Genomic DNA, 115,343 nt, shown 5'->3' with positions numbered 1-115,343 from the left:
ATGTCGAAGCCGAAGGCCATGCGCGCGCCGTAGCTGTCGGTCAGGACCTGGGTCAGTTCGCGGGCGAAGCGGTGCGGGTCGCCGACCTCGTCGCCAGGCGAATAGACCGCGCCCGCCAGCGATTTCACGCCGGAGACGGCGGGTTCGAGGAGCCTGGCCTCCGAGGCCGTGAGAACATGCTGGGTCGCGCCATGCGCGCCCTTCAACGCCACAGCCCGCGCCGCCGCCGCCAGGGCCGCCTCGTCGAAATAGAGGTGCATCTTGCCGGCGTCGGCGAAGCCGAAATCCAGCGGATGGCGGGCCAGCATGGCGTGCAGGGCCCGTTGTGACTCCAGCCCCAAGGCCAGGGTGGCGAGGGTGCCGCGCTGGTGAGCCGAAGGGCTGCAGGCGCGCAGGAACCGCAGGCCCCAGGCGATCAGCTCGGGATCCAGCGCCGCCTTCACCCGGAAGGCCGGATCTGCGCCCAGGGCCAGGGCCGGCAGGCGTTTCAAGAGCGCCGGGCTGCCGAGAGCGTCCGAATAGGCATAGCTGAGCTGGGCGCCGTTGGCGAAGGATGCGCCCATGGCCGGGTGGGGCGCGCGGTCGACCAGGGCGACCGAAAGGCCTCGCCTGGCCAGGGCATAAGCCGTGGTCACGCCGACCACGCCCGCGCCGGCGACGGCGACATCGAAGATCGCCTCCTCGCCCGCGTGAGTGGTCTTGGAGCGCGCGGCGCCGGCGTCGATCGCGCTGGCTCGAGCGGCTTGAATGAGAATTTCGGCGCCCACGATCGCTCCGCTCGCTAGCCGCCGCCTCAGTGGGCGGTCGAGGCAGCAGCACTAACGCGACGGGCGCCGAGGTGAAGGTGGAAAGGTTTTCGCACCCCATAACCTGAGGTTATGCGCAGCGTCGCCGCTGAACCCATGCCGACAGGCTATGCCCTTGCCATGTCTTGCGATGGCTCCCCGCCTTCCGGGGCTGACCGGACATCCGCACACTGATCCGCGGCGAGGTTGTCGTCGGTCGGGGTGGTTCAAGATCATGCGTCGTGGCGGACTGACACTGCAGGTGGTGCTGGGGATGGCGCTGGGCGTCCTGTTCGGCTTGGCCTGCCATGCGTGGATACGGCAACCCGAAACCCTGAAGGCCGTCGTCGGCGTCCTGGATCTCGGCAACATCGTCTTCCTGCGCGCGATCAAGATGATCATCGCGCCGCTGGTTTTCGCGACCTTGGTCAGCGGCGTGGCGCAGATGGGCGGTTCCGGGGCGGTGGGCCGCGTGGCCGGGCGCGCGCTGATGTTTTTCGTCGTCGCATCGGCCATCTCCCTGGGCATCGGCTTCCTGGTGGTGACCACGTTGCGCCCGGGGGAGGGGCTGCATCTGGTCTCCGGCGTCGCCGTCGGCGGGATGAAGCCGCCGCCGCTGACGGCGGCGCGCTTTCTCGAGCACCTGATCCCAACATCGATCATCGACAGCATGGCGCACAACGAAGTGCTGCAGATCGTGGTGTTCTCGGTGCTGACCGGGGTCACCCTGACAGCGATCGGCGAGCCGGGGCGACAGCTGCTGCGCGTCACCGAGGCCATGTCGGTCGCCATGCTCAAGATGACCACATACGTGATGGCCTTGGCGCCGGTCGCGGTGTTCGCGTCGGTGGCCAAGGCGATGGCAGAGCAGGGGATGGGGATCATCGCTTCCTACGCCGCCTATGTCGGCGGCTTCTATCTGGCGCTCGGGCTACTCTGGGCGGTCATGGTGGTCGGAGGAAGCCTGGCCCTGGGGCCGGCACGGCAGTGGGCCTTGCTGAAGGCGATCCGCCAGCCGGCGCTGATCGCATTGTCGACCACGAGTTCCGAGGCCGCCTATCCGGTCCTGCTGGAGAAGCTGGAGGCGTTCGGAGTGCCCAATCGCATCGCCAGCTTCGTGTTGCCGCTGGGCTATGCGTTCAACCTAGTTGGATCGATGTGCTACTGTGTCTTCGCGGCGCTGTTCGTCGCTCAGGCTTATGATGTCCCGCTAGCTGGCGGCCAGATCCTGCAGCTGATGCTGCTGCTGTTCGTGATGAGCAAGGGCATCGCCAGCGTACCGCGCGCATCGTTGCTGGTGGTGGCCGCGACGCTGCCTTACTTCGACATTCCCGACGCCGCCGTCGTGCTGCTGCTGGCTGTCGACCACTTCCTCGACATGGGACGGACCGCCACCAACACGGTCGGCAACGCCGTGGTGGCGGCCGTCATTTCGGCGTGGGAAGGGCCTTTGGAAGCCGGTCCAACCCTCGCCGAAATCACGGATTCGCAAACAGTTTCGGGCAAGCCGGATACGCCTCTCCACGTCCCGGCCACGTCGTGAGATCTTGTGAGCCTGGGCCGCAGGTCGCCAAAGAGCGACGCTAGTGCGCCTCGCGCATAGGTGCGGCCGGTCCAGCGCTTCCTTTATTCGTATCGAAGCGCCTCGGCCGGATCGGCGCGCGCGACCTTGAACGCCTGACCGCACACCGTCAGCAAAGCCACGAGCAGGGCCAGGACCGTCGCCAGGGCGAAGTAGATCAGGCCGAGCGTGATCCGCTGGTCAAAGCCGTTCAGCCATTCGCGCATCAGCGCATAGGCCAGCGGCCAGGCCACGAGATTGGCGATCAGCACGGGCCGGAGGAACTGACCAGCCAGCAGGCGGAAGATGTCGACGGTCGAGGCGCCCAGCACCTTGCGGATGCCGATCTCCTTGGTCCGTCGTTCGCTGTTGAACGCGGCCAGGCCGTAGAGCCCCAGGCATCCGATCAGGCAGGCGACGATCGCGCCGAGGGTGACGAGACGGGCGCGCCGTTCGTCCGGCTCGTAGAAGGGATTGAGCGAGGCCTCGATGGTCTTGCCCTTGAAGGGGGCGCTGGGCAGAGTCTGGCGCCAGGCCGTCGCCAGCCGCTCCATGACCACGGTGGAGTCGCCATCGTAGCGCACGATCATGGTCTCGAAGCCGGTCAGCGAGGCGCCAGGCGTGCTGTTCAGGAAATAGACCAGCGGCGGCACCTTCTCACGCGGTGACCCATAGCGGGCGTCCTTCATCACACCCGCGATCCGCAGTTCGTCGTCACCCACCCGGAGCAACTGGTTGATCGCCGCCTGCGCCGTCGGGAATTCCAGCGCCTTCGCGGCGGCCTCGTTGATCACGACATTGACGCCGGTGGCGGTACGGCCCTCCGCCGCGCCGGCGCGGCCCAGGTCGTCCAGGGCGTTGGTTGTGTCCAGCGGACGGCCTGCGGCGACGCGCATGCCCAGGGTGCGGAAGTAGTCCGGCGCGACGAACTCCATCGACAAGGACGGCTTGGCGGTCGAGCCCTGGCGGGTGAACTCGGTGCTGCGCGCGACGCCGCCGTGACCCGGGTAGCGTCCGGAGATGGTCGCGCTGATCACGCCGTCGGTGCGCCTGAACGCGGCTAGGGCGGTGTCGCGGCGTGGCAGAATGTCGGGACCGTCCACGCCGGGCACGACGATCAGGCCGTCGCGCTGGAAGCCCAGTTCGGCGCGGCGGACGAACTCGGCCTGGGCGAAGACCACGGCGGTGGCGATCAACAGGGCGATCGAGACCGAGAACTGCGCCACGACGAGGATTTCGCGCACAAGGGCCGCAGCGCGACCGCCGCCGGGCGCCTTGGCCGAAGCCAGCACCGCCGCTGGCTCGTAGCGCGACAGCACCAGGGCCGGATAGACGCCGGCCGCGAGGCCCACCATCACTGCGACTGGGATGAGCAGGAGCAGCACTCCTTCGCCGCCCAGATAATGCAGCTGGAGCTTGCCGCCCAGGGCGCTGTTGACCAGGGGCAGGCTCAGCTCGACCAGGGCCAGGGCGATCAGGGCCGATACCAGGCTGACGATCACCGCTTCGACCAGGAACTGCGCCATCAGCGCCCCGCGCGTGGCGCCGAACGCCTTGCGCAGGCCCACTTCCCGGGCGCGCAGCACGGCGCGGGCGGTCGAGAGATTGACATAGTTGATGATCGCCAGGCCCAAGGTCAGGACGCCGATGATCTGCAGGGTGATGACGAAGCGACGATCGACCCCGGGCTTGAATTGGCCCATCTGCTCGGCGTTGAAGTGCAGGTCGGTCAGCGGTTCCAGCTTCAGGCCCAGCCACTCGTGCACGCCGTCCGCGCCGCGCCGGCGCATGAGGTCGGGCAGGGCGGGATTGATCGCCTCGACCGCGGCCGCGTCGGGCAGGCGGACATAGGTCAGGTAGTTGGTGGCGTTCCACTGGTCGAGATACTCGGCCGACTGCGGCAAGACCGACTTGTCGAGCAGCGCCAGGAAATCGATCTTCAGATGGGTGTTCTCAGGCAGATCCTTCAGCACGCCCGAAACGACGTAGTCGCGTGGCTGGCCGTCCAGGGTGAGGGTCAGGCGCTGGCCCATGGCGTTGGCCTGGCCGAAGTACTTCCTCGCGGCGGTCTGGCTGACGACCAGCTTGCCAGGACCCGCCAGGGCCTGGGACTGGTCGCCGGCCGCCAGCGGCAGGTCGAACACGTCGAAGAAGCTGGCGTCGGCGAAGATGACTTCCTCGTAGTCGGCCTGCTCGCCCCGGCGCACCGCGAAGGAGCGGTTCAGCAGCCGAACGCCGGCCTGGACCTGATCGCCGAACTCGGCCTTGAGATTGGGCAGGACGGGGCCGGGGATGGGCGCGATCGCCTCGTGCGGTCGGCCGGCCATGGTCATCATGCCGGTGACGCGAAAGGTGCGTTCGGCGTTCGGGATCCAGCGATCGTAGGAAAGCTCGAAACGCGTCGCGATGGTCAGGGTCAGGAAGACCGCAAGGCCCACGGCCAGGCCCAGGATGTTCAGGGCCGAGAACAGCTTGTGGCGCAGCAGCGAGCGGTAGAGCGTCAGGACGTAACTCTTGAGCACGGCGTCCTCCCTCAGACCGCGCGACGGGCGCTGGCGACGATGCGGCCGTCCAGCATGTTGACGACGCGCTTGGCCTGGTCGGCCTGGCTGGCGGAGTGGGTGACCATCACGATGGTCGCGCCCTCCTGATTCAGGCTCTTGAGGATATCCATCACCTGGGCGCCGTTGGCGGTGTCGAGGTTGCCGGTCGGCTCGTCGGCCAGGAGCAGGGCGGGTTCGCCGACGATCGCGCGGGCGATGGCGGCGCGCTGCTGCTGGCCGCCCGATAGTTGGTGCGGGTGGTGCTTGGCCCGGTGGCCGACGCCGACACGGTCCATGGCTTCCGCCACCAAGGCCTTGCGGTTTCTGGGCGTGTCCTTGCGGTAGGTCAGGCCTAGCTCGATGTTTTCGGCGACCGTCAGTTCATCGATCAGGTTGAAGCTCTGGAAGATGAAGCCAAGCTTGTCGCGGCGCAGGGCGGCGCGGTCACGTTCGGACATCTCGCTCACATTGCGGTCCAGGAACAGGTGCTGGCCGTCGCTGGGGCGGTCGATCAGGCCCAGGACGTTCAGCAGGGTCGACTTGCCCGAGCCGGACGGGCCCATGACGGCGACGAACTCGCCGGCGTTGACGTTCAGTTCGATATCGCGGAGCGCCGTCGTCTCCACTTCGTCGGATTGGTACAGGCGATTGACGCCGGCCAGGGTGATCATGGGATCGTCCTTCAGCGGAGAATGAGGCGGGTTTCCTGCGCGAACCCGTCGTAGGAAGAGGTGAGGACGCGCTCGCCGGGACGCAGGCCCGAGAGCACTTCGACTTGTTGCGGGTTGCGGCGACCCACGCGGATGGCGCGGCGGGCGGCGCGACGACCGTCGGCGCCGACCACGAAGACCCAGCTGCCGCCGCCGGCCTGCATGAACGGACCGTTCGGCAGTACGAGCGCCTGGCGCGTGGCGCCCAGGGTCAGTTCGAGATCCAGGCTCTGGCCGCGCCGCAACGACGGCGGCGTCGCGCCCTGGAAGGCCAGGTCGATCTGGAAGCGGCCCTGGCGCACCTGGGGAAGGATCCGGCTGACGGTCAGCCGATACGCCTTGCCTTCGTACTGCGCGGTCGCGACCTGGCCTGGATTGACCCGGCCCAGATAGTACTCGTCGACGTCGGCGGTCAGCTTGTAGTCGTTCTCGCTGTCGATCTGGCCGACGCGTTGGCCGGCCGTGACGGTTTGGCCTCGTTGCAGATCGAAGGCGGTCAGGCGGCCGGCCACCGGCGCACGCAGCTTCAGAGCCTCCAGGCTGCCGCGCACCGACGACAGGTTGTCGTGCAGTTGAGCCTGCATCTGTTGGATCTCCTGGGCCTGCCCCCGCATCATGCGGATCTCGGGCTGGATCGACGCCTCCAACGCCGTCACGCGGGCGCGATGGTGGACGGCTTCGGCATTGACGGCTTTCAGCTCGGCGTCCGAGACGATGTCCTGGTCGTGCAGCCGCTGCCGGACGCCCAGCTTCTGTTCCGCCTGCAGAAGCTCGAAGCGCGCCTGGGCCAGCTCGCGGTCGCGGTCGACGCGGCTGCGCTCGATCTGCAGCAACTGGCCACGGGCGTCGCCCAGGCGGGCCGAGATGTCCGCCTCGCGTGAACCGACCTCGAGGGCCAACTGCGGATTGGTCAGCGTCGCCAGCAGCTCACCGGCTCCGACCAGGGCGCCGTCGGCGGCGGCCAGACGCTCGACCCGGCCGCCTTCCACGGCGTCGAGATAGACGGTGACCCGAGGCGTGACCTGGGCGCGGGCCGGCACGAAATCATGGAAGGCGGCCTCCTTCACCGCGGTGATCTCGGCGCCCTCGGCCTGAACCGCCTGCGCGCCGGGAGGCGCGATCACGAGATAGGTGGCGACGGCGATGGTCAGGACGCCGCCCCCCGCCGCGGCGGGCAGCCAGCGACGCCTTGGCTTGCGCGCAACCACGCGGTCCATGGCCGCGCCGGGGGACGGAGAGGATGGTGTCGGATCCATGCCCTATTAGGTCGTCGGGCGCATGCGATCGCCAAACCTTGAGAGTTTACTTGCACTTCCGCATCGGGCGGGCCAAGCAAGTGTCCGAAAACGAACACCTGTCCGGTCAAGCCTTGTGATTTCCGCCGCGTCTGTCCGCCCCGCGATCCTGGTCGTCGACGATGATCCCGATGTTCTGCAGTCGGTGCATGTGCTGCTCTCGCGAGAGGGCATGGAGCCCCAGGGCGCCAATGGCCCCGCGAGCGCCTTGAAGCTGCTGGGCGAGCGCAGCTTCGACGCCATCTTGCTGGATCTCAACTTCAGTCGCGGCGCCACGTCCGGGGACGAGGGCCTGAGTTGTCTGCAGGATATCCTGGCCCAAGATCCCGACGCGGCGGTGGTGGTGATCACCGGTCATAGCGGGGTGAATATCGCCGTCAGCGCCATGCGCGCGGGCGCCAGCGACTTCGTCACGAAGCCCTGGAGCAACGAGCGCCTGGCCGCGACCGTGGCGACGGCGGTCGAGCTGCGTCGCCGTCGTCGGCAAGCCCGCGCCTTCCAGGCCGAGAATACGGCGCTCGTCCGTGACGCCTATCAGGAGGCGGTGCTCCTGGGCTCTAGCCCCGCCATGTCGCGACTGCGCGGTTTGATCGCCAAGGCTGGGCCGACCGAAGCCAATGTCCTGGTGCTGGGCGAGCACGGTTCGGGCAAGGAACTGGTCGCCCGCGCCCTGCATCAGGCCTCGCCGCGCGCTCCGGGGCCGTTCATTCCCGTCGACCTGGCGGCCCTAGCCGAAGCGAACTTCGAAGCCGAACTGTTCGGCCAGCGCGGTGGTGGCCAGGATCGCCCCGGGCGTCTGGCGGCGGCCCACGGCGGGACCCTGTTCCTGGACGAGGTCGGGCATCTGCCGCTGACCCTGCAGGTCAAACTGCTGTCGGCCATCGAGCGACGCCAGGTGACCCCCGTCGGCGGCGACAAGCCCGTGCCGCTGAATGCGCGGATCATCGCCGCCACCAACCTGCCGCGCGCCCAGCTCTATTCGGAGAGCGTGTTTCGCGCGGATCTGCTCTATCGGCTCAACACCGTAGAGCTGATCGTCCCGCCGCTTCGCGAACGCGGCGACGACATCGTCGAACTGGCCCGCCACTATCTGAAACTCTACGCCCGCCGCTATGGCCGCCCGGAGAAGAAGCCGCTTTCGGACGCAGCCGCCCTCGCACTGAAGGCCGACGCCTGGCCCGGCAACGTCCGGGCGCTGCGCCACGCCATGGAGCGCGCGGTTATCCTGAGCGAAGGGGGGAGCTATGCCGCCGAAGACTTCGTGCTCAGTCGCGCGCCGGCGGCGCCGTCCCGGCGATCGGCGGCGGTTGTCGCTGACGATCTCAACCTGGAACGGGCCGAGAAGGCCAAGATCGTCCAGGCGCTGCAGAAGCACCACTACAATGTCAGCCACGCGGCGCGTGATCTGGGCCTGACCCGCGCGGCGCTATATCGGCGGATGGAGAAGCATGGTCTCTAAGCCCGCCCTGCGTCTGGCGATCCGTCTGGGGGTCCTGTTCCTTGCTGGCGCGGGGGCGCAGGCGGCCTGGAACGCCGGCTACTTCGCCAGTCTGGCCATCTGCGCCGGCATCGGCGTCTGGGCGATCAGCCGTATCGCCGCTGAAGCGCTCGAGGCCCGCGCCGGCCTGGAGGCGAACGAGGAGCGGCTGCACGGCGAGCTGCTCGACAGGGAGCGGCAGGCAAAGACCCTGACTGCCTTTCTCGACCACGCGCCGGCCCCGCTTCTGGCCATGCGCGGACGAGATCGCATCGAGGCGATCAACTTGGCGGCTCGCCGGATGTTCGCCACCGACGACGTGATCGCCGATCCGCCAGAGACCCTGGTCGCGGCGATGCTGGGTCTTGAGCCGGGCGTGCGCTGCGCGCTCACGCTCGACATCACGGGTTCGCCTCGAGCCTACGCCTTGACCATGGCCGAGGTGGTGAGCGAGGGCGACTTCGTGCGCATCGCGGTCCTGATGGACGTTCAAGCCGAGGTCCAGGTCGCCGAGGCGGCGGCGCACCGGGAGCTGATGCTGGTGCTGTCGCACGAGATCATGAACTCGATGACGCCGGTGACCTCCCTGGCCCAGACGGCGGCGGTGCTGCTGCGCGACGTCGATCGGGAGGATGACGCCCTGCGCAAGGCGCGACAGTCCGTGGAGAGCCTGTCCCGTCGATCGACTGAGCTTCTTCGGTTCGTCGACAGCTACCGCACCCTGGCCAGGCTTCCGGAGCCGCGTAAGGAGATGACCGACCTCACCCAGCTTCTGGAGGACATGGCGCATCTGTTCCGAGGGCGATGGGGCGAGCAGGGCGTGGTGTTGCGCGCCGATATCGCGTCGGGACTACGCGGCCGGGTGGACGGCGCGCTGCTCTCGCAGGCGGTGCTCAACGTGTTGACCAACGCCGCCGAGGCCGCCTTGACCGGCGACGAGGAGCCCTGGGTCGTCCTGGCCGCGCGAGATCACGGCGAGCACTTTCGGATCACGATCGAAGACAGCGGTTCGGGCTTTGGCGATCTTGATCCGGCCTTGGCGTTTCGGCCCTTTCTCAGCACGAAGCCGGGCGGCAGCGGCATTGGCCTGACGATCACCCGCCAGATCGTTCTGGCGCACGGCGGCGAAGTCTCCGCGGAGAGTGCGCCTGGGGCGGGCGCTTGCTTCACGATCACGATCTGATCTCCGTGAGCCCCCGAAATTCCTCTAGGGCCGGGTGATCCGGCGTGGATCGTCAGGGCTGCCTCGCCAAGAGCATGCGCCGATAGTCGCGAGGGGACTGGCGGTAGCGCGCGCCGAACCATCGCGTGAAGGCGCTGGGCGAGGCATAGCCGAGTAGATCCGCGATCTGGCTGATCGGATAGCCGCCGTTGCGCAGGTAGCGCTCGGCCAGTTCGGCCCGCACGTCGTCCAGCAATGCGCCGAAGCTGACATCGGCCGCGGCGAGGCGTCGCTGCAGGGTGCGGGTGTTGAACCCGAAATAGGCAGCGACGTTCTCCAGGCCGCCATGACCCGCAGGCAGCAGGATGTAGAGCGCGTTGCGCACCTGCTGCTCCACACCCGCCCGGCTGGCCGGCATGGCGTCCAGATAGCGGCGCGCATAGCGGGCCATCTGTTCGTCGGCGTCCGGGTTCTTGCGATCGAGATCGGCGGCCTCGATCACGAAGCCGTTGAATTCGGATCCGAAGCGGATCGGACAGCGGAACAAGCGACGGTGGACGTTCAGCTCCGGCGGCGCCGCGTGGACGAAGCGCACCTCCAGTGGCCGCCAATAGGGCCCCAGCACGGATCCGCACAGGCGGAACAGCACCCCCATGGCCAACTCGGTCGACTGGCGCGCCGCGCCGGAGCGGCCAGAGACCAGTTCCTCGCGAATGATGGCCAGGCCGTCCTGCTCGGTCATGTGGATCGCCAGGGACTCGTTGAGCAGGTGCTCGTACCGCTGCAGCATCTCCAGGCTGTTTCGAAGGGTCGCCTGATGCTGCAGCAACAGGCCGACCGGGCCGAAGTCGGCGGGCTGGCGTCGCTCGGTCATCAGAAGCCCGAGCGACTGGCAGCCCGAGACCTCGGCGCTGCGTTCCAGCAGGGTCATGGCGGCGGCGAGTGGGATCCGGCCGTCGGGATCGGCGACCATCCCGCGCGTCAAGCCGGCCTCCTGCAGCAGCGGCGCGGGATTGAGGCCGTGCTCGCGGGCGACATCGAAATAGTGGGCCAGAACTCCTGCGCGGGCCTGTGCGACCATTGCACCGTTCTCCGAATTTGTCGCGAAATGGATAGTTATTGTCGCCAAAAGTCAATCCGATCGCCTGAGCCCGGCCTAGCGTGATCGTCGGGGGTGGCGATCCGACGGTCAGACGATCAGCCAGTTTTCCAAGAAAAAAATCGGCCAAGCCGACCATGTTGGAGGAAACAATGCTGTCAGACCGCTTCACGCGGCGTGGGCGCCCTTGCGCCCGAATGCAGGCTTCGGTTCTCGCGCTGGCCGTCATGGGCGTCCTGTCCACACCGGCCTATGCTCAGGACCAGAACATCCAGATCGAAGAGATCGTCGTCACCGCCCAGAAGCGGGCCGAGAGCCTGCAGGACGTGCCGATCTCGGTGGCCGCCACGACCGGCGACAAGCTTGAGGCCCAGGGCGTCAAGGACCTGGAGGGTCTTTCCGGCTACGTGCCCGGCGTCCAGATCGGCAAGGGCGCGATCAACACCCAGATCAACATTCGCGGCATTGGCTCGGGCAGCAATCGCGGCTTCGAGCAGTCGGTCGGCATGTATGTCGACGGCGTCTATATGGGCCGCGACCGCCAGTTCCGGGCGCCGTTCATGGACCTGGATCGGGTCGAGATCCTGCGTGGGCCGCAGGGTACGCTCTTCGGTCGTAACACCATCGGCGGCGCGATCAGCGTCATCACCGCCAATCCGTCGCTCGGGGGCTTCGAAGGCGACGCCGCCGCGCGCTGGGACGCCGAGACCAAGACAGTCCAGCTGAACGGCGCGGTCACCGTCCCTTTGGGCGAAACCGCGGCCCTGCGCCTGGCGATCCAGAACCGCTCGGGCGACGGCTATATCCGGGACGTCACGCGCAATCGGGATGAGCCGGGCGTGGACGAGCTGGCCGCCCGCGCCACCCTGCTCTGGAAGCCCACCGACGCCTTCTCGGCCAAGCTGAAGTTCAGCACGCTGAAGTCCGACGTCACCGGCATGAACGCGACCGTGACGCGCTTCTCCAAGGTCACCGGGACCGTCACGCCGCCGAGCGCGCTGGCCAGTCTGCTGTTCGCCAACCTGGCGGCGGTGGAGCCGAGGTTCGGTGTCGGCGACCCCTATGTCACCTATCGCGACGATCCCGATGTCCCGGGCTGGTCGGGCCGCGACGACAAGATCGAGACCCGCTCGAAGCTGGGCGTGCTCGATATGGAATACGCCATCAACGACAAGCTGAGCCTGACCTCGGTCACCGGCTACTCGACCTACAAGACCCACGACGGCCTGGACCTCGATTTCCTGCCGATCCGCCTGATCTTCCGCAACGAGCAGCAGGACTTCTCGCAGTACTCCCAGGAACTGCGCGTGACCTCCGACACCGGCGGCGCGTTCGACTTCATGGGCGGCGTCTATGTCGAGAAGCAGAAGCTGAGCCAGGACGGCGCGCTGCTGGTCAATTCGCGTCTCGGTTTCCTGCCGGCCTCGGCCTTCGCCAGCGGCGCGTCGGCGGCGGTCTATCCGCTGCTGCCGGCCAATGTCGTCGCCCGCGACAGCTACTTCTCGCAGGAGACCCAAGCCCAGGCCGTGTTCGGCGAGCTGCGTTGGCGGCCGTCGTCGACCGTCATGGTCACGCTCGGAGGCCGCTGGTCCAACGAGAAGAAGGATTTCGTCAAGAAGGTCTGGTTCGGCGCCGACGCCTCGCCGCAGGGCCTGTTCGTGGCCCCGGCCAGCATCACGCAGGAGAACGTCCTGCTGCTGTACATGAAGGCCTTGGACCCCAACAACAACCTGGTCGACACCGTCGGCCACCGCAAGGAGACGGGCTTCGATCCGTCGCTGAAGGTCCAGTGGGACGTCTCCGACGACGTCATGGCCTACGGGACCTATTCGCAAGGCCGCAAGTCCGGCGGCTTCAATGGCAACGACGACCAGCGCCTGGCCAGCACGGCTTCGCCCTGGACCGCCCTGACGCCGGCGGGCCTCTCGGTCCGTAACACGGCCTACGACCCGAAGACCCCGGGCGACGGCTTCGAGTATAAACCCGAGACCGCCAAGTCGTTCGAGGCGGGCCTGAAGACCCGTCTGATGGGCGGGCGGATGGTCCTGAACCTGGCGGCCTTCTCGACCAAGTATGAGGACCTCCAGGTCACGGTGTTCCAAGGCGCCAGCTACGTGGTGGCCAACGCCAAGGGCTCGAAAATCCGTGGCTTCGAAGCCGACGGCCAGCTGCGGGCGACTCCGGAACTGACCCTGTCAGGCTCGTTGGCCTATCTGGATTTCAAGTTCTCGGACTACGCTAACGCGGGTTGTACGGCCCAGCAGATCTCCGAGAAGCCCGCGCCCTGCGTGCAGGATCTCAGCGGCAAGACCAACGCCTTCGCCCCCAAATGGAGCGGCAACGTCGCGGTCGATTGGAAGCATCCGGTCGGGGCGGACTACGAGCTGCGCGTCAACGCCGACGCCAACTTCCGGGCCAGCCACTATCTCGACTACGACCTGGATCCGACGGCGCTGCAGCACGCCCAGACGCGGGTCAACGCCCGGGTCGCCTTCGGCGCTCGCTCGGGGCGCTGGGAAGTCGCCGCCTTCGGACAGAACCTGACCGACAAGGCCACCTTCACCACCGTCACCGACATCCCGTTGTCGCCGGGCGCGTTCGCCGCCTTCGTCCAGGAGCCGCGCACCTACGGCCTGGAACTTCGCACTCGCTTTTGACCAAACCCGGCGGCGCCCGCGCGGCGCCGCCGGCCAGGAGATTTCGCCATGGCCGAGGCTGTTCGCTTTTCGGAATTCGGAGGCCCCGAGGTCCTGCGTCACGAGCAGGTCGAGGTCGGCGCCCCCGGGCCGGGCGAGGTGCGCATTCGTCACGCCGCCGTCGGGCTGAACTTCGCCGACACCTACTTCCGCACCGGATACTACCCCGCGCCCTTGCCCTGCGGTATCGGCGTCGAGGCTGCTGGCGAGATCGTGGCGGTGGGCGAGGGGGTGACCGGCTTCGCATCCGGAGACCGCGTCACCTATACCGGCAGCCCGCTCGGCGCCTATGCCAGCGAGCGGGTCATGCCGGTCGGTTCGCTGATCCGCCTGCCGGACGCGATCGGCTTCGAGACCGCCGCCGCCATGACCATGCGCGGCTTGACCTCGGCCTATCTGACGCGGCGCATCTGCCCGACGCTGAAGGCTGGCGACACGGTGCTGCTGCACGCCGCCGCTGGCGGGGTGGGCCTGATTGTCGCCCAATGGGCCAAGATCCTCGGCCTGAACGTGATCGGCACGACGTCCACCGAGGCCAAGGCCGATCTGGCCCGCGCCCACGGTTGCGACCACGTCGTCGACTATACGCGGGAAGACTGGGTCAAGCAGGTGCGGGATCTGACGGGCGGCGCAGGCGTGGCCGTCGTCTACGACAGCGTCGGCAAGGACACCGTGGCTGGTTCGCTGGACTGCCTGCGTCGCCGGGGCATGCTGGTCTGCGTCGGCACCGCCTCGGGGCCGATCCCGCCGATCGACGCGTTCCAACTGGCCGTGAAGGGCTCGCTCTACGTCACCCGGCCGGCCTTGGCCGACTACATCGCAGATCCGGCCGAGCGCGCGGCGCTGGCGGGCGAGCTCTTCGAGCATGTCGCCTCGGGGCGGATCCGCATCGACATCAACCAGCGCTACGCCCTCCGCGACGCCGTCCAGGCCCACCAGGATCTCGAGGCGCGGCGCACCACCGGCTCATCCATCTTCGTGATCTGAGGCCTGTCATGCGTGTCGAGAAGCTCACCACCCACATCGGCGCCGAGCTGAAGGATGTCAGCCTGGCCGACGCCGCCCACGACGCCGTCCTGTTCGAGGAGATTCACGGCCTGCTGCTGCAGCACAAGGTGCTGTTCCTGCGCGACCAGGACATCTCGCGCGCCGACCACGTGGCCTTCGCCAGCCGGTTCGGCCAGCTGGAGGACCATCCGGTCGCCGGCAGCGATCCGGAAAATCCGGGCCTGGTCCGCATCTACAAGGACCTCGACAGTCCGCCGGAGCACTACGAGAACGCCTGGCATTGCGACGCCACCTGGCGCGAGGCTCCGCCGTTCGGCTGTGTCTTGCGCTGTGTCGAGACGCCCGAGGTCGGCGGCGACACGATCTGGGTCAACATGGCTCGCGCCTATGCGGACCTGCCGGACACGATCAGGGCGCAGGTCGACAGCTTGCGCGCGCGCCACAGCATCGAAGCGACCTTCGGCGCGGCCATGCCGGTCGAGAAGCGCCGGGCGTTGAAGGCCCAGTATCCCGATCCCGAGCATCCAGTCGTCCGGACCCACCCCGACACCGGCGAGAAGGTGCTGTTCGTCAACGCCTTCACGACCCACTTCGTGAACTTCCACACGCCCGAGAACGTGCGCTTCGGCCAGGACTACGCGCCGGGCGCGGCTCAGCTCCTGGCCTATCTGATCGGCCGGGCGGCGATCCCCGAATACCAGGTCCGCTGGCGCTGGACGAAGGACAGCGTCGCCATCTGGGACAACCGCTGCACCCAGCACTACGCGGTCCAGGACTACTGGCCCGCCATCCGGAAGATGGAGCGCGCCGGCATCGTCGGCGACCGCCCGTACTGACCCGAAAATCCAGATCGAGAAAGAAGAACCATGCAGTTCCTCGACGACTCCCTGCTTCCCGAGAACCAGGACAAGCTGGTCATCACGGCTGCCCCCTACGGCCCCGAATGGGCGCCGGCAGACTTCCCGGAAGACATTCCGATCACCATGGATGAGCACGTCCAGAAGGCGGTCGACTGCTACAACGCCGGCGCCACGGTGCTGCACATGCATGTTCGCGAACTGGACGGGAAGGGCTCCAAGCGCCTGTCCAAGTTCAACGAGCTTCTGGGTCTGCTGAAGCAGGCGGTGCCGGACATGATCCTGCAGGTCGGCGGCTCGATCTCGTTCTCTCCGGAAGGCGAGGGGGAGGAGGCCAAGTGGTTGTCCGACGACACCCGGCACATGCTGGCCGAGCTGAAGCCCAGCCCCGAGCAGGTCACCGTCGCGGTCAATACGACCCAGATGAACATCATGGATCTGATGTCGGACAAAGAATACTCGCGCACCAGCCTCGCGGATCCGGCGACCTATCACGCCTATCGCGAGATGGTCGTGCCGGCGGGCCCCGAATGGGTCGAGGAGCACCTGCGCCGCCTGCAGGCCAACGGCGTGCAGCCGCACTTCCAGCTGACCAAGATGTCGGACCTGGAGACCCTGGAGCGCCTGGTCCGCCGGGGTCACTATAGCGGCCCGCTGAATCTGACCTGGGTGGGCATCGGCGGGGGCTTCGACGGGCCCAACCCCAACAACTTCATGGAGTTCATCCGCCGCGCGCCGGACGGCTCGACGGTGACCCTGGAGTCGGTGATGCGCAACGTGCTGCCGATCAACACCATCGCCATCGCCTTGGGCATGCACGTCCGCTGCGGGATCGAGGACACCCTCTACGGCCACGACGGCGAGTTCATGTCGTCGGTCGCCCAGGTCGAGCAGTTGGTGCGTATCTCTCGCGAGCTGGGCCGCGAGATCGCCAACGGCCAGGAAGCTCGGGAAATCTACAAGATCGGGACCCAGTACCAGGGCGTCGACGAGACCCTCGCGCGCCTGGGCATGGCCCCCAACCGTCAGCCCAACCAGCGCGGCATCCCTCTGCGCGTGGCCGGCTGAACCGTCGCGACCGGTGCGCTTGCAACCTCCGCGCCGGTCGCGACCCCCAGTTCCTCGACGGAGGTCGTCATGACCACGATCACGGACTTCGCTGTTCCCGAACGGTCCGGGCAGGCGAGGCCCTATGCCTGGCTGGTGTTTGCCCTGACCTTCGGTCTGTTGGTCTCGGACTATATGTCCCGGCAGGTGCTGAGCGCGGTCTTCCCGCTGCTGAAGGTCGAGTGGGCGCTGAGCGACGGCCAGCTGGGCGGACTGAGCAGCATCGTAGCCCTGATGGTCGGCCTGCTGACCCTGCCGCTATCGGCCCTGGCCGATCGCTTCGGGCGTTCGCGCAGCCTGATGGTCATGGCGTTGCTGTGGAGCCTCGCCACCGCCGCCTGCGCCGTCGCCCATGATTACTCGCAGATGTTCTGGGCCCGGTTCGCGGTCGGCGTGGGCGAGGCGGCCTATGGCAGCGTCGGCGTCGCCGTGGTGGTCAGCGTGTTCCCCAGGTCCATGCGCGCGTCGCTCACCGGCGCCTTCATGGCAGGCGGCCTGTTCGGCTCCACGCTGGGCGTCAGCGTGGGCGGCGCGATCGCCCAGACCTTCGGCTGGCGTCCAGCCTTCGGCGCCATGGCCCTGGTGGGCATCCTTTTGGCGGCGGCCTACGCGCTCTGCGTGACCGACAAGCGCCTGCACGGAGCTTCGACGGTCGCGGCCGAAATCCCCGCGGCGAACGGTGTCCGGACCGATTGGAGTAGCCTGGGCGGTACGCGATCCGTCGTCGCCGCCTATCTGGGCAGCGGCCTGCAGCTGTTCATCTGCGCCGCCATCCCGGCTTGGGCGCCGAGCTTCCTCAACCGCTACTACGGCGTCGCGCCGGGGCAAGCGGCGGTGTTCGCCGCTGGCTTCATCCTGCTGGGCGGGGTCGGCATGCTGCTGGGCGGGGTCGTGAACGATCTGCTGGTCCGGGGCGCACCGCACCGGACGGCGACCGTCGCCGGGGCGATCTGCGCGCTGAGCGGCGCCTTGCTGGTCGCGGCGTTCCAATTGTCGCCCGGACCCACGCAACTGATCCTGATGGGGGCGGGACTGTTCGTCGGCGCGGCCATTCCAGGCCCGGCGGGCGCCATGGTCGCCAACCTGACGGCCGCTCGCGTCCACGGTTCGGCCTTCGCCTTGCTGACCCTGGCCAACAACTTCCTGGGCTTGGCGCCGGGCGCGTTCGTCACCGGGCTGTTGGCCGACCGGCTGGGCGGACTTCAGGCGGCCTTCCAGGTCGTTCCTCTGACTTGCGTCCTGGCTGCGGCCTGCTTCTTCTCGGTTTCGCGGCGGTACGCCTTGGACCTGGCGGCGCGGGCATGATGGCGCTGGATATCGACGATGGCTTTCGGCGAGCGAGAGGGCTGGGCCGGGGGCTTCTGGCCTGCGCGGTGGTCGCGGCGGCGGCCAGCTTCCTGGCCGATCACTACAAGGCCCCGGTCATGCTGCTGGCGCTTCTGCTGGGCATGGCCATGCACTTCCTGTCCGAGGACGAGGGTTGCAAGCCGGGCGTGATCTTCGCCTCCCGGACGGTCCTGCGCCTGGGCGTGGCCTTGCTGGGCGCGCGCATCACCCTGGGGCAGATCGTGGCGCTGGGCTGGCAACCTCTGGCGATCGTGCTGCTGGCCATGACCTTGACCATCGGAGTCTCGATCCTGGTCGCCAGGATCGTGGGCTTCAATCCTCTGTTCGGCCTGCTTACCGGCGGCGCCACGGCGATCTGCGGCGCCTCGGCGGCGCTGGCGCTGTCGGCCGCCCTGCCGGCCCATCCGCGCAAGGAGCAGGCGACGCTGTTCACGGTGGTGGGGGTGTCGCTGCTGTCGACGACGGCGATGATCCTCTATCCGCTGATCGCCACCACCCTCCATCTGGATCCCAAGGCCGCCGGCGTCTTCATCGGCGGCACGATCCACGACGTCGCCCAGGTCGTCGGCGCGGGCTACAGCCTCTCGCCCGAGATCGGCGACACCGCCACGGTCGTGAAGCTGGCCCGTGTGGCCATGCTGGCGCCGATCATCCTGATCGTGACCCTGTTCACTCGAGACAAGGCGGCCGAGCCTGGTGGCGCCCGTCCGCCGCTGTTGCCGTGGTTCGCGGTCGGGTTCCTGGCGATCGCGCTCGTTAACAGCCTGGGCTGGATGTCACGCGGCGTCGCGGACCTCGGGGCCGAGGCCTCCCGGTGGTGCCTGATCCTGGCCATCGCCGCACTGGGCCTGAAGACCAATCTGCGCGAGCTGCTGGCGGTTGGACCCCGTCCGATCCTGCTGATCGCTGGCGAGACCGTGTTCCTCGCCGCCTTCGTCCTGCTGTCCCTGCATTTCGCGCCAAGGTGAAGCCATTGATCGACGCCCCGACGATCCTGTTCGTGCCCGGACTTCGTGGTCACGTATCGGAGCACTGGCAAACCCTGATGGCGACCAAGATCCCGCAGTCGGCGACCGTGCCGCCGCTGGAGGTCGACGGTCTGAGCCGCGCGGCTCGGGTGGTGGCGCTCGACGAGGCGCTGTCCGCGCTCATGGGCCCTGTGGTTCTAGTCGCCCATAGCGCCGGCGTGCTGATCGCCGCGCACTGGGCCGCCACCTGTTTCCGCACCGACGCGCAATGGACGATCAAGGCCGCCTTGCTCGCCACGCCCGCCGACCTGGAGCGCCCGCTTCCGGACGGTTATCCGAGCCTAGAGGCGTTGGATGCGAATGGCTGGCTGCCCGTTCCCCGTGCTCCGCTTCCGTTCCCGAGCATGCTGGCCGTCAGCGACGACGATCCACTGGCGGCGAAGGATCGCGCCGAGGCTCTGGGCGCGGCCTGGGGAAGCCAGATCGTGCAGCTCGGCGCCGTCGGGCATCTCAACCCCGCCGCGGGCTATGGCGAATGGATCGACGGAGAGGGCTTGGTCGGCAAGCTATGCGCAGGCGCGTAGAGCGTTGAAGCCGTGCGCGGCAGCGCTGCTTTCTCGGCGTTTGTGTGGTCAGGCCGATTGTTGCGCACTTCTGCGCCGATCAAGCCTGTGCCGGGATGGGAAGAGGATGTGGCTTGACCAAATTGCGCCGTGGTCGTTCACCGGTGGTGATGCTTTGGCGCATTTTTCGTTGAGTGTTAGAGGTATTGCGCCGGGTTCCGCGCTTGGTGGCCTGACGGCGCCATCCACTCTTGGTCATGTGATTTTTGAAAATTGGTCTGGCCAAATTGCCGGAAGCGCGTCATGAACGGTGCAGAACCTTAGCGCGAGCCTAAGGCCGGCGCGGATCGGCCGCCTCGCATCCATGGGAGGGCGCCGTGTCGAGCGGCTCGCACGCAGATCTGGCGCGCCGGCAGGTGCTTGGCCTGGGCGTCGCCGCGACGGCGGCCCTCGCCTCGGGCAGTTCCGGGGCTCCGATCTCCGGCGGTGATCCGTACGGCGCGCTCCTCAAAACATGGTGCGACGGGCTGCTGGAGCGGCAGGTTCGCGCGGTTCGGGGCAAGGAGAGCGACGGCGGCTTCCTTTGCCCGGGATGCGGCATGATCCACGGGCGTAGCCCTGACGCTGTCTATCCGCTCCTGCGTATGGCCCGCACGAGCGGCAGCGATCGGTACGTGCAGGCGGCCAAATCGGTCTATGCCTGGGGCGAGCGGAACGTCAGCCGGCCGGACGGTAGCTGGGTCAACGACGTTTTCCTCAATGACTGGAAGGGCATCACGGTCTTTCGCGTCATCGCGCTGGCCGAAGCCCTGATCCATCACGGCGACCTGCTGGACTCGGCGACACGGATGGCTTGGCGCGCCCGGCTGGCGCAAGCCTGCGCCTTCATCGACGGCTTCATCACGATGGACGTCGGCAACATCAACTACCCGGTCACCAGCGCCTATGCCTTCTCCCTGGCGGCCGAGGTGCTGGATCGGCCAGCCTACGACGCTCGGGCCAGGACGCTAGCGCACGCCGCGCTGGACTATTTCACCCCGAACGGGCTGCTGTTCGGCGAGGGGCGTCCCCAGCGCGGGCGTACGGCCAAGGGGCGGTTCCCGATCGATCTCGGCTACAATGTCGAGGAGTCCTTGCCGGCCTTGGCCATGTACGCCGTGCGGACCAAGGATCAGGCCGTAAGCGACCAGGTCGTGACCAGCCTTCGCGCCCACATGGAGTTCATGCTTCCCGACGGCGGCTGGGACAACAGCTGGGGAACGCGGAACTTCAAGTGGACCTGGTGGGGAAGTCGAACCAGCGATGGCTGCCATGCGGCCTACCGCCTGCTGGCCGATCAGGATCCGCGCTTCGCTGAGGTCTCGCTCCGCAACCTGGCCCTGATGAGCGCCTGCACGCACGATGGCTTGCTCCATGGCGGCCCGGACTATCGCGCGCATGGCTACCGGCCTTGCATCCACCACACCTTCAGCCACGCTACGGCCTTGGCGTCGGTCATCGACCTGGGAGCCTCGAAGCCGGTGGCGCGGACCGACCTGCCGCGCGACGCTGCCTACGGCCTTAGGAGTTTCCCGGAGATCGGTGCGCACCTGGGTGCGGTTGGGCCATGGCGGGCGACCTTCACCGACTATGACTTCGACTATCTGTCGCCCGCTGGCGGCGGTCATGCGTCTGGCGGAGCATTGTCCCTGCTGTACCACCAGGCCCTGGGGCCGGTGCTGGCCGCCAGCATGACGCGCTACAAGGCCGTCGAGATCAGTAACCAGCAGGCCCCGATCGACGCCACGCACCAGCCGCTGACCCCGCGCGTCGAACTGGTCCAGGGCAAGGACGTCTTCACCAGCCTGTCCGACCTTGCCGCCGAGATGACGGTCGAACAGGCGGCGAGCGGCGTCCGTGTCGTGGCGCGCGGTCGTTTGTGCACGCCGGAAGGGCGGCGGCCCCAGGGTGATCCGGCCTATGAGCTGAACTACACGCTGACAGCGGATGGGCTGGTCCTGGAGGCGCGGTGCGATGGCGCTTCGGAGGGCGCTCGACTGATCGTTCCAGTCATGGCGCGGGCAAGCGCAACGGTCTCTCAGATCGACGCGCGGACCGTCGTCTTTGCCAAGACCGGAGGGAGGATCGTGGTTCGTGGCCTGAGTGGAGCCGTGACGGTTCCGCGCGAGCGGTCCTTCAACCTCGTCCCGGGCCTTGAGGCCGCGGCCCTGTCGATGGCCTTCGAAACGAATGGCGTCGCGGGCTTGCGGATCGCTGCCGAGCCATGAGGCGGAGCGTGGCGTCGTGGGGCCTGGACGGCGGTCGCCCCGCGCGACAGTTCACGCATATTGATGCAGCCAGCGCATGGGATGATCATCGATATGAAATGGACATGGAGGTGGTTTTTTGTGCCCCTTGTCATTGTGGTTTTTGGAATGAAGTTCGCTCGGATCTGTTCCTCTCATTGACCTTCGACCGAGGTCGAGGCGAGGGGGACCCATCAGCGGCTTCTCGAGCGCGAGTGGCGTGTGATCATGCGAACGAAGATGGCCGCCAAGATCGGGTTGCGGGGGGTGATCATCCTGCTGGCGACCGCGGGCTGCATGATGGCCGCGGCGCCCGGGGCGGCCCCGGCGCCGGATGCCGTTTCAGTGGAGCCGGGCAAGGCGATCCTGATCCGCTCGTGCCAGAGCTGCCACGATCTGGGGATGATCGCCGAAGCCCAGCATACCGCCGCCGAATGGCCGGTCGTGGTGGCGAAGATGCGCGCCAACGGCGCCGTGCTGAACGACGCCGAAGCCAAGGAACTGCAGGCCTACCTGATCAGAGTGTACCCCAAGCGACCTTGATTGCGTTCCTGCGACCAGAAGGTTTTGCTCCCCCGAGCGCTTCTGGAAACTCAGGCGTCGGGCTCGCGTCCGGCGCCTTTTCTTTGTGTCCGCCGCAGCGATGCGGTCGCGCGAGGGGAGGGCGCTAGTGCTGGATTTCAGTCAGCTTGGCTGTTTCGTGGCGGCGGCCGAAGAGACCCACTTCGGCCGCGCGGCCGTGCGGCTGAACATGACCCAGCCCACGCTCAGCCGGCGTATCCAGGCCCTGGAGCATGCCCTGCGGGTCGAGCTGTTCGAGCGCGCCAATCGCACCGTCAAGCTGACGCCGGCCGGGCGCGTATTCCTGCCAGAGGCCAAGCGCATCCTTCAGCTCGCGGAGGCCGCGACGCACTGGACGCGGCGCGCCTGGCGGGGCGAGGCGGGTGTGATCCGGCTGGGCTTCGTGGCCTCCTCGGGCTTTGTCGACCTGCCGCTCATTCTGCAGCGGGCCAGCGAGCAGCTTCCCGACGTGAAGATCCTGCTCAAGGAGATGACCTCGACGGCGCAGCGCGACGCGGTGCTGGCCAACATGATCGATGTGGCTCTGCTCAGGCCCCCGATAGAGCCGGGAAAATTCAACGTCATGCAGGTCCGGAGCGAGGCCCTGGTGGCGGCGCTCCACGCGGACGATCCGCGCGCGGCGAAGGCTTGCCTGGAGCTTGGCGACTTCGATCGCAAGCCCTTCATCATGTACTCGCTGGAGGGGGCGGGCTACAGCCACGACCTGTTGGCGGCGATGTTCGAGCGGGCCGGGGTCGCGCCGATCATGGCCCATCATCTCGACCAGAACCATTCGATCCTGTCGCTGGTGTCGGCTGGTTTCGGAGCGGCGCTGGTTCCTGACAGCCTGACTCGGCTGCGCCTGGACAATGTCGTCTTCCGCCCGATCAGGACGGAGCCGGCGGCGCCGCTCGAGATGTATCTCCTGTGGCGGGAGCAGAACGACAATCCGGTCCAGCCGTCATTCCTGGCCATGTGTCGCGACCTGTTCGCGAGGGGTTAAATTATCTCACAATTCGGGTGGAGTGTGAAAATATGTCGCTCAATTGGAGTGGTGTATGGTTCTTCGCGCTTGGCTGCGTGTGTGGCGAAAACCGATGCAACAGGTGAATAGGTCGATGGTGTATTTGAAATAGACCGTCCCCGGATACTCCCCGATCTTCGCCCCAGATTTCGCCGGATCGACCTACGGTCGATGGCGGTGTGACAGGCGCTCACATGTCGAATGGGCGCGAGATTGGGGTGGGTTTGGCTTGACCAGTATCGATCAATCGACCCTCGACAAGTTCAAGGGCGTCAGCACGCCGACGCTGGCGACGGCTTTGTACAAGCGCGGCCTGCGCAACCAGGCGATCCAGGGCGTTCGCCCCCTGGGCGCGCTGAACCAGAGCATGGTCGGCCGCGCCTTCACGCTACGCTACATCCCTGCCCGCGAGGACCTCAATCCGATCAAGGTTTTCGAGGATCCACAGCATCCTCAGCGCGCGGCGATCGAGGCTTGTCCCTCGGGCAGCGTCTTGATCATGGACAGCCGCGGCGATCCGCGAGCCGCTTCGGCCGGCGGCATCCTGGTTCGACGCCTGATGATGCGCGGCGCGGCCGGGATCGTCACCGACGGCGGCTTTCGCGACAGCGCCGAGATCGCCGAGATGGCGATGCCGGCCTTTCATCAGCGGCCCTCGGCGCCGACCAATCTCACTCTGCACCAGGCGATCGACATCAATGCGCCGATCGGCTGCGGCGGCGCTCCGGTGTTTCCCGGCGACGTAATCGTCGGTGACGCCGACGGCGTCATCGTGGTGCCGGCCGAAATCGCGGCGGACCTCGCCGACGAAGCTCTGTCCATGACCCTCTACGAGGATTTCGTAGTCGACATGGTCAAGACGGGACAGACCATCATTGGTCTCTACCCAATGACTAACCAAGAAAATCAAAAGAAATTCGATAACTGGCGAAAGGCCAGGTCACCTCAATAACGAGCAGGAGGGGGTCCTAGCTCTATAATAAAAGGGGAGTGACAAAGAATGCGTACTCAAAAGAACTTCACCGCGCATCGCGCGGCATTGCTGCTTGGCGTCTCGGTGGCCGTTCTCGGAGCCTATGGTCAGGCATCCGCTCAAGACGCCGCCAAGGCTGACGAATCCCAGGTCGTCGAGGCCGTCACGGTCACGGGGTCGCGCATCACCGCGATCGCCACCAACGCGCCGACGCCGATCACGGTCGTCTCGACCGAGCAGATCCAGCAGACCTCGCCCGGCGCCCTGCCGGACGGCCTGAACAAGCTGCCGATCTTCCAGGGTTCGGCGATCCCGACCCGCTCGGGCGACGGCGCCGGCAACCAGGCCCAGAACGTGCTGGCCCTGCGCGGCTTCGGCACCCAGCGCACCCTGGTGTTGATGGACGGTCACCGGCTGACCCCATCCAACGCCAACGGTACGGTCGATGTCGACTCTATCCCGCAGATGCTGATCTCGCGGGTTGACGTGGTCACGGGCGGCGCCTCGGCGGTCTACGGCTCGGACGCGGTCACCGGGGTCGTCAACTTCATCATCGACAAGAAGTTCACCGGCCTGAAGATCGAGGCCAACGCCGGCATCTCCACCTATGGCGACGGCGAGAGCTACAAGTTCGGCATCGCCGGCGGCGCGAACGTGATGGAGGGCCGGGGCCACTTCCTGGGCTCGTACCAGCGCCGTGAAACCGACGATGTCTCCAACTTCGACCGCGCCTACGGCCGGGGCGTCTACACCCTGACCGGCAGCGGCACGGTCGCCGCGCCCTTCACCACCTCGATGAACGTCCGCCGGGGCGATAGCGCGTTCGGCGGCAAGATCACCGCCTGCACCAATTCCTGTTCGGTGCTGAACCAGCAGTTCGTCTCGAACGGGATCATTGGTCCGTTCCTGCCCGGCGTGACGACCGGCACCGGCAACCAGAACGTCGGCGGCGACGGCGCCTATGCCCGCTACACCACCGCCCTGGTGGCCATGCGCCAGGACGAACTGTTCGGCCGCTTCGACTTCGAACTGGTCCCGAACATCAACTTCTACGCCCAGGCGTCCTATGCGAAGGCGTTCAGCGGTGGCTGGCACTTCCCGGTCAAGCTGACCCCGGGCAACGGCCAGGCCAGCACCTTCTACAAGAACAATCCGTTCCTGACGCCGGCGGCCCGTCTGGCCCTGGGTGATAACGGCCTGTCGGACGCGACCAACACGTTCCAACTGGGCACCTACATCATCAGCACCGGTCCCAAGGGCCTGACCGGCACGCGCAACATCAACGCGTACACGAACTTCAACACCGGCCTGAACGGCATGCTCGGCCAGTTCCATTGGGACGTGACCTACACCCACGGCAAGAACGACCTGATGGTCGAGAGCCGCAACAACTCCAACTACCAGAAGCAGTTCGCGGCCTTGGACGCCGTGACCGTCGGCGGGGTCGTACAGTGCTACGCCGCCACCCAGGCCGTCACCGCCGCGGCCTACAAGGGCTGCGTGCCGCTGAACCCCTTCGGCCCGACGGCGATCACGCCCGACGCCTTTGATTGGTTCACCGACAACACCCACCAAAGCGTCGTCAACACCATGGACGACGTGGCTGGCAGCTTCACCGGCACGGCCTTCCAGAACTGGGCGGGTCCTGTGAACTTCGCCATCTCGGGCGAAGCGCGCTGGAACAAGTATCGGGTGTGGAGCGACGCCAGCCCGACGGCTACCGTCGACTGCACCGGCTTGCGGATCTGCAACCCCGCCCTGGCGCTGTGGGCCCAGCCGGTCTCGGCCAATGTCACGGCCAAGAACAACGTCTGGGAAGTCGCCGGCGAACTGGCCATCCCGCTGCTGAAGGACCTGCCGCTGGTCAGCAGCCTGGATGCCAACCTGGCTGGTCGTTACACCGACTACAGCACCTCGGGCAGCGTCCAGACCTGGAAGGCCGGCCTCGACTATCGCGTCAACAACACCCTGCGGTTCCGGGCGACCACGTCGCGCGACATTAGGGCGCCGACGCTGAACGACCTGTTCCAACCGGTGCAGGCCTCGGTCAGCGGCTTCGTCGACCTGCACACCAGCACCAGCAGCACGGTGTTCATCTCGACCAAGGGCAATCCTAGCCTTGTTCCGGAAGTCGCCCGCACCTACACGGTCGGCGCGGTGTTCACGCCCAGCTTCCTCCCGGGCTTCAACGCCTCGGTCGACTGGTACAAGATCAGCATGGACAACGCGATCGGCGCGATCGCGGCCGGGAACAACACCATCCAGCGCCTGTGCGAGGACTCGGGCGGCAGCTCGCAATACTGCACCCTGTTCGAGCGTCCGCTGCCGTTCAGTGACCACACGCCGGCTAACTTCCCGACCAAGGTCTACAACCAGAGCCTCAACACGGCCTTCACCGAGATCAAGGGCTGGGACGTCGAGGCCAACTATCGATTCCAGGCCCTCGGCGGCGCGTGGACGGCGCGCGTGTTCGGCAACTACCAGCCGACCAACGTCTCCCAGGCCTTCCCGGGTGCGCCGCTGACCACGGTCTCGGCCCCGCAGGCCCGTGTCACGGCCATGCTGCGCTACGAGCATGAGAACCTCAGCATCGGCGTGCAGGACCGCTGGCTGGGCGGCTTCAGCAAGATCACCTCGCCCAACCAGGTGTGGGTCGATCCGGACGTCCGCCCGTTCAACTCGGCCGACATCAACGTCGAGTACAAGCTTGGCAAGGACGCCAACACGACCGCCTACGTCACGATCCAGAACGTGGCCAACGCCAAGCCCGAGATCGTGCCGCTGGCCGGTTCGATCGGCCTGACGTTCCCGGTCCCTGGCGGCCAGGACATCATGGGCCGCTACTACACAGTCGGCGTTCGCGCCCGCTTCTAACGACGCCCACGGCGGCCGCTCGTGCTTCACGCGCGGGCGGCCGTTCGCGTGGAGCGAACATCCGGTCAGTGAGGAGCGTTTCATGCCCGACAAGCGCCAGCCCTGGTCGCGTCGCAACCTGTTGCGGTTGGCCGCGACCGCCGGAGTCGCCAGCCTCGCCGCCCCGGCCTTGGCCGCCGTACACGCTCGCCATGTCATCAGCGACGTGCGGACCATGACCGTGCAGGGGCCTGGCCGGACCTATGTCTATGTCCGGGTCGACACCCGCGACGGCGCCTTCGGGATCGCCGAGGCCTATGGCACGCCGGGTATCGGCGTGGCCGAACAGATCGAGGCGATCAAGCCCGCCTTGATCGGCAAGGATCCGCTGGAGATCGACAAGCTCTACACCTTCATGGGCGACGGGGCTTCGGGCCTGTTCGGCTCGCGAACGGACGGCTCGGCCCACCAGTTGATGCGGGCGGCCAGCGGCATCGAGATGGCGCTGTGGGACTTGGCCGGCAAGCTGCTCGACACCCCGACCTCCGTGCTCCTGGGCGGGCGTTTCCGCGACCGGGTGCGTGTCTACGATCATTCGCGGCCCCTTGATGCGCTCGACAAGGCGTCCTGCCGCGAGTGGGCCGCCAAGGTCGCCGCCCATCCCAGCGGCTTCACGGCCCACAAGATCGACATTCCCCGCACCCTGGCGCTCGGCGAGACGGGGAGGGGCTTGCCCGACGCGACCAAGGATCCCGGCAACCGTCGCCTGACCACCCAGGAACTGCGCCAGATCGGCCAGGCCTTCGAGAACATGCGCGAGGCCATCGGCTGGGATCACGACCTGATGGTCCACTGCCACTGGGAGCTGGATCTGCCTTCGTCCCTGCAACTGGCCGAGGTGGTAGCGCCCATCAAGCCGCTGTGGCTCGAAGACCCACTGGGCGTCGATTACAGCGACTCCTGGAAGACCCTGGCCGCACGCTCGCCCGTGCCGATCCTGACCGGCGAGAATCTGGCGCGGCGCGAGGGCTTCCTGCCGTTCCTGGCCAACCAGGGCTGCCAGCTGGTCAATCCGGACCTGCGCAACAGCGGCGGCTTCCTGGAGACCAAGCGCATCGCCGATCTGGCGTCGCTCTATGGCGTCCCGCTGACCACCCATAACACCGCCAGCCAGTTGCACACCTGGCAGAGCTGCCAGTGGGCCGCTTCGATCCGCGACTTCGTCATGTGCGAGACCGTGACCGGGGAGGGCGGCTGGATGGACCAGGTCCTCAAGCTGGACGGGCCCTATATCGACAAGGGTTACATCAAGGTCAGCGACAAGCCGGGGACCGGCGTCGAGCTCAATCGTGAGATCGTCGAGGCGCATCTGGCGCCCGGCCAGAAGTGGTGGGGCTGAGCCGATGGACGCTGGCGCGAAACCCTGCTCCGCGACAGGCCGCTGGGCCGTCGTCGTGCTCTTGGCCCTGGCGGCGGTGTTCGCCTATATCGACCGGGTCAACCTGTCGGTCGCCCTGATCGACCCGCACTTCAAGGCCTTCTTCCAGCTCAGCAACACCGACCGGGGCCTGACCAACTCAGCTTTCTTCTGGTCGTACGCGGCGCTGCAGATCCCGGCGGGCTGGCTCGTCGATCGCTTTGGCTCCAAGCGGCCGATGGCGATCGGGTTCCTGGTCTGGAGCCTGCTGACCGCCGCCACGGCCCTGACCACCGGCTTCTCGGCGCTGTTCGCCGTTCGGCTGCTGCTGGGTGTCGGCGAGGCCGTCATGCACCCGGCCAGCATGCGCTGGATCCGCTTCAATTTCGAAGAGCGCAGCCGGGGCCTGGCCATCGGCCTCTTCATGTCCGGCTCCAAGTTCGGGCCGGCAATCGGCGCGGTCGCAGCCGCCTGGCTGATCGAGCACCATGGCTGGCGCGCGATGTTCGTGATCATGGGCGTCGCGGCGCTGGTCTGGCTGATCCCGTGGCTGCTGTTCGTGAAACCCGACGTGGGCGCGGTCCAGACGGCGGACGCCAGCGAACCGGCCGTTCCGATGGGCCGGCTACTGAAGAGCCCGGTGCTGTGGGGCACGGTCATCGGGACCTTCTGCTACATGTATTTCGTCTATTTCTGCCTGACTTGGATGCCGGCCTATTTCAACGAGGCCCGCCATCTGTCGCTGGCGTCGAGTAGCCTCTTCACCACCTTCGGCTTCGCCGGCATGGCCACGGTCTCGATCCTGGGCGGTTGGGCGGCGGACCTGCTGATCCGGCGCGGCCACGGGGCGGTGAAGGTGCGCAAGGCCTTCACCATCGCGGGCTTCCTGTTGGCCACGATGGTGCTGATCGGGGCGCACGCGACCTCGCTGAATGTCGCCCTGTTCTTCTCGGTGCTGTCGCTGAGCGGCCTGGGTCTCGCCACCGCCAACTACTGGGCCCTGACCCAAACCCTCATCCCCGGCTCGTCGATCGGGCGGATCGTCGGCATCCAGAACTTCGCCGCTAGCGCCGCCGGTATCGTCGCGCCGATCCTCACCGGCTGGCTGGTGGATACGACCAAGAGCTTCGACGCCCCGATCAAGGCCATTGTCGTGTTCATCGCGCTCGGCGTCGGGGCCTACCTCGTCCTGGTCCGAGAAAAGTATGCGGTGCGTGAGGCGTGATGATGCGTGAGCTGCTCAAGACCTTCGGCTTCGTGGCCGCTCTGCTGGCCGCCAATCTCTTCGCCGACGCGACCGCCAAGCCGGTGCTGCTCTATGCCGGAAGCTATACCGACGGGGCATCGAAGGGCATTTACGCCTTCCGCTTCGATGACCGCACCGGCGCTCTGACGCCGATGGGCCTGGCCGTCGAAACGCCGCATCCAGCGCACCTTTGGATCGCCCCGAATGGCAAGACCCTCTACGCCGTCAACTGGCAGACCCCTGGCGGTGTCAGCGCCTTTCGCATCGCGCCCGACACCGGCGCGCTTACCTTGCTGAACCGCGTGGCCGCTCAGGGCGACAAGCCCAACCAGGTCGTGCTGGACCCGACAGGCCGCATCGCCGCCACGGTCAACTACACCACCGGTAATCTGGTCGCCTATCGCGTGCTGGCCGATGGCCGGCTGTCCGAGGCGATCTATGTCGATCAGCACACGGCCCAGGCCGGCTCGCCCCACGCCCACGGCATCGTCTTCACGCAGGACGGCCGCCACATGTTCGTCGCCGAGCTGGGGCTGGATCGCGTCTACAGCTACGAGCTCGATTCCGCGAAGGGGACGATCGTTCCGGCCGCCACACCGTTCGTTAGCGTCCACGCCGGCGCCGGTCCGCGCCGCCTGCAGCTGTCGCCCGACGGTCGCCACCTCTACGTCAATCACGAGACCGACGCCGAGGTCAGCGTGTTCGAGGTCAGCGGTTCAGCGCTGAAGGAAATCCAAACCGCTCCGACCCTGCCGTCCGGCGTCACGGTCGCCAACAAGACCGCCGAGATCGTCATCGATCCCGCCGGCCGCCACCTCTATGTCGGCAATCGGGGCCACGACACGATCGCCGTGTTCGACATCGGCCACGACGGGCGCCTGACCCTGGTCGCCAATGTCCCGGCAGGCGGCAGGACGCCTCGCAACCTGCGCTTCGACCCGAGCGGCCGCTTCCTGCTGTCGGCCAACGAGGGCGACGGCAGCATCACCGTGTTCAAGGTTGACGCCAAGACCGGCGGCCTGACTCTGACGCCCGCGTCCGCAAAGCTCGACACGCCCGGTGGTCTCTACTTCTTGGCGCCGAAGCAATGAGGGGCCTGATCCTTGCGTTCGCCTTGAGCGCCACTGCGGTCCAGGCGGCCGAGCCCGTGAAGGATTGGCCGACCTGGGGACACGACGTCGGCGGGGCCCGGTACTCGCCTCTGGCCCAGATCACGCCCCAGAACGTGGCCAACCTGAAGCTGGCCTGGACCTACCACATGGACCCCGCGCCGAACGCTTCGGGCGAGGGCTTCAAACCGTTCTCGACCACCACGCCGCTGGTTGCCGATGGCCGCATGTACGTCGGTACGCCCTATCACCGCGTCGTCGCCCTGGACCCGATCACCGGCAAGGCGCTTTGGGCGCACGAACTGGCCGACCGCGACCAGCCCGCTCTGCGCGGCGTCGCCTATTGGCCGGGCGACAAGAGCCACGGCCCGCGCATCCTGGTCTCGACGCTACGGGGAAGGATCGTGGCGCTGGACGCCCGTACCGGTCGGCTCGTCCCAGGCTTTGGAACGGCCGGCATGGTCGACACCAAGACGCCCGAGATCATGAACGGCATGCCGGCCGGCTTCTACAGCTACTCGGCCCCGCCGATCATCTTCGAGAACCTGGCGATCCTCGGCTCCAAGCTGCAGGAGTTCCCTGGCAAGGGCCCGGCCGGCGACGCGCGGGCGTGGGACGTCGTCACGGGCAAGCTGGTCTGGACCTTCCACTCCGTCCCCCGCGCGGGCGAGAAATTCCAGGACACCTGGGAGGGCGACAGCTGGAAGCAGCGCTCGGGCGTCAACATGTGGAACATGCCGACGATCGACGCCGAGCGCGGCATCGCCTACCTGCTGTTCAGCGCTCCCAGCTCCGACCGCTACGGCGGCGATCACAAGGGCAGCAACCTGTTTGGCAATGCCCTGGTCGCCGTCAATGTCCGCACCGGCAAGTACCTCTGGCACTTCCAGACCGTGCACCACGACATCTGGGACTACGACCTGGCCACGCCGCCAACCCTGCTGACGGTGGTCAAGGACGGCAAGCCGATCCCGGCCGTCGTGGCCATGAACAAGACCGCGCTGCTGTTCATCCTGAACCGCGAGACCGGCGAGCCGATCTATCCGGTCGAGGAACGCCCTGTGCCGCCCTCGTCGGTGGCCGCCGAGAAGGCCTGGCCGACCCAGCCGTTCCCGACCAAGCCGGGGATCATCACCCGCATGGCCTTCTCGATGGCGGACCTGGCCGACGTCACGCCCGAACACACCGCCGCCTGCAAGGCCCTGATCGAGCGGGACGGCGCGGTCGGCAGCGTGATGTTCGAACCTTTGAGAGCCGACAAGCCGATCATCCGCTTCCCAGGTTCAGCAGGCGGACCGGAGTGGGGCGGTGGGGCCTTTGACCCGACGCTGGGGCTCTACATCTTCAACAGCAACCAGCTCGGCAATATCGAGAAGCTGGTCAAGACCGACACCGACGAGATGAGCGTCATGTCCAGGCGCTTCCTCGACCGCGAGACCAGGACGCCTTGCCAGAAGCCGCCGTGGGGCGAGCTGATCGCGGTGAACGTCAATACCGGCGAGGTCGCCTGGCGCTCGATCCTGGGCGTTACCGATGTCTTCCCGAAGGACAGGCAGGCGACTGGTCGCCCCGGCAATGCCGGTCCCATCCTTACGGCCGGCGGATTGATCTTCGTCGGCGGCACGGACGATCACCGGTTCCGAGCCTTTGAGACCCGGACCGGCCGTGAGCTCTGGACCCAGGTGCTGGATTACTCGGCTCACGCCAACCCTATCACCTACGAGGGCGCGGACGGTCGCCAGTATGTGGCTGTCGTCGCTACCGGAGGGTCGTATCTCTCCAGCCCTAGCGGCGGCGATAGCCTGCTGGTCTACGCGCTGCCATCGTCGAAGTGACCCGCGACCGCTCCAGGTCGCGGGCGCGGGCCGCTCGGGCTCCGGCCTAGCGGCGCTTGAGCCACAGCAGCAGAAAGACGCCCACGGCCGCGCAGGTGATCAGCGCCAATGGCAGGATCGGCGCGCCCACGAGCACGGCGACGATGCCGATCGTCGGGCCGACGATGGCCGAGACGATGGCGCCGGCCATCGCGCTGTCCGCCTTCGGTGACACGTCGCTGGAGGGAGCCAGGACCTTTGCGGCGACCGTGGCGATATCGACCGATTTCGTCACAGCGGTTCTCCCAGATCCGAAGTCGGGACCGGCGTCTTGGCTTGCTCCCGGCGGACCCGCGTTTTGCCCCAGGCCAGGTTCGAAGCGCCGGCGTAGTTCCACACGGCCGCCACGGCCGCGCCGCACAGACCCGCAAGGGCGGGGACGGCTCCAAGGCCATGAAGGGCCAGGCCGACCAGCTCGTTGACGACCGCGCCGCCCGAGCAGGCGGCGTAGAACGACAGAAGGCCGCCCCAGAACGCCAGTCCCGTGAGCCGCCGGTCACGGAACGTCAGAAGGTTGTTGAGCAGGAAGTTGCTGGTCATCGCCGCGATCACGGCCAGCAGGGCGGCGGCCCAATAGGCCATGCCCAGAGCCATGCTCGCGCTTAGCAGGCCGACATTGACGACAACCCCGGTCGCGCCGACCGCGCCGAACAGCACGAACCGCGCGGGAAGGACGCCGCCCGTGAGCTTTTCTGCCAGTTGGGCGACCAGATCGGCCAGGACCCGAAAGTCCAGCTTGGAGTCGCCACCGAGCCGGGTGCGCAAGGATGTGGGAACCTCGCAGACCCGGGGCCTGCGCGGCCCGGAAAGCGCCAGGTCCAGCAGGACCTTGTAGCCCATCGGATTCATCTTCGGGCGCGCCGCCTCCCACCACTCGCGGCGGAAGAGGAAGAAGCCGGACATCGGATCGGTGGTCGCCACACCGGTGACGCCCTTGGCCAGCAGGGTGCCCGAGACGCTGAGCGCCTGGCGATATCCCTTCAGGCCGGTATGGGCGCCGGGCGCATAGCGGCTGGCGACGGCGATGTCGGCTTGCCGCGCCTCCAGTTGGGCCAGCAGGCGCGGGATGAGCGTCGCATCGTGCTGTCCGTCGCCGTCCATCAGGCCCAACACCTGGCCGCGTGCGATCCCCCAGCCTTCGGCCGCGGCGCTGGCCAGCCCACGAGCGCCGTTGCGACGCAGTAGGCGCACCTTGACCGACTTCGGCGCGAAGGCGCGCACTACCGTGGCGGTCGCCTCACCGGCGGAGTCGTCGATGACGATGATCTCGGCCGAAACCTCGGCGAGGCGTTCGTCGAGCTCCTGGAGTACGGGGCCGATGGCCTCCGCCTCGTCGAGCACGCAGACCACGAGGGAAAGCAGGGGAGTCATGACAGCTCCGGAACAGGGGTAAGCGAGGTACAGCGCGCGGTGCGGCGCTCGGCGGCGGCGCGCTGATGGATGCAGGCCAGCAGGCTCAGGACGGCGAGGGGCGCTATCGGAAGGTGCAGCAGTATGGCGAGCGGCCTGGACGCCAGCGGCAGCACGAAGCCGACGAGCAGGGCGCTCTTCTCCCAAGGCAGGAAGCCGTCGCGACGGGCCTGGCTGTAGAGCCAGGCCAGGGGAATGCTGAGAAGGGTGAGGTCGTAGTCCAGCAGGAACGGCGTGGTCAGCAGCGTGGCGCAGATCAGCGCGGCGCCGTAGGCCAGTCCGTTCGACAGCTGGCGTACGCGCCAGAGACCCATCAAGCCCATCAGAGCGCTCAGGGCCTGAGCGACCCAGGCCAGGTTCAGCGGGGCGTTCCATAGGCGTGCGGCGGCGAAGGCGCTCTGCATCTTGGCGTAGCCGACGAGATCGCTTTCCAGGGCCTGGCGGGCGAGGGCGGAGCTTTCCAGGAACCCGGACCAGGCCGGAGCGCCAAGGATGAGGAACGAGATCGCGCAGAGGCCGCCGACGGTGATCGCCGCCGCCAGGATCGCGCGCCAGTTGCGGGTCAACAGCAGGAAGAGCGGCGTCAGCACCGCCAAGTGCGGCTTGATGATGAGAGCGCCGATCAAGATACCGGCGAGCCAGGGACGCGAACCGCTCAGCAGTACGCCGCCACCCAGCAGTGCGGCGGTCAGGAAGCCGTTCTGGCCGTGGCCGATGTTCAGCAGCGCGACGGGGAAGGCGAGGATCAGAAGCCAGTCGCGGGGCGCCGCGAACCAGGCCCGCGTCATCGCCGCCCAGGCCAGGCCCGTGACCAGGAGCCAGATGACCAGCGACGGCCCGTAGGGGATCAGCGCCAGGGGCACGCAGGTCAGCAGATAGGGCGGGGGATAGAAGAAGGCGGCGTAAACGACGCCGGGTCCGAAGGCCTCGATCTGGGCGGCGTGGTGCGCCGCCGGATCCCACGCTTGAGCCGGGTGTCCCGTCAGCGCCAGGTGCGAGGCCGTCCAGAAGCTGGCGAAATCCGTGCCGACTGGCCGCCCGGCCATGTCGAGGCCGTTCCGGCTGGTAGCGAGATAGGCCACGAAGGTCACGGCCAGCATCGCCGTCAGGATGATCAGATAGGCTCGAGCGCGACGCGGCGAGAGCCACTCCGCATCGCGGATCGATGCCCAAGCCTGAACTGTACGCTGAACCATGATGCTTCCAGAGGTTGCGTTCTGGGAGGAAACACCAAATGGGTTAATTGCTACTTTAGGGACTCGGTTATCGAGGTAAGCAACTTACGGCAGAGTTTCGCCTTGACGTCTGGGGAGTGAACTGCTTGCGGCGATCAGGAGCTCGCGAGGGCGTCGCGGGCGCGGCCGTGGTACCGAAACCATTTGCAAAATTTGCGAACGTCCCGAACTATCAGCCTCGGATGATACCGGTGTCATAAGAACGCTGGATCCAGGAGGAAATGAGATGTTGCAGTCAGATCGATCCAGGTTGCGCGCGCGTCTCGTCGCGGGCAGCGGCGCTTTCGCCCTCATGCTCGCCGCCGGCGCGGCGGCGGCGCAGAGCAGTGGGGCAGGGGCTTCGGCCCCCTCCGACGACACCGTCGAGGCGGTCGTCGTCACGGGCTTCCGGAGCAGTCTCGCCCAGGCGCTGAACGTCAAGCGGTCCTCGGCCGCGGCGGTCGACGCCATCTACGCCGAGGACATGGCCAAGTTCCCGGATCTCAATCTCTCGGAATCGATCCAGCGCATCCCGGGCGTCGCCATCGCCCGTGACGCCGGCGAAGGCCGCCAGATCTCGGTGCGCGGTCTGGGGCCCCAGTTCACCCGCGTGCGCATCAACGGCATGGAGGCCCTGACGACTTCGGGCGGCACGGACGCCTCGGGCGGCACCAACCGCAGCCGCTCGTTCGACTTCAACGTCTTCGCCTCGGACCTCTTCAACCGCATCACGGTGCAAAAGACCGCCTCGGCCGAGACGGAGGAAGGTTCGCTGGGCGCGACCGTCGACCTGAACACCGCCCATCCGTTCGACAAGCGAGGCTTCAACTTCGCCGTCTCGGGCAAAATGGGCTACAACGACCAGGCCGAGAAAGCCTCGCCGCGCGTGGCCGCCCTGATCTCCAATACCTGGCGCGACGACACCATCGGGGCGCTGTTCTCGGTGGCCTTCTCCAAGCGTGATCTGCTGGACGAGGGCACGAGCACCGTGCGCTGGCAGACCGGCACGGCCGCCTCGCCGGGCTTCCGGAGCGTGAAGGGCGTGACCTGCGCGACCAACGCCGCCGCCTGCGCCGAAGCCAACGGCGCGGTCCACCCGCGTATCCCGCGCTTCGACTGGTACCACACGACCCAGGACCGCCTGGGCATGACCGGTTCGCTGCAATGGGCGCCGGACGACAAGACCCAGGTCTCGTTCGACGTGCTCTATGCCGACTTCAAGGGCGAGCGGAACGAGGACTTCCTCGAAACCTTCACGCCGCAGACCGCCGGCGCCTGCACGGCGACCTCGCCGGTCACCTGCGGCATCAACCAGGTCGACGTGATCGACTACACAGTGGTCTCGCCGCGCTCGAACTTCCCGGTGATGACCAAGGGGACGTTCAACAACATCGACCTGAAGACCGAGCAGCGTCACGACGAGTTGGAGACCGAGTTCCGCCAGTTCACCCTGACAGGCGAGCATCAGCTGACCGACAAGCTGAAAGTCCGCGGCGTGCTGGGTTTCTCGAAATCGACCTTCGCCAACCCGGTGCAGAACACGGTCCAGTGGGACCAGTACAACGTCCAGGGCTACAGCTGGGACTACAGCGCCGGCGATACCTATCCGGTGATCAAGTACGGCACGGGCGACACGGTGAACGCCGACGCCTGGACCTTGGCCGAGATCCGCATGGTCCAGGGCTATGTCGACAACAGCTACAAGACCGCCCAGTTCGACCTGGCCTACGACTTCAGCGACAACTTCAAGCTCAAGGGCGGCCTGAACTACAAGGCCTACACCACCGACAGCGCGGCCTATTCGCGGACCAACGGCACCTCGGCCAACATCAACCCGATCAGCTCGACCGAGCTGCGTAACGTGGCGCGGTCCAGCTATGCCGAGACCATCGACTTCTCGAGCCTGAAGCTGCCGGCCGGCAACGTGTCGTCATGGGTCACGCCGGACCTGCAGAAGGCTCTGGCCGCCCTGCACATGAACGACGCCAGCTATGGCAAGACGGTCACCTCGACGCCGGGCACGGTCTGGATCAGCCCATTCGGCAACGAGTGCTTCACCGCCGGCTGCGGTATCTACCACCTGGGCAAGGAGGCCAGCCTGGGCAGCAACTATACGATCGATGAGTGGGACACGACGGGCTATCTGCAAGGCAACTTTAACTTCGACGCCTTCGGCATGCCGGTGCGCGGCGACCTCGGCGTCCGCTATGTGAAGACCCGCCAGAAGGCCCTCGGCTATGGCGTCGTTCCCTCGACGGTCAGCGGCGTCAACTACCAGACCATCTCGGCGACCATGGCCACGCGCAGCTATGACGACGTACTGCCGGCGTTGAACCTGGTGGTCGAGCCGCGCGAGGACCTGCTGTTCCGTCTCGGCGCGGCCAAGGTCATGTCGCGTCCGAACCTGGGCTCGCTGACGCCGGGCGTGAACATCGGCACCGGCAGCAACAAGACCGTCACCTCGGGCAATCCGTTCCTGGATCCGTTCCGCGCCAAGACGGTCGACGCCGCCATCGAATGGTACTTCCAGCCCCAGGCCCTGCTGTCCTTCGCCTACTTCTACAAGGACATCTCGACCTTCGTGCAGAGCTACACCTCGCCGCTGTCGACGTTCGACCAGAACCCGTTCGGCCTGCCCGACAGCGCCGCCATCGCGGCCTGCGGCACCACGCCGGGCTGCGCGCCCAGCTTGCCGGTCTGGCAGTTCAGCACCTCGGTCAACACGCCCGGCGGTCCGCTGAAGGGCTTCGAGGTCAACTACCAGCAGCCCTTCACCTTCCTGCCGGCGCCGTTCGACAAGTTCGGCTTCCTGGGGAACTACACCCATGTGACGTCGAACATCACCTACCTGTCCTCGACGGGCGCGGTGGCGGCTGTTGGTCCGCTGACCAACCTGTCGAAGAACAGCTACAACGCCACGATCTACTTCGAGAACAAGAAGCTCAGCAGCCGCGTCTCGGCGGCCTATCGCAGCAAGTACCTGACCATGATCCCGGGCCGGAACGGTTCGGACGTGGAAGGCACCAAGGCGACGCTGAACTTCGACGCCTCGCTGACCTACACTTGGAACAAGCACCTGGCCTTCACGCTCGAGGCGGTGAACCTCACCAACGAGAAGCAGGACCAGTACTACGACAGCAGCCAGCTGGTGTCGTTCTACCACGAGACGGGCCGCGAGTTCTTCGCCGGCTTCCGCTACACCTTCTAAGTCAGGCGGCGGCGCGGTTCTTTAGGAACCGCGCCGTCTTCATTTTCGAGGACCGTCATGTCCATCGTCTTCGACCGTCGGGCGCTGCTGCTCGGCGCCTGCGGCTTGGCCTTTGCGTCCCAGGCGCGCGCCGCCCAACACTTCGACGCGGTGGTGTCGAGCAAGGCCTCGGATCCGCGCGGCAAGACCTATCCGAGCGTCGCCGCCGCCCTCGACGCCGCTCCGGCCGCGGGCGAGCGTCCGTTCCGGATCCTGGTCACCGCGGGGACCTGGCGCGAGAAGCTGGCCGTGGCCAAGCCGAACATCTGGCTGATCGGCGAAGGCCAGAAGGCGAGCGTCATCACCTTCGACGACTATGCCGGTCGACGGTCGAACGGCTCCAGCGAGATCGCCACCGTGGTCGTCTCCGCGCCGGGTTTCCGGGCCCAGCGACTGACGATCGCCAACGCCTTCGACTATCCGCACAACATGCCGGCCGACGTGCCCTACGACCGCACGGGCGCCAGCGGAGCCCAGGCGACCGCCTTGAAGCTGGCCGACGGTTCGGACCGCGCCTATTTCGAGGACGTGGCCCTGACCGGCTGGCAGGACACCCTGTTCACCGACGTCGGCCGCAGCCTCTTCCGGCGCTGCTACATCAGCGGCTGCGTGGACTTCATCTACGGTCGCGGCGTGGCCGTGTTCGATCACTGCGAGATCCGCTCGCGTACCCGTCCGGGCAAGGATTTCCACGGCTTCATCGCCGCGCCGGACACCGACCGGCGCCAGCCCTATGGCCTGGTCTTCCTCGACTGTCGCCTGACCAAGGACGCCGACATGCCGCGCCATACCATGGCGCTTGGGCGGCCCTGGCGGCACACCATGACCTTCCCGGACGGGCGCTACGGCAATCCCAACGCGGTCGGCCACACGGCCTTCGTCCGCTGCTGGATGGACGATCACATCGTCCCCGAGGCCTGGTACCCGATGCACTACAATCTGAGGGGCGGCCGGCGGGCGATGTACCAGCCGGAGGACGCTCGCCTGTTCGAGTCTGGCAGCCGAGGGCCCGGCGCAGGCAAACCCTCCGCGCGGCGGCGACAGCTGACGGCGAGTGAGGCGCGCGGCTACACCCTGTCCCGTCTGCTGTCGGGCTGGGCCCCGGCATGAGGTTCGGTCGCCGCCAGTTTTTCGCCGGCGCGGCCGCGCTTCCGACCCTGGCCGCCGGCGCCAAGGCCGCCGAGCGACCCGGCGCGATCCTGACGGTCGAGCCGACCTATGTGGACGCGCCATATCCCCAGTCGCACGCCTCGACGATCGTCGAGACGACGGCGGGCACGATCGCCGCGGCCTGGTTCGGCGGGACGCACGAGCGGCATCCCGACGTCGGCATCTGGTTCGCCCGTCGGGTCGATGGCCGTTGGCAGGCGGCGCGCGAGGTCGCCAACGGCGTCCAGTCCGACGGCCCCCGGCAGCCGACCTGGAACCCGGTGCTGTTCCAGCTTCCCGGTGGCGAGCTCTTCCTGTTTTACAAGGTCGGGCCCAGCCCGCAGGCCTGGTGGGGCATGGTCATCACGTCGGCCGACGACGGCCGGACCTGGAGCTCGCCACGACGCTTGCCGGACGGGATCCTCGGACCGATCAAGAACAAGCCGGTCGTGCTGACCGGCGGCGCCTGGCTGTCGCCCGTCAGCCTCGAGCGGGTCGAGGGCGTGTCCCAGGCCGACGGCGGCGGATGGAGCCTCTATTTCGAGCGCAGCGAGGACCAGGGACGCACCTGGACCAGGACTGCGCCTGTCGCCTCGCCGCTGAAGATCGACGCCATCCAGCCCAGCGTCCTGTTCCACCCGAACGGTGTGCTGCAGGCGGTGGCTCGCACGCGCCAGGGCGCTCTGGCCCAGACCTGGTCGCGGGACGAGGGCAAGACCTGGAGCCCGCTGGCGACCATCGACCTGCCCAATCCCAATTCCGGAACCGACGCCGTAACCCTGGCCGATGGCCGGCAGCTGATTGTCTACAACCACGCGGGTCACCGACCGGACACGCCGGGCAAGGGGCCGCGCTGGCCGCTGAACGTGGCGCTGTCGACCGACGGCGTCGCCTGGCGGACCGGAGTGACACTTGAGAGCGAGCCCGTCCCCGACGGCTACGCCTATCCGGCGGTGATCCAGGCTCGCGATGGCAAGGTCCACGTCACCTACACGGTCAATCGCCGGGGCATCCGCCATGTGGTTCTGGACCCGACGCGGCTGGCCTAGATGGCTTGTGATAAATTCCACAATATGAGAGATCATTCTATAAAATGAAATGACCTCGGGCGAGGCAAAGCCGCGTCCTCGGACGAAGGCGGGCGCGCCGAGGGGCATGGGGAGTAAGCATGAAACGCGTTCTCGTCGCCGGTCTCGCCCTGGCCTGCCTGGCTGCTCCGGCCCTGGCCCAGCCCATCGATCGCCACGCCCTGGTCAGCCGCCACGACGTCACCTTGACCAAGGTCGATCCTTCCGCGCCCCTGATGGTCGGCAACGGCCAGATCGGCTTCACCGTCGACATCACCGGGCTGCAGACTTTCCCCGAGGCCTATTCGGCCATCGCTCCGCTGCTGACGGAATCCCAATGGGCGTGGCACGCCTTCCCGAACCCGAAGGGCTACACCTACGCCGACGGCACGACGCCGATCGACGTACGCGGGACCAAGCAGCCGTACGCCTACATGAAGGACTGGAACGAGGTCGAAACCCGTCCGGCGCTGGCCTATCTGCGCGAGAACCCGCACCGCTTCTCGCTGGGCCGCGTGGCCCTGGACCTGCGCGACAAGGCTGGCAGGCCCGCCCGGTTCGAGGACCTGACGAATACCGAGCAGAAACTCGACCTGTGGACCGGCGTGCTGACCAGCCGCTTCGTCTATGACGGCGAGGCGGTGACGGTCCGCACCCGCGTGCACCCGACCCTGGACATGATCGTGGTCGACGTCGACTCCGCGCTGGTCGAGCAAGGGCGTCTGAAACTGTCGGTGAAGTTTCCGGGTGTCTCGAAGAGCCTCAACCCCGACCCGTCGGACTGGGCCCATCCGGAACTGCACACCACCAAGGTGACGGGGGAGGGCGCGTTGCGCCTCGACGTCGCGCGCCAGGTCGACGCGACCCGCTACTTCGCCGCCCTGCAGGCCGACCGCGCGGTGGACTTCGTCGCCGCCGGGCCGCACGCCTTCACCGTCGCGCCCAAGGCCAAGGGGCGAACCCTCGGGCTGGAAGTCGCCTTCTCCCGTCAGGCTGTAGTGAAGCTGCCGACGGTCACGCTCGCCGACGCCGCCACGCGGGCGCACTGGAAGTCCTATTGGACGCAAGGCGCGGCCGTCGACTTCTCAGGCAGCGCCGACCCCCGCGCCGCCGAGCTGGAGCGCCGGGTGGTGCTGTCGCAGTACCTGATGGCCTTGAACGGCGCGGGCGAGGTCCCGCCGCAGGAGGAGGGGCTGTTCTCCAACAGCTGGAACGGCAAGTTCCATCTCGAGATGCACGCCTGGCACGCCGGCCAGTTCGCGCTCTGGAACCGGCCGGAGCAACTGGAGCGCAGCTTGCCCTGGTACGTGGCCCACCTGCCGGACGCCAAGGCCCGGGCCGCCAGCCACGGCCTGAAGGGCGCCTGGTGGCCGAAGATGGTCGGGCCGGACGGCGTCGACAGTCCCAGCAAAGTCTCGCCCTTCATCATGTGGCAGCAGCCGCATCCGATCTGGATGTCCGAGCTGATCTGGCGCGACAAGCCGACCAAGGCGACCCTAGCCAAGTACGGTGCGTTGGTCTCCGAGACCGCCGACCTCCTGGCCAGCTTCCCGCACAAGGACGCGGCGGGCCGCTACGTCCTGGGACCGCCGATCATCCCGGTGCAGGAGAACTACGATCCTCTGACCACACAGAACCCGACCTTCGAGCTGGAATACTATCGCTGGGGGCTGGAGACGGCCCAGAAGTGGCGTGAGCGCCAGGGCTTGAAGCGCAAGCCCGAGTGGGACGCGGTGATCAAGGGCCTGCCAACGCCGGCGACGAAGGACGGCCTCTACCTGCCGACCGAGACCGCGCCGGACTTCTGGGACCTGGCGAAGAGCAAGGACTGCTCGCGCCACGCCATCGACCCCAAGTGCCTGAACCGCGACCACCCCTCGATCCTGATGGCCTATGGCCTGATCGCCGGGAAGACGGTCGATCCCGAGACCATGCGGCGCACCCTGCGGGCGGTCGAGAGCGACTGGGACCTGCGCCAGACCTGGGGCTGGGATTATCCGATGGTGGCCATGACCGCCGCGCGCCTGGGCGAGCCCGACAAGGCCGTCGATTGGCTGTTCTTTGATGCGAAGAACAACAAGTTCGGTGTCTCTGGCATGACCCCGCGCGTGCACCTGGACGAACACGCCCAGGCTTTCGTGCCCACGGCCGGCGGCAAGACCGAGCCTGTGGGGCAAGACGGTGCAGGCTACCGCCGCGCGGCCGAGACCTATTTCCCCTCGAACGGTTCGTTGCTGGCGGCGGTGGCCATGATGGCCGGCGGCTGGGACGGGTCGAGGGGACCCGCGCCCGGCTTCCCGAAGGACGGCAAGTGGACTGTCCGCGCCGAGGGTTTCAAGCCGCTGCCGTAGAGCGTGGCAGCTGAAAGTGTGAGCGGTTTCGGCGACTGCCACGCTCTAGGTGTTGGATTGAAGCATGCCTGCATAGGCAGGCTTCAGGGTCAGTTGGGGCTTGCGAACTGAACCGGTTGAGTACACAATATGAGAAATCGTCCCATATTTCGGAAATCGAGATGTGGCGACTAAGCCGCCGTAGCCGGTTCGTTGGGAGAGAGACGCCATGGCCTCGCGCACGCCGCGACGCAAGCCGAGGACTAGCGCCCCGATGGGCGCGCGCCGCGCCAGCTGAACCTCCCATACCTTACACTCCCCCTGGGTCTGGTGCGGTCCTTCCCCGCACCAGACCTTCCTTTTGCGGAGAGCCCAGTGATCCAGCGTAGAACCGTTCTCGGCCTGGCCGCCGCCGCCCTGGCCAGTCCCGCCTTTGCCCGGCAGCAGGCAGCGCCGACGCCGGCTGCGCCGAAGGACTGGCGCGATCCCAAGACCGGCCGCCGCATCGTGCGGCTCTCGGAAGAGGCCGGCAGCAAAAACCTCTACTTCCACCAGAACGGCTACACGCCCCAAGGCGACAGGCTGGCGATCAGCACGCCGTCGGGCATCGCGCTTGTCGACCTGAAGACCTTCAAGCTGACCGTGCTGCCGGGGACCAAGGGCGCGGACCTGCTGTTCTTCCCGCAGACGTCCCGTCGCCTCTACTACTCGGTCACCGCGCCGGGCGAAGCCCTGCCGACCGATCGGCCCAAGACGATCTACGCGCTCGACATCGATAGCGGTAAGGCCAAGGTCGTTGGCCAGCTGGCCCAGGGCGGGATCAGTTCTATCAACGCCGACGAGACCCTGCTGCTGGGCGTCGTCACCTATGGCGGCAAGCCGCTGCAGCCCAACACGCCCGACGACAAGAAGCGCTTCGGCCAGGCCGAGTACGCGGCCAACGGCCCGGACGGCAAGCCGCTCTCCTTCGCCAAGGCCAAGGGCGTGCGGATGACCGAGCGTTTCGAGACGCCGACGCCAATGGAGATCTTTACGCTCGACCTAAAGACCGGCGAGCACAAGGTGGTCTACGCCTCGGACAAGTGGCTGGGCCACGCCCAGTTCTCGCCGACCGACCCCACCCTGGTGATGTTCTGCCACGAGGGGCCCTGGCACCGGGTGGACCGCATCTGGACCGTTCGCACCGACGGCTCGGCGCTGACCAAGATCCACACCCGGACCATGAACTTCGAGATCGCCGGCCACGAGTTCTTCTCGGCCGACGGAAAGTGGATCTGGTACGACCTGCAGACCCCGCGCGGCCAGGTGTTCTGGATCGCCGGCCACGAACTGGCGACCGGCCGCAAGCTCTATCGCCGGGTCGAGCAGAACGAGTGGTCGGTGCACTACAACGTGGCGCGCGACGGGGTGCTGTTCGCCGGCGACGGCGGCGACGCCGACATGGTCGCCCACGCGCCGGACGGCAAATGGATCTACGCCTTCAGGCCCGAGACCATCCGCGACGCGGCCCTGCCTTACTATACCGACGACCTGATCACCGTGGACAAGATGGCCAGCGAGCGGCTGGTCGACATGTCGGCCCACGACTATCGCCTGGAGCCGAACCTGACCTTCACGCCCGACCAGAAATGGATCGTCTTCACCTCGAACATGCATGGCGCCAACCACGTCTATGCGGTCGAGGTGGCCAAGGCCGGCGGCTGATCGGGAGACGACAATGACGCGATCGCGCCGACACGCGGGTCTGGCCCTGGCGCTGCTGGCCGGGCTGTCAGCGCCTAGCCTGACCTGGGCCCAGACCGTACCCTCGGCGACGGGCGGGCCTAAGCCCAACCTCATTGGCCAGATGGACCGGCCGATCCGCTATCGACCCGACGGCGGCGACTTCGTCATCGAGAACGGGGGCGAGACCTTCAACCGGCCGCTCTATGGCGGCGACACGGCCTTTCGCGTCGACGGCGGGGACAAACCGGAATTCGTCCTCTACCTGCCGGGGCGGGGCGGCAATCTGCGGCTGGGGATCGCCGGCCCGAACGGCGCGCGGTGGCTGCACGAGGCGAAGGCGATCGTCACCCGCTATCGGCCGGGTGAGCTGATCTACGAGATCCGCGATCCGTTGCTGGGGCAGGGCGTGCTAAAGGTCGAGGCCCTGGCCTACGCCATGACCGAGGGGCTGTCCCTGCGGGTCGAGGGCGTCGACCTGCCGGCCGGCGTCGAGCTGGTCTGGGCCTATGGCGGCATCACCGGCCAACGCGGCGCTCGTGACGGCGACATCGGCACCGAGAAGGCCCCGATCTCGGAGTGGTTCCAGTTCAAGCCGGCCTTCGCCGAAACCAACCGCGTGACGCTCGGCGGAGACAGCTTCCAGGTGAGCGCGCCCCAGGCGGTGGTTGTCGGCGCGGCCAGCGGACCGGCGAAGTTCTCGCGCGGGGACACCGCCGCGTGGAGCGACCTGAACCGCCTGCTGGCAAGCACGGGCGAGGAGCAGGGCAGCGTCGCGATCGGCCGCGCGGCCCTGGCCTCGAACACGCCGCTGATCGTGGCTCTGCAACGCGTCGACCCCAGCGCGGCCGACGACCTGCCCGACTACAAGGCCGTCCGCGCTGGCAAGCCCGAGGCCCCGCCGGTCCCCACGCGCCGCCCGGCCGCCTTCACGAGCGGTGAGCTGGCCGCGCGGTTCGACGAGACCCGCGCCCACTTCCAGGCCTTGCGCGACCAGGTGCGGGTTGAGACGCCCGACCCCTATATCAACGCCGCCATGGAGGCCCTGAACGTCGGGGCCGAGGCGACCTGGGACGGGCCGCAGCAGGCGGTCATGCACGGCGCTGTCGCCTGGCGCACCCGGCTGCTGGGCTGGCGCGGGCCGTACTGGCTGGACGCCCTGGGCCGTCCCGATCGCGCCGACCAGCACTTCCGCGCCTGGGCCAAGCAGCAGAACCTCTCGCCCATCCCGGCGACGATCCCGTCCGGCGACGAGGACGCCAACCTGGCGCGGGCCGAAAAGGCGCTGCACTCGAATGGCGACCTGTCGAACTCCCACTACGACATGAACACCGTCTATATCGACGCGCTGTTCCGGCACCTGGCGTGGACTGGCGACCTGAAGCTGGCTCGCGAGCTGTGGCCGACCATCGTCCGGCACCTGGCCTGGGAGCGCCGGCTGTTCCGCCGCGAATACGGCCCGAAGAAGCTGCCGCTGTACGAGGCCTATGCCGCGATCTGGGCCAGCGACGACCTCTCGTACAACGGCGGTGGAACGACCCATTCCTCGGCCTACCAGGCCTATCACAACGTTATGGCGGCCAAGGTCGCGCGGCTGATCGGCGAGGATCCCAAGCCTTACGACCGGGAAGCCGACGCGATCGGCGAGGCCATGCGGACCTTCCTCTGGATGCCCGGCGAAGGGGCGTTTGGGGAGTATCGCGACCTGCTGGGCGAGCAGCGGCTGCACCCAGCCTTCGGTCTGTGGACCTACTACCACGCCATCGATTCCGAGGTCGTTTCGCCCACCGACGCCTGGCGGATGTCGGACGCCCTGAAGCGGCTGCCGCGCGTGCCGATCCAGGGACCGGGCGTGCCGAGCGACGCGGGCTACGGCCTCTACGCCACGACGGACTGGCTGCCCTACGCCTGGTCGATCAACAACGTTGTCACCCAGGAAAACCTGCACACCGCCCTGGCCCTCTGGCGAGCGGGCCGCAACGACGAGGCCTTCGTCCTGACCAAGAGCGGCTTCCTGGCCAGCATGTTCATGGGCATCTCGCCGGGCAACATGGGCACCCTGGCCTGGCCGGACGTCTATCGGCGGGAGTCGCAGCGCGACTTCGCCGACAGCGCCGGCGTAACGGCGCGGACCATGGTCGAGGGACTGTTCGGGCTGCGGCCGGACGCGCTCGCGGGCGTCATGACCATTCGTCCGGGGTTCCCGGCCGGCTGGGAGCACGCGGCGATCAGGCACCCCGCCTTCGGTTACGACTTCCGGCGTTCGGGCGATACGGACCGCTGGACGCTGACGCCCGGCGACCGGCGTTTCAAGACGGTGGTCTTGCGCCTGCCGGCCCCGCGCGACGCGGTGGCGAATGTCGAGATCAACGGCGTAAAGGCCGCCTGGCGATCCGCCCCTGACGCGGTCGGCGGTCCGGCCATCGAGATCACTGCGCCGGGCGACAAGACCGTCGGGATCATGGTGCGATGGAGCGGCAAGGCAGTGTCAGCGGCTAAATCGGTTGGACCCGCGAAGAGCTTCGCCAAGGTCTCGCGCAACGGCCTGACTTGGCTGGCTCCGGTGGCTGGTCGTGCGACCGCGCCGCCGTCGAAAGTCGCCACTGCGCCGGCCGCCACACGCGGCCCGATGGAGCCCGTAGCCCTGACCTTCAACGACAAGGTCACGACCATCTTCGCCAAGGGCAAGTACCGCACGCCGCGCCCGGCGGGCGCGTCGCTCGGCCTGCCTTCCCAAGGCCTGGGCGGCTGGGCCGGCAACGTCAACCAGATGGCCAAGATCGACGACAGCGGCCTGCGCAAGCTCGCAGCAGGGCAAGGCGGACGGATCGCGACGCCCGACGGCGTGGTCTTCGCCACGTCCGGCGATCCCGACGCGCCGAACATCGCCTTCACGTCGCTGTGGGAGAACTATCCCGCCAAGGCGGTGACCCCGCTGACCGGCAAGGCCACCCGCATCCATCTGCTGATGGCCGGCTCGACCAACCCGATGCAGAGCCGCTTTGATAACGGCGAGGTGGTGGTGACCTACCAGGACGGGAGCACGACGCGCTTGGCGCTGCGCAACCCCGACACCTGGTGGCCGATCGAGGCCGACTACTTCGTCGACGACTACCAGTTCCGTGTCGACACGCCCCCGCCCACACGGGTGGACCTTGCGACCGGCCAGGTGCGGGTGCTGGACGCCCAGAGCTTCAAGGGGCAGGGGCGCGAGGTCCATGGCGGTGCGGCCACGGTGCTGTCGCTACCGCTGGACCCTGGCAAAACACTGCGCTCGCTGACGGTGCGGACTTCGGCGAACGAGGTGGTGATCGGCCTGATGGCCGCGACGCTGGAAGGGCCCCGCTAAGCGGGGCCGTTCGCTCGACTACGTCCCCGGATTGAAGTCCGGTTTCTGCGCGAAGACGTAGCTCTCCCAGTCGGCGCGGCTATGGAAGTCCAGGCCCTTATCCCAGGCCGCGCCCGTGTAGTAGACGAACGGCTTGCCGGGCGTGACCTTGACCAGCACCAGCCAGTCGGCGTCGGTCTCGACCACGTCGACGACTTGGCGCGGGTCGACCAGCAGGGCCACGCCCATGGTCCCCTTGTCGGGATCGGTGACATCCCAGAATGAGAACACGCCCTTGGCTTTGTCGGCGCGCAGATCACCAGCCGTCGCGGCGGTCGGCTTCTTGGTGATGCCGATGGCCACGGTGATCGGGCCCTTACCGTTGGAGCCGAAGGTCGAGACTAGCCGCGTGAAGTTGGTGCCCATCGGCAGGGTGAAGATCCGGCTCTCCCAGACCTCCCGCATCTCGCCCACTTTCCAGGGCGCGTAGCTGACTTTGAACGAGGCCACGTCCGGGCCGTCCTTCAGGATCTTGTAGTCCTTCCAGTTGCGCGACACCCACAGCTTGCCGCCGTCCCACACGCCCAGGCCGCCCGCGCCGCGGTAGGTCTTGACGTTGTAATAGTCGATGCCCTCGCCGTGATAGGCGTGCTGGTCGCCGGTGCGCAGCTGGCGGGTCATGAACGGGTAGCGGACGCTCTTGCCCCAGGCGTCGATGCCCGAGGTCGAGGGCGGCTCGTACTGCTCCAGCGCCGGACCGTAGATGCGGTGGGCCGTGCGGTCGTTCTCCCACAGGATGTCGTCATAGCGCTCGGGGGCGTAGCGGACGGTGGCGCGCGGCTTGTCCTGGCCGGCGGGTGGCGGGGCTAGCCGGTAGATCATCTTCGGCGGCGTCGGCTGGCCGGGCGCGGCGGGCGGAACCTGGGCGGGCGCCAAGCCTGGACCCTCGACCAGCGGATCGTAGGCGAGGGCGGCGGTGGCCCTCATCTCGGTGGCGTGGCGAGCGACCTCCTCAGGGCCGCGCACGGTGCGGGGCAGGGCGGGCGTTGGGGTGCTGGCGGTGACCAGCGCGGCGGCGTCCGACCTCGGCTCAGCCAGTGGCAGGGCCGTCTGCGGCTTGCCGAGGTTCATCACCTCCAGCCCCGCGAGCAGGAAGGCGCCCGTGCCGTAGGGGCCGATGTCGGTGGGCAGGGTGGTGACGGGCTGGTCGCCGGTCTTCTGCACCGCGCCGATCATGCCGTTCGGCAGCACGTGGCGCTCCAGGGCGTTCCAGCCCTTCACGACCACGGGCAGATAGGTCGCGCGGTCCAGAACCCCGTGATTGATCCCCCAGGCCATGGCGTAGACGAAGAAGGCCGAGCCCGAGGTTTCCGCCTCCGGGAACTTCTCCGGTTGCATCAGGCTGGCCGCCCACAGGCCGTCGGCCCGCTGCAGGCCCGCGATCCGCGCCGACATGGCGCGGAAGATGGCCAGGTAGCGGGGGCGGTTCAGGTACTCGGCCGGCATAGATTCCAGCAGCCGCGCCATGCCGCCCATCACCCAGCCGTTGCCGCGCGACCAGAAGATCTTGCGGCCCTTCTCGTCGCGGCGCTCGATGAAGCGCTCGTCGCGGAAATAGAGGCTCTCGTCCGGATCGTAGAGGCGCGCGAAGGTGCGCCACCACTGGGTGTCCATGGCGTCGTAGTACTTCTTCTCGCCGGTCAGGGCGCCCATGCGCGCCAGGACGGGCGGGGCCATGAACAGGGCGTCGCTCCACCACCAGACCAGGTGCTCCGGAACGGGTTGGCGGCGCAGGTGCGGCAGGCCCCAGTCCAGGCGCTGGCGGAGAGGCATGATCACGCCCTCCTGGCCGCGACGAGCGTAGAGCTCCTCATAGAGGTCGCCGATCGCCCACTCGTCGGCGTTCAGCATCGCCTTGCCCGAGCGCGCGCCCCGCAGGCCGTAATTATAGTGCTCGGCCGCCTCGGTCAGGAACTTCAGGGTCTCGACGTCGCCGGTCACGCGGGCCAGGCGCGCGGCGCCGACATAGTAGGTGGCCGACACCCAGTTGGACGAAATCTCGCGCACCGCGCCGCCGGTGGTCAGCGGGATCGGCTCGGCGCGCATGGCGTCGATCTGGGCCTTGTTGGCCCGGGCCAGCACCGCGAGCACGGCGTTCGCGTCTGGGACCTCGACCACGGCGGCCTTGGCGGCCGCGCGCGGCGTGGCGGCGTGGGCGAGTGATAGCGGCGTCAGGGCCGTGGCGCAGAGCAGGACGGCCAGGCCGGCGTGCAGCGGCGCCTGGTTACGCTTGGAAAAAAGCACGGCGATTCCCCCGGGGGCGGCGACGTCCCTATGGCGTCGATGTTCATTATCTGAAACACTGTGCCATCTTTTGGAACGAAGTCCAGGCGACCGGCGTGTCAAACGGGCTGCGTTTGGCTATGTTCAAGTAAAGCTTCGTGAAAATTATTCCGCGCGGAGCGGAATACTCAGCGCGACAGCGTTATCACACGCTGTAACTTCCCAAATAGTGGGACGCCCACGGGGTGGCCTCGCGATTCCGGCGCTGCGACGAGGCTCTCGTTCAGCCCTTTCGTCACTGGCTAGGCCATGTCTCCCGGGGGCCGAAATGGCCTCAGCCGACAAAGAAAATCGACATGACCAATTTTGGTTCGCGGCTGTGTTTGTCGGTGGGCAAATTCACGCACTAATGACTGATAATAAAAGGCTTTGTGGTTCATTTCAGGTGAGCAAAATCCATGGAAATGGAGTTCACCTATGAAAATTGGTGAGGCCAAAACCACATAAAACACCCCCTTAACCGGTTGACTTATGTAGGACAAATCGGTTCTGTGCCTTCAAATGGTTAGGCCAGCGACGGCGTGGCCGCGTCTGGAAGCCCTATGAAGGCCCCGTGACGCGTCCTTTGCGGTGAAGCCCCTGACCAGTGTTTGCGAGCGTAAATCGCGAACAGAGTCGACGGGGTAGGATGTGGTGAAGAACAACGAGCCAATTGGCGATGTAATCGTGGGGCGCACTCGACTTGCGCGCCAGGCGGCGCTGTCGAGCGTGCTCGCGCTGGTTCTGGTCGCCCCCGGCGTCGTCCACGCCTCGGTGATCGGCAAGAACCAGCCGGCCCAATCCCTGACTGCTGAGCGTCTTTCGGAAGTCCCTGCGGCGCAGCGCCAGGCCTGGGCCGACTACATCAAGCGCTCTCAAGCGCAGATGCAGAAGGACAAGGCCGCCCTGGCCGCCGAGCTAGCGCCGGGCCAGACGCCGCCGCCTCCGCCCGTGGCCGGCAGTGGCCACATGCCGCTCGACAAGGACGCGGCCTGGTACGCCTCGCCCGAGGCGAGCGCGATCGCCGATACGATCGTCAGTTTCCAGACCCCCGCCGGCGGCTGGAGCAAGAACCAGGACCGCACCAAGCCGCCGCGCCTGAAGGGCCAGCGCTTCGCCAACGACGCCGAGCACATGGCGCTGGACGACAGCTTCGACACGCCGGTCGACCGCTTCTGGACCTTCGTCGGCACGCTCGACAATGGCGCGACCACCACCGAGATGCGCTTCCTGGCCAAGGTGCAGCAGCAGGCGCCGGGCAAGGACGGCGACGCCTATCGCGCCAGTATCATCAAGGGCGTGAACTACCTGCTGGCCGCCCAGTATCCGAACGGCGGCTGGCCGCAAATCTACCCGATCGAGGGCGGTTTCCACGACGCGGTGACGTTCAACGACAACGCCGTGGCCGAGGCCGCGATGATCCTGGAGGACGTCGCCGAGGCCCAGGAAGGCTTCGACTTCGCGACCCCGGCCCTGCGCAAGGCGGCCGGGGCGTCGTCGGCGCGCGGCATCCGCCCGATCCTGGACGCCCAGGTCGTGGTCGACGGCAAGAAGACCGTCTGGCCGCAGCAGGTCGACCCGCTGACGCTGAAGCCCAGCTCGGCCCGCGACTACGAGATGCGCTCGCTGGCCAGCGCCGAGAGCACCGACATCCTGCTGTTCCTCATGCGTCAGCCCAAGCCGACGCCGGAGGTCAAGGCGGCGGTCCATGCCGGCGTGGCCTGGCTCAAGGCCCACGCGGTCTACGACAAGGCCTTCACCAAGGTCAGCGACGAGGAAGGCCGCAAGCTGATCGATAAGCCCGGCGCGGGTCCGATCTGGTCGCGCAACTACGACATCCGCACCGGCCAGCCGATCTTCGGCGACTGGGGCAAGACCATCCACGACGACGTGAACGAAATCTCGAAAGGCCGCCGCAATGGATACTCCTGGTATTCGGCTGGTCCGCAAAAGGCTTTGGACGCGTATGCGCGTTGGGCGCCTGCGAACCCTTGAGGGATCGCAGAAGCAAGCGGTGAGCAAGACACTCAAGAACGAGAAGATCGACCGGGGCGAAGTGGTCCGAGAGCCGATCTCCAAAGGGTGAAAACGACAAACGGTGCGCGAAACGCGCGCCAACCCACAAAACTGAATTCGAATACCGGGGCAGGGAAACCATGAAGATTTCAAAGAATTCGGACGCCATCGCCATGCGGCTCATGGTTGGCGCATCACTGGTGGCGCTGGCCGTCGGGGCCGCCACTTCGGCGCACGCGCAGAACGCCGGTGGCTCGGCCCCGGCGACCGACCGCGTGGACGAGATCGTCGTGGTGGGCGCGCGCAAGGCCGAGCAGTCGGCCATCCAGCGCAAGAAGCGCGCCGCCACCAACCAGGACTCGATCGTGGCCGACGACGTCGGCAACTTCCCGGACAAGAACGTGGGCGAGGCCGTGGCCCGTATCGCCGGCGTGGCGCTCGACGTGGCCGACGATGGCCAACAGGGCGGCTTCACCATTCGCGGTCAGGGCGCGGACCTGGTTCGGGTCGAGGTTGACGGCATGTCGATGCTGTCGACGAGCGCCCAGGACGGCCGCTCGGTGACCAGCCTGGGCGACATGTCGTCGGACCTGATCAAGAGCGTCGACGTCATCAAGGGCCAAACCGCCGACATGACGCCGGGCGGCATCGGGGGCACGGTGAAGATCGAGCAGCGCGGCGGCCTCGACTTCCGCAAGCCGATGGTCAAGCTGAACGTCCAGTACCAGAACAGCTCGCTGGAAAGTAAGGCGACGCCGCGCATCAACGCCTTCGCTACGCGGAAGTTCTTCGACGACCGTCTCGGCGTGCTGGTCAACTTCACCTATGACGATGCGCGCACGATCACCGACACCGCGCGGGTCTCCGACAAGCAGGCCGGCTATATTCCGCTGGGCGACCACGACAATTCGGCGTCGAAGACCTTCACGACTCCCTTTGATGCTCTTGCCGCGGCGGTCACCAACAAGGCCAGCTGCGCGACCTTGCCAGCTCCGGTGGGGACCGCGGCCGACTCCCGCCTGAACTGCTTCGCGCAGTTCGAGGACATGGTCCCGTCGCTGGTGCGCTTCAGCCGCGGCATCCGGGTGGACAAGCGCTATTCTGCGCAGGTCCGCGTCGATTTCCGGGCCACCGACCACCTCACGGTCTTCGCTTCGTACAACCCCAACCTCAACTACCAGAACTCCGACGCCTACAATCTCAGCGTCGCCAGCCCGACCGGCACGACCAACGCGACCGGCGTCCTGGCAACCAGCATGCGCAACGTCACGGTCAATCCGAACCACTACGTGACGCAGTACGATCTGATCCGGGGCAACGGTTCGACGACCCTGAACTGGACCACCCAGGATCGCTACATCGAGCGTCGCGATCAGCAGCACTACATGCAAGGCGGCGCGGACTTCGCCAAGGGCCTCTGGACCGTCAAGGCTCGCGCCCAGTATGGCCTGGCCAAAGGCAAGCGCGAGGACGAGGCCTTCAGCTTCGTCGCTTCGATCCCACAGGCCACGTTCAAGATGGTGCCGGAGAACGGCCTCTGGACGATGTTCGTGCCGTCGTCGGTCGATCTGACCAGCGCCGCCGCCTACTACCCCACCCTGGGGACCAATGGCCTGAGCGCCAACTCGCAGCTGGAATACACGCCCCAGGCCGACAAGAGCTCCGAGCTGAACTACCAGATCGATGTCACGCGCGAGTTCGACAAGTTCGGTCCGGTCAAGGACATCAAGTTCGGTATCCAGCGCCGCGATCGCGACAACCACACCTGGCGGGAAGACAGCTTCGACATCGCGCCCGGCGTGACCATGTATCGCGCGCGCAGCCTGGACCTGATCCAATACTGCCTGCCGTCGGCGGCGCCGGCCTCGGCGCCCTGCGTGTTCGGTACGGCCGACCGTCCCAGCACCACGGTCAAGGACCAACACTACCGCACCTACACGATCACCCAGGACCAGTATCAGTCGCTGATCAAGAACAGCATCCAGGACATTCCGGGTGGGCAGTTCTTCGGCGGCATGCCTGGTCGAGGCAACCTGCTCGACAGCTGGTCGGCCTACAACTTCCAGACCTTCTTCAAGGAGCTGTCGGGGTATGCGGATTTGAGCCGCCACAACCCAGACTGCCTGTACAGCTGCCTGGCGACGGACGGTAAGGTCTACAAGCGGCCGGTGTATTCGACCAACGAGAAGACCACTTCGGCCTACGCCATGGTGGACTTCGAGACGCGCCTGGGCCGCATGCCGCTGGCAGGCAATTTCGGCGTTCGCTACCAGCAGCTCCAGGTCGCGGGTCAGCCGTCGATCGTTGTCAACAACCTGGTCGTCAACCCGGCCCTCCTCGCGGACCTCAATGCCGGCAGGACCGTCGATCCAAACAATCTGATCACCAGCACCTTCGTCTCGCGCCAGCAGACCGACATCAACCGGAAGTCCAACGACTTCCTGCCCAGCCTCAACTTGGCCCTGTGGCCGATCGAAGATCAGCTGGTTCTGCGCTATTCGATCGCCAAGCTGCGGGCGCGGCCGAAGATGACGGAACTGACCGGCTCCACGGCGTCGACCTGCGGCAAGATGGACGATGCGACGCGCGCGGCCGTCGAGAAGCTGATCGCCCAGTACCCCAACCAGTTCAACGATCCGAACGTGGTTGACGAGGATTCGGGGGCCATTATCCGCGGCGACGCGGTCAACACCTGCTCGGGCCGTATCGGCAACCCCGAACTGAAGGGCTATGGCGCCATCACCCAGAACCTGTCGGCGGAGTGGTATCCGAACCGCGACACCCAGCTGAGCGTGGGTCTCTTCACGATCGACGTGAAGTCGGGCTACCCAGACCAGGTCAAGGTGAATGACTATGAGATCCAGGGCGACATCTACACTGCCGACACCTATCAGGACGGTCCTTCGGGCCTGAAACAGAAGGGGTTCGAAGTCGCCGGCAGGACGGCTTTCACCTTCCTGCCCTGGCGGCTGCGCTACACCGGCGCCGGCTTCAACTACGCGCGGACCGAGTCGAACCAGGCCAATACCGCCATTGACCTGTTCACCGGCAAGGCCCTGCCGCCGGCCAAGCAGTCGAACTACACCTACAATCTGAACTTCTGGTACGACGACGGCCGGCTCAACGCCCGCGTGGCCTATCAGCGCCGCGACTTCTACTACGACCGCACCGAAGCGGCGGCCATCAACCGAGTGCCGGCGGCTGCGGGCGGGACGACGACGAACTACTACAAGATCGTCTCGCCGATCTTCAAGACGGGCACCAAGTCGCTGGATGCGCGTGCGTCGTACAAGCTGACCAAGCGGTTCCAGTTCTTCGCCGAAGGCAAGAACCTGCTGAACGACAGCAGCTCGCGCTTCACGCCGGAGGAATACCGCAACATCGGCGGCGGCACGCCCTATCTCTATGACACCAACTATCAGGGCCGCCGTTACTATGTCGGTCTGATCGCCGAGTTCTAGGACTCGGCCCGGGCCCGGCCTTTCCCCCTAGGCCGGGCCCGTCCCCAAGGGGGACCCGGAGCGTGGTGCGAGCATGAGGCGGATGGACGTCGTCGAGGGACGGTCGGGACCAAAGGCCTCGCGCCGCGGCTTCCTGCTAGGCGCCAGCGCGCTCGGCCTGCTGGCCTCGGCGCCCACCTTGGCGGCTAGCCGCTCCGGCCTTTCCCAGCTCGCCGCAAGCTTCGCCCGTCCGCCCGCTGACAGTCGACCCATGGCCCGCTGGTGGTGGTTCGGCGGCGCCGTCGAGGCCGACGAGATCGCTCGCGAGATCCGCGCCATGAAGGCCGGTGGTTTCGGCGGCTTCGAAATCCAGCCCGTCTATCCGTTGTCGCTGGACGATCCGAAGCTCGGCATCCGCAACAAGCCCTACCTGTCGAAGGACTTCCTCGACATGGTTTCCGTCGCCGCCCGCATGGGGCGCGAGGAGGGGATGCGGGCCGACCTGACCCTGGGCTCCGGCTGGCCGTTCGGCGGCCCGCACATTGGTCCCGAGGACGCCGCTTCCCGTATCGTCAAGCAAGACTTGGCCGCGCCCGCCGGGAGCGAGGCGGTCGAGCTGCCGGCGCTCCAGCCGGGCCAGCGTTACGTGGCCGCCTTCGTCGGGGCCTCGCCGGCGGACGCCGCGCCCGTCGAGATCGCCGGGAGCCGCGCTGCGTTCGCCAAGGCGTCAACCGACAGGACCCTTTACCTCGTCCTCCAGACCCGCACTCGCCAGCAGGTCAAGCGCCCCACGGTCGGCTCCGAAGGCTTCGTGCTGGACCATCTGAGCGCCCGGGCCGTGCGCAAGCATCTCGACACCGTCGGCGAGCCGCTGCTGGCCGCGTTCGGCGACGACCGTCCGCACGCGATCTTCAGCGACAGCCTGGAGGTCTACGGCGCCAACTGGACCGACGACCTGCTCGCCGAATTCAAGGTCCGTCGCGGCTACGACCTGGCCCCGCATCTCTTGAGCCTGTTCGTCGACACCGAGCGCTCGCCCGGTGTCCGCTACGACTGGAGTCTGACCCTCTCGGAGCTGGTCAACGAGCACTACCTGATGCAGGTCAGCGCGTGGGCCAAGACGCGCCAGACCCTGTTCCGGTCCCAGACCTACGGCATCCCGGCCGTGACCCTTTCGTCCAACCGGCTGGTCGACCTGGCCGAAGGGGAGGGCGCGGATTGGCGTCAGGCGACCTCGACCCGCTGGGCCAGTTCGGCCAATCATCTCTACGGTCAGGCCGTGACCTCGGCCGAGAGCTTCACCTGGCTACACAAGGGCGCGTTCCGGGCGACGCCGCTCGACATCAAGGCCGAGGCCGACGTGCTGATGCTGCAGGGCGTCAACCAGTTCATCGTCCACGGCTGGCCCTATTCGCCGCCCAAGGTTCCCGAGCCCGGCTGGGCGCTGTACGCCGCCGCCGTGTTCAACGACCACAATCCGTGGTGGCCGGTGATGGCCGACGTGAACCTATATCTCCAGCGGATGAGCCATCTGCTGCGCCAGGGCGACAACGTCGCCGACGTGGCGCTGTACGTCCCGACCGAGGACATCATGTCCGGCGCGCGGCCCGGCAAGGAGGTCTCGGTCAATGACGAACTGCGCAAGACCTTCCCGGCCGCCATCCTCGATGGCCTGCTGGACGGCGGCTACAATTTCGATCTGATCGACGGCGACGCGATCCTGCGCCGGGGGCTTCGCCATAACGCCCTCGTGTTGCCCCACATCGAGTGCATCGCGCCGGAGGTCTATGAGCGCATCCAGGCCTTCGCGGCGGCGGGCGGGATCGTGGTTTCGGTCGGTGCGCCGCCTTCGCGGGCGCCGGGGCTGAGGGACGCCGAGGCTGGGAGCCGCCGCGTGTCGGCCCTGTCGAAGGCGCTGTTCGGTGGCAAGCTCAAGGGCGCGGCCGTCACGGACGAGGTGGGCCTCATCCATGCGCTGAACGACCTCTCGCCGCCCGACCTCGGTGGCGCGCCCAAGGGTGTGGGCTACGTCCACCGCCGCGTGGCGGGTGGGGACCTCTATTTCGTCGCCAACACCACAAACGCGCCGGTCGCCGCGACCCTACGCTTCGGCGCCGGTGATCGTGCGGGTCAGGCTTGGAATCCGGTGACGGGCGCCGTCGATGGCCTAAAGCCGGGCGCGGAGGTCCGCCTGGCGCCGTTCGAGTCCCGGGTCTTCGTCTTCGGCCAGGACCTGCTGGCCGCGCCGCGCAAAGCGGCCGTCGCCGAACGTGCTCTGCCCCTGGCCGCCGGTTGGCGCCTCAAGGTCGGCGACAAGGAGATCTCCGTGACCGCCTTCGGTTCGTGGACCAGCGATCCGGCGCTGCAGCACTATTCGGGTCCGGGGACCTACGGTCGCGACCTCGACCTGACGGCGGCAGACCTGTCTTCTCCGGCGGTCGTCCTCGATCTCGGACCCGGCGCCCCCGGCGTCGCGAACGAGCGGAAGGGGCCTGGCTACTATGCCCAGTACGACGCCCCGGTCCGCGACGCGGCCGAAGTGTTCGTCAACGGCCAGCGCGCTGGCGCGATCTGGTGCGCGCCGTTCCGGCTGGACCTGAAGCCGTTTCTCAAGGCCGGCCGCAACCGACTGGAGGTCCGCGTCTACAACACCGCGATCAACGAACTCGCCGGCCGCCCGCCGACCGACTACACGGCCCTGCGCGCCGCCTATGGCGACCGCTTCCAGCCGCAGAACATGAGCGAGCTGACGCCGCTGCCTTCGGGCCTGATCGCCGCGCCGACGCTGCGTTTCGGCCCCGGTTAGGCTCCAGGCGCCGCTGCCGGCTGGCCGTTGATCACGACCTTGTCGAAGGTCAGGCCCGCGACGCCAGTGGCCTCCAGCGCGCCTTGCGTTAGCTGGAGGTCGAGGTTCTTGAACCTGATGTCGCTTAGCGTCGTCTGGCCGGGATTGGGCCGGATCGACCCGAACGATCCGAAGCGCCCCTTCAGCCCTGAAAGCGTCACGTTGCGCACCGTCGATTGCGGCGGCGCGTGACCCTTCAGGTCCTTGTACTGCGACCAGGGCGCGACATAGACAATCCGGCCGGCGGCGTTGTCGAACGTGATGCCGCGCACGTGGATGTCCTCGTAGAGCTGCGGCGTGTCGGGTCGCAGCTTCAGCATCAGGAAGTTCATCTGTCCGGTCACCCGGCTGTTCTCGATGATCACGTCGCGCACGACCGTCGCCTCGCTGCCGCAGGCGAATGCCTGGTGGCCCCGCCGGAAGTGGCAGTTGCGTACCCGGATGCGCTCGACAGGCGGGCTGGCCTTGTCCTCCAGCGCCAGCGGCCCCTTCGAGCCTTTGGCGGCGATGCAGTCGTCGGTGACCGAGAAGTAGCAGCCGTCGATGGTCACGCCTTGGCAGCTGTCCAGGTCGATGCCGTCGGTGCTGGGGGCCTGCTTCACCTCGTCCGGCACCTCGAAGCGGGCGTTGCGGACCAGGACGTCCTGGCACTTGTAGAGATGCAGGTTCCAGAACTGGGAGTCCTTGAACGTCACCCCCTCGATGGTCACGCCCTTGGAGTTCTGGATCAGCGCCAGGCGCGCGCGGTCCAGGCCGATATTGGGGAAGTTGCCCGGATCGGGCGCGGCGGCGCGCAGCTTGAAGAACAACTCCCAGATCGGCCGCCCCGAGCCGTCCAGCACGCCTTCGCCGGTCAGGGAGAAGCCGTCGCAGCCGTCGACATTGATCAGGGCCGGCGTGAAGCTGTCCTCGAAGTGCCCTTCGATGCGCGTGCGCCGGCGCGGGAAGTTCGACATCTCGGTCGTGCACTTCAGCACCGCGCTCTTGGCCAGGTGCAGGTTGACCTTCGGCTTGAGGAACAGGGCGCCGGTGACGAACACGCCCGCGGGCACGGTCACCGTGCCGCCGCCCCGCGTCGCCAGGTGATCGATGGTCGCCTGGATCGAAGCGGTGTTGATTGTCACGCCGTCAGGCTTGGCCCCGAATGCGGTGATCACCGCTCCGCGCTTGCTCGCCGCCTGCGCCTGGGCAGCTAGGATCGGCGCGGCGACCAGCGAAGCGGCGAACCAACGGCGCGTGCGGCGAGGCAGGGACATGGGAAGCATCCAATCACAGAAAGTTCGGCGACGCTCGCGAGCGCTGGCTCAGATCGTCCAGCCCCAACCCAGCCGACGGCTGATCGCCGCTGCGCCCTCGATGACGCAGCGGCCGGCTTCTTCCAGCCGCTCCGGTGTCATGTACTGCGGAATGCTGGACAGGCTCAGTGCGGCGACGATGGCGCCGCTGGCGTCACGGATCGGCGAGGCCACGCAGTAGATGCGGTCGCCGTTCTCGTCGATGTGCCGCGTGAAGCGCTCGCGGGTCGCCAGCCGCAGCTCCTCGGGGCGGAAGTAGTCGTCCCAGAGGTCCTGGTGCGCATCCAGCATCAGGGCGCGACCCAGGGCGGTGTCACGGATGCGATTGCGGTCGCCGACCCGGTGGCGGACCACCACGCCGCGTCGGCGGCTGGGCGAGCGAGCGATGTAGACGACGTCGTCGCCATGTCTGACGGCCAGGTTGGTGGCCTCGTCCATGCGCTGGCTGATGGCGTCGAGCGTCGGCTGGGCGATGGCCGCCAGGTCCGTTGCCTCATGCGCGAGGAAGCCCAGGTCCATCAGGCGCGGGCCCAGTCGATAGCCTTTGCGATGGTCATGGCTGAGCAGGCGGCGTTCGACCAAGGCGGTGGCCAGCCGGTGCACCGTGCTGCGGCTCAGGCCCAGTTGACGCTCGAGGTCGGGCAGGTTGATCGGCCCGGCGCGCACGGCGTCCAGGATGTCCAGGGCGCGGGTCAGGGTCTGGCTGGACCGCTCCGCCTTGCCCGGCGCTTCTGCGCGCAAGGGGCCGTCGGGGGAGGCGGTTTCGACCGGAGAGGGGGCGATCGCGACGTGCATGCCAACCGTAAGCTGTTCGCGACCTGGGCCAGAGAGGCTTTGATCGCCACTATTATCTGGTGATGTGATGAATTGACTTAACCGGTTAACTTAAGCTCGTCAATTCGCCGCCGAGTGGGATTTGAAGATGGTGGAAGACCTAGGTCCCGGCGCGCGGTTCGACGGCGCAGACGATCTCCAGGCCGAGGACCTGTTGGGTCGCGCCTTGGTCGTCATCCAGGATCGAAAAGGCCATGTCGGCGGCCGATTTGCCCAACTCCACCGCGGGCTGAACGGCGCAGATGTACTGGACGCCTAGCAGGTGAACGATGTCGCCCAGGCCGAAGAAGATGATGACGATCTTGCTCAGGTGCTCGGGGGCGTGAACCTTCAGCGCGTGGATCGCGCCCAGCGCCACGGGGAAGGAGGCGCAGAACAGGGCGTCGGGCTTCTCGTCCTGGGCCCACAGTTTCAGGAAGCCGTCGAAGCCGGCCTGCTCGTCGAAGCGACCCTCGATGACCCATTCGGGGCGCGGGGCAACACCGGCCTCGCGCAGCGCCGCCTCGTAGCCCTCGCGGCGACTGCGGCCGATATTGGTCACACTGGAGCCCGCCAGATGCGCCACGCGCCGATAGCCGTTGGCGATGCTTGCGGCCACCGCGGCCTTGGCGCCGCCGAAGTCGTCCATCACCACCCGGTTCAGATCGCCCGTATTGCTCGGCACGCGGTCGAAGAAGACCAGGGGAACGCCATTGTCGGCCGCCATTCGGCACAGCTGCGGATCTACTGCTTGGGTATGCTCCGTCACCGAGACCAGCAGGGCGGCCGCCCGCATCGACAGGAAGGTCTCGATGTGGCGACGCTCGACGGTCGGGTCTTCGCTGGAGATCCCCAGCACCATCTCGAAGTCGCGGGCGGCGACCGCGCCGTTGATGCCCGCCAGCACGGCGGCGAAGAAGGTGTGCTGGACCTTGGGGATGACCACCCCGAAGACTTTGGATCCCGTCGTCAGCGAGCGGGCCAGGAAGTTGGGCAGATAGCCCATCTCGCGCGCTTCCTGCTTCACGCGCTCCCGGGTGGACGGCGAGATGTCGGGTGAGTCCCGCAGGGCTTTCGAGACGGCTGCCTTGCTCAGGCCAAGGCGCAGGGCGATGTCGCTTAGCCGAGGCGGCTGGCGCTTGCCTCCGTCCATGTCGCTACGTCTCCGCTCCGGGACACCATACAGCGCCGGAGTGGCGATCGACGGTCAAGCCGTTCTGCGCCAAGTAACGTCAAACGTCCATAGGTATGATAAATGGCGCGGGTGAAATATTGAACCGATTTCGGCAACGTATGGTTTAGGTAGCGCTACCCTGTCGGCGGCGCCTCAGCGGGGATCGCTTGATCGGCAAAGTTCCTACGGCTGGTTGACGCCTAGGGGGCGCTCCTCGGCCACGGTAATACTGGGCGGGACCTTGAATTCGCTTTCGGGCATGGGCTTTGCCGGATCGTAGGGCGGCAGATCGTCCACGATGGCCTTGGCGATCGGCGCCTTTGCGTCCTTCAATCCCTGCACGACGATCTTGGCCAGCTCGTAGGCGCCATAGGGGCCGTGGTGCGAACCGTCCTTCACCGAGAAGTCGGCGTTGTGCATGAAGAGCGCGCCCACGCCCTTGGGGCCCATGGTCTCATAGAGCACCTTGCTGCGCGCGTGCAGGTCGATCAGCAGGGCGCCGGTCTCGCGCGCGGCCTCCCGCGCCCGTTCCGGATAGGCGCCGGCCGTATCGACCACCTGGTCGCCGTTGAAGCGATTGCGGAACATGGGGGTGACGATCACCGGCGTCGCGCCCTTGGCCTTCACGCGTGCGACCCACGCGATCAGGTTGGCCTTGAATTTCTGCTCGGCGTCCGGGTCCTTGGACTTCTGGTCGTTGTGGCCGAACTGGACCAGGAAATAGTCGCCCGGCCGGATGTTGGCGGCGATCTTCTCGAAGCGGTTGGCGGCGATGGCCGAGAAGGTCGACTCGCCGGACTCGGCGTGATTGGCGACGACCACCGACGGCTTGAAGAAGCGGGGCAGCATCTGGCCCCAGGACGCGTAAGGCTCGCCGGGCTGATCGGCCACCGTCGAGTCGCCCAGGACGTAGATCATCGGCACGTTCGCCGGCTCGATCTTCAAGGTTCGGATCGCCGGGGTCCCGTCGAACTCCAGCGACAGGCGGCTGTCCCAGGCCCGCGCCTCCTGCACCGCCTCGCGCGGCTTCAGTTTCACGGCGCCGCCGGGATAGGCCGGGGTGCGGACGTCGACGATGAAGGTCCTGGTCGTCGACTTGCCGGCGCCGACCACCACGCGTTCCAGCATCAGGCGTCGTAGTTCGGCCTTCACTGTGGTCTCCGAGGCCGCGTCGCCGCCAAACGTGACCGTGACCTTGTAGGCGCCTTCGGGCAGGTCGGCGGAGAAGAAGAACGGGGTCTTGCCGGCGCTGTGGGCCTCGATCACGGGCGGCGCGCCCTCGACCCCGAAGCCCGCCTTGGCCGAGTAAGCCTGGGCTCCCGCCTGGACGCGAACAGGCGCCGGGGCTGTCCCAAAGACGAAGGTTTGATGCGCCGCCGGCGTTTGCAGGGGCGACGCCGCGAGCGCGGCGACGAGGGGCAGTCCGGCGAGCAACATGTCTTACGTCCATTACTCAGAGTGATGGGTTCGCGCTTGTAGCAGGCAAAGCGCGAGTCCTGTCCAGCGTCGGCCAGCAGGGTCCAGCCGTGAGGAGAGTCCGAGGCGCACGGCTGGCGCAAAACTCGATTCCATCGCAAACCTCGCATCTACGCAGCGAACCAGGACGCCATGGGCGACATCACCATCATCGATATCGCCCAGCAGGCTGGCGTCTCGATCAAGACGGTCTCACGGGTTCTCAATCGGGAAGAGGGCGTCGGGGCAGAGACGCGGGCGCGGGTCGAGGCGCTGATCGCTCAGCTGGGCTATCGGCCGAATGCATCGGCCCGGTCGCTGTCCAGCCGCCGCAGCTACCTAATCGGCGCGATCTTCATGCGCGTCGGGGCCTATCACTTCGTGGGCCAGGTGCAGGAAGGCGCAATGCGCGCCTGCCGCAAGGCCGGCTACCACCTCGTCTTGGAGCAGGTCGATCCGCCCGAGGCTGTCGGGCGCGAAGCCTTCGCCCAGGCTCTGCGCGCGGCCAAGTTCGATGGGGTCGTACTGACGCCGCCGATCTGCGACGACCCCGAGGTGCTGTCGATTATCGAGGGCGCGGGCCTGGCCTATGTGCGCATGGCGCCGCACGCGGACCTCGACCGCTCGCCCTGCGTGCTGATGGACGACTACGAAGCCGCGCGCACCGTGGTGGGGCGGCTCTGGGCCTTGGGCCACCGCAAGATCGGCTTCGTCGAGGGCGACCTGCTCCATGGTTCGGCCCGCGAGCGCCGGCGGGGTTATCTGGACGCGCTGGCCGAACGGGGCGGGGAGGGGCGTCCCGAATGGATCGCCTCCGGCGACTTCCAGAGCCTGTCCGGTTTCCATGCCGGCGACCGTCTGCTCGGCCAGGTCGACCGACCGACGGCGATCTTCGTCTCGAACGACGAGATGGCCATGGGCGTCCTGGCCGCCGCCGCCAAGCATGGCTTGGCCGTGCCACAGGATCTGTCGATCGTCGGCTTCGACGACACCCCGGCCGCCGAGGCTTCCTGGCCGCCTCTGTCCACGGTCCATCAGCCCACCGCCGCCATGGCCGAGACAGCGGTCGAGATGCTGATCGGCGGCTTTGGCGACGAGCGCCTGCGGGCGCGGTCGGCCGCGCGATCCATGGCCTTCCACTTCGTCGAGCGGTCCTCGACCGCGCCGCCGCCCGCCTGACCTCTTCCACGCAACCCTGACAGCGATGTCGAAATTTTCGCCATAGACAACGTTGTCGTAACGTGATGTCTAGTTACGACAACGTTGTCGTAAACATCGAAAACGTTGCAAACAGCCCCGGCACAAGGGGTGAGAGGAAACGCCGTCGACACATCGCGCTTCAGGGCGCGTGCGGGCGGCATGCAGGAAGGGGAGAGATATGCGCAGCATTTTGCTGGGTTCCGCCGCCACCGCCGTACTGGCCCTGTGGGGCGTCGACGCAATGGCGCAGGACGCCGACCGCGCTCAGCTCGAGGAAGTCGTGGTCACCGCCCAGAAGCGACTGGGCACGGTGCAGAAGACGCCGCTGGCGGTCACCGCCCTGGGCGGCGAGACGCTTGAGAAGCAGAACGTCGCCGACGCCGGCGACCTGACGGGCCGGGCGCCCAACCTGACCGTCGGTCAGGCCGGCAACGAGGTGATCATCAGCATCCGCGGCGTCAGCAGCTCGGGCGTCGTGCCCCAGCGCGACCCGTCGGTGGCCTTCCATATCGACGGCGTCTACCTGCCGCGTCCGTCCGGCGCCAATTCGGTCTTCTATGACCTGGAGCGGGTCGAGGTGCTGCGTGGCCCGCAGGGCACGCTGTGGGGCCGTAACGCCACCGCCGGCAGCCTGAACATCATCACCCGCAAGCCGGTGCAAGACGTCGAGGGCGCGGGCGAGATCCTCTATGGCAGCTACAACCGCCTGAAGACGCAGGGCATGCTGAACCTGCCGATCACCGACACCCTGGCCGCCCGGGCGGCCTTCGTCACCAATCGGGTCGCCGGCTACCAGAAGAGTGCGGTCAACGGCCAGCCCGACCTGAACGACGCCGACGAGCAGGCTGCCCGCCTGCACCTGTTGTTCAAGCCGAACGACAGCCTCAAGGTCCTGGTCTCGGGCGACTACTACCACGCCGGCGGGGCCGGCGCGGGCAATGTGCTGATCGGTAGCGGCGCAACCAACTACCTCAAGTCCGGCCAGGCCAACCCCTATGTCGCCAGCACCAATATCGCAGGGCGGCGCGACAACCGGATCACCGGCCTGCAGTCCGAGATCACCTACAGCTTCGAGCCGTTCGACCTGATCTCGCTGACGGCGCTGCGCCATGACAATCAGGAGACCATGACCGACACCGACGCCACGGCGACCGGCACGGACTCCCAGCACTATATCAACAAGAACAAGACCTTCTCGCAGGAACTTCGCATCTCGTCGCGCGGCGACGGGCGGCTGAAGTACATCCTCGGCGCCTTCTACATCAAGGAAACCAACAACGATAACCTGTACGTCTATACGAACCTGGCCCAGACCACCGGCCAGATCCTCCAGCGCCCGCACCGCTTCGCCAAGTCGTGGGCCGGCTTCGGTCAGCTGGATTTCGACGTCACCGACAGCGTCACGGTCTTCGGCGGCCTGCGCTATTCCGAGGACGAAAAGGGCAATCCCGACGGCCTGACCCGCGTCATCGGCACGACCAGCAACAGCTTCCGGCCGGACTCCGGCAAGTGGGACAAGTGGACCTGGCGCCTGGGCGGCAACTGGGAGATCACCTCGGCCAACATGGTCTATGCGACCGTGGCGACGGGCTACAAGGCGGGTGGCTTCAGCAGCAACCGCAACTTCGGTCCCGAGACCCTGACCTCGTACGAGCTTGGTTCGAAGAACTACTTCCTGGACCGCCGTGTCCTCGCGAACTTCTCGGCCTTCCAATACGACTACAAGGACCTGCAGGTCGTTTCGGTGGTGCCCGACGAGAACGGTATCAGCCGGGCCCTGACCACCAATGCCGGCGTCTCGACCGTCAAGGGTTTGGAGTTCGAGGGGCAAGCCAAGGTCAGCAGCGCCCTGACGTTCGACGTCACGCTCTCGTACCTCGACGCCAAGTTCGACGTGTACAAGGCCGCGGTCGATAGCCTCTACGCCAACGTGCTGGACCTGTCGGGCAACCGCCTGCCGCGCGCGCCCAAATGGAGCGGCAACTTCGGCGTGACCTATTCTGCGCCGGTCGCGACAGGGGGGATCACCCTGCGGGCTTCGAGCCGCTATCAGAGCAAGGTCTACTACACCGAGTTTAACGACCGGCCGATCGTCACCGCAGGGACCACGATCCATCCCTATGGCACAGCCAGCCAGGACGGCCATTGGATCTCCGACATCAGCGCCCGGTATGACGACGAGCGGGGCTGGTACACGGAGGTGTATGTCGACAACATCGGCGACAAGGCGGTCCTGCTGGCCACCAGCATCAACACCGCCCGCAGCTTCTTCGGCAATTTCGGCGCCCCGCGCACGGCCGGCGTGAAGCTGGGGATGAAGTTCCACTGATCGCGTAGCGCCCGGAGCGCGTCGCGCTCCGGGCTCGTCCAAGGATTTCCTGATGACTTTCCTGTCTCCGCGCGGCCGCCTCGGCCTCGCGATGGTCGTCGGTGCGGGCCTCGCGGCCGGCGCGGCGATCGCCCAGCAGAACCCGTTCGGCCAGCTGCCGCCGGGCTACCTGGCCAAGGGCGCGGTGGACGCCGCGACCATCGTCGCTCCGGCGCCCAGCGAAGGCGACGCCCGCTACGAGGCCGACCGTCGGATTTTCAAGGCCACCCGGGCCGAGAAGGACAGCGCCCGCTGGGTCATGGCCACTCGCGACGTGCGCATGCAGCCGCCGGCCATGATGGAGGCGTACAGCTGCGCGGCAGGGGTGACCCTGACGCCGGAGACCGCGCCGAAGCTCAACAAGCTGATGCTGCGGGTTCTGGTCGACTCCATGACCGCCAACGAGGCCGCCAAACACGCATACCAGCGCAAGCGCCCGTTCCAGATCGACGAGGGCGAGATCTGCCAGCCGGTCTCGGACGTGGCCAGCAGCTACGACTACCCCTCGGGCCATACCGTGTGGGGCTGGTCCTGGGCCCTGGTCCTGGCGGAGCTGAACCCCGAGCGGGCCACCCCGATCCTTGCCCGCGGCCGGGCCTATGGCGAAAGCCGGATGATCTGCGGCGCTCACAACGCCAGCGCCGTCGAGGCGGGGGCGGTCGTGGCCGCCTCGACCTTCGCGACCCTGCATGGCTCGCTGGAGTTCCGCGCCGATCTCGACCAGGTCCGCGCCGAATTGGCCGAGCTGAAGACCAAGTCGCCGCCGCCGGCCGCCGAGGCCTGCGCGACCGAAACCTCCCTGGTGGCGCAGAGCCCCTATCGCGCCGCGCGCTGAGCGCGGCGGCCGCCAGACCCTTCGCGTCCCTCGCTGCCTGCGGCGAGGGGCGCGCCTTTCCCCTTCGCACCCGTTCGAGGCGTCCCATGCGCTGGCTCTCCGCCCTGCTGTCCACCTCCTGCCTCGCCGTCGCGACCGCGAGCCTGGCCGCACCGCAGCCCGCCCTGGGATCGCGATCGATCCCGATCCTGAAGCAGGGCGAGTTGGCGTTCCGCGACCTGAACCGCAACGGCGCGCTCGATCCCTACGAGGACTGGCGGCTGACCGCCGAGCAACGCGCCGCCGACCTCGTGGGCCGCATGACGCTTGACGAGAAGGCCGGCCAGATGATGCACGGTACGCTGCCGGCCATCGGACCGATGGGCGTGGCGGGCATCGGCGGGTCCTATGACCTCGACAAGACCCGGCCACTGATCCTGCAGCGCGCGGTCACCACCTTCATCACTCGCCTGGCGACCGAGCCGACGCGGATGGCCGAGCAGAGCAACGCCGTACAGGCTCTGGCGGAGGAGGGGCGTCTGGGCGTGCCTGTCACCATCAGCACGGACCCGCGCAACCACTTCCAGGCCACGGCGGGCGCCAGCGTGGCGGCCAGCGGCTTCTCGCAATGGCCCGAAAGCCTGGGCTTCGCCGCGATCGGCGATCCGGCGCTGGTCCGGCGGTTTGGTGACGTGGCGCGCCAGGAGTACCGCGCCGTCGGCATCCACCAGGCGCTGTCGCCGATGGCGGACCTAGCCACGGAGCCGCGCTGGTCGCGGATCAACGGCACCTTCGGCGAAGACCCCGAGCGGGTCGGTGCGCTGGTCGGCGCCTATGTCCAGGGCTTCCAGGCCGATCCGCGAGGTCTCGCCGCCAATGGCGTCTCAGCTGTGGTCAAGCACTGGGTCGGGTACGGGGCTTCGGCCAAGGGTTTCGACGGTCACAATTCGTACGGTCGTTACGCGGTGTTTCCGGGCGGCAAGCTCGACCTGCACATCCGGCCGTTCCAGGACGCCTTCGCGGCGGGCGTGGCCGGGGTCATGCCCACCTACGCCATCCTCAAGGATCAGGTCGTCGAGGGCCGTGCGGTCGAGCCGACCGGCGCCGGCTTCAGCAAGGTGCTGCTGACCGACCTGCTGCGCGGCCGCATGGGCTACAAGGGTCTGGTCATCTCGGACTGGGCGATCACCAACGACTGCGGCGAGACCTGTCGCAACGGCTTCCCGGCCGGCCAGCGTCCGACCTTCGAAGGCCTATCGACGGCCTGGGGCGTCGAGGACCTCTCCAAGCCCGACCGCTATGCCAAGGGCGTCGACGCCGGCCTCGACCAGTTCGGCGGCGTCGAGGACACGGCCGAGCTGGTCGCGGCGGTCAAGGCCGGCAAGATCTCCGAGGCCCGCGTCGCGGAGTCCGCGCAACGCGTCCTGGCCATGAAGTTCACGCAAGGCCTGTTCGAAAATCCCTATGTCGCCGCCAAGGCTGCAGCCGCCCTGGTCGGCGCGCCCGCCGTCGTCGCCGAGGCGAAGGCGGTCCAGAGCCGCTCGCTGGTCCTGCTGGAGAACAAGAACCACGTCCTGCCGCTGAAAGCCGGGACGCGGGTCTATCTGAAGGGCGTTTCGACGGAGGCGGCGCGGGCGCGAGGCCTGGTCCCGGTCTCCGCACCCGACCAGGCCCAGGTGGCCATCGTCCGCGTGGCGACGCCGTTCGAGACGCTGCATCCGACCTATCTGTTCGGCAGCTTCCAGCACGAGGGCGACCTGTCGTTCAAGGACGGCGCGTCCGACTACGAGGCGATCAAGACCCTGTCGACCGCCACGCCGACGGTCGTCGGCGTCTATCTCGACCGGCCCGCGGTCCTGACCAATGTCCGCGACAGGGCCGCTGCGCTGCTGGCCGACTTCGGGGCCGGCGATGAGGCCTTCCTCGATGCGCTCACGGGTGTGGTTCCGCCGCAAGGCAAGCTGCCGCTGGAGCTGCCGCGCTCGATGGCCGCCGTCGAGGCCCAGGCCGAGGACGCGCCGCACGACAGCGCCGACCCGCTCTATCCCATCCATTACGGCCTGACCTACTGAAGGACCTCGCCATGCTTTCCTCCCTGCGTGCGGCCGCCAGCGTCGCCGTCATCGCCTGGGCCGCCGTCGGCCATGCCCAGGCGCCCGCCGACCGTCCCTGGATGAACTCCAAGCTCTCGCCCGACGAGCGCGCCCGGATGCTGGACGCCCAGCTGACGCTCGATGAGCGGATCGGGCTGGTCCACGGGCCGATGGCCATGCCCTTCAAGATCAAGGCGATCCCGGAGGGCGCGATAGGCTCGGCCGGCTACATCGCCGGGGTGCCGCGCCTGGGCATCCCCGCGCTGCAGGAAACCGACGCCAGCCTCGGCGTGACCAATCCCTTGGGTATGCGCCCGGGCGACGGCGCCACGGCCTTGCCGTCGGGCCTGTCCCTGGCTGCGACCTTCGACGTCAAGCTGGCCTATGCCGGCGGGGCGATGGTCGGCGGCGAGGCTCGGGCCAAGGGCTTCAACGTCCTGCTGGCCGGCGGCGCCAACCTAGCCCGCGATCCGCGCAACGGTCGCAATTTCGAATATCTCGGTGAGGACCCGCTGCTGGCCGGGACCCTGGCGGGCGAGGCCATCCGGGGCGTCCAGGACCAGAAGATCGTCTCGACCGTGAAGCACTTCTCGCTGAACGGCCAGGAGACCAACCGTCACTGGGCCAATTCGGTGATCGACGAGGCGGCTCACCGCGAGAGCGACCTGCTGGCCTTCCAGATCGCCATCGAGAAGGGCCAGCCGGGCTCGGTGATGTGCGCCTACAATCTGGTCAATGGCGACTATGCCTGCGGCAACGACCATCTGCTCAACGGCGTGCTGAAGCGAGACTGGGGTTACAAGGGCTGGGTGATGTCCGACTGGGGCGCGGTGCGCGCCACCGACTTCGCGCTGAAGGGGCTGGACCAGCAGTCGGGCGAGCAACTTGACGATCAGGTCTGGTTTGGCGAGCGCCTGAAGACGGCCGTCGACAAGGGCGAGGTGCCAGCCGCGCGCCTGTCGGACATGGCCCAACGCATTCTGCGCTCGATGTTCGCCGCCGGGCTGTTCGACGATCCGCCGGTCAAGCGCGACATCGACTACGCCGCCAATGCCGAGGTCAGCCGCGCAGCGGCCCGCGACGGTATCGTGCTGCTGAAGAATCACGACGGCCTGCTGCCGCTGGCCGCCACGGCGCGGAAGATTGTGGTGATCGGCGGTCACGCCGACGGCGGCGTGCTGTCGGGCGCCGGTTCCTCGCAGGTGACCGCGCCGGGCGGCGCCAAGGTCTCGATCCCGCTGGGCGGGGAGGGCGCGTTCGCCGCCTGGCGCAACATGATCCTCCACCCGTCCTCGCCCCTGGCCGCCATCCGCGCGGCCGCGCCGGCGGCGCAGGTGAAGTTCGACGATGGTCGCTACGTCGCCTCGGCCGTGGCGGCGGCCAAGGCCGCTGACCTGGTGATCGTCTTCGGCAATCAATGGATGACCGAGACCGAGGACGCCCCGGACCTGTCGCTGCCCGACGGCCAGGACGCCCTGATCGCGGCGGTGACAGCGGCCAATCCCAACTCCGTCGTGGTGCTGCAGACCGGCGGTCCCGTAGCCATGCCTTGGCTCGACCAGGCCGGCGCGGTGGTCGAGGCCTGGTACTCCGGCGCCAAGGGCGGCGAGGCCATCGCCGACGTGCTGTTCGGCAAGGTCGACGCCTCGGGTCGTCTGCCGATGACCTTCCCGGCCTCGCTGGACCAATATCCGCGCGTGGTCATGCCAGGTCTTGGCCTGCCCGAAGGGCAGCGCTTCGACGTCGTCTATGAGGAGGGCGCGGACGTCGGCTATCGGCGCTTCGCCACGACGGGCGCCAAGCCGCTGTTCCCGTTCGGCTACGGCCTGTCCTACACGCGCTTCGCCTATTCGAACCTGAAGGTCGTGGGCGGCGACACCCTGACCGTCAGCTTCGACGTCGCCAATGTCGGCGCGCGGGCGGGCAAGGACGCGCCGCAGGTCTATCTGACCGACGCGGCGGGGCAGCCGTTGCAACGCCTGATCGGCTTCGAGAAGGTGGCCCTGGCGGCGGGCGAGACTCGGCGTGTGACGGTCTCGGCCGATCCGCGTCTGCTGGGTGGTTTCGACGCCAAGGCTTCGCGCTGGAGCGTGAAAGCCGGGGACTATCAGGTGGCGGTGGGCGCCAATGCCGCGGACCTGGCGCTGAAGGGCGCGGCCAAGATCAAGTCGCGGACGCTGAAGCCGTGATGCGGGAGGAAATGACGATGCGTGTGATCCTGATGGCGGCCAGCGCCGCCCTGGCCCTCTCCGCGAGCGCGGCTCAAGCCGCCGATCCGGTCGTGAAGACCACCAACGGGCCGGTCGTCGGCGAGGTCGTGGGCAGCGTGGCCGCCTTCAAGGGGGTGCCCTTCGCCCAGCCGCCGGTCGGTTCACTGCGTTGGCGCGCTCCGCAGGCGCCCAAGACTTGGACCGCGCCTCGGCCCGCCAAGGCCTACGGTTCCGACTGCATGCAGTCGCCGTTCCCCGGCGACGCCGCGCCGTTGGGCGTGACGCCGGCTGAGGACTGTCTCTACGCCAATGTCTGGACGCCGGCCTCCGCGCCAGGCGGCAAGGCCAAGCTGCCGGTCATGGTCTGGATCTATGGCGGCGGCTTCGTGAACGGTGGCAGTTCGCCGGCGGTCTACAGCGGCGATCGCTTCGCCCGCGACGGAGTCGTGCTGGTCAGCTTCAACTACCGCCTGGGTCGGTTCGGCTTCTTCGCTCATCCGGCCTTGAGCGCAGAGAACGCCGACGGCGGCAAGCTGGGCAACTACGCCTTCCTCGACCAGATCGCGGCCCTGCAATGGGTGCGCGACAACATCGTCCAGTTCGGCGGCGACCCCGCCAACGTCACCGTCTTCGGGGAGTCGGCGGGCGGCATGTCGATCCACGCCCTGCTGACCTCGCCCCTGGCCAAGGGCCTGTTCCAGAAGGCGATCATCCAGTCCGGCGGCGGCCGAGCGGGCCTGCTGGCCAGCCTGCCCATCAAGGCCCCGGCCGGTCAGCGCTCCGCCGAAGGCGTCGGCAAGGCCTTCGCCGAGAAGGCCGGTGTCGCCGGTGACGGTCCCGAGGCGCTGGCCGCCCTGCGCGCCTTGCCCGCCGAAACGGTGGTCGACGGCCTCAACATGATGACCATGATGAACCCGACCTTCGTTGGCGGGCCGATCCTGGACGGCAAGACGCTGACGGTCGGCGACCCCCTGACAGCCTACCGCGCGGACGCCTGGAGCCGCATGCCGGTGCTGGTTGGGGCGACCAGCGCCGACGGCTTCTTCTTCGGCGGATCGCCGGACCAGGTCTTCGCGCCGTTCGGCGACCGCAAGACCGAGGCCAAGACGCTGTACGATCCGGACGGCAAGACGCCGATCCAGGTCTATGGCTGGAAGGTCGCCGGCGACCGGATGTTCATCGAACCCGCTCGCGCCGTCGCTCGCGCGATGGCCGCCAAGGGCGCGCCGGTGCGCGAGTATCGCTTCTCCTATGTCGCCGAGAGCCAGCGCAAGGAATGGTGGGGCGCGCCGCACGCGACGGAAATCCCGTTCGTGTTCGACACCGCCGACATCCGCTATGGCGCGGCCTACACGCCAAGTGACGACAAGGCCGCCAAGGCCGCGCACGCCTATTGGGTCGAGTTCGCCAAGACGGGCGGGACCGCGAAGGGTTTGCCGACGTGGCCGGTCTACGATGCCGGGCGCGACACGATCCTGGATCTCACGGACACGCCGGCGGCGGTCGCCGATCCCCTGAAGGCGCGGCTCGATCTCGTCGAGCACGCCAGCGAGGTCCGGCCATGACCCCGAAGTCCGAGATGGTGGTCGTCGACCGCGAGCGGTTCCAGGCTCTGCGGCGGGTGCTGCCCGCAGCGACCAAGGAGCAGATCCAGAAGACCTTCGGCGTCAGCGAGACCACCTGGGTCAAGCTGCGTGACGGACGTCCGCTGCGTCGCGCCACGCTGGATCGCATCCTGCACCGCTATGGACTGCTGATCGGGGCGAACGACAACTAGCGCGAGGCGACGACGGCCTTGAGCAGGTCGCGGAAGCCTCGAGTGGCGGCGATGGTGGCCGGGACGTTGAGGCAGCGTTCGTCGTCTTCCGCCACATGGTGGAAGCGGTGGATGCCGAAGACGCCCGCCGCCGGCGCGTAGCCGGCCTTGATCACTTCCTCCAGTTCGCCGGCCGCCAGCACCGCGCTGGAGACCGGCGCTTCGTAGCCGATCTGACCTGCGAACACCTTCTGGGCCAGCGGCAGCAGGGCGGGGCTGATCGACAGGACGCGCTGGCTGTCGACATTGGGCAGCGGCGTGGCGCCGCCCGGCATCTCGCGCCAGTCGCGCGCGGCGACATTGGCGCCCAGGTGCAGCCAGAACTTGGTCGAGGCGGTGGGCGGCGCGATCTGCTTCATCGCTTCAGCCGCGCCCAGATATTCATACTCGTGGCCAGTGTTGCAGATGAAGGCCAGGTCGTGGTCGGGCAGGGCGGTCTTGGCCCAACGCGCCAGGTCGAGCCAGGCGGCCACGCCCGGGCCTCGCTCAGCCGCGCAGCCGAACCAACCGGATCGCGGCGTCGAGACCGCCACCCAGCGGCCTTTGCCACGGTCGATCCGGCCAACGAAGTTGAAGGCCGGGCGTTGGCCGTCCTGACCATCCAGGATCAAGCGCGCGGTCTTTCCCAGCATCGCGGCGGCCAGGAACTTGTCGGCGTTCTCGGGCGCGAGCAGGGCCACGGGGCCGGCGAACATCGGCTTGCGGCCATCGGCGTTGAGCGCGATCACCTTGCGCGTCGGGCCGTTGGTGATCGCCACCGCCGCCTTGGCGCCTGCCGCGAAGGCCGCCTCGATCGGCCGACGCGCGGCCGGGGTGAGCATCGACGACCAGCGGGCGAACGGCAGATCGACGAGGGCGATCGCGCCCTGCATCGATCCGGTGAAACGACCGGCCGCATCGACGCGGACCAGCGGACCGGAGACGCCGTCGGGTCCCGTCGGGGTCACGATCGGCTGCGGATAGACCGAAGCGGTCGCGTCCTCGCAGGCCAGTTCCGCACGGGTCTCGTCGAAGAACGGCACCGAGAAGGTCTGCCGTTCGACCTTGTAGCCGGCTTCCTCGAGCTCGCCGGCCAGCCACTGTCCGCAGGCGGTGTCGCCGGGGCCGCCCGCGCGCTTGGCGCCGAAACCGACATAGCGCTTCAGGTCCACTTCGATCGTCGCGGCGACCGGAGGCGCGGCCACGGCGCTGGTTCCCGCCAAGGGGAGCAGGGCGCCCGCGCCCAGGAGCGTTCGTCGGCTGGTGTCGATCATCGCGAAATCCTTACTGGTTTGGGCGGGAGGATGAAGGCGCCGGCTCAATCGGCCAACTGGCCGTGCACGCGGCGGCCAAGCAGGAGCAGGCTGAAGAACGACACGGCGCACACCACCGCCAGATAGAGCGCGATCGGCAAGCTGGACTGGTAGTGGGCGAAGAGGGCCGTGGCGATGATCGGCGCGAAGCCGCCGCCGAACACCGCGCCGATCTGGTAGCCTAGCGACGCGCCCGAATAGCGCACGGACTTCGGAAACAATTCGGCGAACAGCGCCGCCTGCGGTCCGTACATCATGCTGACGAAGGCCAGTTGGACCGCGATGGCGCAGAGCACGGCCGGCGGGGAGGCCGTTTCCAGCAGGGGGAAGACGGCAAAGCCCCAGAGTCCCGACAGGAAGGCGCCGGCCAGGAAGACACCGCGCCGCCCGAACCGGTCCGAGGCCGCGCCGCAGGCCAGCAGCATTGGGATCATCAGCGCGCTGCCAGCCATCACCGCCAGCAACAGGATCTCCCGGCTGATCCCAACGCTCGTCGAGCCGTAGGCGACCGCATAGGTGATGGCGATATAGAAGCAGACGTTGTTGGCGATGAAGGCTCCGCCGGCCAGCAGGATCACCTGCCAGTGATCGCGGGCGGCTTCCAGGATCGGCGAGCCGCGGCGCTCGGTGGGAGCCGCCTGGCTCTCGACCTGAGGCTCGACGATGCTGACATGGACGAGCAGGCCGATCGCGATCAGCACGACGCTGGCGACGAAGCCGACACGCCAGCCCCAGGCCATGAAGTCCTGATCGTCGGTCACGGCGCTGACCAGCAGGAACACCGCATTGGCCAGCACCACGCCCAGCGGCACGCCGACCTGGACGAAGCTGCCGTAGAAGCCGCGCTTGCCCGGCGGCGCGCTCTCGATGGCCAGCAAGGCGGCGCCGCCCCATTGGCCGCCGACCGCGAGGCCCTGGACGAAGCGCAGAACGATCAGCAGCAGCGGCGCGGCGACGCCTAACTCCGCATAGGTTGGCAACAGGCCGATCAGGGTGGTCGACAGGCCCATCAGCAGCATCGCTACGACCAGGGCGCGCTTGCGTCCGTGGCTGTCGCCGAAGTGCCCGAACAGCATGCCGCCGAGTGGGCGGGCGACGAAGCCGACCGCGAATGTGCTGAAGGAGGCGATCTGGGCCACGAAGGGCGGAAGGCTCGCCGGGAAGAACAGATGCGGGAAGACCAGCGCCGCCGCCGTCCCGTAGATGAAGAAGTCGTACCATTCGACCGCCGCGCCGGCCGAGGCCATGACGGCGATCTTCAGGCCGGGCTTTTTCCCGGCGGCATCCGACTTTGACATGAGCTCTCCCTGGCGCTCTTCGTGGCGCTCGGGAAACGAGACCATTCTTCGTCGCCGGATGTCAATGATTGTACGACAATCTGTTTTGAATTGTGCCTGATGGATGCGTGGCGGTGTTCAAAGGCTTGCCTGGCTTAGGGGGAGCGCTGGGCGAATGTGCGATCTGATTCTTGTGATCCGACTATGTGGCGCTGGGCCTCGTCAAAGATCGCGGGTCGCTCGACGCCCGCAAAGTCCCGGTTTCCAACGCCTACGACGCCAAAGGCGCCGCGAAGCTCATATGCTTATGACGTAACGCAATAAGTCAAAAATTGTCGTACAATGTTGACAGCGAGAAGAGAGCGGAGGATTGTCGAGCTCAGCCGACACAAAAAACGCCGGCAATGACATTGGGGAAAAGGAAACCAGCATGGTTCGTTTGCTTGCGTGCTCGTCCGTGGTCGCGCTGATCGCGGCGATGGCCCCGGAGGCGGTGATGGCTCAGGCCGCCGACGCCGCCGGCAAGTCCGATCAGTCCGTGACCACCGTCGGCGACGTCGTCGTCACCGCGCGCCGTCGCGAAGAGGCCGTCCGAGACGTGCCCACGACGATCACCGCCCTCAGCGTCGACCAACTGGAGGCCAAGAGCCCGATCGAAGGCGTGGGCGACCTGCTCCAAACGGTGCCGGGCGTGCGCTTCAACGGCCTTCAGGCTGAAAACCTGGCCGAAGTCTCGGTGCGAGGCTCGGGCACCCAGCGCGCCACCAGCGCCGACTCGGCCGTGGGCCTGTTCGTCAACGGCGCCTATGTCGGCAGCAGCACGCTGGGCGGTCGTAATTTCAAGCGCATCGACTATTTCGACATCGCGCGGATCGAGGTGCTGGAAGGGCCGCAGGGCGCGCTCTACGGCCGCAACTCCGAATTCGGCACGGTCAATGTCGTGCTGGCCAATCCGGTCTTCAACGACAGCGGGCGTCTCGCGGCCACCTATACCGACGACCTCAAGCAGGTGCGTCTGGAAGGCGTCGTCAATCAGAAGCTGACCGACAATGTCGCCGTTCGCCTCGGCGCCCAGGTCACGGGGCAGGGTGGCGGGATCTACTACAATCCCAACCAGAACAAGTATTACGACCACACCGACGGCTACATCGTTCGCGGCCAACTGCGCTACGCCAAGGGTCCGCTGGACGTGACGCTGCTGGTCGATGCGCAGGACATGAACCTGCCGACCTTCGTCAACCAGTGGGTCGTGCCGGCGGGCAAGATCGCCACCCTGCCGCTGGGCTATACCGGGCCCCGTTATGACGTGCCGTCGGACGTGAAGAACGACCTTCACCAGACCGAAAAGCGCGTCATGCTGATGGCCAACTATGACCTCGGCTGGGGTACGCTGACGTCGACGTCGATGCTCCTGAATTCGGAGTCCACGCAGAACTTCGCCGCCGCCATCGATCTCGCCACCGAGGCGCAGCTGCAGGCCTCCGGCCAGATCGGCCTCTATCCGCTGGGTGGCACCAAGACCAACGCTCGCGACCATACCTACTACCAGGACTTCCACCTGACCGGCGACCTGTACGAGGGCAAGCTGCAGTACCTGGCCGGCGTCGAGGGCCTGTCGCAGAACGACCGCTACGTCCGCGACGTGATGACCAGCCCGTGCGCGCTGACGGCCACCTCGGGCATCTGCGGCGGCACGCCGACGACGCCGATCTGCTATCGCCTGACGGCGGCCTCGCTGGCCTGTCCGGCGACCTTCCCGCTGATCTTCGGCAGCCGCCGCGTGGTGCCGTCGACCTATCGTTCGGCGGCGATCTACGGCGCGCTCAAGTATGACGTCGGGGCGCTCTCGCTGAGCGGCGAGCTGCGCTATTCCAGCGACAAGAAGAAGGCCACCCAGAGCGACTTCCGGCTCTACACGACCACGCCGATCGGGACGCCCTCGACCTATCCGTTCAAGCAGAGCGCCTGGAGCTACGCGGCCACGGCCAGCTATCGCCTGAACCCGACCTCGATCGCCTACGTCAAGACCGGCACCGGCTACCGCGCTGGCGGCGTCAACAACGGCTCGATCGTCGCCGCGGCGCCGAACCCGCTGCGTCCGACCTATGACAACGAGGACACCACCAGCTACGAGATCGGCCTGAAGTCGAACGTCACGCGCAACATCTTCCTGCGCCTGTCGGCCTACCAGTCGCGGACGAAGAATGCGATCGCAAGCGTAACGGACGGTTGCACGACCGCGAACGCCTGTGGCCAGGCCGGTCAGAACTTTAACATCAACGGCGGCACCGTCGAGGTGAAGGGCGTTGAGGCTCAACTGGATGCGGCCTATCGCGTCGCTGGCGGCCGCCTGGCCATCAGCCTGAACGGCGCCAACCAGAGCGCCAAGTTCGTGAAGGTCACGCCTGGTGTTGCCGGCCTGCCTCTGCTGGACAGCGATGTGGCCCAGACCCCAGACTATACGTTCTCGGCCAACCTCAACTACCGTCGCCCGCTGGCCAAGGGCCTGATCGGCTTCGGCAACATCGCCTACAACGCCGCACGCGGCGGTGGTCAGGACACGGTGACGTCGGCCGCGCCGTTCATTCCGCTGGAAGATATCGACAATGTCGATACGCGCTTCGGCGCGATCTATCGGAAGCTGGAAATGTCGGTGTTCATCAAGAACCTGACCAACCAGGTCATCCCGGTGCTGAAGCTGCAGCAGGTCGATATCCCGCTGGCCAACCGCTACAGCCGCCCGCGCACGTTCGGCGTCAGCGCGGCCTACCGCTGGTAAGTCTAAAGAGGGCTGGGTCGCTGCAACGATCCAGCCCAGGACCCTCGGGCCCTAACGCCCGCCCGACCACCGTCGGGCGGGCGATTTTTCAGGTCAGGGCCGAATAGATCAACGTCTTCAGCTCGCGACGGATCGGGTAGAGCAGCGACGGGCTGAGCTGGGTCATGAACACCATGTGCAGCTTCTCGACTGGGTCGATGAAGAAGGCGGTCGTGAACATCCCGCCCCAATAGTACTCGCCGGCCGAACCGGGGATCATCGCCTTGGCCACGTCCTGGGTGACCGCGAAGCCCAGGCCGAAGCCGACCCCGCCGTTCTGGGTCTCGCTGAACAGCGACCGGGACATGCTGGTCAGGTCCGACTTGCCGGGCAGGTGGTTCATCGTCATCAGCTCGAGCGTCTTGCGGCCCAGGATCCGGACCCCCTCCAGCTCGCCGCCGTTCGCGCACATCATGCAGAAGCGGTGATAGTCCAGCGCGGTCGAGGCCAGGCCGCCGCCGCCCGAGATCAGCTTGGGCTGCTTCAGCCAGACGCTCTCGGCGCCGCGGTCATACATTACGCGGCCCAGGGCAGGGCCGGCCCAGGCGTAGCAGTCCGTCAAGCGGTCGGCTTTGCTCTCAGGCACGACGAAGGCGGTGTCGTGCATCTTCAGCGGCTGGAAGATCTTCTCGGAGAGAAAGCGATCCAGCGGCATGCCCGACACGCGCTGGACGACCGCGCCCAGGACGTCGGTCGAGACCGAATAGTTCCAGGCCTCGCCCGGCGAGAACTCCAGCGGCAGCTTGGCGAGGTCGCCGACGAAGCTGTCCAGGTCGTGCTCGCCATGCCAGTTCTCGACCGGCCCGGCGTTGGATTTGCTGACGCGGTAGGCGGCGTCGACATTGCTGCGGTTCTGGAAGCCATAGGTCAGGCCCGAGGTGTGACGCAGCAGGTCCAGCATGCGCATCGGCTCGCTGGTCGGCTTGGTCAGGAACGGCACGCCCGCGCCGCCGCCGTTATAGACGCTAACGCCGGCGAACTCCGGCAGCACGTCCTGGACCGGCGTATCGACCGCGACCTTGCCTTGCTCGACCAGCATCATGAACGCCACCGAAGTGATCGGCTTGGTCATGCTGGCGATGCGGAAGATCGAGCCCTCGTCGATCGGCTTGGACGAGCCTTCGCGCGCCGCGCCCTGGCTACTGAAATGGACGATCTCGTTTTCGCGGCTGATCAGGATCTGGGCGTGAGGTAGCCTGCCGGAGTCGATGTAGCGCTCCTTCAGGAACCCATCGATCTGATTGAGCCGCGCGGCGTCGAAGCCGTGCTTTTCGGGGGCTTTCGTCAGCATCGCTCTTCCATTCTCCCATGTCCGATTTCTGGCCCTTCAAGCGAGGCCTTCGTTCAAATGATGTAGCACCACAGTGCCAAAATTGTCGTACAAAGTTTTTGACAACACGCCCTGATCAGCCGATGACTTCAGGCGTCGCGCAGTGACCAGACCACCAGAAGTCTGGACGCGCAATCGGGGGCAGGGGACAGGCTCAGGATGATTGAACTCTATCACTGTCACGATGCACGATCGTTCCGCGCGCTCTGGGCCCTTGAGGAGCTGGGGCTGCCATACCAGCTGCACATGCTGCCGTTTCCACCGAGGCTGTTGAAGCCAAGCTATCTCGAACAGAACCCGCTGGGCACCATCCCGCTGCTGATCGACGGCGATGTCCGGATGACCGAATCCTCGGCGATCCCGCAGTATCTGTCGACGCGCTACGGGCCGACCCCGCTGGCCGTTGGCCCGGACGAGCCCGACTACGCGCTCTGGCTCGACTGGCTGCATCGCAGCGAAGCGACCCTGACGTTCCCGCAGACCATCGTCCTTCGTTACACGCGGCTGGAGCCAGAGGAACGACGCCTGAAGCAGGCCGCGGACGACTACGCCCAGTGGTTCCTCTCGCGCCTGCGGCACCTGACCCGCGCCTTGGCGGACCGCGAGTGGCTTTGCGCCGGGCGCTTCACCATGGCCGACCTGTGCGTCGGCTACGCCCTGCTGTTCGCCCGCACCCTGAACCTGGACCACAAGTTCAGCCCTGAGGTCGCGGCCTATTGGGAGCGCCTCTCCGTGCGTCCCGCCTTCCTGGCCGCCCAAGCGGCGCAGGACCGTTCAGAGGATATCGCATGACCGCCGAGACGCGCGCGCCGACCCATGGCCCCGGTTACGCCCGCCTCGTGCTGGCCATGTTGCTGGTGGTCTACACCTTCAACTGGATCGACCGGCAGATCCTCGGGATCCTGGCGCCGGCCATCAAGGCGGACCTGGGTCTTTCCAACACACAGCTCGGCGCCCTGGGCGGCATCGCCTTCGCCATGCTGTACTCGACCCTGGCCATCCCCCTGGCGCTGGTCGCCGACCGCACCAGCCGCAGCTGGGTGATCACCGCTTCGCTGGTCGTCTGGAGCGGCTTCACGGCGCTGTGCGGCGTCGCCACCGGTTTCTGGCAGCTGTTCTTCTTCCGCCTGGGCGTCGGTGTCGGCGAGGCCGGCGGGGTTGCGCCGAGCTATGCGCTGATCTCGCAGTATTTCCCGCCCGAGCGACGAGCCCGCGCCATCAGCATCTATTCCATGGGCATTCCTGTTGGCCTCGCCGTCGGGGTGATGCTGGGCGCGGCCATCGCCAAGGCCGTGGACTGGCGCACGGCGTTCGTGGCCGTCGGCCTGGCCGGCGTGGTGATCGCCCCGATCTTCCGCCTGGTGGTCAAGGAGCCGCCCCGCGCCGCCGCCGGTCCCGTCGAGCGCGTTCCGCTCGGCACGGTGTTCGCGATCCTGGCGCGCAAGCCCAGCTTCTGGCTGATGGCCTTCGCCGCCGCCATGAGCAGCACGGCCGGCTACGGTCTGGCCTTCTGGACGCCGTCGATCGTGATCCAGACCTTCGGCTTCGACCTGACCACGACGTCGCGGTTCTACGGCTCGCTGTTGCTGGTCGGCGGTACGGCCGGGGTGCTGCTGGGCGGCGTGCTGGCCGACCGGCTCGGCAAGCTGGATCGCGGCGCCTACGCCAAGGTCTCGAGCCTGGCCTGGCTGATCACAGGGCCGCTGTTCGTCGCGGGCCTGCTGTCGCCGTCGCCGGTGGTGGCGTGGCTGCTGCTGCTGATCCCCAATGCGGCGACCTTGGTGTTCGTCGGTCCGCTGACCACGGCCACCCAGCACCTGGTCCCGGCGCACATGCGCGCGACGGCGTCGGCGTGCTTCCTGTTCATCAACAACCTGCTGGGCATCGGCGCCGGCTCGTGGCTGCTCGGCGGTGTCAGCGACATCATGAAGCCCCGGTTCGGCGACGAAGCCCTGCGCTACTCGGCCGTCGCCATGGCCAGCCTATATCTCATCGCCGCCCTCCTGGCCCTGCTGACGGTTAAGCCGCTGCGGAAGGACTGGGTGGAGGAGGACGCGCGGGCCTGACCTCGGGCCGCGCCGCACCACGGATCATCAAGGGAAGCAGTATGGGTATCGATCTTTCGAACCGCGTGGCCATCGTCACCGGGGCCGGGAGCGGCTTGGGCGCGGCGCATGCCATCGCCTTGGCCCAGAGGGGCGCCAAGGTCGTGGTCGCGGACATGAACGCCGAGGCCGCCGCTAAGGTGCGCGACGAGATCGAAAGCGCGGGCGGCGAGGCCATAGCGTGTGCGGTCAGCGTCACCGATCTCGCGGGTGTCCAGGCGATGTGCGAGACGGTTATGTCCCGGTGGGGTCGTATCGACATCCTGGTCAACAACGCCGGCATTCTGCGCGACAAGACCTTCGCCAAGATGGACCTCGACGACTTCCGGCTGGTGCTGGATGTCCACCTGATGGGCTCGGTCAATTGCACCAAGGCGGTGTGGGAGATCATGCGGGTCCAGAACTACGGCCGCATCGTCTTCACGACCTCGTCCTCGGGCCTTTACGGCAGCTTCGGGCAAGCCAACTACGCGGCCGCCAAGATGGGGCTGGTCGGGCTGATGCAGACCCTGGCCCTGGAGGGCGAGCGCTACGGCATCCGCGTGAACTGCCTGGCCCCCAGCGCGACTACGGGCATGACCGAGAACATCTATCCCGCCGAAATGCTGGCCGGCCTGAACGCCGCGATGGTCAGCCCGGCGGTGGTCGTCCTGGCCAGTGAAGAGGCTCCGACACGCGCGGTCCTTCTGGCCGGCGCCGGCAGCTTCGAGCAGGCCCATGTCACCATGACGCGCGGCGTTTTCCTCGGTGAAGGCGAGGTCGTCGCCGACGATCTGCTGGCGCGGCTGGACCAGGTCGCAGGGCGCGACGGGGAGACGATCCCGGCGCGGGGCGAGGAACAGTATCAGTACGAGGTGGGCGTCCGCTTCGCCCAGGAGGCCCGCGCATGACCGCACCCATATTCATCGTCGCCGCCCGTCGCACGGCCATCGGAACGTTTGGCGGCGCGCTGAAGGACAAGGCGCCGAGCGAGCTTGCGGCTCTGGTCACCCGGGACGCGCTGGAGGTCGGCAAGGTCGATCCGGCCTCGGTCGGCCACGTCGTCTTTGGCCAGGTGATACCGACTGGTCCGCGCGACGCCTATCTGGCGCGCGTCGCGACGCTGGAGGCGGGGCTGTCGCAGGACGTGCCGGCTATGACGCTCAATCGCCTCTGCGGCTCGGGGCTGCAGGCGGTGGTGTCCGCCGCGCAGATGCTGATGCTGGGTGACGCCGAGGTGGCGGTCGCCGGCGGCGCCGAGGTGATGAGCCGCGCGCCGTACTTCGCGCCTGCCGCCCGCTGGGGGCAGAAGATGGGCGACGTCATGCTGGTCGACGGTCTCAATGGCGCGCTGACCGATCCGTTCGGCGGCGGCCTGATGGGCGTAACCGCCGAGAACGTCGCCGAGCGTCATGGCGTCGATCGCGCTCGTCAGGACGCCTATGCCGCCGAGAGCCACCGGCGCGCCGCCCAGGCCATCGCCGAGGGGCGCTTCGCCTCGCAGATTCTCCCGGTCGAGGTGAAGGCTGGAAAGGCGACCAAGACCTTCGACACCGACGAACACGTGCGGGGCGACACCCGCGCCGAGGACCTGGCCAAGCTGCGGACGATCTTCCGCGAAGGCGGCACGGTCACGGCGGGTAATGCGTCGGGGATCAATGACGGCGCGGCCGCCCTGGTGCTGGCCAGCGAGGCCGCCGTGGCGCGCCAGGGCCTGAAGCCTATGGCCCGCATCGTCGCGTACGGCCATGCTGGGGTCGATCCGAACTTCATGGGCATGGGGCCTGTGCCCGCGATCCAGGCCGCTCTAGCCCGCGCCGGGCTGTCGGTGGGCGACATGGACGTCGTCGAGTCGAATGAAGCCTTCGCGTCCCAGGCCTGCGCGGTCGGCGATGTGCTGGGCCTCGACCCGGCCAGGACCAACCCCAATGGCAGCGGCATCTCGCTCGGCCATCCGGTCGGGGCGACCGGCGCGATCATCGCCACCAAGCTGGTGCACGAGCTGGCCCGTATCCAAGGGCGCTACGGCCTGGCCACCATGTGCATCGGCGGCGGCCAGGGCATCGCGCTGATCGCCGAGCGGGTCTGAAAAAGGACGGCGGCGCTCAGGCGCCGCCGTAGGCCGCCCGCAGGCCGATCTTGTCGATCTTGCCGGTCGAGGCCAGGGGCATGGCGTTGACCCGCACCACGGCGTCGGGGATCCACCACGAAGCAACCTGGCCCCGCACGGCGTCGAGCAGGCTGTGATCGGTGATCTCCTGGCCGTCACGCAACTCCACCACCAGGATCGGCCGCTCGCTCCATTTGGGATCGGCGCGGCCGATGACGGCGGCCAGGGCGACTTGGGGCAGGGCGCAGACCAACGCCTCGATCTCGGCCGGATTGATCCACTCGCCGCCCGACTTGATCAGGTCCTTGGCGCGGCCGGTGATGATCAGGTTGCCCTTGTCGTCGATACGGGCGAGGTCGCCGGTGTCGAACCAGCCTTCCGCGTCGGTGGCCGACTGGTCCTGGCCGAAATAGCGGTCGATCACGGCCGCGCCGCGCACGTGCAGGCGGCCTTCGATGTTGCGCTGGTCGGGCAGGGGCGCGCCGGCCTCGTCGGCGAGCATCAGGTCGACGCCCAGAGCCGGACGGCCCGAGACGGCGGCCTGGCGATCCGGATCGCTCAGCACCCCGAACACACCCACCGGCGACAGCTCCGTCATCCCCCAGCTGGTCTGGACCACGACACCCAGGTCGCGCTCCAGTCGCTCCATCAGGGCCGGCGGCATCGGCGCTCCGCCGACGATGATCCGCTGCAGCGACGGCAGCTTCATGTCGGTGGCGTCGAGGTGCTCGCACAGCCCCAGGAACACCGTCGGCACGCCGACCGCGATGGTTACGCCCTCGCTGGCGATCAGGCGCGCCAGGTTGGCGCCGTCGGTCTGGCGACCGGGGAAGACCAGCTTGCTGCCCGCTGCCGGCACGGCGAAGGGCAGGCCCCAGGCGCTGGCGTGGAACAGCGGCACGACCGGCAGGATCACATCGGTCGTCCGCGCGCCCAGCACGTCGGCGGCCAAGAGCTTGAAGGTGTGCAGGAAGTTGGCGCGGTGGGTGTAGGTCACGCCCTTGGGCGCGCCCGTCGAACCCGAGGTGAAGCACAGGCCGCTGGGCGCGGTCTCGTCGAACCCGCCCCAGGCGACCTCGCCCTCGGCCGTCTCGATCCGGGCGTCGAGGGCTTCGACGACCGCCCGGGCGTGGGTCGAGGTCGCGGGCCCGTCGATGACGAAGACCCGTTCCACGCTGGCGGCCAGATCTGTCACTTCCAGCGCCAGCGGCATCAGGTCGGCGCTGACGATGACGATGCGCGCACCGGACTGATCCAGCATCCAGGCCAGCTGGATCGCGGTCAGGCGCGGGTTCAGCGTGTGGCACACCGCCCCCATGCCCATGATGCCGTACCAGGCTTCCATGTGCGCCTGGGTGTTCCAGGCCAGGGTCGCGACCCGCTCCCCGACGACGACCCCGAGACTGGCCAGGACGGCCGAAACCTTGCGGGCGCGCTCGCGCAGGCCGGCATAGTCGATGCGGGCGTTCTCCTCGCCCTGACGAGCGGTGACGACCTCGACGGTCGGATACCACTTGGCGGCGTGGTCGAGGATCTTGTCGACCGTCAGGGGGTAGCTCTGGGTGCTGCCGTCAATCACTGGCGCGATCCTGCGTCTGGAAGCGAAAAGAGGTGAGTGGCGTCGACATTCAGGCGCACGGGCGCCGCGTCACTGGACATGATCCGGCGACGGACGGTTCGTGTGCCGGCGTCGGCTGGACTAGCCGAGCACCTTCATCAGCCGAAGCCACAGTTGTTGATCAAAGTCGGGGTCGTTGGTCGCGGCGCCGGTGCGCACCACCACCAGCTTGCGGCTCGGCGCGACATAGAGGCGACGATCGAACGCCCCCAGCGCGGCCACGACGTCGGCCGGCGCGGCCGCGATCAGCGGACCGTCGACCCGCCCTGCCATCGGCCGCATCTTGTAGGCGCCGCCGTTCAGCCACCATAGCCGTCCGTAGGCCGGATTGGTCGCCGAGCGCTGGAACAGGGCATGGAGTTGAGCCTCGGAAACGACGCGCGTCCCGTTCTCGGCGACGCCGCCGTGCAGCACCATGGTCCCGAACCGGGCGACGTCGCGCGGCGTGGTGACCAGGCCGGTGTCGTTGCCCACCGACGCCAGCGCCGCTGGGCGCTTGCGCCAGGCCGTGCTGGCCATGCCGGTCGGCGCGGTCAGCCAGTCGCGAGTGATCGCCTCCAGCGGCTGGCCCGCCGCGGCCGTCACGATGCGCTTGGTCATCGCGTAAACCGGCGTGTTGTAGAAGAAGACCGTCCCGGCCGGAGCCGTGTAGCCGAACTTCTCGTCCAGGCCCGAGCTCATCGTCAGCACGTCATCGACGCGGATCAGCGCTTCCTGCTCCGGCGTGGCCTTCGACCAGCCTTGGCCCAGATAAGCCGACACCGGCTTGGTCGGATCGAGCAGACCCTTGTCGATCGCGATCGCGACCAGCACGGCCACGAAGCTCTTCTGTTGGGAGGCCACGTCCTCGAGCAGCGCGCCATCGCTGGCTGGGCCATAGACGAAGTTGGCGAACACCTGGTCGTTCGAGGGCGCGGGCCAGGCCTGGTCGATCAGGACCTTGCCGTTCTCGACGACCACGAAGCCGGTGCTGTTGTGGTTGCGCAGATAGTCGAGGAGATCGCCCATTTCCGGCGACTTGACCGCCGCCGCGATCGGAGCGGCGGGGGGCGCGGCCGCGCAGCCGGCGGTCAGCGGCAGGATCGAGACCGTCGCGGCGAGCGCGAGGGCCAGAACGCGTGGCGTCATTTCGACTTTCCCTTGGCGGGGGCGCGAGGCTTGCGCTCCGAGCTCGCCGGCGACGGTGGCTCGGCGATCAGGCGCGGGCCGCGGGCCAGCATGATCCGGGCGACCTCGCCCTGCATGAAGTAGAGGATGTCGCGCGCCGATTGGCTGGCCTTGTCGGCGTCGCGCTCGACCAGGGCCGAGCGGACGCGGCGCCAGTACTCGTAGGGGCCTGGCCCAGTCGCGTTCAGCGCCAGGGCGACATAGGAGAAGTGGAAGCGCGTCTTGCGGCGGACGCTCTCGATCATGCGCTGGGCATCGGCGCTGGAGCAGGCGCTCATGGCGCTGAAGATCGCTTCCGAAACCTCTATGATCTGCTCGGAGGGCGCATTGCTGGCCGCGTGCTCGAGCAGGGCGTCGATCTTGGTCAGGATGCCACCGATCACGGCGTCCGACCCGCGAAGGCAGGCGAAGCGGGCGGCCAGGCCGTACAGCGCGGCGCGGACTTCATAGAGGTCGAACACTTCCTCGACCGTCGTCGAGGACACGCGAGCTCCGCGGTTCTCCTCGATCTCGATCAGACCGTCATCGGCCAGCACGCGCAGGGCGCGACGGACAATGGAGCGTCCCACGCCGAACTCGCTGCACAATTTCACTTCGCGGAGCCATTCGCCGGCGGCGAGTTCGCTGCGTTGGATCTGGACGCGCAGGGCCTGGGCAAGGTCGTCGGCGGTCAGGGGCGCGCTGGAGGTCGCGCTGTCGCCGCTAGACTTGCTCTTGGATTTTGCTGTGGCTGCCAATGACGTTTCCTCACACGGACTCGTTGCGCTTCGCCGAGAGCATACCAGTGCCGCTCCCTCCATTCCTATTTCGCGCCGGGCGGAGCGGCAAGCGCTTTGTCGGCCTGTGCGTGAAAATTGTTGTACAATGGTCGAGCTCGTTTTCATCGCCCTTTAGGGCGGTGGCGGGCGGCCGAGGCTTGTCGGGTTCGGCAGCCTTGCTGGCCTTGGAGGTGGAAGCGAGGCTGTCGGCGTTTCATGCTGAACGTTTTCAATCGCTTCCTTGTCTCTGCCCTTGCGTGGAGGAGGGCTCCATCACGGACGTGGCGTCGAGAGTGTGCGCATTGTTGCGCATCTATTACCAAAAAATTGTCGAACAAAAAACAGCGTTATGCTTGACACATTGTGTCGAGCGGCGAGAGGGTCTGCCCGCCGCGAGTGTCCGAAGAGACGCGGGAGCGGCTAGGGAGGACTGCCATGAGCGTTACCGCGAACCTGTCGATCACCGACACAGGACGCATGTACACCTATGTTCAGAATGGCGTTTCAGTGACCCACGAACGAACGGTCGAGTTCGACGTGTTCGCGCCCAGTACGCCGGGGAACTACCCCGTCATCTTCTGGAGCCACGGCCACCTCATCGCGACGTCCGGTTCGAATTTCGACATTCCGAAGGGCCTGGCTGACGCGGGCTATATCGTCATCGTGCCAACCCACCTGGACAGCGTCGACAACCCCGAACAGGGCTCGGCGCTGAACGACCGGTTCCCATTGAGCGACCCGCAGTGGACGGTGCAGCGCATCAGCGACATGAAGTTCGCCTATGCGCAGTTCGCGACCATCCTGGCGCAGCTGAATACGGCGTCGGGCGGCGGCTATGCGGGCAACCTGGCCGAAGCCACCGCCGCCGGCCACAGCCAGGGCGCGCTCACCTCGGCGATCCTGACGGGCGCGGTCAGCAGCACGACCGTGCTCCAGGGGCTGGCCGACGCCAACTTCAAGCAGGCCATTCTCGTCTCGCCGCAGGGCGCGGTGTCGGGGTCGAGCTGGCACGGCCTCTACTACAATTCGGCCACCGACAACTCCTGGGCCAACGCTACGACGCCGACCCTGATCCTGACCGGAACGGACGACAGCGGGACCGACGGGCAGACCTATCTCACCCGGCTGGACGGCTTCGACTATGCGCCGGTGGGGAACAAGTTCGCCATGGTGGTGTCCGGCGCGAGCCATCTGGAGATGGGTGGCGTGGGCGACACGGCGGTGACCGCCCAGGTCGTCGCCGCGGCCACGGCCTTCGCCAACGCCTACGCCAAGAACCAGACGGCCGCGCTGGCCTCGCTGGTCAATGTCGAGGCCTATCAGGCGGCCCACACCCTGGTGCGCGAGGTCTATGAAAAGGCCGGTGTCGCCAATGGCGGGACCGCGAACGGCCACGGCGTGCTAGTCGGCGGCGCCTCGACCGAGACGCTGACGGGATCGACCACGGACGACCTGATCCTGGGCAACGGCGGCAACGACACGCTGATCGGCGGCGCGGGCAACGACACCCTGGTCGGCGGCTCGGGCGCCGACAGCCTGACGGGCGGGGCCGGCAACGACGTCTTCCGTCTGACCGCGACAGGCGACAGCGGCACGACCTCGACCACGCGGGACAAGATCACCGACTTCCATGACAACGGTACAGACCGCATCGATCTGAGTCCGATCGACGCGGTTCCAGGTGGCGCGGACAACGCGTTCGCCTGGATCGGAACCTCGGCCTTCTCGGCGGTCGGTCAGGTCGATCTGGCGACGAGCGGCACGAGCGTGCTGGTTCAGCTCAACACCGTCGGCACATCCGGAGCCGAAGCCACGATCGAGCTGGTGGCGACGACGCTCGGGACGGGCGCTGGACAGGTCGCCAGCACCGGTACGGAATTCCTGCTGTAGGTCTCGTATGGACGCCTCCGCTCCCTTGGGCGGAGGCGTTTCCGCAAGGCAGAAAACGTCGCGCTGGCAGGAACTGCACGGCAGGTTTGGCCGAAGTATAGTAAACAAAATCGCGAGTTAACTATCTATACCACTCAATGTTGAGTGAAAGTTCCTTGTCGCACGATCGCTGCATGAAGCGCCCCAAAAAGCGTGGGGAAGTCATGACCATCAGCAGTGCGATGTACGCCGGCGTATCGGGCCTGCAGGCCTATTCGGCGGCCCTGGCGGCGATCTCCGACAACATCGCCAACGTCAACACGCCTGGCTACAAGCGCCAGACGACGTCATTCGCTTCGAGGATAGGCTCGCAGGGCGGCGGCTACAGCGCCGGAGGGATCGGCGTCACGCCTCGGCAGCACGTCTCCCAGCTGGGGCCGGCCGTGTCGACACAGTCGGCCACCGACCTGTCGATCGCCGGCTCGGGCTTCTTCGTCACGACCAAGAAGGCCGAGGGCGTTGGGCCGACCGATAGCCGGCTGTTCACGCGCGCAGGCTCCTTCACGCCGGATAGCTCGGGCTATCTGCGCAATGACGCGGGGCTCTATCTGCAGGGCTGGCTGGCCGATCCTCTGACCGGCCAGATCACCGCCGATCCGTCGGACCTGTCGCGGCTGTCGGCGATCAACGTGACATCCCTGGGCGGCGCGTCGGACAAGACCACGCGGGTAAGCGTCAGCGCAAACCTGAACGCCGGCCAGGCGGTGTCGGCCTCGGCGCGGGCGACTGTCACCAAGTCGGGCGCACCCGAAAGTCCGTCCGGATCGGCCGACTACACCGTGATCTACGGTCCGACGGGCAAGGGCGATCAGTACGCGGTCGAAATCCGCCGCGATGGCGTCGCGGTGTCCTCGGGCGTGGCCTCCTTCGATCCGGCGAGCGGCGGGCTGGTCGGCTATGTGCCGAAGGGGGCGACCGCGCCCGTCACCTCGCTGACCACTGGTGGGCAGACCGTGGCGCTCGTGGACCTCGGTTTGGCCGACAAGAACGACGCGGTGGCGGCCGGCGCCTACGATCCGGCCTCGCGGTCGATGGCTGACTACGCCAGGGATCCGTCGACCGGGGTCAAGCCCGACTTCGAGATCCAGATTCCGGTGTCCGATTCCAAGGGTGGCGACCGGACCCTGACGGTGTCGATGATCAAGGGGCCGGGGCCGAACGAGTGGTTCGCCGAGCTGCGCGCCAAGCCGGGTGAGTTGGCCAACAACGCCAATGGCCTGATCAGGTCGGCGAAGGTCACGTTCAGCACCGACGGCAAGCTGCTCGACGCGGGCGGACTGCTGACGGGCGACCCGCCGTCCGTCACGATTGGCGGCTCGGATCCCGCCGCGGCCGGGAGCGGTCCACGTTGGGCCGACGCGTTGGGGATCGGCGCCCAGACCCTCCAGATCGACCTGAACCGAGCGGCTGGCGGCCTGACGCAGTATGCTTCGCAGTCGGTCGTGCAATCGGTCGACGCCAACGGCGCGGCGCTCGGCAATGTGGTCGGCGTCGAGATCGACGATCGTGGCTATGTCACGGCGACCTACGATAACGGCGTCTCGCGCCGGATCGCCCAGGTGGCCGTCGCCACCTTCGCCAATCCCGACGGGCTACGCGCCACCAGCGGCAATGCCTATCAGGTCAGCGCCGACAGCGGCGGCTACAGCCTCAAGGCGCCTGGCGAAGGTGGCGCTGGCGAGATCGCGTCATCGACCCTGGAAGGTTCCACGGTCGATCTCTCGGTGGAGTTCACCGACCTGATCCGCACCCAACGGGCCTATTCGGCCTGTTCGAAAATCATCAGGACCGCCGACGAGATGCTGCAGGAACTCCTCGACATGAAGCGATGAGAAACGCCGCTCATCGCGGTTCGCTTTCGCGGGTGAAGATGCGCACCAGCCAAAGGAACAGGCCGATCGCCAGGAAATAGAACGGGGTCAGCGTATAGAGCGCCATCTGCAGCGAGTTGTGCGGATGGCTGGCGCGGAAGAAGTCGCTGGCGGCCCCGACATAGGTGGGGCCAAGGCCCAGGCCGATGAAGTTCATGACCAGCAGCAGCAGGGCGCCGGACATGACCCGTTCCTCCGGCCGCACCTCTTCCTGGACCAGGGCCACCGACGACGACAGGTAGAAGTAGTTCAGGAAGGTCGGGCCAGCCAGGAAGGCCAGGGCCAGAGGCCAGGTCGGAGCCCAGACGAAGCCGACATAGAACGGAACGGCCAGGGCCAGGGAGATCACCGGGGCCATGGCGTAGACCACCTTGGAGCGGCGCCTGAAGCGGTCGATCACGCGGCCCGACACGAAGATGCCGGCGCTCATGCAGATTCCCACGACGAGAGCGTACCAGAGCGCGACCTGCTGCAGGGTCATGCCCTTCTCGCGCATCAGGAACAGGGTCGCGAAGTTGCCCAGACCGTAGGTCACGAACTGGGTCGCGCCGCTACCCAGCGCAGCCAGCATCAATGGCGGGCGGGAGAAGAACATCTTCAGCGTCGCCCAGAACGGCGCCTTGCGCGGCGGGGCGTCGGCGGTCGCGCCGTCCAGGGCGCCGCGCTTCGGCTCTTTCACCATCAGGGGCAGGACGACGGCCGCCAAGATCCCGACCGAGCCCAGCACGACGAAGGCGTAGCGCCAGTTGAAGGCCGCCGCGATGGCCGCGCCGAAGGCGATCCCCAGCGCCGCACCGACCGGCGGGCCGAGATTGTAGATCCCCAGCGCCGTCCCCCGGCGGCCGGGCGGGAAGTAGTCGGTGATGATCGCGTAGGAAGGCGGCACGCCGCCGGCCTCGCCGAAGCCGACCGTCATCCGCGCGAAGGCGAACTCGCCATAGCTGCGCGAGAGCCCGCAGGCCACGGTCGCCGCGCTCCAGATTCCGCAGGCCAGCGAAAGGACGGCGACCCGGTTGGTGCGATCGGCCAGCCAGCCGACCGGAATGGCGATGAAGCAGTAGAACATCGCGAAATAGAGGCCGCCGATCAGGCCCAGCTGGCTGTCGGTGACGTGCAGGCTGTCCTGGATCGGCTTGGCCAGGATCGACATCAGCTGCCGGTCCAGGAAGTTCAGGACATAGACGAACCACAGCATGCCCAGGACGAGCCAGGCGCGAGCGCCGACCGAGGCGGTCGCCGGGTCCTGTCGGGCGGCGGTGAGGGGAGGGGCGTTCATCGGCCGACCTCGCCGATGAAGAGCTTGTGGTCGCGCGGATCCGGCCGCGGCGCCGTGGCGCGCGTGTTGTTCAAGGCTTCCTCCCGTGCCGCTCTTCGGAGCTTGGCTTGTTTCGAGCTTGGGCCCAAGCGGGCCTCTTCGTCAATATTCACACGCGAGAGAGTGAGTGTTGACAGCCGTCAGGATCGGCTGCACCGTGACCTCGTAACGTCGACGGCAAACGATCGACGCTCACCCGGGGAAGAACGTCATGAAGGTTGGTCTTTTTGCGTCGGCGTGCGCCGTCGCACTCGTCGCTTTCTCCGCGCCGGCGCTGGCGCAAACGACCGCTGGAGCGGGCCAGGACACCAGCGAGCGCAAAGACGCCGCACTGGTCGGCGAAGTGATCGTCACATCCACCCGCCGCCCGGAAAAGGTCCAGGACGTGCCGCTCAGTGTCACGGCCTTCGACCAGAAGGAGCTGACCGCCAAGGGCATCGTCGGCTTCGAGGGCCTGGCGCGGCAGACGCCAGGCGTGGTGCTGAACCGCCCCACCGCCAACTTCAACAACTTCACCGCCCGGGGCGTGGCCACCAACGGTTACGGCGCCAACCTGCAAAGCACGGTGGCGGTCTATATCGACGAACTGCCGATCTCGACGATCGGCAACACCACGGTGCTGGACCCCAACCTGTTCGATATCGAGCGTGTCGAGTTCCTGCGCGGGCCGCAGGGCACGCTGTTCGGCTCGGGCTCTCTGTCGGGGGCGCTGCGCATCCTGACCAAGGCCCCGAACCTGTCGAGCCGCGAGGCCTCGACTCTGGTCGACTTCGGCCTGACCGGTTCGGACTCGCTACGCCAGCGCTACAACCTGATGGTCAACACGCCGCTGATCGAGGACAAGCTGGCCCTGCGCGTGGTCGGCTTCTACCGCCACGAGGAAGGCTATCTCGATAACATCGGGACCAAGGTTCACAACTCCAACACCCTGGTCGACTGGGGCGGCCGAGCGACGCTGCTCTACAAGCCGAACGATCGTCTCTCGGTGAAGGCGCTGTTCTCGTACGAGAACAGCAACCCGAAGGACTCCTCGATGGTCAGCCCGTCGCTGGGGCGCGAGAAGCGGATTTCGGACCGCCCCGACCAGTTCGTCGGCAAGCTGCGCACCCACAACCTGACGGTCGACTACCAATTCGACGGCGCGCATTTCACCAGCTCGTCGACCTATTCGAAGTTCGATCAGAAGTTCTTCGTTGACCTCGCCGGCACGTTCGGCGGCGGCATCGCCTTCGCGCTCGACGCTATGGGCTATCAGAAGACCTTCGTCGAGGAGGCGCGCCTGGCGTCCGATCCGGGCGGCAAGGTCGACTGGGTGGTCGGCGGCTTCTACATGGATCGCCGTCTGGACGTGGATTACTTCTATCGCTCGAACCCGGCCTATCTGGCCGCGCACAAGATCACCGGCCTGCCGGACGAGTACTATCAGCGCCAATACACGCACTTCCTCTCGCACGAGAAGGCGCTGTTCGGTCAGCTGACCTATCGTTTCAGCGACCAGGTCTGGGCGACGGGCGGCATCCGCTACGGCAAGGTCGATTCCCAGGGCTTCACGGAAGCCGGCGGCTACAACAGCGCCTACCTGACCTACGCGATCTACGGCATCCAGGGGCCGCTCGCCATGACGCCGATCGTGGCGGCGACGGGCGTCAAGGCGACGGGCAGCAAGCCCTCGTTCAAGGTCAGCCTGTCGTACAAGCCCTCGCCGACCCTCACGACCTACGCCACCGTCTCGACCGGTTTCCGCACGCCGGTGGTCAACGCGTTCGCCGGCCGGCCCAGCCTGGTCAATCCGAACGACCTGACGATCCCGAACGGGGCGTCCTCCGACGATCTCACCAACTACGAGCTGGGCGCCAAGGGCCGGTTCCTGAACGGTCTGGTCGCCGCCAATGTCGCCGTCTACCTGATCGACTGGAGCAACATCCAGGTCCAGGCCAACCGCGTCTCGGACAGCGTGCAGTTCGCGACCAACATCGGCGCGGCCCGCAGCAAGGGCATCGAGCTGGAACTGCTGGCCTTCCCGGCCAAGGGCCTGACCATCGGCGTCAACGGCTCGCTGAACGAGGCCAAGGTCACCAAGCTGACGGCGGCCGAGGCGGCGATCTCCGGCGCTGTCCAGGGCGCGCGCCTGGCGTCGCCCAAGGTGCAGGGCTCGCTGTTCGTCAACTACGGCTGGGACCTGACGCCGAAGGCCAAGGCCAACCTGTCAGTCGTCCTGCAGCATGTCGGCTCGTATCCGGGCTCGTTCCCGCGCGTGCCCGGTCAGCCGACGGTGACCAGCGCCACCTACGGGTTCACCGACGCCTACGAGAACGTCAACGCGACGTTCGCCGTGGCCATGGGCCAGGCCACGATCGGCGCCTATGTCGAGAACCTCTTCGACGACCACTCGATCACCTACGTCCACCCCGAAGCGTTCATCGCCAGCCGGTTCGCGACCATGCGGCCGCGTACCGCCGGGGTGCGCCTGGGTTACGAGTTCTAGGCGATGACAGGCTTCCGCTTCTGCAAGAGCGTCGCCAGCAGTCTCGCTTCGACGACGCTCGCCTTGGCCCTGGGGACCTTGGCGAGCGTCACCCCCGCGCGGGCGGAGCAGCCGGTCGTCCAGGCGCCGGCTGGTTCGCTTCGCGGCGTTGATCAAGGCGGTATGCGGGCCTTCAAGGGCGTGCCCTATGCGGCCGCGCCCGTCGGGGCGCTGCGCTGGAAGCCGCCGGCCGAGGCTCCGGCTTGGTCCGGGGTCCGGGATGCGCTCGACTACGGTCCGGCCTGCGTCCAGCTGCCGCCACGCGCCGGGAACATCTACGCCGCGCCGCTGAAGGCGATGAGCGAGGATTGCCTGTCGCTGAACATCTGGTCGCCCGCCAAGGCCCGCAAGGCGCCGGTGCTGGTCTGGATCCACGGCGGCGCCCTGATCGGCGGCGCCAGCAGCGAAAGCCTGTACGACGGCGCCGTGCTGGCCAAGCGGGGCGACATGGTCGTCGTCTCGATCAACTACCGCCTGGGCGTTCTAGGCTATCTGGCGCATCCGGAGCTCAGCGCGGAGTCACCCGATCACGTGTCGGGCAACTACGGCCTGCTGGACCAGGTCGCGGCCCTGCGCTGGGTGCAGAAGAACATCGCCGCCTTTGGAGGCGATCCTTCCAACGTGACCATCGCCGGGGAGTCGGCGGGCGGCCTCAGCGTCATGTACCTGATGGCCTCCCCGTCGGCCCGAGGCCTGTTCCACAAGGCCATCGCCCAGAGCGCCTACATGGTCTCGACGCCGAGCCTGCGCGAGCAGAAGTTCGGCCACGTCTCGGCCGAGGCCATGGGCGCGGCGACGGCCGCCAAGCTGGGCGCCAAGAGCCTCGCCGACCTTCGGGCGATGGACGCCGAGACGCTCAACACCACCGGCCTGATCGCCGGCTTCCAGACGTTCGGCGCGGTCGACGGCAAGGTGCTGCCCAAGCAGTTGGTCGATACCTTCGACGCCGGCGAGCAGGCGCATGTGCCGATCCTGGCGGGTTTCAACAGCGGCGAGATTCGCTCCCTGCGCATCCTGGCCCCGCCAACGCCGGCCGACGCCGCGACCTACGAAGCCGAGATCCGAAAGCGCTATGGCGATCTCGCCGATGACTTCCTGAAGCTTTATCCGGCCAACGACCGGGCCGAGAGCGTGCTGCTGACCACGCGGGACGCGCTCTACGGCTGGACGGCCGAGCGGCTGGTCGCCAAGCAGACGGCGGCGGGTTCGGCGAGCTATCTCTACTATTTCGACCATGGCTATCCTGCCGCCGACATGGCGGGGCTGCACGGTTTTCACGCCGCCGAGCTTCCCTACATGTTCGGCAATCGTGGCCTGACGCCGCCGGCCTGGCCCAAGATCCCGGATACGCCCGCCGAAGCCGGACTTTCGACGGCGATGGTCGGCTATTGGACCTCGTTCGCCCGCGACGGTGCGCCCAAGGCCGGCGGGCAGCCTGCCTGGAATCCCTATGGCGCCGAGCGCGCCTACATGGCCTTTGCCGATGGTCCCCGCCCGGGCGTACGCCTGCGCCCCGGTATGTACGAGTTGAACGAGTCCGTGATGTGCCGCCGCCGAGCTCAGGGCGACGTCTCGTGGAATTGGAACGTCGGCGTCGTCTCGCCGCCGCTTCCGCCTGGAGCGCCCCAGTGCCGATGATTGACGGTGAGATGCAGGCTTTCGGCCTGACGCTCGACAAGTTCCTCGACCACGCGGCCAAGTGGCGACCGGACGCCCAAGTGGTCACGGCGCGCGAAGACGGCGGGCTGGATCGCATCGGCTATGCCGGGCTTCGCGATCGCGCGGTCCGCGTTTCGACGGTGCTGGCCGGTCTTGGCGTCAAGCGCGGCGATCGCGTCGCGACCTTGGCCTGGAACAGCCAGGCCCACGTCGAGACCTGGTACGCCATCATGGGCATGGGTGCGGTCTGCCACACGCTGAACCCGCGCCTGACAGCCGAGCAACTGGCGGCGATGGTCGTGCAGTCCGAGGCGGCGATCCTGATCGCCTCGGCGGACCTTGCACCGTTGGCGCAGCGCATCCGGGAGGCCACGCCCGGCCTCGAACGTCTGTTGATAATCGACGGCGCCGCATGCGAAGGCCAATCCTTGGAGCCGCTGGTTGCAACGGCCCGCGCCGACACCGTATGGGGCGATTTCGACGAGACGGCTCCGTGCGGCCTCTGCTTCACCTCCGGCACCACGGGCGCGCCGAAGGGCGTCACCTACACGCACCGGTCCAGCTATCTGCACACGTTGCGGACGCTGCAGGCCGATGTGATGGCCATTTCAGGGAATGACGCCGTGCTGGCGGTGGTGCCGATGTTCCACGCCAACGCCTGGGGCCTGCCGTTCGCCACGCCGGCGGTTGGCGCCAAGTTGGTCCTGCCGGGCCGTCAGGCCGACGGCGCGAGCCTGGCCCGCCTGATCGCCGAAGAGAACGTCACAGTCGGCGTGGGCGTGCCGACCGTATGGCTGGGCCTCGTCGAGCACCTGGAGGCGGTGGGCGGCGAACTGCCGTCGCTGCGCCGCCTGATCGTCGGTGGGGCGCCGATGCCGCCGGCCCTGATGGAGCGGATCGAGCAACGCCTCGGCGTCACCGTCCAGACCAGCTGGGGCATGACCGAGCTTTCGCCCTCGGGCACGGTCGCGGCGCTAGGCGATCCGTCACGCGCAGCGCTGTCGGGTCGGCCGGCCGTAGGCGTGGATCTGCTGCTGACCGACGCCGACGGCGTGGCGCTTCCCAGGCAGCGAGATATCGAGGGCCATTTGCGGGTTCGCGGTGCGGCGGTGGTCCAGCGCTACTTCGGCCATGACACGCCGGCGAGCGACGCCAACGGCTGGTTCCCGACGGGCGACCTGGCTCGCATCGACGCCGACGGCAACCTGATGATCACCGGCCGCGCTAAGGACCTGATAAAATCGGGCGGCGAGTGGATCAACCCCGCCGAGATCGAGGCGGTGGTCGGGGCCTTGCCCGCGATCTCGCTGGCCGCCGTCATCGGCCGGGCCGATCCCAAGTGGGGCGAGCGGCCGATCCTGTTGGTCGAGACCCAGGGTGAAGTCTCCGACGAAGCGATCCTGGCCTCATTGCGGGGGCGTGTGGCCTCGTGGTGGGCCCCCGATGCGATCTATCGTCTGGAGCGCATGCCTCTGGCGTCCACCGGCAAGATCGACAAAATTCGGTTGAGGTCGGAATACGGCGGCTAACGTCGAATACGTCGCCCGCTCGTCATCATGGAATGGAAGTCCGCTTAGTGTCCGAAGTCGCCAAACCCCGTCGTACCTCCAAGAAGGCCGAACAACGGGCCGAGATGATGGAGCAGATCCTCGACGCGGCCGAGTTCCTGTTCTCCAAGCATGGCCTCTACGGCGTGACGCTGAAGGACGTGGCCAAGATGGTCGGCGTGCACCACACGCTGATGAACTACTACTTCGACGATAAGAAGACCCTGTTCGACGCCGTCTTCGCGCGGCGCGCCGTGGTCACCAGCGAACGCCGGATGCGGGCGCTCGAGGAGTACGAGAAGGCCTCGAATGGCAAGCCAACCGTGGAGGGCGCTTTGAGGGCGTTCCTCGACACCGACCTCGACCTCTATATCGAAGGCGGGGAGGGGTGGAAGAACTACGCCGCCCTGGGCGCCCAGGTCGCCAACGCGCCCGAATGGGGCGCGGCGTTGATGGACGAGCACTTCGATCCGGTGGTCCTGCGCCTGATCGAGCTCCTGAAGAAGGCCCTGCCGGATTGCGCCGAGGCCGACATCTTCTGGGGCTATCACTTCGTTACCGGCGCCCTGATGCTGACGCTGGCGCGGACGGGGCGGATCGACAAATTGTCCGGCGGCGTCTGCAAGTCGGATGACTTCACCGCCGTGAAGGATCGCATGGCCACCTTCATGGCCGCCGGCTTCATGTCGGTGTGCAAGGGCAAGGCGGCGAGCGCCTAGGCCCGACGACGCCTTCTGGAGGCGCTTGGTTCAAAACACTCACTAGCCGAATAGTGAATTGAGCTCGGCTCGCCGGGCTGGAATTGGAAGGAAGTACGATGTTGCTGCAAGGACGCGTTGCGATCGTCACGGGCGCTGGCGGAGGCCTGGGGCGGACCCATGCGCTCTATCTGGCCAGCCAGGGCGCGAAGGTGGTCGTCAACGACCTGGGCCAGGAGGCCGCCGATCGCGTGGCCGCCGAGATCGTCGCGGCGGGCGGCGAGGCGTTCGGCGTCGCGGCCTCGGTCACCGACGAAGCCGGCGTGAACGCCATGATCGAGGCTGTCGTGGCGCGCTGGGGCCGGATCGACATCCTGATCAACAACGCCGGCATCCTGCGCGACAAGACCTTCGCCAAGATGAGCATCGACGACTTCCGCCTGGTGGTCGACGTCCACCTGATCGGGTCGGCGATCTGCACCAAGGCCGTCTGGGGCGTCATGCGCGAGCAGGGCTATGGCCGCATCGTGATGACCACGTCCTCGTCGGGGCTCTACGGCAACTTCGGCCAGGCCAACTACGGCGCGGCCAAGATGGCGCTGGTCGGTCTGATGCAGACCTTGTCGATCGAGGGCGAGAAGTACGGCGTCCGCGTCAACTGCCTGGCCCCGACGGCGGCGACGGCCATGACCGAGGGCGTGTTGTCCGAGGAGGGCTTGAAGCAGCTGGATCCAGCTTTCGTCAGCCCGGGCCTCCTGGCCCTGGTGTCGGACGATGCGCCGACGCGAGCCATTCTGTGCGCCGGCGCCGGCCACTTCGCGACCGCCAGCATCACCCTGACGGAAGGCCGCTATGTCGGCGGCGTCGCCGACGCGGGTGAGCAGGTGATCGGCCAATGGAGCGGTGTTTCCGACCGAACCGGCGAGATCGTTCCGGCTTACGGCTTCACCCAATCGGAACGCGAACTGGCCAGCGCCAAGGCGAACGCCTAGCGCTCGGCGCGACCGGTGGGGACCACCAGAACCGAGCCGTCCGGCCGTTTCTGGACCTCCACCGGCAGGGCCGAGGGCAGGTTGCGTACGAAGGCGTCGACCTGGTCGATCCGGAAGCTGGCCGTCAGGCGCACGTCGCTCAGCGCCGGATCGGCGGCCATGCGCTGGTTCGAGAAGCGGTTGATGTCGGCGGCGACGTCGGCGATGCGGGCGGAAGCGTAGCTCAGGCGACCGCGTCGCCAGCCATCGATGGTCGAGGGATCGCTCAGCCGGGCCTGGCGCGCGCCGCGGCCGTCCAGGGTCACCAAGTCGCCCTTGGTCAGCACAGCCTTGAACGCCGGGCCGCCGGCGTCGCGGCGCACCTCGACGCGACCCCGCTGCACGGCCACGTTGATCTCGCCGCTCTGCGCCTTGCGGACGTCGAAGCGGGTGCCCAGCACCGTGACCCGGGTCTCGCCGGCTGCCACCTGGAATGGACGGCCCGCCGCGTGGCGGACGTCGAACAGAACCTCGCCGCGCTCAAGGTCGTAGCGACGGCCGCTCAACCAGCCGGCTTCACGCAATCGGCTCTCGGGAGCCATGATCGCCGTGCTGCCGTCGCGCAGGGCGACGGTGCGGATCGCATGGCCGCTCTCGATCACCGTGGAGCGAGTGGCGACGCCCACGCCGATCGCCAGGCAGGCGGCGAGAGGTAGGCCGGCCGCCGCCCAGATCCAGGCAGGGCGGGCAGGGCGGGCGACCGTGGCGGGGCGTTTCAGGGCCTCGACCTCGCTCAGCGTGACCATCAGCCGCTCGACCTGGTCATAGGCCTGGACATGGCGGGGATCGTCGTCCAGCCACTGGCGCAGGGCCTGGGCGCGCTCGCTCGACAGCCGCTCGCCGAAGACGGCGAGGGCCCAGTCGCGGGCTTCCTTCTCGATGTCGCGATCAGTCGCGGCGGTGGCGTTCACGGGATAGTCCTCGGAAGTCGATGGCGCCGCCCACGAGGGCGCGCTGGCAGACGGCGACAGCCTCTCCGACCGTCTTGCGGACCAGGGCTTCGGAGACGCCGTTCTGGCGGGCGATCTCGGCGAAACTCTGGCCAGCCACACGGTTGGCGGCCAGGAAATTACGATGGCGTGGCGGCAGGCCCTCCACCACGCGGTTCAGTACAACCAGTTCCTGCTTGGCGATCAGCGTCCGCTCGGCGTCCGGCGGCGCGTCGGGCTCCAAGGCCGAAGCGGACGTCGAGACCACCTGCGAGGTGCGCCGCTGACGCCGCAAGGCGTCGCGCGCCAGATTGATCGCGACCCTGAACACGAAACCCCGAGGGCTCTCGTGCTCGTGGTCGGCAGGCCGCTCGCCCAGTTTGACGAAGGCTTGCTGCGCCAGGTCCTCCGGCTCCGGCGGGCCAGGACCGAAACGCGTGCGCAGAAACACGCACAGGTCCTGAAAGTCGTCGGCGTAGGTTTCGCGGAAGACGTCGCGCCGACTCCAGGTGCGTTGATCGTCTTCGGCGCCGGGCCGCTGCGGTATCGCCACGGCCCCTCCCTTTCCCGTACGCGCTGATATTGCCCCAACGATGCGGTCTCGCGGGCCGCCGTTCAATGCATCGGCAAAAAAATAGCCGACGGACGAACTTTGTTGTGCGGATCGCTGCGGCTCGATCGTTGATCATAGATGTACCCGTCTGCGCGCAACAAATTTGCGCCATTTTTCCTATGTGACCGGTAACTTTCCTCTTTCGAATCCAAAGTCGGCATGTTTATGTCAGTCTAAGTGACACCGGTGTCTAGCCGGGAAAGCGGCCGCGAAGACCGCGATGAGGAGGAGACGAGTGTTGCGAACCCCGGTTCGATCCGTGAATCAGGCGTGCCGCGCCGAAAACCGGCGAGCCGTCGATGCGCGTTGACGGCGATTTCGTGCAGCCCTTCATGGATTTCTCACGGGCCCTGGACCGCGAGCTGAGCGATCTGCTGGTGCAGTCGCTGCTCCGCCGCATGCGTCACGCCCTCCTGGAAGGCAAGACGCTTGAAGCGCCAGGGATCGGCGAGTTCACCGTACGGCAGCGCAACCCCTACGCTCTGATCAATCCGACCAGCGGCGAAGCCGCCGAGCTGGGCGGCGAGCGCGTCATCCTGTTCCGCCCCGACAAGCAGCTGTTGAAGGACCTGAACGCGGTCCAGAGGAGCGGCGATGTCGCGTAGTTTCCATGGCCTGCTGTGGGCCTCGTCGGCCGCGTTCGCGCTGATCGCCGCCGCGACGCCGGCGTTCGCGCAGGACGTTTCGCCCTATCGCGACCCCAAGCTGTCCGCCGCCCAGCGCGCGGCCGACCTTGTGTCGCGCATGACGCTTGAGGAGAAGGCCGGCCAGCTGCGCCATGCCGCGCCCGCCATCCCGCGCCTGTCGGTTCCGGCCTACAACTGGTGGAACGAAGGCCTGCACGGCGTCGCCCGCGCGGGTGAGGCGACTGTGTTCCCGCAGGCCGTCGGCTTGGCCGCGACCTTCGATACCGACCTGATGCACCAGGTCGCCGACGTCATCAGCACCGAATTCCGCGCCAAATACGTCGAGAAGGTCGCCGCCGACGGCTCGACGGCCCAGTACCGGGGCCTGACCGTCTGGTCGCCCAACATCAACATCTTCCGGGATCCCCGCTGGGGCCGGGGGCAGGAGACCTACGGCGAGGACCCGGTTCTCACCGCCGAGATGGGCGTGGCTTTCGTCCGGGGTCTGCAAGGTCCCGACCTCGAACACCTGAAAACCATGGCCACCGCCAAGCACTACGCCGTGCACAGCGGGCCCGAGGCCGATCGTCACCGCGACGACATTCATCCGTCGAAGCACGACCTGGAAGACACCTATCTCCCGGCCTTCCGCGCGCTGATCACCCGCGCCAAGGCTGACGCCGTCATGTGCGCCTACAACGCCGTCGACGGTCTGCCGGCCTGCGCCAATCCGGCCCTGCTGACCGACCGCCTGCGTCGCGACTGGGGCTTCCGGGGGCATGTGGTCTCGGACTGCGCCGCCGTCGCCGACGTCTATCTGCCGACCTCGCACGCCTATCGGAAGACCGCCGCCGAGGCCTTCGCCGCCACCCTGAAGGCCGGGACGGACCTGGCCTGCGACTTCGGCGGCCCGAAGGGCGTCGAGGCGCCCGCCATCGTCGAGGCCGTGCGTACGGGCCTGGTGACCGAGGCCGAGGTCGACGTGGCCATGCGCCGGCTGTTCGAGGCCCGCTTCCGCCTGGGTCTGATGGATCCGCCGACCAGCGGCCCGTACGGCAAGATCACCGCCGCCGACAACGATACGCCCGCTCATCGCGCGATCAGTCTGCGCGCGGCGCAGTCGTCGATGGTGCTGCTGAAGAACAACGGCCTGCTGCCGCTGAAGGCCGCGCCAAAGACCATCGCCGTCATCGGTCCGAACGCTGACAGCATCGACGCCCTCGTCGGCAACTACAACGGCACGCCGTCCAAGCCGGTGACGGTGTTGGCCGGCATCCGGGCCCGCTTCCCGGACGCCAAGGTCGTCCACGTCGCGGGCACGGGCCTGATCGGTCCTGTGAGCAATCCGACGCCCGACGCGATCTTCTGCCAGGACGCGGCCTGCGCGGCCAAGGGCCTGAAGGCCGAAGCCTTCGACAACCTGGATCTGGCCGGCGCGCCGGTCGAGACTCGTGTCGACCCCAACGCCAAGTTCAGCTGGGGCCGCCCGACACGCCAGGAGCGCCACACCTCGATCCGCTGGAGCGGTTTCGTGACGCCCAAGCAGAGCGGTGCGCACGGCTTCAGCCTCACGGGTGACGGCGGCTGGCGCATCAAGGTCGACGGCCAGATGGTCGCCGACTTCTGGAACGCGGCCATCGATCCGGCCATGGCCAAGACCGTCGATCTGATCGGCGGCAAGACCTACGCAATCACGATCGAGGCCCGCCAGGACGGCGACCGCGGGACCCAGGGGCTGACCTGGAGCCAGCCGGCCGACGACGGCGCCTCCGCCCTGACCGCCGCCAAGGACGCCGATCTGGTGATCTTCGCCGGCGGCCTGTCGGCGCGTGTCGAGGGCGAGGAGATGAGCGTTCACGCCGCGGGCTTCGCCGGCGGCGACCGCACCAGCCTCGACCTGCCCGCGCCGCAACAGAAGCTGCTGGAGCGCCTCCAGGGTCTCGGAAAGCCGGTTGTCCTTGTGCTGATGAATGGCAGCGCGATCGCGTCCAACTGGGCCGACAACACCCTGCCGGCCGTGGTCGAGGCCTGGTATCCGGGCGGCGAGGGCGGCACGGCCGTCGCGGGTCTGCTGGCCGGCGACTACAGCCCCTCGGGCCGCCTGCCGGTTACGGTCTATCGCTCGGCCGACCAGCTGCCGCCGTTCAAGGACTACGGCATGGCTGGCCGCACCTACCGCTATTTCAGCGGCGAGGCCCTCTATCCGTTCGGCTACGGCCTGTCCTACACGCGCTTCTCGTACGGCAAGCCGGCCCTGAAGGCCGCCGCCGTCGCCGGCGAGCGGGTGAAGGTCGAGGTCCCGGTCTCCAACGCCGGTGGCCGCGACGGCGACGAAATCGTCCAGCTCTACGTCTCGCGGCCCAGTGCGGCCGGCGCGCCGATCCGGGCGCTGAAGGGCTTCCAGCGCGTGTCGCTGCGTAAGGGCGAGACCAAAACCGTCACCTTCGACCTCGACGCCGACGCCTTCGCCACCGTCGACACGAGCGGCCAGCGCTCGGTGGAGCCCGGCGTCGCCAAGCTTTGGATCGGCGGCGGTCAGCCCGTGTCGCGGGCGGGTCTCGCCCAACCGTCGGGCGTCGCCGCCCAGCTCCAGATCACCGGCCGAAAGGCGCTCGCCAACTAGGTCAACACCACCCGGCAGCGGAGAGAACAGAGAGCCGCCCGCCGTCATCGCAATCAAATTGGGGAGGAACCAATGACGACTAGAAACCAACACAGGGCGGCGCTGCTCGCCGGGATTTCACTGGCCACTGTCTTGGCCGCGACGCCGGGTCTGGCCGCCGCGCAGGCCGCTGCCGCCGCCACCGCCGCGCCGGCGCAGACCGGCGACACCGTCACCGAAGTGGTCGTGACCGGTTACCGCGCCTCGCTGCAGAGCGCGCTGAACCTGAAGAAGAACTCGGACGTGATGATGGACGCCATCAACGCCGAGGACATCGCCGACTTCCCGGACTCGAACCTCGCGGAGTCGTTGCAGCGACTGCCGGGCATCTCGATCGACCGCGACAACGGTGAAGGCCGCACCATCAGCGTGCGTGGTCTGTCTGGAGACTTCAGCCGCGTGCGCATCAACAACATGGAAGCGCTGTCCACCGGCGCGGCCAACGATGCTGGTTCGAGCCCGAACCGTTCGCGCGCCTTCGACTTCAACGCCTTCGCCTCGGAGCTGTTCAGCTCGGTCCGCGTGCGTAAGTCGTCTTCGGCCGAGGCCGACGAAGGCTCGCTGGGCGCGACGGTCGACCTGATCACCGGCCGTCCGTTCGACTACAAGAACAGCGCCATGGCCTTCTCGGCCGAGGATTCCTATTACCGCAACGGCAAGAAGCACAGCCCGCGCGTCACCGCGCTGTTCTCGGACCGCTTCTTCGACGGCAAGATGGGCGTGCTGATGTCGGCCGCCTGGGCCAAGCGCAGCTCCGAGGACGACAACTACGCCCGCGGCACCGGCTCGTCGGACTATGTCTATCGCGGCTCGACCTGGACCGGCGACGAACTGCCCGGCCGCGCCGGCTTCGCGGCCCCGACGGGCACCGTGTTCAGCGCGCTGATCCCGACCACCCTGACGGGCACGGCGCTGGACGCGTACAAGGCCAATCCGGCCAACTACTACAACCCGATGGCTAATCCGGCGGCCTACGCCGCCATGACCGGCTCGGACCCGGTCGCCTACGCCAAGCTCTATCCGAACTGCGCCGCCGCCGTGGCCGCGCCCGTCGCCGGCCAGACCGCGACCAGCCCTGGCTGCAACAACTCGCTGATCCGCTTCCCGGCGCTGCCGTCGATCGCCCAGCGTAACGTCGAAACCGAGCGTCTCGGCCTCACCGGTTCGTTCCAGCTGCAGCTGGCGGAACGCACCCGACTGACGGTCGACGCCCTCTATTCGAAGTTCGAAAGCACCAGCACCAACTACCAGCTGGGCCCGGTCGGCCTGAACCGCAACAACACCAACGCCAGCTACTCGTATGGCGCCAACGTCCCGACGGCCACGGCGCGCACCGGCTCGGCCATGACCGACGCTCAGCGTCGCGCGCTCTACCCCGGCACCTGCACGTTCGCCGCCGAGACCGAGCTTGCGCCCGGCACCGACTGCGGCCAGGCCCTGAACGGCACGACGCCTCTCGCGGGCTACGCCTTCAGCTTCAACCCGAACAACCTCGACGCCTACGAGTACTACACCAACCCACTCTCGGTCGGTTACGCCGGCCCGGCCGCCTCGCTGCCGTTCCGCGGTCAGCTGATCGGCCGCCCGGCCGTCAAGGTGCTGGACGCCGAGGTCGTGGGCCAGAACGCCGAGTATCTGAAGCTCGGCAATGTCGACTGGCGTTCGGGCGCTGACCGCGGCGCCTATACGACCGACTTCCGTCAGGTGTCGGCCAACATCGACCACGAGTTCAGCGACAGCTTCAAGGTCCAGGCGTCGGTCGGCGCCTCGCGCTCGGAGAACGTCAACGTCGGCACGCTGGTCGAATTCAACGCCATGGACGTCCAGGGCCCGTTCGTCTTCGACGAGCGCGGCGCGACGGGCATGCCCAAGTTCGACGCCGGCTTCGACGCCGCCAACCCCGCCAACTGGGGGATCATCAAGGGCTTCTCGGGCATGCGCCACTATCGGCGCACGACGATCAACGACTACAAGGGCGGCAAGATCGACCTGACGTACGAGCTCGACGACCACTGGACGATCAAGGGCGGCATCACCAAGCGTGAGTTCGAGTTCTCGACCGACCAGTACGAGCGCAACAACGACCTGCTGAACCCGACCGAGAAGGAAGCCAAGGTCTCGGTCGCCTCGCTCAGCCAGGTGATCAACTTCGGCGACGGCCTCGACGTGCCGGCCGGCTCGACGACCAAGTTCCTCGTGCCGAACATGGAGGCCTTCAGCAGCGTCTTCGGCTACGACTGCAACTGCATCAACAAGTTCGGCGACTTCACCATCACGCGGAAGCGCAACCGCACCGCCACCTTCGGCGTGACGGAAAAGAACCTGTCGTACTACGCGCAGTTCAACTTCAACTACGAAGTCTGGGGCGGCCGTCGCCTGTTCGGTAACGTCGGCGTTCGCCAGGCCGAGACCGACGTTGTGGCCTACGGTGAGACGACCGCCGGCCGCCGTATCGAGGGCAGCAACAAGTACACCGACACCCTGCCGTCCGGGAACATCACCTGGGAGGCCTACGACAACCTCTACATCCGCGCCGCCGCGGCCAAGGTCATGGCCCGTCCGCTGCTGGGCAACCTTTCGCCGGCCATCACCGGCGTCAGCATCCCGGGCGACGGTTCGACGACGGGCGCGACGATCACGGTCGGCAACACCAAGCTCTCGCCGTTCCGTGGCAATGCTTATGACGTCGCCGCCGAGTGGTACTTCAACAAGGGCGGCTTGATCAGCCTGGGTTACTTCCGCAAGGACATCTCCAGCTTCCCGCAGACGGTCTTCTATGAAGCCCCGCTGTCGACCTTCATGGACAAGGATGCGCTCGAGGCCCTCAAGCTGCAGTTCCCGGCCGCGACCGGCGCCGACGTCTTCCGTCGCGCCTATATCGACGCCGACAACACCGTTCTGGCCCGTCAGGTCCGCGACGCGCCCGGTGGCTACCTGCAGGGTCTGGAGTTCAACTTCCAGCAGGACCTGACTTTCCTGCCCTGGTACTTCAAGAACCTGGGCATCCAGTTCAACATGACCAAGTTGGACACCAAGCTAACCTACATCCTCGACCCGGGCACGGTCGTCGCGGGTGCGGGTACGGTCACCAAGGCGCCGACCTATGGCACCGGTCCGTGGCTGGGCGCCTCGCCCAAGGGCATGAACCTGACGGTCTATTACGAGACCAAGAAGTTCAACGCCCGCGTCTCGATGGCCAAGCGCGACGCCTACAAGACGACGTATCCGCTCACCGCCGGCAACTGCGACCCCGGTCTGCAGGCCAACGGTTCGGCGTGCGACAGCCCGCTGATCAACGAGTTCGGCTCGTCGGGTGCGACCACCAACGTCGACATGTCGGTGCGCTACACGCCGTTCAAGCAGGTGAGCATCACCTTCGAGGCGTTGAACATCACCGACGAGAAGGCGACCCGCTACAGCTACACCGACCCGGTGATCCAGTCGTACGGCGCCAGCGGCCCGAACTACCGTCTGGGCGTCCGCTACAAGTTCTAGACTTCACCCCCAGCCCGAGCCCCCCAGGGCTCGGGCTCCTGGCGGCGCCGGTTTTCCACCGGCGCCGTTTTTTTGTGAGCGGCTCGCCCCGATCTCACATGGCGCGGAAGCGGTGGCGGAAAGCGTCGCTGACGCGGACCGGCTCGGCGACGCCCTTGAGCCAGAGTTGCAGGCGGCCGTCCTCGTCAGGCTTCACCTGGCGGATCGCCGAGACCCGGACGATGGCGTTGCGATGGACACGCCAGAAGACCTCCGGGTCCAGCTGCGCGACCAGATCCTTCAGCGGCATGCGGATATGGGCCGCCTCCGACGTGGTGGCGACGCGCGTGTACTTGTCCTCGGATTGGAAGAACAGGACATCGTCGATCGAGATCATCTTCACGACCTCGCCGACACTGGCGGTGATCCAGGTGATCGCCCGTCTGGGCGCGAGCTGTCCGGCCAGGGCGTCCATCAGCGCCGCCATGTCGGTGGAGGGCGCAAGCTCCCGGGCGCGCAGCCGCGCCACCGTCTCAGCCAGCCGATCGGCGCGGATCGGCTTGAGCAGGTAGTCGACGGCCCTGGCTTCGAAGGCCTGCACGGCGAACTCGTCATAGGCGGTTATGAACACGACCCGCGCCGGCTTCTCGGCCTGGCGCGCCACCTCCAGGCCATTGAGGCCGGGCATGCGGATGTCCAGGAAGGCGATGTCGGGCGGCCGCGCGGCCCAGGCCTCCAGGGCTTCGAGGCCGTCGTCGCACTCGGCGGTGACCACGAGTTCGGGCCAGAGCTCGGCCAGCATGGCCCGTAGTTCCTGGCGTTGCGGCGCCTCGTCCTCGGCGATCAGAGCGGTGACGGTCATGGCGCGACCGGCACGCGGATGCGTGCGCTGACGCCGCCGCCAGCGCGAGAGGCGACGTCGAGGGCCGCGCGATCGCCGAACAGGCTTTGAAGTTGGGCGCGGACATTGGCCAGGCCAACGCCGGGAGTAACGCCGGGCTCGAGACCCGCGCCGTCGTCCTCGACGCTGACGGTCAGCATCTGATCGTCCGCGCGCGCCAGGATGGCGATCTCACCAGGGCCGGGTTTGGGCTCGACGCCATGGGTGACGGCGTTCTCGATCAGGGTCAGCAGAATCAGTGGAGGAAAGGGCAGGGCGCGGATCGCGGCGTCGACCTCGACGCGGACACTCAACCGTCCGCCCATGCGCACGCGCATAAGGTCCAGATAGCGCTCGCAGAGATCGATCTGGCGGTCCAGGGTAGCCTCTTCAACCCGGGCTTCGCGCAGGCGGGGCAGGGTGGCGCGAAGATAGTCCGCCAAGGCGTCGATGGTCTGTGCCGCGCGGGCGGGCTCGCTGGCGATCAGCGAACGCACCGAGGCCAGGGTGTTGAACAGAAAATGCGGCTCGACCTGCGCCTGCAGCACGGTCAGGCGAAGGTCGGCGGCGTCGCGCTCGGCGCGCACGGCCTCGAGTTGCCGGCGCGCTTCGTACTGGGCGATACGACGTCGCTCGCCCAGATAGTAGATCGTCGCCAATCCCCCACCGGCGAAGATCCAGACGAAGACAGAAGCGTCGACGCTGGCGCGGAAGAACCGCGACATCGCCTTGCCGAAGATGCTCACCTGCATCGGGCGGCTGGAATAGCCTTCCATCAGGTGGTCGTGGAAATCGCCGGCCCAGCGAAGGGCGATCAGGCCGATCCAGAGGCCGATCACGATCGCGGCGATGACCAGAATCCGCTCCATGATCAGCGGTGGTCTCAAATGCCGGACCAGGGTGGCCAGAAGCGGACCGGTCGACACCGTCAGAAGGGTGGCGAGACAGGCGCGCGACGCCAGCGGCGGCCAGTCGCTCCACGCGCCCATGCCTGAGGCGTGCCAGGCGGCGAAGGCCGATCCGGCCAACAGGGCCAGCGGCCAGAAAACGATCCCGCGTCGGAGCAGCCACGGCCAGGTGAAGGCCCGGAAGCTTTGATACAGGGTCCAGCCGCCGAGGTCCGAAAGGACGCCTCGCGGCAGCCGGGTGCGCAGATCGTCGTCGAGGCTCGCCATGCCGCCAAGCTAGCAAAGCCCGGACGCGCGCGCACGGCGGCCCGTCCGACCCTTGGCCGTTTCGTCGGCGTTCAGGTGGTTTCATCGCAAGGGACCATCGTCGGCCGGTCCCGGACCTATCCCTGTTACGTCCCGACAAGGGGACTCCAGATGGGGACGGGTCATGCGGACAGCGATTTTCACGGCGGCCTTGGTTGCCGCTCTGGCGACGGGAGCCATCGCCGCGCAGGCTGCTCCACGCGAGGCGGTGCTGGTGACGACGGGCTGGCTGGCCGGTCACCTCAAGGACCCGGACCTCGTGCTCCTGCACGTCGGCGAGGAGGCCGAGTACAAGGCCGGTCACATCCCGGGGGCACGCTTCGTCCGCCAGTCCGACCTGTCGATGAACGCCGACGGTCGCACGCTGCAGATGCCGCCTGCGCCGGCTCTGCGCGAGCGTTTGCGGGCGCTGGGCGTGACGGACCGTTCCAAGGTCGTCGTCTATTTCGGCTCCGATTGGGTCTCGCCCGCGACACGGGTGATGTTCGTTCTACAGACCGCCGGCTTCGGCGCTCGGGCGGATTTGCTGGACGGCGGCATGCCCAAGTGGAAGCGCGATGGCGGAGCGGTGACCGCCGATGCGCCTCCCGTCGCAAAACAGGGCGCGCTCGCGGCCTTCCAGGCGCGTCCGACGATCGTCGATGTCGACTATGTGCGCGCCAATGTCGGCAAGCCCGGCTTCACGCTGATCGACGCCCGCGCGCCGGTCTTCTACGACGGGCTGCAGCCGGGCGGCGCCCACGACCATATGCGGCGCGGCCACATCCCCGGCGCGCGTAGCCTGCCTTTCACCAGCGTCACCAACGAGGACCTGACCCTGAAGGCGCCCGCCGAACTGGCGACGCTGTTCCAGAAGGCCGGCGTGCGGTCCGGCGACAAGGTCATCGTCTACTGCCACATCGGCCAGCAAGGCACGGCCGTGGTGCTCGCGGCCCGCGCGGCGGGCTTCGACGCCGTGCTCTATGACGGCTCGTTCGAGGACTGGTCGCTGCGCGACCTGCCGGTCGAACAATGACGCCCAAGCCTTACGCCGATCCTCACCTCGCCGGTGTGGGTTTGGGCCTGGTTCTTCTGGCCAGCTACGCGCTGGCCGGCCAAGGCCTGGGCGCGTCCGGCGCCTTCGCGGACATCGCTAGCAGCGCCCTGGGCGTCCTCGCGCCAGAGCGCGTCGAGGGCAACGCCTGGGTCCAGGGCTATCGGCAAGGCGGCCCGCCCTGGGCGACCTGGATGGTGGTCGAGGTCGTCGGCATGATCGCCGGCGCGTTCGCGTCCGCCGCTTTGGCGGGGCGATGGCGGCTGAGCGGCGCGCCAGCCGACCGAGGGAAACTGGGCGCGGCTGTCGCCGGCGGCGCCTTGATGGGCGCCGGGGCAGCTCTGGCGCGCGGCTGCACCAGCGGCCTAGCCCTGAGCGGCGGCGCGCTGCTCAGCGTCGGCGCTTGGATCTTCATGCTGGCCCTGTTTGTCGGCGGCTTCCTGGCGGCGCCGTTGCTGCGGAGGCTGTGGTGGTGAGTGAACTTCTCCTCGCCTGCGGGATCGGCGTGGCGTTCGGCTGGACGCTGGAACGCGCCGGTCTCGGCGATCCGCCCAAGCTGGCGGGCCAGTTCTATCTGCGCGACTTCACCGTGCTGAAGGTGATGATGAGCGCGATCCTGACCGCCATGCTGGGCGCCTTCTGGCTGGGATGGCTGGGCGTCATCGACCTCGCCAGCGTCCATGTCCCGGAGACCTATCTGCTGCCCCAGCTGGTCGGCGGCCTGATCTTCGGCCTGGGTTTCGTGGTGAGCGGGCTGTGCCCCGGGACCGCGTGCGTGGCCCTGGCGAGCGGACGAGGGCAGGGGGCGGCGACCGCGCTGGGCCTGCTGGCTGGGATGCTCCTGACCGGCCTGGCCTTTCCCGCGATCGAGGCCTTCTATGGCGCGACGCCGAAGGGGGCCTTCACCCTGCCGCGGCTGACGGGTCTCTCGTACGGCGCGATCGTGGCCCTGGTCACGCTGGCGGGCGTCGGCGTGCTGGCCGGCGTCGCGCGATGGGAGCGGCGTCCATGACCGCCACCCGACGACTGGGCCTGGGCGCGCTTGCCCTCGGCCTTGCGGCGCCGCTGGTCGGCAGCCCCTATCGCGCCGCGCGCGCAGGACTCGATGTCGACGCGATCGCGCGGGCGATCGACGATGGCTCCGATCACGTCAGCGCTCGCGAACTGGCGAAATGGATCCGGGATCGCCGGCCCGGTCTGCGGGTCATCGATGTCCGTGCGTCGGAGAGTTTCGGCGACGACGCCATTCCCATGGCCGAAAACCTGCCGATCGATCGTTTGGTGCGGACACGGTTCGCGGCCGATCAGACGGTGGTCCTCTACTCGCAGGAAGGCGCGCACGCCGGCCAGGCCTGGGTCCTCCTCCGCGCGCTGGGCGTCAGCGGGGCTGTGTTCGTCCCCGGCGGCCTCGCCGACTGGTGGGAGGAAGTCATGACCCCGGTGCTGCCCGCCGACATGCCGACGGCCGAGCGCGACGCGATCGCCGAACTCAGCCGCTACTTCGGCGGCTTTCCCCAGACCGGCGCCGCGAGGGGGGGCGACAGCGGCTCGCCCGCCCGCCGATACCGGAGACGCGGATGCTAGCCGCCAGCGAGCTTGAACCCGAGACCTTCGATTTCGACGCCTTCCGAGCGGAGGAGTTCGGGCGGCTGGACGCCTTGGGCGTGGCCTATCTCGATTATACCGCGGCGGGCCTCTACGGGGCTTCCCAAGCCCGGGAACACGGCGAGCGCCTGGCGCACGGGCTGTTCGGCAACCCGCATTCCGAACACCTGGCCTCCCGCAACAGCGCCGCCGCACAGACCGCCGCACGCGCCGCGACCCTTGCGTTCTTCGACGCCGATCCCGAGGTCTACGAGGTCTGCTTCACGGCCAATACGACGGCGGCGCTCAAGCTGGTGGCCGAGAGCTATCCGTTCGCGCCTGGTCGTGGCTTCATCCTGTCGGCGGACAACCACAATTCGGTCAACGGCGTGCGGGAATACGCCCGTCACGCGGGCGCGCCGGTCACGGTGTTGCCGCTCGACGACGCGCTACGGCTGGACCGAGGCGGCGAGCGCCTGCGGGCGGCGGCCACACGACAGGGCGCGGGTCTTTTCGCCTTTCCCCAGCAGTCCAACTTTTCCGGCGTACGCCACGATCTGGTGCTGATCGACATCGCCCAGGCGCTGGGTTGCGAGGTCATGATAGACGCCGCCTCGGCCGGCCCGTGCGGCGGCCTGAGCCTGCGCCGTCATCCAGCCGAGTTCGTGGCGTGCTCCTTCTACAAGCTCTTCGGCCTCCCCACCGGCGTGGGCGCGTTGATCGCCAGAAGGTCTGCCCTCGCGCGGCTGAAACGGCCCTGGTTCTCAGGCGGAACGGTGGATTTCGTCTCGGTCGCGCATCATCGCCACGCGCTGCGCGTCGGTCATGAGGGGTTCGAGGACGGGACGCCGAATTTCCTGGATCTGGCCGCCGTGGCGGCCGGGTTCAGGTTCCTCGATCGCATGCCGCGCGAGGCGCTGCGATCGCGGATGGGGGCGTTGATCCAGGACTTCCTGCGCCGAGCGACCATGCTTCGGCGGAGGGACGGAGGACCCCTGGTGCGGATCTACGGTCCCTTGGGCATGGACAGGCGCGGCGGGACGGCCGCGTTCAACCTGCTGGGCGAGGGCGGCGGGATCATTCCCTACGTCGAGGTCGAGCGGCGTGCGAGCGAGCAGGGCGTGGCCCTGCGCGGGGGCTGCTTTTGCAATCCGGGGGCGGCCGAGAAAGCGTTCGGCCTGGGTGGATCGGAGGCGGGGCGTTGCCTGGAACAACTGCAGGATCGCTTCAGCATTCCTGCGTTCGGCGCGTGTGTCGGCGGCGCGGTCGGCGCCTTGAGGCTCTCGGTCGGGCCGCCTTCGACCTTCGGTGACCTGGATCGAGCCCTGGCGCTGATCGCCAGCTACGCCGACTGAATTTGCAGTTCGAACGTAGAAAAGGGGAGCGGCTTGTGGCCGCTCCCCTTGGGTTGTTTCGGTATTGGAGTGTTTGGCTTAGACGCCGTAGACGCCG

79 protein-coding genes (1 of these 79 running past the window's edge) are annotated in these 115,343 nt (G+C 67.5%); 55 read left to right on the top strand and 24 right to left on the bottom strand.

Annotation, left to right across the window (positions count from 1 at the left end; translation table 11 throughout):
• Window positions 1-767: the 5' portion of an FAD-dependent oxidoreductase gene (locus tag AC07NN_RS18455; protein WP_494644249.1), read on the bottom strand. The gene continues 547 nt to the left of window position 1, outside the view; 767 of the gene's 1,314 nt are visible here — the first part of the coding sequence; it begins with the start codon at window positions 765-767; the stop codon falls past the left edge of the window.
• Between the two features lie 253 nt (window positions 768-1,020).
• Between AC07NN_RS18455 and AC07NN_RS18450 the strand changes: the two genes are divergently transcribed.
• Window positions 1,021-2,328, top strand: a complete 1,308-nt coding sequence (locus AC07NN_RS18450; protein WP_494644246.1) for a dicarboxylate/amino acid:cation symporter — start codon at window positions 1,021-1,023, stop codon at window positions 2,326-2,328.
• A gap of 83 nt (window positions 2,329-2,411) precedes the next feature.
• On the opposite strand, the gene AC07NN_RS18445 is transcribed toward AC07NN_RS18450, so the two are convergent.
• The 3 genes from AC07NN_RS18445 to AC07NN_RS18435 are packed head-to-tail and all read right to left on the bottom strand — an operon-like array spanning window position 2,412 to window position 6,816.
• Complete coding sequence (locus AC07NN_RS18445; RefSeq protein WP_494644242.1) at window positions 2,412-4,868, bottom strand: ABC transporter permease; 2,457 nt, start codon at window positions 4,866-4,868, stop codon at window positions 2,412-2,414.
• Window positions 4,869-4,879: 11 nt separating this feature from the next.
• Entirely contained in the window at window positions 4,880-5,560 is a 681-nt protein-coding gene (locus AC07NN_RS18440) for an ABC transporter ATP-binding protein (protein WP_494644240.1), read from the bottom strand.
• A gap of 11 nt (window positions 5,561-5,571) precedes the next feature.
• Entirely contained in the window at window positions 5,572-6,816 is a 1,245-nt protein-coding gene (locus tag AC07NN_RS18435) for an efflux RND transporter periplasmic adaptor subunit (protein WP_494644237.1), read from the bottom strand.
• A gap of 154 nt (window positions 6,817-6,970) precedes the next feature.
• On the opposite strand from AC07NN_RS18435, the gene AC07NN_RS18430 reads away from it, so the two are divergent.
• Both AC07NN_RS18430 and AC07NN_RS18425 read left to right on the top strand, forming a co-directional pair.
• Window positions 6,971-8,353, top strand: a complete 1,383-nt coding sequence (locus tag AC07NN_RS18430) for a sigma-54-dependent transcriptional regulator (RefSeq protein WP_494644233.1) — start codon at window positions 6,971-6,973, stop codon at window positions 8,351-8,353.
• Window positions 8,343-9,554: a sensor histidine kinase gene (locus tag AC07NN_RS18425; RefSeq protein WP_494644231.1), complete on the top strand. Its 1,212-nt coding sequence runs from the start codon at window positions 8,343-8,345 to the stop codon at window positions 9,552-9,554. Before AC07NN_RS18430 ends, AC07NN_RS18425 begins: the two co-directional genes overlap by 11 nt.
• Window positions 9,555-9,606: 52 nt before the next feature.
• Here the strand turns inward: AC07NN_RS18425 and AC07NN_RS18420 are convergent, their stop codons facing one another.
• Window positions 9,607-10,614: an AraC family transcriptional regulator gene (locus AC07NN_RS18420; RefSeq protein ID WP_494644228.1), complete on the bottom strand. Its 1,008-nt coding sequence runs from the start codon at window positions 10,612-10,614 to the stop codon at window positions 9,607-9,609.
• A 215-nt stretch (window positions 10,615-10,829) separates the two neighbouring features.
• On the opposite strand from AC07NN_RS18420, the gene AC07NN_RS18415 reads away from it, so the two are divergent.
• From AC07NN_RS18415 to AC07NN_RS18340, 16 genes are all read left to right on the top strand, one after another.
• Window positions 10,830-13,289, top strand: coding sequence for a TonB-dependent receptor (locus tag AC07NN_RS18415; RefSeq protein WP_494644224.1), 2,460 nt, complete (start codon window positions 10,830-10,832; stop codon window positions 13,287-13,289).
• 48 nt (window positions 13,290-13,337) lie between these two features.
• On the top strand, window positions 13,338-14,315 hold the full coding sequence (locus AC07NN_RS18410) for a quinone oxidoreductase family protein (protein ID WP_494644221.1): 978 nt from the start codon (window positions 13,338-13,340) through the stop codon (window positions 14,313-14,315).
• An 8-nt stretch (window positions 14,316-14,323) separates the two neighbouring features.
• Window positions 14,324-15,172 carry a TauD/TfdA dioxygenase family protein gene (locus AC07NN_RS18405; RefSeq protein ID WP_494644219.1) on the top strand — a complete coding sequence of 283 codons (849 nt, stop codon included), beginning with the start codon at window positions 14,324-14,326 and terminating at the stop codon, window positions 15,170-15,172.
• Window positions 15,173-15,202: 30 nt separating this feature from the next.
• Window positions 15,203-16,261, top strand: coding sequence for a beta-keto acid cleavage family enzyme (locus tag AC07NN_RS18400; RefSeq protein ID WP_494644217.1), 1,059 nt, complete (start codon window positions 15,203-15,205; stop codon window positions 16,259-16,261).
• Window positions 16,262-16,330: 69 nt separating this feature from the next.
• Entirely contained in the window at window positions 16,331-17,605 is a 1,275-nt protein-coding gene (locus tag AC07NN_RS18395; protein WP_494644215.1) for an MFS transporter, read from the top strand.
• The gene (locus AC07NN_RS18390) at window positions 17,602-18,615 is read left to right on the top strand and encodes a YeiH family protein (protein ID WP_494644211.1); all 1,014 of its coding nucleotides are present in this window, start codon (window positions 17,602-17,604) and stop codon (window positions 18,613-18,615) included. Before AC07NN_RS18395 ends, AC07NN_RS18390 begins: the two co-directional genes overlap by 4 nt.
• A 5-nt stretch (window positions 18,616-18,620) precedes the next feature.
• The gene (locus tag AC07NN_RS18385) at window positions 18,621-19,199 is read left to right on the top strand and encodes an RBBP9/YdeN family alpha/beta hydrolase (RefSeq protein ID WP_494644207.1); all 579 of its coding nucleotides are present in this window, start codon (window positions 18,621-18,623) and stop codon (window positions 19,197-19,199) included.
• 356 nt (window positions 19,200-19,555) lie between these two features.
• Entirely contained in the window at window positions 19,556-21,445 is a 1,890-nt protein-coding gene (locus AC07NN_RS18380) for an ulvan lysase-like protein (RefSeq protein WP_494644205.1), read from the top strand.
• A gap of 258 nt (window positions 21,446-21,703) precedes the next feature.
• Window positions 21,704-22,006 carry a c-type cytochrome gene (locus tag AC07NN_RS18375; protein ID WP_494644203.1) on the top strand — a complete coding sequence of 101 codons (303 nt, stop codon included), beginning with the start codon at window positions 21,704-21,706 and terminating at the stop codon, window positions 22,004-22,006.
• 127 nt (window positions 22,007-22,133) lie between these two features.
• Window positions 22,134-23,027: a LysR family transcriptional regulator gene (locus AC07NN_RS18370; protein WP_494644201.1), complete on the top strand. Its 894-nt coding sequence runs from the start codon at window positions 22,134-22,136 to the stop codon at window positions 23,025-23,027.
• A gap of 250 nt (window positions 23,028-23,277) precedes the next feature.
• Entirely contained in the window at window positions 23,278-24,000 is a 723-nt protein-coding gene (locus AC07NN_RS18365) for a ribonuclease activity regulator RraA (protein ID WP_494644198.1), read from the top strand.
• A 48-nt stretch (window positions 24,001-24,048) separates the two neighbouring features.
• On the top strand, window positions 24,049-26,895 hold the full coding sequence (locus AC07NN_RS18360; protein WP_494644196.1) for a TonB-dependent receptor plug domain-containing protein: 2,847 nt from the start codon (window positions 24,049-24,051) through the stop codon (window positions 26,893-26,895).
• A gap of 82 nt (window positions 26,896-26,977) precedes the next feature.
• Window positions 26,978-28,273, top strand: a complete 1,296-nt coding sequence (locus AC07NN_RS18355; protein WP_494644194.1) for a mandelate racemase/muconate lactonizing enzyme family protein — start codon at window positions 26,978-26,980, stop codon at window positions 28,271-28,273.
• A 4-nt stretch (window positions 28,274-28,277) separates the two neighbouring features.
• A complete protein-coding gene (locus AC07NN_RS18350; protein ID WP_494644186.1) occupies window positions 28,278-29,516 on the top strand; it encodes an MFS transporter in 1,239 nt (412 codons plus the stop codon).
• A gap of 2 nt (window positions 29,517-29,518) precedes the next feature.
• A complete protein-coding gene (locus tag AC07NN_RS18345) occupies window positions 29,519-30,628 on the top strand; it encodes a lactonase family protein (RefSeq protein WP_494644184.1) in 1,110 nt (369 codons plus the stop codon).
• Between the two features lie 23 nt (window positions 30,629-30,651).
• Complete coding sequence (locus AC07NN_RS18340; RefSeq protein WP_494644181.1) at window positions 30,652-32,481, top strand: pyrroloquinoline quinone-dependent dehydrogenase; 1,830 nt, start codon at window positions 30,652-30,654, stop codon at window positions 32,479-32,481.
• 46 nt (window positions 32,482-32,527) lie between these two features.
• Here AC07NN_RS18340 and AC07NN_RS18335 read toward each other — a convergent pair whose 3' ends face one another.
• The 3 genes from AC07NN_RS18335 to AC07NN_RS18325 are packed head-to-tail and all read right to left on the bottom strand — an operon-like array spanning window position 32,528 to window position 35,126.
• Window positions 32,528-32,755, bottom strand: coding sequence for a hypothetical protein (locus tag AC07NN_RS18335; RefSeq protein WP_494644178.1), 228 nt, complete (start codon window positions 32,753-32,755; stop codon window positions 32,528-32,530).
• Window positions 32,752-33,891: a glycosyltransferase gene (locus tag AC07NN_RS18330; protein WP_494644175.1), complete on the bottom strand. Its 1,140-nt coding sequence runs from the start codon at window positions 33,889-33,891 to the stop codon at window positions 32,752-32,754. The genes AC07NN_RS18335 and AC07NN_RS18330 overlap by 4 nt, the downstream gene beginning before the upstream one ends.
• Window positions 33,888-35,126 (bottom strand): glycosyltransferase family 87 protein, encoded by a 1,239-nt coding sequence (locus AC07NN_RS18325; RefSeq protein WP_494644171.1) that lies wholly within the window; start codon window positions 35,124-35,126, stop codon window positions 33,888-33,890. Before AC07NN_RS18325 ends, AC07NN_RS18330 begins: the two co-directional genes overlap by 4 nt.
• A 289-nt stretch (window positions 35,127-35,415) precedes the next feature.
• On the opposite strand from AC07NN_RS18325, the gene AC07NN_RS18320 reads away from it, so the two are divergent.
• The 6 genes from AC07NN_RS18320 (at window position 35,416) to AC07NN_RS18295 (ending at window position 48,008) form a co-directional block, all read left to right on the top strand.
• Window positions 35,416-38,352, top strand: a complete 2,937-nt coding sequence (locus AC07NN_RS18320; protein ID WP_494644169.1) for a TonB-dependent receptor — start codon at window positions 35,416-35,418, stop codon at window positions 38,350-38,352.
• A gap of 57 nt (window positions 38,353-38,409) precedes the next feature.
• A complete protein-coding gene (locus AC07NN_RS18315; protein WP_494644167.1) occupies window positions 38,410-39,501 on the top strand; it encodes a pectinesterase family protein in 1,092 nt (363 codons plus the stop codon).
• The gene (locus tag AC07NN_RS18310) at window positions 39,498-40,589 is read left to right on the top strand and encodes a sialidase family protein (protein ID WP_494644165.1); all 1,092 of its coding nucleotides are present in this window, start codon (window positions 39,498-39,500) and stop codon (window positions 40,587-40,589) included. Before AC07NN_RS18315 ends, AC07NN_RS18310 begins: the two co-directional genes overlap by 4 nt.
• 119 nt (window positions 40,590-40,708) lie before the next feature.
• On the top strand, window positions 40,709-42,958 hold the full coding sequence (locus AC07NN_RS18305; RefSeq protein ID WP_494644163.1) for a hypothetical protein: 2,250 nt from the start codon (window positions 40,709-40,711) through the stop codon (window positions 42,956-42,958).
• A 354-nt stretch (window positions 42,959-43,312) separates the two neighbouring features.
• Window positions 43,313-44,641, top strand: a complete 1,329-nt coding sequence (locus tag AC07NN_RS18300; RefSeq protein WP_494644161.1) for an oligogalacturonate lyase family protein — start codon at window positions 43,313-43,315, stop codon at window positions 44,639-44,641.
• 13 nt (window positions 44,642-44,654) lie between these two features.
• On the top strand, window positions 44,655-48,008 hold the full coding sequence (locus AC07NN_RS18295) for a DUF4450 domain-containing protein (RefSeq protein WP_494644159.1): 3,354 nt from the start codon (window positions 44,655-44,657) through the stop codon (window positions 48,006-48,008).
• A gap of 18 nt (window positions 48,009-48,026) precedes the next feature.
• Here AC07NN_RS18295 and AC07NN_RS18290 read toward each other — a convergent pair whose 3' ends face one another.
• The gene (locus tag AC07NN_RS18290; protein WP_494644157.1) at window positions 48,027-50,291 is read right to left on the bottom strand and encodes a glycoside hydrolase family 88 protein; all 2,265 of its coding nucleotides are present in this window, start codon (window positions 50,289-50,291) and stop codon (window positions 48,027-48,029) included.
• Window positions 50,292-51,038: 747 nt separating this feature from the next.
• Here AC07NN_RS18290 and pelA point away from each other — a divergent pair.
• The 3 genes from pelA (at window position 51,039) to AC07NN_RS18275 (ending at window position 58,571) form a co-directional block, all read left to right on the top strand.
• Window positions 51,039-52,304, top strand: coding sequence for a pectate lyase (pelA, locus tag AC07NN_RS18285; protein WP_494644155.1), 1,266 nt, complete (start codon window positions 51,039-51,041; stop codon window positions 52,302-52,304).
• A gap of 161 nt (window positions 52,305-52,465) precedes the next feature.
• On the top strand, window positions 52,466-55,786 hold the full coding sequence (locus tag AC07NN_RS18280) for a TonB-dependent receptor (protein ID WP_494644153.1): 3,321 nt from the start codon (window positions 52,466-52,468) through the stop codon (window positions 55,784-55,786).
• Window positions 55,787-55,859: 73 nt separating this feature from the next.
• Window positions 55,860-58,571 carry a glycosyl hydrolase gene (locus AC07NN_RS18275; RefSeq protein ID WP_494644151.1) on the top strand — a complete coding sequence of 904 codons (2,712 nt, stop codon included), beginning with the start codon at window positions 55,860-55,862 and terminating at the stop codon, window positions 58,569-58,571.
• Here the strand turns inward: AC07NN_RS18275 and AC07NN_RS18270 are convergent.
• The 4 genes from AC07NN_RS18270 to AC07NN_RS18255 form a co-directional block, all read right to left on the bottom strand.
• On the bottom strand, window positions 58,568-59,866 hold the full coding sequence (locus AC07NN_RS18270) for a glycoside hydrolase family 28 protein (RefSeq protein WP_494644148.1): 1,299 nt from the start codon (window positions 59,864-59,866) through the stop codon (window positions 58,568-58,570). The genes AC07NN_RS18275 and AC07NN_RS18270 overlap by 4 nt on opposite strands.
• A 48-nt stretch (window positions 59,867-59,914) precedes the next feature.
• On the bottom strand, window positions 59,915-60,700 hold the full coding sequence (locus tag AC07NN_RS18265; protein ID WP_494644146.1) for an IclR family transcriptional regulator: 786 nt from the start codon (window positions 60,698-60,700) through the stop codon (window positions 59,915-59,917).
• A 139-nt stretch (window positions 60,701-60,839) separates the two neighbouring features.
• The gene (locus AC07NN_RS18260) at window positions 60,840-61,871 is read right to left on the bottom strand and encodes a LacI family DNA-binding transcriptional regulator (protein ID WP_494644144.1); all 1,032 of its coding nucleotides are present in this window, start codon (window positions 61,869-61,871) and stop codon (window positions 60,840-60,842) included.
• 204 nt (window positions 61,872-62,075) lie between these two features.
• Window positions 62,076-63,329, bottom strand: coding sequence for a rhamnogalacturonan acetylesterase (locus AC07NN_RS18255; protein ID WP_494644142.1), 1,254 nt, complete (start codon window positions 63,327-63,329; stop codon window positions 62,076-62,078).
• Window positions 63,330-63,500: 171 nt separating this feature from the next.
• On the opposite strand from AC07NN_RS18255, the gene AC07NN_RS18250 reads away from it, so the two are divergent.
• The 7 genes from AC07NN_RS18250 (at window position 63,501) to AC07NN_RS18220 (ending at window position 73,809) form a co-directional block, all read left to right on the top strand.
• Window positions 63,501-64,526, top strand: a complete 1,026-nt coding sequence (locus AC07NN_RS18250) for a LacI family DNA-binding transcriptional regulator (RefSeq protein ID WP_494644139.1) — start codon at window positions 63,501-63,503, stop codon at window positions 64,524-64,526.
• A gap of 199 nt (window positions 64,527-64,725) precedes the next feature.
• Window positions 64,726-66,876, top strand: a complete 2,151-nt coding sequence (locus AC07NN_RS18245; protein WP_494644137.1) for a TonB-dependent receptor — start codon at window positions 64,726-64,728, stop codon at window positions 66,874-66,876.
• Window positions 66,877-66,928: 52 nt separating this feature from the next.
• Window positions 66,929-67,750 (top strand): acid phosphatase, encoded by an 822-nt coding sequence (locus AC07NN_RS18240; RefSeq protein ID WP_494644135.1) that lies wholly within the window; start codon window positions 66,929-66,931, stop codon window positions 67,748-67,750.
• Between the two features lie 86 nt (window positions 67,751-67,836).
• The gene (locus AC07NN_RS18235) at window positions 67,837-69,801 is read left to right on the top strand and encodes a glycoside hydrolase family 3 protein (protein ID WP_494644132.1); all 1,965 of its coding nucleotides are present in this window, start codon (window positions 67,837-67,839) and stop codon (window positions 69,799-69,801) included.
• Between the two features lie 11 nt (window positions 69,802-69,812).
• Window positions 69,813-72,011: a beta-glucosidase family protein gene (locus tag AC07NN_RS18230; RefSeq protein ID WP_494644130.1), complete on the top strand. Its 2,199-nt coding sequence runs from the start codon at window positions 69,813-69,815 to the stop codon at window positions 72,009-72,011.
• A 17-nt stretch (window positions 72,012-72,028) separates the two neighbouring features.
• Window positions 72,029-73,597 carry a carboxylesterase/lipase family protein gene (locus tag AC07NN_RS18225; RefSeq protein WP_494644128.1) on the top strand — a complete coding sequence of 523 codons (1,569 nt, stop codon included), beginning with the start codon at window positions 72,029-72,031 and terminating at the stop codon, window positions 73,595-73,597.
• A complete protein-coding gene (locus AC07NN_RS18220) occupies window positions 73,594-73,809 on the top strand; it encodes a hypothetical protein (protein ID WP_494644126.1) in 216 nt (71 codons plus the stop codon). Before AC07NN_RS18225 ends, AC07NN_RS18220 begins: the two co-directional genes overlap by 4 nt.
• Here the strand turns inward: AC07NN_RS18220 and AC07NN_RS18215 are convergent.
• Both AC07NN_RS18215 and AC07NN_RS18210 read right to left on the bottom strand, forming a co-directional pair.
• Window positions 73,806-75,101: a hypothetical protein gene (locus tag AC07NN_RS18215; protein ID WP_494644124.1), complete on the bottom strand. Its 1,296-nt coding sequence runs from the start codon at window positions 75,099-75,101 to the stop codon at window positions 73,806-73,808. The genes AC07NN_RS18220 and AC07NN_RS18215 overlap by 4 nt on opposite strands.
• A 44-nt stretch (window positions 75,102-75,145) precedes the next feature.
• Window positions 75,146-76,438: an MFS transporter gene (locus AC07NN_RS18210; RefSeq protein WP_494644121.1), complete on the bottom strand. Its 1,293-nt coding sequence runs from the start codon at window positions 76,436-76,438 to the stop codon at window positions 75,146-75,148.
• 409 nt (window positions 76,439-76,847) lie between these two features.
• Between AC07NN_RS18210 and AC07NN_RS18205 the strand changes: the two genes are divergently transcribed.
• Entirely contained in the window at window positions 76,848-79,196 is a 2,349-nt protein-coding gene (locus AC07NN_RS18205; protein WP_494644119.1) for a TonB-dependent receptor, read from the top strand.
• A gap of 88 nt (window positions 79,197-79,284) precedes the next feature.
• On the opposite strand, the gene AC07NN_RS18200 is transcribed toward AC07NN_RS18205, so the two are convergent.
• Complete coding sequence (locus tag AC07NN_RS18200) at window positions 79,285-80,526, bottom strand: serine hydrolase domain-containing protein (protein WP_494644116.1); 1,242 nt, start codon at window positions 80,524-80,526, stop codon at window positions 79,285-79,287.
• Window positions 80,527-80,724: 198 nt separating this feature from the next.
• Here AC07NN_RS18200 and AC07NN_RS18195 point away from each other — a divergent pair, with 198 nt between their 5' ends.
• The 4 genes from AC07NN_RS18195 to bktB are packed head-to-tail and all read left to right on the top strand — an operon-like array spanning window position 80,725 to window position 84,738.
• Window positions 80,725-81,357: a glutathione S-transferase family protein gene (locus AC07NN_RS18195; protein ID WP_494644114.1), complete on the top strand. Its 633-nt coding sequence runs from the start codon at window positions 80,725-80,727 to the stop codon at window positions 81,355-81,357.
• Window positions 81,354-82,631, top strand: a complete 1,278-nt coding sequence (locus tag AC07NN_RS18190; RefSeq protein WP_494644112.1) for a spinster family MFS transporter — start codon at window positions 81,354-81,356, stop codon at window positions 82,629-82,631. The genes AC07NN_RS18195 and AC07NN_RS18190 overlap by 4 nt, the downstream gene beginning before the upstream one ends.
• Before the next feature lie 41 nt (window positions 82,632-82,672).
• On the top strand, window positions 82,673-83,560 hold the full coding sequence (locus AC07NN_RS18185) for an SDR family NAD(P)-dependent oxidoreductase (protein ID WP_494644110.1): 888 nt from the start codon (window positions 82,673-82,675) through the stop codon (window positions 83,558-83,560).
• Complete coding sequence (bktB, locus tag AC07NN_RS18180) at window positions 83,557-84,738, top strand: beta-ketothiolase BktB (protein WP_494644108.1); 1,182 nt, start codon at window positions 83,557-83,559, stop codon at window positions 84,736-84,738. Before AC07NN_RS18185 ends, bktB begins: the two co-directional genes overlap by 4 nt.
• 16 nt (window positions 84,739-84,754) lie before the next feature.
• Here bktB and AC07NN_RS18175 read toward each other — a convergent pair whose 3' ends face one another.
• The 3 genes from AC07NN_RS18175 to AC07NN_RS18165 form a co-directional block, all read right to left on the bottom strand.
• Window positions 84,755-86,338 carry an AMP-binding protein gene (locus AC07NN_RS18175; RefSeq protein ID WP_494644107.1) on the bottom strand — a complete coding sequence of 528 codons (1,584 nt, stop codon included), beginning with the start codon at window positions 86,336-86,338 and terminating at the stop codon, window positions 84,755-84,757.
• 120 nt (window positions 86,339-86,458) lie between these two features.
• On the bottom strand, window positions 86,459-87,505 hold the full coding sequence (locus AC07NN_RS18170) for a serine hydrolase domain-containing protein (protein WP_494644104.1): 1,047 nt from the start codon (window positions 87,503-87,505) through the stop codon (window positions 86,459-86,461).
• Window positions 87,502-88,281 (bottom strand): GntR family transcriptional regulator, encoded by a 780-nt coding sequence (locus tag AC07NN_RS18165; protein WP_494644102.1) that lies wholly within the window; start codon window positions 88,279-88,281, stop codon window positions 87,502-87,504. Before AC07NN_RS18165 ends, AC07NN_RS18170 begins: the two co-directional genes overlap by 4 nt.
• Before the next feature lie 456 nt (window positions 88,282-88,737).
• On the opposite strand from AC07NN_RS18165, the gene AC07NN_RS18160 reads away from it, so the two are divergent.
• Both AC07NN_RS18160 and AC07NN_RS18155 read left to right on the top strand, forming a co-directional pair.
• The gene (locus AC07NN_RS18160) at window positions 88,738-90,192 is read left to right on the top strand and encodes a hypothetical protein (protein ID WP_494644100.1); all 1,455 of its coding nucleotides are present in this window, start codon (window positions 88,738-88,740) and stop codon (window positions 90,190-90,192) included.
• Window positions 90,193-90,395: 203 nt separating this feature from the next.
• Complete coding sequence (locus AC07NN_RS18155) at window positions 90,396-92,063, top strand: flagellar hook-basal body complex protein (RefSeq protein WP_494644097.1); 1,668 nt, start codon at window positions 90,396-90,398, stop codon at window positions 92,061-92,063.
• A gap of 10 nt (window positions 92,064-92,073) precedes the next feature.
• On the opposite strand, the gene AC07NN_RS18150 is transcribed toward AC07NN_RS18155, so the two are convergent.
• On the bottom strand, window positions 92,074-93,378 hold the full coding sequence (locus AC07NN_RS18150) for a spinster family MFS transporter (RefSeq protein ID WP_494644094.1): 1,305 nt from the start codon (window positions 93,376-93,378) through the stop codon (window positions 92,074-92,076).
• Window positions 93,379-93,628: 250 nt separating this feature from the next.
• On the opposite strand from AC07NN_RS18150, the gene AC07NN_RS18145 reads away from it, so the two are divergent.
• The 5 genes from AC07NN_RS18145 (at window position 93,629) to AC07NN_RS18125 (ending at window position 100,837) form a co-directional block, all read left to right on the top strand.
• Complete coding sequence (locus AC07NN_RS18145; protein WP_494644092.1) at window positions 93,629-95,902, top strand: TonB-dependent receptor; 2,274 nt, start codon at window positions 93,629-93,631, stop codon at window positions 95,900-95,902.
• Between the two features lie 3 nt (window positions 95,903-95,905).
• Complete coding sequence (locus AC07NN_RS18140; RefSeq protein ID WP_494644089.1) at window positions 95,906-97,579, top strand: carboxylesterase/lipase family protein; 1,674 nt, start codon at window positions 95,906-95,908, stop codon at window positions 97,577-97,579.
• Window positions 97,576-99,129, top strand: a complete 1,554-nt coding sequence (locus AC07NN_RS18135) for an AMP-binding protein (protein WP_494645020.1) — start codon at window positions 97,576-97,578, stop codon at window positions 99,127-99,129. The genes AC07NN_RS18140 and AC07NN_RS18135 overlap by 4 nt, the downstream gene beginning before the upstream one ends.
• Window positions 99,130-99,161: 32 nt before the next feature.
• Complete coding sequence (locus AC07NN_RS18130; RefSeq protein ID WP_494644086.1) at window positions 99,162-99,866, top strand: TetR/AcrR family transcriptional regulator; 705 nt, start codon at window positions 99,162-99,164, stop codon at window positions 99,864-99,866.
• A gap of 98 nt (window positions 99,867-99,964) precedes the next feature.
• The gene (locus tag AC07NN_RS18125; RefSeq protein ID WP_494644084.1) at window positions 99,965-100,837 is read left to right on the top strand and encodes an SDR family NAD(P)-dependent oxidoreductase; all 873 of its coding nucleotides are present in this window, start codon (window positions 99,965-99,967) and stop codon (window positions 100,835-100,837) included.
• Here AC07NN_RS18125 and AC07NN_RS18120 read toward each other — a convergent pair.
• Together AC07NN_RS18120 and AC07NN_RS18115 are read right to left on the bottom strand one after the other, a co-directional pair.
• Window positions 100,834-101,787 (bottom strand): FecR family protein, encoded by a 954-nt coding sequence (locus tag AC07NN_RS18120; RefSeq protein WP_494644082.1) that lies wholly within the window; start codon window positions 101,785-101,787, stop codon window positions 100,834-100,836. The two genes, AC07NN_RS18125 and AC07NN_RS18120, sit on opposite strands and share 4 nt — an antisense overlap.
• Window positions 101,765-102,358: an RNA polymerase sigma factor gene (locus AC07NN_RS18115; RefSeq protein ID WP_494644080.1), complete on the bottom strand. Its 594-nt coding sequence runs from the start codon at window positions 102,356-102,358 to the stop codon at window positions 101,765-101,767. Before AC07NN_RS18115 ends, AC07NN_RS18120 begins: the two co-directional genes overlap by 23 nt.
• 359 nt (window positions 102,359-102,717) lie before the next feature.
• Here AC07NN_RS18115 and AC07NN_RS18110 point away from each other — a divergent pair, with 359 nt between their 5' ends.
• The 3 genes from AC07NN_RS18110 to AC07NN_RS18100 all read left to right on the top strand — a co-directional run bounded on the left by AC07NN_RS18110 (window position 102,718) and on the right by AC07NN_RS18100 (window position 109,201).
• Complete coding sequence (locus AC07NN_RS18110) at window positions 102,718-103,023, top strand: HU family DNA-binding protein (RefSeq protein ID WP_494644077.1); 306 nt, start codon at window positions 102,718-102,720, stop codon at window positions 103,021-103,023.
• A complete protein-coding gene (locus AC07NN_RS18105; protein ID WP_494644075.1) occupies window positions 103,013-105,667 on the top strand; it encodes a glycoside hydrolase family 3 C-terminal domain-containing protein in 2,655 nt (884 codons plus the stop codon). Before AC07NN_RS18110 ends, AC07NN_RS18105 begins: the two co-directional genes overlap by 11 nt.
• Before the next feature lie 72 nt (window positions 105,668-105,739).
• Window positions 105,740-109,201 carry a TonB-dependent receptor domain-containing protein gene (locus tag AC07NN_RS18100; RefSeq protein ID WP_494644072.1) on the top strand — a complete coding sequence of 1,154 codons (3,462 nt, stop codon included), beginning with the start codon at window positions 105,740-105,742 and terminating at the stop codon, window positions 109,199-109,201.
• Between the two features lie 94 nt (window positions 109,202-109,295).
• Here AC07NN_RS18100 and AC07NN_RS18095 read toward each other — a convergent pair whose 3' ends face one another.
• Window positions 109,296-110,042, bottom strand: a complete 747-nt coding sequence (locus AC07NN_RS18095; RefSeq protein ID WP_494644069.1) for a LytR/AlgR family response regulator transcription factor — start codon at window positions 110,040-110,042, stop codon at window positions 109,296-109,298.
• Complete coding sequence (locus AC07NN_RS18090; protein WP_494644067.1) at window positions 110,039-111,235, bottom strand: sensor histidine kinase; 1,197 nt, start codon at window positions 111,233-111,235, stop codon at window positions 110,039-110,041. Before AC07NN_RS18090 ends, AC07NN_RS18095 begins: the two co-directional genes overlap by 4 nt.
• A gap of 163 nt (window positions 111,236-111,398) precedes the next feature.
• On the opposite strand from AC07NN_RS18090, the gene AC07NN_RS18085 reads away from it, so the two are divergent.
• Genes AC07NN_RS18085 through AC07NN_RS18065 form a run of 5 tightly spaced genes read left to right on the top strand, consistent with a single transcriptional unit; the run spans window position 111,399 to window position 115,246 of the window.
• Entirely contained in the window at window positions 111,399-112,289 is an 891-nt protein-coding gene (locus AC07NN_RS18085) for a sulfurtransferase (RefSeq protein ID WP_494644065.1), read from the top strand.
• The gene (locus AC07NN_RS18080; RefSeq protein ID WP_494644062.1) at window positions 112,286-112,783 is read left to right on the top strand and encodes a YeeE/YedE thiosulfate transporter family protein; all 498 of its coding nucleotides are present in this window, start codon (window positions 112,286-112,288) and stop codon (window positions 112,781-112,783) included. The genes AC07NN_RS18085 and AC07NN_RS18080 overlap by 4 nt, the downstream gene beginning before the upstream one ends.
• Window positions 112,780-113,319, top strand: coding sequence for a YeeE/YedE thiosulfate transporter family protein (locus AC07NN_RS18075; protein ID WP_494644060.1), 540 nt, complete (start codon window positions 112,780-112,782; stop codon window positions 113,317-113,319). Before AC07NN_RS18080 ends, AC07NN_RS18075 begins: the two co-directional genes overlap by 4 nt.
• Window positions 113,316-113,891 (top strand): rhodanese-like domain-containing protein, encoded by a 576-nt coding sequence (locus tag AC07NN_RS18070; RefSeq protein ID WP_494644058.1) that lies wholly within the window; start codon window positions 113,316-113,318, stop codon window positions 113,889-113,891. The genes AC07NN_RS18075 and AC07NN_RS18070 overlap by 4 nt, the downstream gene beginning before the upstream one ends.
• Complete coding sequence (locus AC07NN_RS18065) at window positions 113,885-115,246, top strand: aminotransferase class V-fold PLP-dependent enzyme (RefSeq protein ID WP_494644056.1); 1,362 nt, start codon at window positions 113,885-113,887, stop codon at window positions 115,244-115,246. The genes AC07NN_RS18070 and AC07NN_RS18065 overlap by 7 nt, the downstream gene beginning before the upstream one ends.
• Window positions 115,247-115,343 lie beyond the last annotated feature (97 nt).

It is taken from the genome of Caulobacter sp. GW821-FHT09H08 (genome assembly GCF_059415885.1).
The sequence above is the reverse complement of the archived record's forward strand: the minus strand, read 5'-3'. Positions and strand labels throughout refer to the sequence as shown.

Excerpts from the sequence above, each read along its gene's own strand:
- AC07NN_RS18450 (WP_494644246.1), top strand. The coding sequence starts at position 1,021 with ATGCGTCGTGGCGGACTGACACTGCAGGTGGTGCTGGGGATGGCGCTG.
- AC07NN_RS18440 (WP_494644240.1), bottom strand. The coding sequence starts at position 5,560 with ATGATCACCCTGGCCGGCGTCAATCGCCTGTACCAATCCGACGAAGTG.
- AC07NN_RS18435 (WP_494644237.1), bottom strand. The coding sequence starts at position 6,816 with ATGGACCGCGTGGTTGCGCGCAAGCCAAGGCGTCGCTGGCTGCCCGCC.
- AC07NN_RS18425 (WP_494644231.1), top strand. The coding sequence starts at position 8,343 with ATGGTCTCTAAGCCCGCCCTGCGTCTGGCGATCCGTCTGGGGGTCCTG.
- AC07NN_RS18420 (WP_494644228.1), bottom strand. The coding sequence starts at position 10,614 with ATGGTCGCACAGGCCCGCGCAGGAGTTCTGGCCCACTATTTCGATGTC.
- AC07NN_RS18415 (WP_494644224.1), top strand. The coding sequence starts at position 10,830 with ATGCAGGCTTCGGTTCTCGCGCTGGCCGTCATGGGCGTCCTGTCCACA.
- AC07NN_RS18410 (WP_494644221.1), top strand. The coding sequence starts at position 13,338 with ATGGCCGAGGCTGTTCGCTTTTCGGAATTCGGAGGCCCCGAGGTCCTG.
- AC07NN_RS18405 (WP_494644219.1), top strand. The coding sequence starts at position 14,324 with ATGCGTGTCGAGAAGCTCACCACCCACATCGGCGCCGAGCTGAAGGAT.
- AC07NN_RS18400 (WP_494644217.1), top strand. The coding sequence starts at position 15,203 with ATGCAGTTCCTCGACGACTCCCTGCTTCCCGAGAACCAGGACAAGCTG.
- AC07NN_RS18395 (WP_494644215.1), top strand. The coding sequence starts at position 16,331 with ATGACCACGATCACGGACTTCGCTGTTCCCGAACGGTCCGGGCAGGCG.
- AC07NN_RS18390 (WP_494644211.1), top strand. The coding sequence starts at position 17,602 with ATGATGGCGCTGGATATCGACGATGGCTTTCGGCGAGCGAGAGGGCTG.
- AC07NN_RS18375 (WP_494644203.1), top strand. The coding sequence starts at position 21,704 with ATGGCCGCCAAGATCGGGTTGCGGGGGGTGATCATCCTGCTGGCGACC.
- AC07NN_RS18360 (WP_494644196.1), top strand. The coding sequence starts at position 24,049 with ATGCGTACTCAAAAGAACTTCACCGCGCATCGCGCGGCATTGCTGCTT.
- AC07NN_RS18355 (WP_494644194.1), top strand. The coding sequence starts at position 26,978 with ATGCCCGACAAGCGCCAGCCCTGGTCGCGTCGCAACCTGTTGCGGTTG.
- AC07NN_RS18350 (WP_494644186.1), top strand. The coding sequence starts at position 28,278 with ATGGACGCTGGCGCGAAACCCTGCTCCGCGACAGGCCGCTGGGCCGTC.
- AC07NN_RS18345 (WP_494644184.1), top strand. The coding sequence starts at position 29,519 with ATGCGTGAGCTGCTCAAGACCTTCGGCTTCGTGGCCGCTCTGCTGGCC.
- AC07NN_RS18330 (WP_494644175.1), bottom strand. The coding sequence starts at position 33,891 with ATGACTCCCCTGCTTTCCCTCGTGGTCTGCGTGCTCGACGAGGCGGAG.
- AC07NN_RS18325 (WP_494644171.1), bottom strand. The coding sequence starts at position 35,126 with ATGGTTCAGCGTACAGTTCAGGCTTGGGCATCGATCCGCGATGCGGAG.
- AC07NN_RS18315 (WP_494644167.1), top strand. The coding sequence starts at position 38,410 with ATGTCCATCGTCTTCGACCGTCGGGCGCTGCTGCTCGGCGCCTGCGGC.
- AC07NN_RS18310 (WP_494644165.1), top strand. The coding sequence starts at position 39,498 with ATGAGGTTCGGTCGCCGCCAGTTTTTCGCCGGCGCGGCCGCGCTTCCG.
- AC07NN_RS18305 (WP_494644163.1), top strand. The coding sequence starts at position 40,709 with ATGAAACGCGTTCTCGTCGCCGGTCTCGCCCTGGCCTGCCTGGCTGCT.
- AC07NN_RS18295 (WP_494644159.1), top strand. The coding sequence starts at position 44,655 with ATGACGCGATCGCGCCGACACGCGGGTCTGGCCCTGGCGCTGCTGGCC.
- AC07NN_RS18280 (WP_494644153.1), top strand. The coding sequence starts at position 52,466 with ATGAAGATTTCAAAGAATTCGGACGCCATCGCCATGCGGCTCATGGTT.
- AC07NN_RS18275 (WP_494644151.1), top strand. The coding sequence starts at position 55,860 with ATGAGGCGGATGGACGTCGTCGAGGGACGGTCGGGACCAAAGGCCTCG.
- AC07NN_RS18270 (WP_494644148.1), bottom strand. The coding sequence starts at position 59,866 with ATGTCCCTGCCTCGCCGCACGCGCCGTTGGTTCGCCGCTTCGCTGGTC.
- AC07NN_RS18265 (WP_494644146.1), bottom strand. The coding sequence starts at position 60,700 with ATGCACGTCGCGATCGCCCCCTCTCCGGTCGAAACCGCCTCCCCCGAC.
- AC07NN_RS18260 (WP_494644144.1), bottom strand. The coding sequence starts at position 61,871 with ATGGACGGAGGCAAGCGCCAGCCGCCTCGGCTAAGCGACATCGCCCTG.
- AC07NN_RS18255 (WP_494644142.1), bottom strand. The coding sequence starts at position 63,329 with ATGTTGCTCGCCGGACTGCCCCTCGTCGCCGCGCTCGCGGCGTCGCCC.
- AC07NN_RS18250 (WP_494644139.1), top strand. The coding sequence starts at position 63,501 with ATGGGCGACATCACCATCATCGATATCGCCCAGCAGGCTGGCGTCTCG.
- AC07NN_RS18245 (WP_494644137.1), top strand. The coding sequence starts at position 64,726 with ATGCGCAGCATTTTGCTGGGTTCCGCCGCCACCGCCGTACTGGCCCTG.
- AC07NN_RS18240 (WP_494644135.1), top strand. The coding sequence starts at position 66,929 with ATGACTTTCCTGTCTCCGCGCGGCCGCCTCGGCCTCGCGATGGTCGTC.
- AC07NN_RS18235 (WP_494644132.1), top strand. The coding sequence starts at position 67,837 with ATGCGCTGGCTCTCCGCCCTGCTGTCCACCTCCTGCCTCGCCGTCGCG.
- AC07NN_RS18230 (WP_494644130.1), top strand. The coding sequence starts at position 69,813 with ATGCTTTCCTCCCTGCGTGCGGCCGCCAGCGTCGCCGTCATCGCCTGG.
- AC07NN_RS18225 (WP_494644128.1), top strand. The coding sequence starts at position 72,029 with ATGCGTGTGATCCTGATGGCGGCCAGCGCCGCCCTGGCCCTCTCCGCG.
- AC07NN_RS18220 (WP_494644126.1), top strand. The coding sequence starts at position 73,594 with ATGACCCCGAAGTCCGAGATGGTGGTCGTCGACCGCGAGCGGTTCCAG.
- AC07NN_RS18215 (WP_494644124.1), bottom strand. The coding sequence starts at position 75,101 with ATGATCGACACCAGCCGACGAACGCTCCTGGGCGCGGGCGCCCTGCTC.
- AC07NN_RS18210 (WP_494644121.1), bottom strand. The coding sequence starts at position 76,438 with ATGTCAAAGTCGGATGCCGCCGGGAAAAAGCCCGGCCTGAAGATCGCC.
- AC07NN_RS18205 (WP_494644119.1), top strand. The coding sequence starts at position 76,848 with ATGGTTCGTTTGCTTGCGTGCTCGTCCGTGGTCGCGCTGATCGCGGCG.
- AC07NN_RS18200 (WP_494644116.1), bottom strand. The coding sequence starts at position 80,526 with ATGCTGACGAAAGCCCCCGAAAAGCACGGCTTCGACGCCGCGCGGCTC.
- AC07NN_RS18195 (WP_494644114.1), top strand. The coding sequence starts at position 80,725 with ATGATTGAACTCTATCACTGTCACGATGCACGATCGTTCCGCGCGCTC.
- AC07NN_RS18190 (WP_494644112.1), top strand. The coding sequence starts at position 81,354 with ATGACCGCCGAGACGCGCGCGCCGACCCATGGCCCCGGTTACGCCCGC.
- AC07NN_RS18185 (WP_494644110.1), top strand. The coding sequence starts at position 82,673 with ATGGGTATCGATCTTTCGAACCGCGTGGCCATCGTCACCGGGGCCGGG.
- bktB (WP_494644108.1), top strand. The coding sequence starts at position 83,557 with ATGACCGCACCCATATTCATCGTCGCCGCCCGTCGCACGGCCATCGGA.
- AC07NN_RS18170 (WP_494644104.1), bottom strand. The coding sequence starts at position 87,505 with ATGACGCCACGCGTTCTGGCCCTCGCGCTCGCCGCGACGGTCTCGATC.
- AC07NN_RS18160 (WP_494644100.1), top strand. The coding sequence starts at position 88,738 with ATGAGCGTTACCGCGAACCTGTCGATCACCGACACAGGACGCATGTAC.
- AC07NN_RS18155 (WP_494644097.1), top strand. The coding sequence starts at position 90,396 with ATGACCATCAGCAGTGCGATGTACGCCGGCGTATCGGGCCTGCAGGCC.
- AC07NN_RS18150 (WP_494644094.1), bottom strand. The coding sequence starts at position 93,378 with ATGAACGCCCCTCCCCTCACCGCCGCCCGACAGGACCCGGCGACCGCC.
- AC07NN_RS18145 (WP_494644092.1), top strand. The coding sequence starts at position 93,629 with ATGAAGGTTGGTCTTTTTGCGTCGGCGTGCGCCGTCGCACTCGTCGCT.
- AC07NN_RS18140 (WP_494644089.1), top strand. The coding sequence starts at position 95,906 with ATGACAGGCTTCCGCTTCTGCAAGAGCGTCGCCAGCAGTCTCGCTTCG.
- AC07NN_RS18135 (WP_494645020.1), top strand. The coding sequence starts at position 97,576 with ATGATTGACGGTGAGATGCAGGCTTTCGGCCTGACGCTCGACAAGTTC.
- AC07NN_RS18130 (WP_494644086.1), top strand. The coding sequence starts at position 99,162 with ATGGAAGTCCGCTTAGTGTCCGAAGTCGCCAAACCCCGTCGTACCTCC.
- AC07NN_RS18125 (WP_494644084.1), top strand. The coding sequence starts at position 99,965 with ATGTTGCTGCAAGGACGCGTTGCGATCGTCACGGGCGCTGGCGGAGGC.
- AC07NN_RS18110 (WP_494644077.1), top strand. The coding sequence starts at position 102,718 with ATGCGCGTTGACGGCGATTTCGTGCAGCCCTTCATGGATTTCTCACGG.
- AC07NN_RS18105 (WP_494644075.1), top strand. The coding sequence starts at position 103,013 with ATGTCGCGTAGTTTCCATGGCCTGCTGTGGGCCTCGTCGGCCGCGTTC.
- AC07NN_RS18100 (WP_494644072.1), top strand. The coding sequence starts at position 105,740 with ATGACGACTAGAAACCAACACAGGGCGGCGCTGCTCGCCGGGATTTCA.
- AC07NN_RS18095 (WP_494644069.1), bottom strand. The coding sequence starts at position 110,042 with ATGACCGTCACCGCTCTGATCGCCGAGGACGAGGCGCCGCAACGCCAG.
- AC07NN_RS18090 (WP_494644067.1), bottom strand. The coding sequence starts at position 111,235 with ATGGCGAGCCTCGACGACGATCTGCGCACCCGGCTGCCGCGAGGCGTC.
- AC07NN_RS18085 (WP_494644065.1), top strand. The coding sequence starts at position 111,399 with ATGCGGACAGCGATTTTCACGGCGGCCTTGGTTGCCGCTCTGGCGACG.
- AC07NN_RS18080 (WP_494644062.1), top strand. The coding sequence starts at position 112,286 with ATGACGCCCAAGCCTTACGCCGATCCTCACCTCGCCGGTGTGGGTTTG.
- AC07NN_RS18070 (WP_494644058.1), top strand. The coding sequence starts at position 113,316 with ATGACCGCCACCCGACGACTGGGCCTGGGCGCGCTTGCCCTCGGCCTT.
- AC07NN_RS18065 (WP_494644056.1), top strand. The coding sequence starts at position 113,885 with ATGCTAGCCGCCAGCGAGCTTGAACCCGAGACCTTCGATTTCGACGCC.